This is a genomic window from Paenibacillus polymyxa M1 (assembly GCF_000237325.1).
GTDB lineage: Bacteria > Bacillota > Bacilli > Paenibacillales > Paenibacillaceae > Paenibacillus > Paenibacillus polymyxa_C.
Window position 1 is genome coordinate 172,672 of sequence record NC_017542.1, and the last position, 115,343, is coordinate 288,014.

The 115,343-nt window shown below is 42.1% G+C and carries 98 protein-coding genes, 11 tRNA genes, 3 rRNA genes and 2 other RNA genes (1 of these 114 running past the window's edge); 99 read left to right on the forward strand and 15 right to left on the reverse strand.

Annotation, left to right across the window (positions count from 1 at the left end):
- From rho to PPM_RS00920, 47 genes are all read left to right on the forward strand, one after another.
- A protein-coding gene (gene rho / locus PPM_RS00695) for a transcription termination factor Rho (RefSeq protein WP_013368779.1) crosses the window boundary here: on the forward strand, window positions 1–1,256 show its 3' portion. Its footprint begins 82 nt before the window's first position; only the last 1,256 of its 1,338 coding nucleotides appear in the window; its start codon lies beyond the left edge, outside the window; it ends in the stop codon at window positions 1,254–1,256.
- A 94-nt stretch (window positions 1,257–1,350) separates the two neighbouring features.
- Entirely contained in the window at window positions 1,351–2,622 is a 1,272-nt protein-coding gene (locus PPM_RS00700) for a radical SAM protein (protein WP_013368780.1), read from the forward strand.
- 152 nt (window positions 2,623–2,774) lie between these two features.
- Window positions 2,775–2,972 (forward strand): 50S ribosomal protein L31, encoded by a 198-nt coding sequence (rpmE, locus tag PPM_RS00705; protein WP_013368781.1) that lies wholly within the window; start codon window positions 2,775–2,777, stop codon window positions 2,970–2,972.
- A 111-nt stretch (window positions 2,973–3,083) separates the two neighbouring features.
- Window positions 3,084–3,350: signal recognition particle sRNA large type (gene ffs / locus PPM_RS28165), an RNA gene on the forward strand.
- 155 nt (window positions 3,351–3,505) lie between these two features.
- Entirely contained in the window at window positions 3,506–5,257 is a 1,752-nt protein-coding gene (dnaX, locus tag PPM_RS00710; RefSeq protein WP_014599367.1) for a DNA polymerase III subunit gamma/tau, read from the forward strand.
- A 40-nt stretch (window positions 5,258–5,297) separates the two neighbouring features.
- Window positions 5,298–5,609 (forward strand): YbaB/EbfC family nucleoid-associated protein, encoded by a 312-nt coding sequence (locus tag PPM_RS00715; protein ID WP_013368784.1) that lies wholly within the window; start codon window positions 5,298–5,300, stop codon window positions 5,607–5,609.
- 26 nt (window positions 5,610–5,635) lie between these two features.
- Window positions 5,636–6,235 carry a recombination mediator RecR gene (recR, locus tag PPM_RS00720; protein WP_013368785.1) on the forward strand — a complete coding sequence of 200 codons (600 nt, stop codon included), beginning with the start codon at window positions 5,636–5,638 and terminating at the stop codon, window positions 6,233–6,235.
- 212 nt (window positions 6,236–6,447) lie between these two features.
- Entirely contained in the window at window positions 6,448–6,759 is a 312-nt protein-coding gene (locus PPM_RS00725; protein ID WP_013368786.1) for a DUF2508 family protein, read from the forward strand.
- Entirely contained in the window at window positions 6,756–7,031 is a 276-nt protein-coding gene (locus tag PPM_RS00730; protein WP_013368787.1) for a pro-sigmaK processing inhibitor BofA family protein, read from the forward strand. Before PPM_RS00725 ends, PPM_RS00730 begins: the two co-directional genes overlap by 4 nt.
- 408 nt (window positions 7,032–7,439) lie before the next feature.
- Window positions 7,440–8,993: ribosomal RNA gene (locus tag PPM_RS00735) — 16S ribosomal RNA — on the forward strand.
- 117 nt (window positions 8,994–9,110) lie between these two features.
- Window positions 9,111–9,227: ribosomal RNA gene (gene rrf / locus PPM_RS00740) — 5S ribosomal RNA — on the forward strand.
- A gap of 39 nt (window positions 9,228–9,266) precedes the next feature.
- Window positions 9,267–9,343, forward strand: a tRNA-Ile gene (locus PPM_RS00745).
- A 20-nt stretch (window positions 9,344–9,363) separates the two neighbouring features.
- Window positions 9,364–9,439 (forward strand) — tRNA-Ala (locus tag PPM_RS00750).
- Window positions 9,440–9,568: 129 nt separating this feature from the next.
- A 23S ribosomal RNA gene (locus tag PPM_RS00755) occupies window positions 9,569–12,495 on the forward strand.
- The 16S, 23S and 5S rRNA genes sit together here with 10 tRNA genes alongside, the layout of an rRNA operon.
- Before the next feature lie 131 nt (window positions 12,496–12,626).
- Window positions 12,627–12,718, forward strand: a tRNA-Ser gene (locus PPM_RS00760).
- A gap of 28 nt (window positions 12,719–12,746) precedes the next feature.
- Window positions 12,747–12,823 (forward strand) — tRNA-Met (locus PPM_RS00765).
- Between the two features lie 10 nt (window positions 12,824–12,833).
- Window positions 12,834–12,909 (forward strand) — tRNA-Val (locus PPM_RS00770).
- A gap of 4 nt (window positions 12,910–12,913) precedes the next feature.
- Window positions 12,914–12,989 (forward strand) — tRNA-Thr (locus PPM_RS00775).
- A 19-nt stretch (window positions 12,990–13,008) separates the two neighbouring features.
- Window positions 13,009–13,085, forward strand: a tRNA-Asp gene (locus tag PPM_RS00780).
- Between the two features lie 77 nt (window positions 13,086–13,162).
- Window positions 13,163–13,235 (forward strand) — tRNA-Phe (locus PPM_RS00785).
- Between the two features lie 9 nt (window positions 13,236–13,244).
- Window positions 13,245–13,330: transfer RNA gene (locus PPM_RS00790), tRNA-Tyr, on the forward strand.
- 7 nt (window positions 13,331–13,337) lie between these two features.
- Window positions 13,338–13,410 (forward strand) — tRNA-Lys (locus tag PPM_RS00795).
- Window positions 13,411–13,567: 157 nt separating this feature from the next.
- Entirely contained in the window at window positions 13,568–14,710 is a 1,143-nt protein-coding gene (locus tag PPM_RS00800) for a PucR family transcriptional regulator (RefSeq protein WP_013368789.1), read from the forward strand.
- A gap of 103 nt (window positions 14,711–14,813) precedes the next feature.
- A complete protein-coding gene (locus tag PPM_RS00805; RefSeq protein WP_013368790.1) occupies window positions 14,814–15,938 on the forward strand; it encodes an ABC transporter ATP-binding protein in 1,125 nt (374 codons plus the stop codon).
- 352 nt (window positions 15,939–16,290) lie between these two features.
- Window positions 16,291–17,229: an HPr(Ser) kinase/phosphatase gene (gene hprK / locus PPM_RS00810; RefSeq protein ID WP_013308232.1), complete on the forward strand. Its 939-nt coding sequence runs from the start codon at window positions 16,291–16,293 to the stop codon at window positions 17,227–17,229.
- A 43-nt stretch (window positions 17,230–17,272) separates the two neighbouring features.
- Entirely contained in the window at window positions 17,273–18,328 is a 1,056-nt protein-coding gene (gene lgt, locus PPM_RS00815) for a prolipoprotein diacylglyceryl transferase (RefSeq protein WP_013368791.1), read from the forward strand.
- A complete protein-coding gene (gene ppaX / locus PPM_RS00820; protein WP_013368792.1) occupies window positions 18,325–18,978 on the forward strand; it encodes a pyrophosphatase PpaX in 654 nt (217 codons plus the stop codon). The genes lgt and ppaX overlap by 4 nt, the downstream gene beginning before the upstream one ends.
- Window positions 18,975–19,472 (forward strand): acyltransferase, encoded by a 498-nt coding sequence (locus tag PPM_RS00825; protein WP_013368793.1) that lies wholly within the window; start codon window positions 18,975–18,977, stop codon window positions 19,470–19,472. The genes ppaX and PPM_RS00825 overlap by 4 nt, the downstream gene beginning before the upstream one ends.
- 143 nt (window positions 19,473–19,615) lie before the next feature.
- Window positions 19,616–20,767, forward strand: coding sequence for an acyltransferase (locus tag PPM_RS00830; RefSeq protein ID WP_013368794.1), 1,152 nt, complete (start codon window positions 19,616–19,618; stop codon window positions 20,765–20,767).
- 224 nt (window positions 20,768–20,991) lie between these two features.
- Window positions 20,992–22,197, forward strand: coding sequence for an ATP phosphoribosyltransferase regulatory subunit (locus PPM_RS00835; protein WP_014599368.1), 1,206 nt, complete (start codon window positions 20,992–20,994; stop codon window positions 22,195–22,197).
- Window positions 22,194–22,838: an ATP phosphoribosyltransferase gene (gene hisG, locus PPM_RS00840; RefSeq protein ID WP_013368797.1), complete on the forward strand. Its 645-nt coding sequence runs from the start codon at window positions 22,194–22,196 to the stop codon at window positions 22,836–22,838. Before PPM_RS00835 ends, hisG begins: the two co-directional genes overlap by 4 nt.
- 63 nt (window positions 22,839–22,901) lie before the next feature.
- Window positions 22,902–24,215, forward strand: coding sequence for a histidinol dehydrogenase (gene hisD / locus PPM_RS00845; protein ID WP_013368798.1), 1,314 nt, complete (start codon window positions 22,902–22,904; stop codon window positions 24,213–24,215).
- A complete protein-coding gene (hisB, locus tag PPM_RS00850; protein WP_013368799.1) occupies window positions 24,199–24,807 on the forward strand; it encodes an imidazoleglycerol-phosphate dehydratase HisB in 609 nt (202 codons plus the stop codon). The genes hisD and hisB overlap by 17 nt, the downstream gene beginning before the upstream one ends.
- Window positions 24,808–24,810: 3 nt before the next feature.
- Complete coding sequence (hisH, locus tag PPM_RS00855; RefSeq protein ID WP_013368800.1) at window positions 24,811–25,440, forward strand: imidazole glycerol phosphate synthase subunit HisH; 630 nt, start codon at window positions 24,811–24,813, stop codon at window positions 25,438–25,440.
- 92 nt (window positions 25,441–25,532) lie between these two features.
- Window positions 25,533–26,264 (forward strand): 1-(5-phosphoribosyl)-5-[(5-phosphoribosylamino)methylideneamino]imidazole-4-carboxamide isomerase, encoded by a 732-nt coding sequence (gene hisA, locus PPM_RS00860; RefSeq protein WP_013368801.1) that lies wholly within the window; start codon window positions 25,533–25,535, stop codon window positions 26,262–26,264.
- An 11-nt stretch (window positions 26,265–26,275) separates the two neighbouring features.
- Window positions 26,276–27,034, forward strand: a complete 759-nt coding sequence (hisF, locus tag PPM_RS00865; RefSeq protein WP_013368802.1) for an imidazole glycerol phosphate synthase subunit HisF — start codon at window positions 26,276–26,278, stop codon at window positions 27,032–27,034.
- The gene (gene hisIE, locus PPM_RS00870) at window positions 27,031–27,771 is read left to right on the forward strand and encodes a bifunctional phosphoribosyl-AMP cyclohydrolase/phosphoribosyl-ATP diphosphatase HisIE (RefSeq protein WP_013368803.1); all 741 of its coding nucleotides are present in this window, start codon (window positions 27,031–27,033) and stop codon (window positions 27,769–27,771) included. Before hisF ends, hisIE begins: the two co-directional genes overlap by 4 nt.
- A gap of 35 nt (window positions 27,772–27,806) precedes the next feature.
- A complete protein-coding gene (gene hisJ, locus PPM_RS00875) occupies window positions 27,807–28,631 on the forward strand; it encodes a histidinol-phosphatase HisJ (RefSeq protein ID WP_013368804.1) in 825 nt (274 codons plus the stop codon).
- A gap of 224 nt (window positions 28,632–28,855) precedes the next feature.
- The gene (locus tag PPM_RS00880; protein ID WP_013368805.1) at window positions 28,856–30,625 is read left to right on the forward strand and encodes a tetratricopeptide repeat protein; all 1,770 of its coding nucleotides are present in this window, start codon (window positions 28,856–28,858) and stop codon (window positions 30,623–30,625) included.
- Window positions 30,626–30,664: 39 nt separating this feature from the next.
- On the forward strand, window positions 30,665–31,618 hold the full coding sequence (trxB, locus tag PPM_RS00885; protein WP_013368806.1) for a thioredoxin-disulfide reductase: 954 nt from the start codon (window positions 30,665–30,667) through the stop codon (window positions 31,616–31,618).
- Between the two features lie 399 nt (window positions 31,619–32,017).
- On the forward strand, window positions 32,018–32,968 hold the full coding sequence (locus PPM_RS00890) for an ROK family glucokinase (RefSeq protein ID WP_013368807.1): 951 nt from the start codon (window positions 32,018–32,020) through the stop codon (window positions 32,966–32,968).
- A 63-nt stretch (window positions 32,969–33,031) separates the two neighbouring features.
- Window positions 33,032–33,931 (forward strand): RNase adapter RapZ, encoded by a 900-nt coding sequence (gene rapZ / locus PPM_RS00895; RefSeq protein ID WP_013368808.1) that lies wholly within the window; start codon window positions 33,032–33,034, stop codon window positions 33,929–33,931.
- 12 nt (window positions 33,932–33,943) lie between these two features.
- Window positions 33,944–34,930: a gluconeogenesis factor YvcK family protein gene (locus tag PPM_RS00900; protein ID WP_013368809.1), complete on the forward strand. Its 987-nt coding sequence runs from the start codon at window positions 33,944–33,946 to the stop codon at window positions 34,928–34,930.
- 5 nt (window positions 34,931–34,935) lie between these two features.
- Window positions 34,936–35,880, forward strand: coding sequence for a DNA-binding protein WhiA (gene whiA, locus PPM_RS00905; protein ID WP_013368810.1), 945 nt, complete (start codon window positions 34,936–34,938; stop codon window positions 35,878–35,880).
- 135 nt (window positions 35,881–36,015) lie between these two features.
- On the forward strand, window positions 36,016–36,285 hold the full coding sequence (locus PPM_RS00910; RefSeq protein ID WP_013368811.1) for an HPr family phosphocarrier protein: 270 nt from the start codon (window positions 36,016–36,018) through the stop codon (window positions 36,283–36,285).
- Window positions 36,286–36,557: 272 nt separating this feature from the next.
- Window positions 36,558–37,313, forward strand: a complete 756-nt coding sequence (locus PPM_RS00915; RefSeq protein ID WP_013368812.1) for an SIMPL domain-containing protein — start codon at window positions 36,558–36,560, stop codon at window positions 37,311–37,313.
- A 237-nt stretch (window positions 37,314–37,550) separates the two neighbouring features.
- Window positions 37,551–38,660, forward strand: a complete 1,110-nt coding sequence (locus PPM_RS00920) for a PdaC/SigV domain-containing protein (RefSeq protein WP_013368813.1) — start codon at window positions 37,551–37,553, stop codon at window positions 38,658–38,660.
- A gap of 112 nt (window positions 38,661–38,772) precedes the next feature.
- On the opposite strand, the gene clpP is transcribed toward PPM_RS00920, so the two are convergent.
- On the reverse strand, window positions 38,773–39,369 hold the full coding sequence (clpP, locus tag PPM_RS00925; RefSeq protein WP_013368815.1) for an ATP-dependent Clp endopeptidase proteolytic subunit ClpP: 597 nt from the start codon (window positions 39,367–39,369) through the stop codon (window positions 38,773–38,775).
- Window positions 39,370–39,580: 211 nt separating this feature from the next.
- A tRNA-Arg gene (locus PPM_RS00930) sits at window positions 39,581–39,652 on the reverse strand.
- 259 nt (window positions 39,653–39,911) lie between these two features.
- Between PPM_RS00930 and PPM_RS00935 the strand changes: the two genes are divergently transcribed.
- The 17 genes from PPM_RS00935 (at window position 39,912) to PPM_RS01010 (ending at window position 60,458) form a co-directional block, all read left to right on the forward strand.
- On the forward strand, window positions 39,912–40,949 hold the full coding sequence (locus PPM_RS00935) for a sugar-binding transcriptional regulator (RefSeq protein ID WP_013368816.1): 1,038 nt from the start codon (window positions 39,912–39,914) through the stop codon (window positions 40,947–40,949).
- Window positions 40,950–41,041: 92 nt separating this feature from the next.
- On the forward strand, window positions 41,042–42,052 hold the full coding sequence (gene gap / locus PPM_RS00940; RefSeq protein ID WP_013368817.1) for a type I glyceraldehyde-3-phosphate dehydrogenase: 1,011 nt from the start codon (window positions 41,042–41,044) through the stop codon (window positions 42,050–42,052).
- Between the two features lie 123 nt (window positions 42,053–42,175).
- Window positions 42,176–43,357, forward strand: a complete 1,182-nt coding sequence (locus tag PPM_RS00945; protein ID WP_014599369.1) for a phosphoglycerate kinase — start codon at window positions 42,176–42,178, stop codon at window positions 43,355–43,357.
- A gap of 59 nt (window positions 43,358–43,416) precedes the next feature.
- Window positions 43,417–44,169 carry a triose-phosphate isomerase gene (tpiA, locus tag PPM_RS00950; RefSeq protein WP_013368819.1) on the forward strand — a complete coding sequence of 251 codons (753 nt, stop codon included), beginning with the start codon at window positions 43,417–43,419 and terminating at the stop codon, window positions 44,167–44,169.
- Window position 44,170: 1 nt separating this feature from the next.
- Window positions 44,171–45,715, forward strand: coding sequence for a 2,3-bisphosphoglycerate-independent phosphoglycerate mutase (gene gpmI / locus PPM_RS00955; protein ID WP_013368820.1), 1,545 nt, complete (start codon window positions 44,171–44,173; stop codon window positions 45,713–45,715).
- Between the two features lie 63 nt (window positions 45,716–45,778).
- The gene (gene eno / locus PPM_RS00960) at window positions 45,779–47,065 is read left to right on the forward strand and encodes a phosphopyruvate hydratase (protein WP_013368821.1); all 1,287 of its coding nucleotides are present in this window, start codon (window positions 45,779–45,781) and stop codon (window positions 47,063–47,065) included.
- 325 nt (window positions 47,066–47,390) lie between these two features.
- Window positions 47,391–47,624, forward strand: coding sequence for a preprotein translocase subunit SecG (gene secG / locus PPM_RS00965; RefSeq protein WP_013368823.1), 234 nt, complete (start codon window positions 47,391–47,393; stop codon window positions 47,622–47,624).
- Window positions 47,625–47,812: 188 nt separating this feature from the next.
- The gene (gene rnr / locus PPM_RS00970; protein ID WP_013368824.1) at window positions 47,813–50,422 is read left to right on the forward strand and encodes a ribonuclease R; all 2,610 of its coding nucleotides are present in this window, start codon (window positions 47,813–47,815) and stop codon (window positions 50,420–50,422) included.
- Window positions 50,423–50,685: 263 nt separating this feature from the next.
- Window positions 50,686–51,165, forward strand: coding sequence for an SsrA-binding protein SmpB (gene smpB, locus PPM_RS00975; protein WP_007428162.1), 480 nt, complete (start codon window positions 50,686–50,688; stop codon window positions 51,163–51,165).
- Between the two features lie 255 nt (window positions 51,166–51,420).
- Window positions 51,421–51,785: a transfer-messenger RNA gene (ssrA, locus tag PPM_RS28170) on the forward strand.
- Window positions 51,786–52,403: 618 nt separating this feature from the next.
- On the forward strand, window positions 52,404–53,078 hold the full coding sequence (locus PPM_RS00980; RefSeq protein ID WP_013368825.1) for a hypothetical protein: 675 nt from the start codon (window positions 52,404–52,406) through the stop codon (window positions 53,076–53,078).
- On the forward strand, window positions 53,075–54,490 hold the full coding sequence (locus PPM_RS00985; RefSeq protein ID WP_013368826.1) for a phage baseplate assembly protein V: 1,416 nt from the start codon (window positions 53,075–53,077) through the stop codon (window positions 54,488–54,490). The genes PPM_RS00980 and PPM_RS00985 overlap by 4 nt, the downstream gene beginning before the upstream one ends.
- A 62-nt stretch (window positions 54,491–54,552) precedes the next feature.
- A complete protein-coding gene (locus PPM_RS00990; RefSeq protein ID WP_013368827.1) occupies window positions 54,553–55,845 on the forward strand; it encodes a pentapeptide repeat-containing protein in 1,293 nt (430 codons plus the stop codon).
- 14 nt (window positions 55,846–55,859) lie between these two features.
- Window positions 55,860–56,360, forward strand: a complete 501-nt coding sequence (locus PPM_RS00995; protein ID WP_013368828.1) for a hypothetical protein — start codon at window positions 55,860–55,862, stop codon at window positions 56,358–56,360.
- A 15-nt stretch (window positions 56,361–56,375) separates the two neighbouring features.
- Window positions 56,376–56,792: a DUF4280 domain-containing protein gene (locus PPM_RS01000; protein ID WP_013368829.1), complete on the forward strand. Its 417-nt coding sequence runs from the start codon at window positions 56,376–56,378 to the stop codon at window positions 56,790–56,792.
- Window positions 56,793–56,867: 75 nt separating this feature from the next.
- Window positions 56,868–59,978, forward strand: a complete 3,111-nt coding sequence (locus tag PPM_RS01005) for a contractile injection system protein, VgrG/Pvc8 family (RefSeq protein WP_013368830.1) — start codon at window positions 56,868–56,870, stop codon at window positions 59,976–59,978.
- Window positions 59,979–59,984: 6 nt separating this feature from the next.
- Window positions 59,985–60,458 (forward strand): hypothetical protein, encoded by a 474-nt coding sequence (locus tag PPM_RS01010; protein ID WP_013368831.1) that lies wholly within the window; start codon window positions 59,985–59,987, stop codon window positions 60,456–60,458.
- A 1,505-nt stretch (window positions 60,459–61,963) separates the two neighbouring features.
- Here the strand turns inward: PPM_RS01010 and PPM_RS01020 are convergent.
- From PPM_RS01020 to queC, 4 genes are all read right to left on the reverse strand, one after another.
- Entirely contained in the window at window positions 61,964–63,784 is a 1,821-nt protein-coding gene (locus PPM_RS01020; protein ID WP_013368832.1) for a hypothetical protein, read from the reverse strand.
- Window positions 63,785–64,022: 238 nt separating this feature from the next.
- The gene (queE, locus tag PPM_RS01025; RefSeq protein WP_013368833.1) at window positions 64,023–64,736 is read right to left on the reverse strand and encodes a 7-carboxy-7-deazaguanine synthase QueE; all 714 of its coding nucleotides are present in this window, start codon (window positions 64,734–64,736) and stop codon (window positions 64,023–64,025) included.
- Window positions 64,729–65,211, reverse strand: a complete 483-nt coding sequence (gene queD / locus PPM_RS01030; protein WP_013368834.1) for a 6-carboxytetrahydropterin synthase QueD — start codon at window positions 65,209–65,211, stop codon at window positions 64,729–64,731. Before queD ends, queE begins: the two co-directional genes overlap by 8 nt.
- A complete protein-coding gene (queC, locus tag PPM_RS01035) occupies window positions 65,208–65,867 on the reverse strand; it encodes a 7-cyano-7-deazaguanine synthase QueC (RefSeq protein ID WP_013368835.1) in 660 nt (219 codons plus the stop codon). The genes queD and queC overlap by 4 nt, the downstream gene beginning before the upstream one ends.
- 275 nt (window positions 65,868–66,142) lie before the next feature.
- Here queC and PPM_RS01040 point away from each other — a divergent pair, with 275 nt between their 5' ends.
- The 10 genes from PPM_RS01040 to radC all read left to right on the forward strand — a co-directional run bounded on the left by PPM_RS01040 (window position 66,143) and on the right by radC (window position 82,683).
- The gene (locus tag PPM_RS01040) at window positions 66,143–66,685 is read left to right on the forward strand and encodes a VUT family protein (protein WP_043886077.1); all 543 of its coding nucleotides are present in this window, start codon (window positions 66,143–66,145) and stop codon (window positions 66,683–66,685) included.
- A gap of 84 nt (window positions 66,686–66,769) precedes the next feature.
- A complete protein-coding gene (gene dpdA, locus PPM_RS01045) occupies window positions 66,770–68,824 on the forward strand; it encodes a tRNA-guanine transglycosylase DpdA (protein WP_013368837.1) in 2,055 nt (684 codons plus the stop codon).
- A gap of 93 nt (window positions 68,825–68,917) precedes the next feature.
- Entirely contained in the window at window positions 68,918–69,709 is a 792-nt protein-coding gene (locus tag PPM_RS01050) for a hypothetical protein (RefSeq protein WP_013368838.1), read from the forward strand.
- A 110-nt stretch (window positions 69,710–69,819) separates the two neighbouring features.
- Window positions 69,820–70,749 (forward strand): queuine tRNA-ribosyltransferase, encoded by a 930-nt coding sequence (locus PPM_RS01055; protein ID WP_013368839.1) that lies wholly within the window; start codon window positions 69,820–69,822, stop codon window positions 70,747–70,749.
- Window positions 70,715–71,479: a hypothetical protein gene (locus PPM_RS01060; protein ID WP_013368840.1), complete on the forward strand. Its 765-nt coding sequence runs from the start codon at window positions 70,715–70,717 to the stop codon at window positions 71,477–71,479. The genes PPM_RS01055 and PPM_RS01060 overlap by 35 nt, the downstream gene beginning before the upstream one ends.
- On the forward strand, window positions 71,460–74,639 hold the full coding sequence (locus PPM_RS01065) for a P-loop NTPase fold protein (protein ID WP_013368841.1): 3,180 nt from the start codon (window positions 71,460–71,462) through the stop codon (window positions 74,637–74,639). The genes PPM_RS01060 and PPM_RS01065 overlap by 20 nt, the downstream gene beginning before the upstream one ends.
- Before the next feature lie 196 nt (window positions 74,640–74,835).
- Complete coding sequence (locus tag PPM_RS01070; protein WP_013368842.1) at window positions 74,836–77,703, forward strand: hypothetical protein; 2,868 nt, start codon at window positions 74,836–74,838, stop codon at window positions 77,701–77,703.
- A complete protein-coding gene (locus tag PPM_RS01075; protein WP_013368843.1) occupies window positions 77,700–79,943 on the forward strand; it encodes a UvrD-helicase domain-containing protein in 2,244 nt (747 codons plus the stop codon). Before PPM_RS01070 ends, PPM_RS01075 begins: the two co-directional genes overlap by 4 nt.
- 1,167 nt (window positions 79,944–81,110) lie before the next feature.
- Complete coding sequence (locus PPM_RS01080; protein WP_013368844.1) at window positions 81,111–81,338, forward strand: hypothetical protein; 228 nt, start codon at window positions 81,111–81,113, stop codon at window positions 81,336–81,338.
- Window positions 81,339–82,083: 745 nt separating this feature from the next.
- On the forward strand, window positions 82,084–82,683 hold the full coding sequence (gene radC, locus PPM_RS01085) for a RadC family protein (RefSeq protein WP_013368845.1): 600 nt from the start codon (window positions 82,084–82,086) through the stop codon (window positions 82,681–82,683).
- Between the two features lie 17 nt (window positions 82,684–82,700).
- On the opposite strand, the gene PPM_RS01090 is transcribed toward radC, so the two are convergent.
- Complete coding sequence (locus PPM_RS01090; protein ID WP_013368846.1) at window positions 82,701–83,051, reverse strand: helix-turn-helix domain-containing protein; 351 nt, start codon at window positions 83,049–83,051, stop codon at window positions 82,701–82,703.
- A 221-nt stretch (window positions 83,052–83,272) separates the two neighbouring features.
- Between PPM_RS01090 and PPM_RS01095 the strand changes: the two genes are divergently transcribed.
- The 15 genes from PPM_RS01095 to PPM_RS01155 all read left to right on the forward strand — a co-directional run bounded on the left by PPM_RS01095 (window position 83,273) and on the right by PPM_RS01155 (window position 96,162).
- Window positions 83,273–84,133 carry a hypothetical protein gene (locus PPM_RS01095; protein ID WP_014599372.1) on the forward strand — a complete coding sequence of 287 codons (861 nt, stop codon included), beginning with the start codon at window positions 83,273–83,275 and terminating at the stop codon, window positions 84,131–84,133.
- A gap of 36 nt (window positions 84,134–84,169) precedes the next feature.
- On the forward strand, window positions 84,170–84,403 hold the full coding sequence (locus PPM_RS01100) for a hypothetical protein (RefSeq protein WP_013368848.1): 234 nt from the start codon (window positions 84,170–84,172) through the stop codon (window positions 84,401–84,403).
- Window positions 84,379–84,522, forward strand: a complete 144-nt coding sequence (locus PPM_RS29540) for a hypothetical protein (RefSeq protein ID WP_013368849.1) — start codon at window positions 84,379–84,381, stop codon at window positions 84,520–84,522. Before PPM_RS01100 ends, PPM_RS29540 begins: the two co-directional genes overlap by 25 nt.
- Before the next feature lie 451 nt (window positions 84,523–84,973).
- A complete protein-coding gene (locus tag PPM_RS01105) occupies window positions 84,974–85,960 on the forward strand; it encodes a stalk domain-containing protein (RefSeq protein WP_013368850.1) in 987 nt (328 codons plus the stop codon).
- A gap of 21 nt (window positions 85,961–85,981) precedes the next feature.
- Window positions 85,982–86,929: a hypothetical protein gene (locus PPM_RS01110; protein WP_148266396.1), complete on the forward strand. Its 948-nt coding sequence runs from the start codon at window positions 85,982–85,984 to the stop codon at window positions 86,927–86,929.
- 121 nt (window positions 86,930–87,050) lie between these two features.
- Entirely contained in the window at window positions 87,051–88,181 is a 1,131-nt protein-coding gene (locus PPM_RS01115) for a hypothetical protein (RefSeq protein WP_013368852.1), read from the forward strand.
- Window positions 88,182–88,274: 93 nt separating this feature from the next.
- The gene (locus tag PPM_RS01120) at window positions 88,275–89,558 is read left to right on the forward strand and encodes a hypothetical protein (RefSeq protein ID WP_013368853.1); all 1,284 of its coding nucleotides are present in this window, start codon (window positions 88,275–88,277) and stop codon (window positions 89,556–89,558) included.
- A 175-nt stretch (window positions 89,559–89,733) separates the two neighbouring features.
- On the forward strand, window positions 89,734–90,309 hold the full coding sequence (locus PPM_RS01125) for a hypothetical protein (protein ID WP_013368854.1): 576 nt from the start codon (window positions 89,734–89,736) through the stop codon (window positions 90,307–90,309).
- Entirely contained in the window at window positions 90,309–92,006 is a 1,698-nt protein-coding gene (locus PPM_RS01130) for a DNA primase family protein (RefSeq protein WP_014599374.1), read from the forward strand. Before PPM_RS01125 ends, PPM_RS01130 begins: the two co-directional genes overlap by 1 nt.
- A gap of 187 nt (window positions 92,007–92,193) precedes the next feature.
- Window positions 92,194–92,373, forward strand: a complete 180-nt coding sequence (locus tag PPM_RS01135; protein ID WP_013368856.1) for a helix-turn-helix domain-containing protein — start codon at window positions 92,194–92,196, stop codon at window positions 92,371–92,373.
- Window positions 92,374–92,595: 222 nt separating this feature from the next.
- Window positions 92,596–93,720, forward strand: coding sequence for a site-specific integrase (locus PPM_RS01140; protein WP_013368857.1), 1,125 nt, complete (start codon window positions 92,596–92,598; stop codon window positions 93,718–93,720).
- 83 nt (window positions 93,721–93,803) lie between these two features.
- Window positions 93,804–94,106 carry a hypothetical protein gene (locus tag PPM_RS01145; protein WP_013368858.1) on the forward strand — a complete coding sequence of 101 codons (303 nt, stop codon included), beginning with the start codon at window positions 93,804–93,806 and terminating at the stop codon, window positions 94,104–94,106.
- Entirely contained in the window at window positions 94,099–94,521 is a 423-nt protein-coding gene (locus PPM_RS01150) for a type II toxin-antitoxin system VapC family toxin (RefSeq protein WP_158309124.1), read from the forward strand. Before PPM_RS01145 ends, PPM_RS01150 begins: the two co-directional genes overlap by 8 nt.
- Window positions 94,522–95,518: 997 nt before the next feature.
- Entirely contained in the window at window positions 95,519–95,653 is a 135-nt protein-coding gene (locus PPM_RS30350; protein WP_013368860.1) for a hypothetical protein, read from the forward strand.
- A gap of 83 nt (window positions 95,654–95,736) precedes the next feature.
- Entirely contained in the window at window positions 95,737–96,162 is a 426-nt protein-coding gene (locus PPM_RS01155) for a hypothetical protein (protein WP_013368861.1), read from the forward strand.
- Window positions 96,163–96,419: 257 nt separating this feature from the next.
- Here the strand turns inward: PPM_RS01155 and PPM_RS01160 are convergent, their stop codons facing one another.
- The 6 genes from PPM_RS01160 to PPM_RS01185 all read right to left on the reverse strand — a co-directional run bounded on the left by PPM_RS01160 (window position 96,420) and on the right by PPM_RS01185 (window position 101,452).
- Window positions 96,420–96,935 (reverse strand): hypothetical protein, encoded by a 516-nt coding sequence (locus PPM_RS01160; protein ID WP_013368863.1) that lies wholly within the window; start codon window positions 96,933–96,935, stop codon window positions 96,420–96,422.
- Window positions 96,908–97,303 carry a hypothetical protein gene (locus PPM_RS01165; RefSeq protein ID WP_048481105.1) on the reverse strand — a complete coding sequence of 132 codons (396 nt, stop codon included), beginning with the start codon at window positions 97,301–97,303 and terminating at the stop codon, window positions 96,908–96,910. The genes PPM_RS01160 and PPM_RS01165 overlap by 28 nt, the downstream gene beginning before the upstream one ends.
- Before the next feature lie 276 nt (window positions 97,304–97,579).
- Window positions 97,580–99,814 carry an asparagine synthase (glutamine-hydrolyzing) gene (asnB, locus tag PPM_RS01170; RefSeq protein WP_013368864.1) on the reverse strand — a complete coding sequence of 745 codons (2,235 nt, stop codon included), beginning with the start codon at window positions 99,812–99,814 and terminating at the stop codon, window positions 97,580–97,582.
- Window positions 99,815–99,922: 108 nt separating this feature from the next.
- Window positions 99,923–100,429 (reverse strand): hypothetical protein, encoded by a 507-nt coding sequence (locus PPM_RS01175; protein ID WP_013368865.1) that lies wholly within the window; start codon window positions 100,427–100,429, stop codon window positions 99,923–99,925.
- A gap of 16 nt (window positions 100,430–100,445) precedes the next feature.
- Window positions 100,446–100,709: a PqqD family protein gene (locus tag PPM_RS01180; RefSeq protein WP_013368866.1), complete on the reverse strand. Its 264-nt coding sequence runs from the start codon at window positions 100,707–100,709 to the stop codon at window positions 100,446–100,448.
- Window positions 100,710–100,747: 38 nt separating this feature from the next.
- Window positions 100,748–101,452, reverse strand: a complete 705-nt coding sequence (locus tag PPM_RS01185) for a class I SAM-dependent methyltransferase (RefSeq protein ID WP_013368867.1) — start codon at window positions 101,450–101,452, stop codon at window positions 100,748–100,750.
- A gap of 666 nt (window positions 101,453–102,118) precedes the next feature.
- Between PPM_RS01185 and PPM_RS01190 the strand changes: the two genes are divergently transcribed.
- From PPM_RS01190 to PPM_RS29775, 5 genes are all read left to right on the forward strand, one after another.
- On the forward strand, window positions 102,119–103,120 hold the full coding sequence (locus PPM_RS01190) for a cupin domain-containing protein (RefSeq protein WP_013368869.1): 1,002 nt from the start codon (window positions 102,119–102,121) through the stop codon (window positions 103,118–103,120).
- A 37-nt stretch (window positions 103,121–103,157) separates the two neighbouring features.
- Window positions 103,158–104,363: an MFS transporter gene (locus PPM_RS01195; RefSeq protein WP_013368870.1), complete on the forward strand. Its 1,206-nt coding sequence runs from the start codon at window positions 103,158–103,160 to the stop codon at window positions 104,361–104,363.
- Window positions 104,364–104,515: 152 nt separating this feature from the next.
- The gene (locus PPM_RS01200; protein WP_228392909.1) at window positions 104,516–104,959 is read left to right on the forward strand and encodes a GNAT family N-acetyltransferase; all 444 of its coding nucleotides are present in this window, start codon (window positions 104,516–104,518) and stop codon (window positions 104,957–104,959) included.
- A gap of 218 nt (window positions 104,960–105,177) precedes the next feature.
- Window positions 105,178–105,771 carry a DNA-binding protein gene (locus PPM_RS29770; protein ID WP_228392880.1) on the forward strand — a complete coding sequence of 198 codons (594 nt, stop codon included), beginning with the start codon at window positions 105,178–105,180 and terminating at the stop codon, window positions 105,769–105,771.
- Window positions 105,772–105,837: 66 nt separating this feature from the next.
- Window positions 105,838–106,251, forward strand: a complete 414-nt coding sequence (locus PPM_RS29775) for a hypothetical protein (protein WP_231860479.1) — start codon at window positions 105,838–105,840, stop codon at window positions 106,249–106,251.
- A 653-nt stretch (window positions 106,252–106,904) separates the two neighbouring features.
- Here the strand turns inward: PPM_RS29775 and PPM_RS01210 are convergent.
- Window positions 106,905–107,840, reverse strand: a complete 936-nt coding sequence (locus tag PPM_RS01210; RefSeq protein WP_013368874.1) for a hypothetical protein — start codon at window positions 107,838–107,840, stop codon at window positions 106,905–106,907.
- Between the two features lie 682 nt (window positions 107,841–108,522).
- Here PPM_RS01210 and PPM_RS01215 point away from each other — a divergent pair.
- From PPM_RS01215 to PPM_RS01235, 5 genes are all read left to right on the forward strand, one after another.
- Window positions 108,523–109,377 (forward strand): ParA family protein, encoded by an 855-nt coding sequence (locus tag PPM_RS01215; RefSeq protein ID WP_013368875.1) that lies wholly within the window; start codon window positions 108,523–108,525, stop codon window positions 109,375–109,377.
- On the forward strand, window positions 109,378–109,902 hold the full coding sequence (locus PPM_RS01220) for a hypothetical protein (RefSeq protein WP_013368876.1): 525 nt from the start codon (window positions 109,378–109,380) through the stop codon (window positions 109,900–109,902). It begins immediately after the preceding gene.
- Between the two features lie 95 nt (window positions 109,903–109,997).
- Window positions 109,998–110,198 carry a hypothetical protein gene (locus PPM_RS01225; RefSeq protein WP_043885840.1) on the forward strand — a complete coding sequence of 67 codons (201 nt, stop codon included), beginning with the start codon at window positions 109,998–110,000 and terminating at the stop codon, window positions 110,196–110,198.
- On the forward strand, window positions 110,186–111,283 hold the full coding sequence (locus PPM_RS01230; RefSeq protein ID WP_228392881.1) for a hypothetical protein: 1,098 nt from the start codon (window positions 110,186–110,188) through the stop codon (window positions 111,281–111,283). Before PPM_RS01225 ends, PPM_RS01230 begins: the two co-directional genes overlap by 13 nt.
- A gap of 460 nt (window positions 111,284–111,743) precedes the next feature.
- Window positions 111,744–113,669, forward strand: coding sequence for a hypothetical protein (locus PPM_RS01235; protein WP_013368879.1), 1,926 nt, complete (start codon window positions 111,744–111,746; stop codon window positions 113,667–113,669).
- Between the two features lie 221 nt (window positions 113,670–113,890).
- Here PPM_RS01235 and PPM_RS01240 read toward each other — a convergent pair.
- Window positions 113,891–115,053 (reverse strand): IS3 family transposase gene (locus PPM_RS01240; RefSeq protein ID WP_414858820.1). Its coding sequence is split into 2 segments (ribosomal slippage): window positions 113,891–114,789 and window positions 114,789–115,053, totalling 1,164 coding nucleotides; the frame shifts between segments, so codons are not numbered across the junction.
- Between the last annotated feature and the right edge of the window lie 290 nt (window positions 115,054–115,343).

Here is a 115,343-nt window from a genome sequence, read left to right on the forward strand (position 1 = left end):
ACGGAACGCTCAAGAAGAAAGAATTAATTTTCGCCATCCTGCGCGCACAAGCTGAGAAGAGTGGATTAATGTTTATGCAGGGTGTTCTGGAAATACTTCCTGAAGGTTACGGCTTTCTGAGGCCGATCAATTATCTCCCGAGTACCGAAGATATTTACATCTCTGCTTCACAAATCCGCAAGTTTGACTTGAGAACAGGCGATCTTGTTTCCGGTAAGTGCCGAACGCCAAAAGAAAATGAACGGTATTTTGGATTGCTTCAAGTTAACGCCGTCAATGGAAGAAGTCCTGAGCAAGCTGCTGAGCGGCTACATTTTCCTGCACTGACTCCACTGTATCCGCAAACCAAATTAGTCCTTGAAACTTCCCCCAACCATTTGTCTACGAGAATTATGGATGTACTGGCCCCTGTCGGACTTGGACAGCGCGGACTTATTGTGGCACCTCCCAAAGCTGGGAAGACGCTTCTCCTCAAAGAAATTGCCAATAGCATTTCTACCAACAATCCCGAGATTGAGCTATTTGTCTTGTTGATTGATGAACGCCCTGAAGAAGTGACGGACATGCAGCGTTCTGTCAAAGGTGAAGTTGTGGCCTCTACATTTGATGAACTTCCTGAAAATCACATCAAAGTGGCAGAACTGGTGTTGGAGCGTGCACTGCGTCTCGTAGAACATAAAAAGGATGTTGTCATCCTGTTGGATAGTATTACACGGTTGGCTCGTGCGTACAATCTCGTTATCCCTCCTTCTGGTCGTACTTTGAGTGGGGGTATTGATCCGGCAGCATTTCACCGTCCAAAACGCTTTTTTGGTGCAGCTCGGAATGTGGAGGAAGGCGGTAGCTTGACGATTCTTGCCACAGCGCTGATTGATACAGGATCTCGTATGGACGATATCATTTATGAAGAGTTCAAAGGCACAGGTAACATGGAGCTGCATTTGGACCGCAAACTGGCAGAACGTCGTATCTTTCCTGCGATTGATATTCGTCGTTCCGGTACACGTCGTGAGGAAGTACTGTTGAAAAAGGAAGAATTAGATACGATCTGGGCTATTCGTAAAAATATGACGGAAAGCCATGACTTTGTGGAAGGCTTCCTCAAAAAGCTGCGTAACAGCAAAACTAACGCTGAGTTTTTAGCTTCGTTTGATTTGACAGCACCTTCTTCCAGCGGTTCGCAAGGTAGCTCTGGTGGTCAACAACGAAGAACTACGCGTTCTACCACAGCGTCGGTTCCCGCCACAACCAATTAAACCCAATTCATGTATTTTATCTGTTCTGTAAGTAGACAGCCATTACCATTCTTTTGGTTAATGGTGCGCTTAATGGAACGAAAGGAGCTCCATAATGTATTTGGTGTATGCCGACGAAAAAGGCAATGTATATGATCATGCTTCTTTGTATGGGCTTGCCCGTAGTGCAGACATGATTGTTGAAATCATGGAGGATGAGCTTATTCCGTTGCCGGAAGGAGCCACACTGGTAAGCCTGCCCAGCACCCGCCCGGTCGGTATGAACCCTGAAACAGGGGAAATGGTCTCTCTTCCGGGAGATGTGCAGGCAGTAGGGGCTTTGTTACCGCAAGGTTTTACACGCCTGTGTCTGCCGGGATATGTGAAGACAGATAAGGATTATAAACTCCCCTTGTTCGGTTATTCGGCCGTTGTCTGGAAAGATGGGGCATTTTATGTAACAGCAGAGCAGAGTGACAGTCCTTCCAAATGGAATCCCGAAAACTGCGACCGCAATCAAGTTAAATTGGGAGTTCAGCGAATGACAGAACAGTATCCCGAAAATAGGCTGTACCAGCATTTGTCTAACTGTGCGCTGGGGTACGAATGTCTTACTTCTTCGAATACGTTCCTGAATCGCTGGGAAGGGGGAGTTCCGGTATCTTATTCTTGTAATGCGGGTTGCTTTGGCTGTATATCTGAACAGCCGGATGACAGTGGTTTTGTATCTCCGCAGACAAGAATGAACTTCCGTCCCCGCGTGGAAGAGATTGTAGAAGTTATGTTGGAACATTTGAAGACACCTGAGTCTATCATCAGTTTTGGGCAAGGTTGTGAAGGTGAGCCCTCCACTCAAGCCAAACTGATTATTGATGCGATCAAAGAAGTACGTTCCGTTACAGATATGGGGTATATTAATATCAACACGAATGCGGGACTGAATGATCATATCCGGGGAATTGTGGATGCGGGTCTTGATCTTATGCGAGTAAGTACAATTAGTGCATTGGACGACCATTACAATGCGTATTACAAGCCGCGCGGATACACGCTGGCTAATGTGGAAAAGTCACTCCGTTATGCGTCAGAGAAGGGAGTGTATACGTCCATCAACTATTTGATTTTTCCGGGTGTAACAGACCGGGAGGAAGAAATTGAGGCAATGATTGAATTTGCCAAACGCACTAAGCTCAAGCTGATTCAAATGCGTAATCTGAATATTGATCCTGAAAGCTATCTGGAATTGATTCCACCGGCTCAAGGGGAGATACTTGGTATGAAGCAAATGCTTGAGATTTATCGTGAGGAACTGCCGGATGTGGTTATCGGTTCTTACACTCATGTGCCGCCGCAAGGGCTGGCACGTCCCAAATTTGCCAGAACCTAAACGGTCGGAAGATATTTAAGACACACTGATCTTACACTGTTTTGTGTACTAAAAAGATGTTGAAACACTTATATTCAAGTGCTATAATTTGAACATGTGTTCATACAACTCTGGGCTGATAGGACGTTCAGGGCGGAAAGAGGTGAAAGTTAATGCAACAGGCTATTCAACCGAAGTATAACGTAACTAATGTTACTTGCGCTTGCGGGAATACGTTTGAAACTGGTTCTGTAAAAGAATCTCTGCGTGTAGAGATTTGCTCCGCTTGCCATCCGTTCTTCACAGGTAAGCAGAAGTTTATTGATGCTGGTGGACGTGTGGATCGTTTCAAGAAGAAATACGGTATTTAATAAGTTGCCGCAAGAGATAAAGTTATTAGAGCCTTCTGCAATTGCAGGAGGCTCTTTTTGTCGTTATTTGCTATTTGCATTTTGTGCAACCATGCGATATACTTATTTTCACCGTGCTAGATGGGGAGGTAGCGGTGCCCTGTAACTCGCAATCCGCTATAGCGAGGTTGAATTCCTGTTAGAGGTGTTGTTGATGTGAGGCTGGTCCCTGCGCACAATGTTGACGGTTGGGTCCTCCGCAATGAGTACTTGTGAACCTGGTCAGGTCCGGAAGGAAGCAGCCATAAGCAAGCCCACTCTTGTGCCGGAGGGTTGCCTAGCCCGAGTTGTTGTTCAGGGTTGCCGCTCGGATCACAACGATCAATAACAGGTGCACGGTTTATATTAGTAATTAGAACATCTTGGCAATTATGCGAAGATGTTTTTTTGTGTTTATAAATTGAAATGTGTCTGGTTTAGATTCGGACGGGAGTATAGTATAATGAAGTGACCATAAATGGTCATGAAAGTGAATGGGAAAGAGGGAACGCGCATTGGAACATATAGCGTTGTACCGTGCTTGGCGGCCGCAGGCTTTCAAGGACATGGTAGGACAACAGCATATTATCCAGACATTGCAGAATGCCATCCGCGAAAATCGCACGTCCCATGCCTACCTGTTCAGTGGTCCGCGAGGAACGGGTAAGACCAGTGCGGCCAAAATTTTGGCCAAGGCAATCAACTGTGAGCATGGACCTGCGCCGGAACCTTGCAACGAATGCGAAGCCTGTAAACGGATCACGGCCGGAGCGGTCATGGATGTACAGGAGATTGACGCAGCCTCCAACCGGGGCGTTGAAGAGATTCGTGATTTGCGCGATAAAGTCAAATATGCGCCCACAGAAGTGCGGCACAAGGTTTATATCATTGATGAAGTGCACATGCTGACGACGGAAGCGTTCAATGCGCTGCTCAAGACGCTGGAAGAGCCGCCGCCACACGTAATGTTTATATTGGCTACGACAGAGCCGCATCGGATTCCCGCGACAATTATTTCGCGTTGCCAGCGTTTTGACTTCCGGCGAGTATCGCTGGAGGAGCAGACAGAGCGGCTTGACCTGATATGCCAACAGGAGAACATCCAAGCTGATTTGGATGCACTGCAATATATTGCACGTCTTTCAGATGGCGGGATGCGAGATGCGGTTAGTGTTTTGGATCAGATATCCTCGTTTACTGATGGCCGGGTTACGTATCAGCAGGTGCTGGATATGACGGGTGGGATCGCATCCGAGCAATTCGGTAAATTGGCCTTGGCATTACTGAAAGAAGATGTAGGCACAGTGCTCCAATTGATCGAGAACTTTATGCAGGAAGGGAAAAGTGCAGATAAGTGTATGGAGAATCTTCTGTACTATTTCCGAGACCTGCTAATGATCAAGATGGTGCCGCAGGCGACCAAAATGACGGAGCGAGTGCTGAATCCGGAGCAGTTTAGGGAAGTGGCGGATGCTTTTACCAAGGAGCAGCTCTTTGCAATGATTGACACCCTTAATCGTTATCAGGGCGAGATGAAATATGCGGTTCAGCCCCAAACTTTATTTGAGGTAGCTCTATTGAAGTTATGCAGCATTCCGGGGGAAGCAGGAACTGCTGCTCAGCCGACTGCACAGCGCTCTGGTGCTGTAGCTGGCCAGGAAGATGTGGCTATGTTAAAGCGCCAGCTTGCTGAGCTGGAAAAGAAGCTGGAACGTGCAATGCAAGGTGGCTTGGCTGTTGGGGCGGGTCAGGAGACACCGTCAGGCGGCCGTCAGGCTTCTGGTGGTCGTGCCCCTGCTCCACGTCTTTCAGCGCCGGCTAAACTCCCGTCTCAGTTGGATCGCTATATTGCTGAGAAGTCAAGCGAAGCATTCGCAGCGGTGGGGCGTAAGTGGAGCCAGATTTTGCAAGGGGTAAAAGAGGCGAAAGTTACGGTTCATGCTTGGTTTATGGATGGTGAGCCGGTTTCTGTGTTAGAGGACAGTGTACTGGTCGCGTTTAAGAACAACATTCATCGTGAAACTACCGAAAAACCTGCCAATAAGCAGGTCATCGAGAAGGTTTTACATGAGCAGTTGGGGCATCCTTATCGTTTGGTAACGATGATGCAAAAGGATTGGAATGCTGCGATTGAAGGAGTTTCTGACCAACCTGCCGAAGAATTGCAACTGGAGCCGGAGCATGATGCGCCGGGAAAGTCCAAGGAGCCCTGGATTGATGAAGCGATTCAGCTTTTCGGGGAAGATCTGGTAGTCATTAAAGAATAATCAAATGTAGATGTATACTTCATTAAAGGAGATGATTGAAATGAACAATATGAACCAAATGATGAAGCAAGTGAAAAAAATGCAGGAACAAATGCTGAAAGCCCAAGAGGAGCTTGGTGGGAAAGTAATTGAAGGTTCTTCTGGTGGCGGTGTGGTAACTGTAGAGGTAAGTGGACATAAAAAAGTATTGTCTATCACAATCAAACCGGAAGCTGTAGATCCTGATGATGTAGAAATGCTGCAAGATCTCGTACTCACTGCAGTCAATGATGCTTTGTCCAAAGCGGATGAACTGGCTAATGATGATATGGGTAAATTTACAGGTGGTATGAAAATTCCGGGCTTGTTCTAGTCTGCTCATAAAGGAGAAATACGCTATTGCATTATCCCGAGCCGATTGCAAAGCTGATTGATGCTTTTACGCGCCTGCCGGGAGTAGGCCCCAAAACAGCTGCCCGGTTGGCTTTTCACGTACTGAAAATGAAGGAAGATGATGTGATTGATTTTGCCAAAGCGCTGGTCAATGTAAAACGCAATCTTCACTTTTGTTCAGTCTGCGGTAACATTACAGATACGGACCCTTGTAGGATCTGTCAGGATAAGACGAGGGATGCTTCCGTCATTTGTGTTGTTCAGGATGCTAAGGATTTGGTCGCTATGGAGCGTACCAAGGAGTTTGAGGGTTTGTACCATGTACTTCACGGGGCAATCTCTCCGATGGAGGGAATTGGCCCTGAGGATATCAAACTCAAGGAGTTGCTGACCAGGCTAAGTGATGAACGTGTCAAGGAGTTGATCCTGGCTACGAATCCGAACATTGAGGGAGAGGCCACGGCTATGTACATTTCGCGGCTAGTGCGTCCTTTTGAAATCAAGGTTACTCGTATTGCTCACGGTTTGCCCGTGGGCGGGGATTTGGAGTATGCCGACGAGGTCACCCTGTCCAAAGCGCTAGAAGGCCGCAGAGAGCTTAATTAGTAGGTGTAGTTATACGTTATAATTTATGAGTCTGAAATGTCCTTGGGACATCCTTGACTCGCTTAGGGAGCCGTTATGGCTCCTTTTTTATTTGCAGTAATAGATGCCTTTATAGACGTTCCCAGTTCTAAGTTTGTCCTCTACTCAATAAGTATGAATAAGGTGGTCTTGCAGACTGTACACATAATTCAGCTTGTGAGGAGGATGAATGAATGTGGGAACGGATGAAACAAAATTTCCGTCGTCAGGAGAATGGAAAATCAGAAGCGGAGTATCGCCAGGAATTGTTTGCTCAGATTCGAGCTTCGCATGCGGAATGGTTAAGAGCGCATCGTTTATTTCATGAAGCTACGGGTAAGGATGAAATCGACTACGCCATTTTTGTTCTGCAAGCTGCGGAACGTAAATATCAAATACATTTAAAAAGCGCAAAGCAACAAGGGTTACATCGTTTTCACCTGCCAGCAGATGAACCGGGGTATGCCAATGATACTGACCGGGTTCACAAACGGAGAGCGGAATGAGAGGGGTAGTCTGGCTTGTTTTGATTGCTTGTGCCGGAATACTGATGTATCTAATCCTCAAAAAACATCTGGGGATCGGTTGGTTTGTAGTATTCGGAGCGCATATGGCTCTGGCAGCTATTGCACTGTATGTTATCAATTATTCAGGATGGATTACACAGGTGTACATTCCGATTAACCCAGTGACGATGGGGGCAGTAACGATATTAGGCTTGCCAGGCATTGCGCTTTTACTGGGATTGAAAATAATATTGTTCGGACAGGCTGTGTGAAACGTTATTGTAGGGAAGGGAGAGTATGCAAAAAAAGTGGGTATTGGTGAGCCCAATGCGGTATTGTTTTATTTTTTAAATTATAGTTGACGACGAATTCAAAAATGTGATACATTAATTCTCGGCCTTTAAAGCCCGGGAATTTTTTTGTGTGAGCAATGCTTAAATGAAATTGAAAAATAATTTAAAAAAGTGTTGACTTAAATCCCGAGTGTGTGTTATATTAATTAAGTCGCCGCTGAGATGCGGTGATGAAGCAAAGTAAGACATAATGAAGGTTTGATCTTTGAAAACTGAACAACGAGTGAGTAAATTGATTTTGTTCGCAAAATCAACAATGAGATATTTTATCTCGTCAGTTTCAAAATGAGCTAATCGCTCTTTCGATAAACCAACTTCGGTTGGTCTTTAATGGAGAGTTTGATCCTGGCTCAGGACGAACGCTGGCGGCGTGCCTAATACATGCAAGTCGAGCGGGGTTATTTAGAAGCTTGCTTCTAAATAATCTAGCGGCGGACGGGTGAGTAACACGTAGGCAACCTGCCCACAAGACAGGGATAACTACCGGAAACGGTAGCTAATACCCGATACATCCTTTTCCTGCATGGGAGAAGGAGGAAAGGCGGAGCAATCTGTCACTTGTGGATGGGCCTGCGGTGCATTAGCTAGTTGGTGGGGTAATGGCCTACCAAGGCGACGATGCGTAGCCGACCTGAGAGGGTGATCGGCCACACTGGGACTGAGACACGGCCCAGACTCCTACGGGAGGCAGCAGTAGGGAATCTTCCGCAATGGGCGAAAGCCTGACGGAGCAACGCCGCGTGAGTGATGAAGGTTTTCGGATCGTAAAGCTCTGTTGCCAGGGAAGAACGTCTTGTAGAGTAACTGCTACAAGAGTGACGGTACCTGAGAAGAAAGCCCCGGCTAACTACGTGCCAGCAGCCGCGGTAATACGTAGGGGGCAAGCGTTGTCCGGAATTATTGGGCGTAAAGCGCGCGCAGGCGGCTCTTTAAGTCTGGTGTTTAATCCCGAGGCTCAACTTCGGGTCGCACTGGAAACTGGAGAGCTTGAGTGCAGAAGAGGAGAGTGGAATTCCACGTGTAGCGGTGAAATGCGTAGAGATGTGGAGGAACACCAGTGGCGAAGGCGACTCTCTGGGCTGTAACTGACGCTGAGGCGCGAAAGCGTGGGGAGCAAACAGGATTAGATACCCTGGTAGTCCACGCCGTAAACGATGAATGCTAGGTGTTAGGGGTTTCGATACCCTTGGTGCCGAAGTTAACACATTAAGCATTCCGCCTGGGGAGTACGGTCGCAAGACTGAAACTCAAAGGAATTGACGGGGACCCGCACAAGCAGTGGAGTATGTGGTTTAATTCGAAGCAACGCGAAGAACCTTACCAGGTCTTGACATCCCTCTGACCGCTGTAGAGATATGGCTTTCCTTCGGGACAGAGGAGACAGGTGGTGCATGGTTGTCGTCAGCTCGTGTCGTGAGATGTTGGGTTAAGTCCCGCAACGAGCGCAACCCTTATGCTTAGTTGCCAGCAGGTCAAGCTGGGCACTCTAAGCAGACTGCCGGTGACAAACCGGAGGAAGGTGGGGATAACGTCAAATCATCATGCCCCTTATGACCTGGGCTACACACGTACTACAATGGCCGGTACAACGGGAAGCGAAGCCGCGAGGTGGAGCCAATCCTAGAAAAGCCGGTCTCAGTTCGGATTGTAGGCTGCAACTCGCCTACATGAAGTCGGAATTGCTAGTAATCGCGGATCAGCATGCCGCGGTGAATACGTTCCCGGGTCTTGTACACACCGCCCGTCACACCACGAGAGTTTACAACACCCGAAGTCGGTGAGGTAACCGCAAGGGGCCAGCCGCCGAAGGTGGGGTAGATGATTGGGGTGAAGTCGTAACAAGGTAGCCGTATCGGAAGGTGCGGCTGGATCACCTCCTTTCTATGGAGAATCGTTTCCTGCGATGGAAACATTCAAATATGAAGCGTAAGCTTCAAACTCAGGTTTAGGCCTGTTACTCACTCGTTGCTCAGTTTTGAGAGCTTAAACTCTCAAGCGTTTGGTGGCGATAGCGGAGGGGTTCCACACGTACCCATCCCGAACACGACCGTTAAGCCCTCCAGCGCCGATGGTACTTGGACCGTAGGGTCCTGGGAGAGTAGGACGCCGCCAAGCGCAACCACTAAAGAAAAACTTTTTTTGGTGGTTTATTATGGGCCCTTAGCTCAGCTGGTTAGAGCGCACCCCTGATAAGGGTGAGGTCGGTGGTTCGAGTCCACTAGGGCCCACCATAAATTTTATATTTTCTTTTGGGGCCATAGCTCAGCTGGGAGAGCGCCTGCCTTGCACGCAGGAGGTCAGCGGTTCGATCCCGCTTGGCTCCACCAAAAGATTTATTATTGCACCTTGAAAACTGGATACCGAAACGAAATTGCGTTTTAGAATATTCCTTTAAGCTGATCTTGTGTAAACAAGTGAAATAAAGGTAGCATATCGTATTTACAATGTAGATACTAGGTTAAGCTACAAAGAGCACACGGAGGATGCCTAGGCGCCAGGAGCCGACGAAGGACGTGGCGAACAACGATAAGGCCTCGGGGAGCTGTAAGCAAGCTTTGATCCGGGGATGTCCGAATGGGGAAACCCGGCTGTCTTCATCGACAGTCACTACTCACTGAATTCATAGGTGAGTGAGAGGCAGACCAGGGGAACTGAAACATCTAAGTACCCTGAGGAAGAGAAAACAATAGTGATTCCGTCAGTAGCGGCGAGCGAACGCGGATTAGCCCAAACCAAGGAGCTTGCTCCTTGGGGTTGTGGGACGTCTCACATGGAGTTACAAAGGAACCGGTTAGATGAAGAGGTCTGGAAAGGCCCGCCAGAGAAGGTAAAAGCCCTGTAGTTCAAAACTTGTTCCCTCCGAGACGGATCCCGAGTAGTGCGGGGCACGTGAAACCCCGTATGAATCCGGCAGGACCATCTGCCAAGGCTAAATACTCCCTGGCGACCGATAGTGAAGCAGTACCGTGAGGGAAAGGTGAAAAGCACCCCGGAAGGGGAGTGAAATAGATCCTGAAACCGTGTGCTTACAAGAAGTCAGAGCCCGATCTATGGGTGATGGCGTGCCTTTTGTAGAATGAACCGGCGAGTTACGTTCCCGTGCAAGGTTAAGGTGAAGAGCTGAAGCCGCAGCGAAAGCGAGTCTGAATAGGGCGACTGAGTACGTGGACGTAGACCCGAAACCGGGTGATCTACCCCTGTCCAGGGTGAAGGTGCGGTAACACGCACTGGAGGCCCGAACCCACGCATGTTGAAAAATGCGGGGATGAGGTGGGGGTAGCGGAGAAATTCCAATCGAACCCGGAGATAGCTGGTTCTCCCCGAAATAGCTTTAGGGCTAGCCTCGGAAAGAAGAATCGTGGAGGTAGAGCACTGATTGGGTGCGGGGCCCGCAAGGGTTACCAAGCTCAGTCAAACTCCGAATGCCATAGATTTAGTTCCGGGAGTCAGACAGTGAGTGCTAAGATCCATTGTCGAAAGGGAAACAGCCCAGACCATCAGCTAAGGTCCCCAAGTGTGTGTTAAGTGGGAAAGGATGTGGAGTTGCACAGACAACCAGGATGTTGGCTTAGAAGCAGCCACCATTGAAAGAGTGCGTAATAGCTCACTGGTCGAGTGACTCTGCGCCGAAAATGTAACGGGGCTAAACACACCACCGAAGCTATGGCTTGATGCTTTGCATCAGGGGTAGGGGAGCGTTGAATGCGGGTTGAAGGTGTACCGGAAGGAGCGCTGGACTGCATTCAAGTGAGAATGCCGGTATGAGTAACGAAAAGATCTGTGAGAATCAGATCCGCCGAAAGCCTAAGGGTTCCTGAGGAAGGTTCGTCCGCTCAGGGTAAGTCGGGACCTAAGGCGAGGCCGATAGGCGTAGTCGAAGGACAACAGGTCGAAATTCCTGTACCACCGTAATCCGTTATGAGCGATGGGGTGACGCAGTAGGGTAGTGACGCGGACTGATGGATGTCCGTCTAAGCAGTGAGGCTGATGTGTAGGCAAATCCGCACATCGTTAAGGCTGGGCTGTGATGGGGAGCGAAAATTGGAGTAGCGAAGGTCATGATCTCAGACTGCCAAGAAAAGCCTCTAGCCAGGAGAAGGTGCCCGTACCGCAAACCGACACAGGTAGGCGAGAAGAGAATTCTAAGGCGCGCGGAAGAACTCTCGTTAAGGAACTCGGCAAAATGACCCCGTAACTTCGGGAGAAGGGGTGCCTCGGTAGGGTGAATAGCCCGAGGGGGCCGCAGTGAAAAGGCCCAAGCGACTGTTTAGCAAAAACACAGGTCTGTGCGAAGCCGCAAGGCGAAGTATACGGGCTGACGCCTGCCCGGTGCTGGAAGGTTAAGGGGAGTGGTAAGCCTTCGGGCGAAGCTATGAACCGAAGCCCCAGTAAACGGCGGCCGTAACTATAACGGTCCTAAGGTAGCGAAATTCCTTGTCAGGTAAATTCTGACCCGCACGAATGGCGTAACGACTTGGGCGCTGTCTCAACGAGAGATCCGGTGAAATTTTAATACCTGTGAAGATGCAGGTTACCCGCGACAAGACGGAAAGACCCCATGGAGCTTTACTGCAGCTTGATATTGAATTTGGGTACGATCTGTACAGGATAGGTGGGAGCCGTAGAACTTTGAGCGCCAGCTTGAAGGGAGGCATCCTTGGGATACCACCCTGATCGTATCTAGGTTCTAACTTGGTACCGTGATCCGGTACGAGGACAGTGTCAGGTGGGCAGTTTGACTGGGGCGGTCGCCTCCTAAAGAGTAACGGAGGCGCCCCAAGGTTCCCTCAGAATGGTTGGAAATCATTCGAAGAGTGCAAAGGCAGAAGGGAGCTTGACTGCGAGACCTACAAGTCGAGCAGGGACGAAAGTCGGGCTTAGTGATCCGGTGGTACCGCATGGAAGGGCCATCGCTCAACGGATAAAAGCTACCCTGGGGATAACAGGCTTATCTCCCCCAAGAGTCCACATCGACGGGGAGGTTTGGCACCTCGATGTCGGCTCATCGCATCCTGGGGCTGAAGTAGGTCCCAAGGGTTGGGCTGTTCGCCCATTAAAGCGGTACGCGAGCTGGGTTCAGAACGTCGTGAGACAGTTCGGTCCCTATCTGTCGTGGGCGTAGGAAATTTGAGAGGAGCTGTCCTTAGTACGAGAGGACCGGGATGGACGTACCGCTGGTGTACCAGTTGTTCCGCCAGGAGCACCGCTGGGTAGCTATGTACGGAAGGGATAAGCGCTGAAAGCATCTAAGCGTGAAGCCCCCCTCAAGATGAGATTTCCCAGTATGTAAGACCCCTTGAAGACGACGAGGTAGATAGGTTGGGGGTGGAAGTGCAGTAATGCATGGAGCTGACCAATACTAATCGGTCGAGGGCTTATCCTAAGATAAGACGCAAGGAAGTTTCGGATCCAGTTTTCAGGGTGTAACACCTTGGAATTACGCTTGATATTCAAATTCACTTTGCTGATAATCTGAATATCTTGTAGAATTTCACTAAGCGAGTCCATTCATATGGAGAGATACCCAAGTGGCTATAAGGGGACCCTCTGCTAAGGGGTTAGACTGCGAAAGTGGTGCGAGGGTTCGAATCCCTCTCTCTCCGCCATTTAGGACAAGCTAGTGAATTATGTTATGGCGGTGTAGCTCAGCTGGCTAGAGCGTACGGTTCATACCCGTGAGGTCGGGGGTTCGATCCCCTCCGCCGCTACCATACATACCCAGGAGGCTTAGCTCAGCTGGGAGAGCATCTGCCTTACAAGCAGAGGGTCGGGGGTTCGATCCCCTCAGCCTCCACCATTGTGCCGGTGTAGCTCAACTGGTAGAGCAACTGACTTGTAATCAGTAGGTTGGGGGTTCAAGTCCTCTCGCCGGCACCATTTTTTTTGAAAAATATAGGGAACTGTGGTGTAGAGGCCTAACATGCCTGCCTGTCACGCAGGAGATCGCGGGTTCGAATCCCGTCAGTTCCGCCATTTTTCAGTTTAATATTTTCACCGTACTAAAGTGGGAAGGGGTATCCCTCCGCACTTTATTTTTTTGCAATGGATATGGCTCGGTAGCTCAGTCGGTAGAGCAGAGGACTGAAAATCCTCGTGTCGGCGGTTCGATTCCGTCCCGAGCCACCTTTATATGGAGGATTAGCGAAGTGGCCAAACGCATCAGACTGTAAATCTGCTCCCTTACGGGTTCGGTGGTTCGAATCCATCATCCTCCACCAGTTTTATGAGCCATTAGCTCAGTTGGTAGAGCACCTGACTTTTAATCAGGGTGTCGAAGGTTCGAGTCCTTCATGGCTCATCAGAAGTCATCAACTATAAGTTGATGGCTTTTTTTGTGTTGTTTTAAGTTATGTTTTTATATAGCTTTTTGTTTTAAGGTATCGACAGGTTATAATAAGTTCATTATGTTCGCTTAGTGTTTATCTATATTCTAAAAAAAGTGAAGTGGTGATCGCGTGACTTTGGATACAGAGTGGATTCAGCAACAGCTTCAGAATATAATTCAAGCGCCTTTTACCATAGTGCCTTGGTGCCCAGAAATGATGGCAGAAGGAGAATCAACCGATTCAGTCATACCGGATAGATCATTTGTTAGTGAAAATAAATTATATTTTCCGTTTCGTGCATCGGTAGGTGAACTGGCTGCTTTTGCGGTAGAGGCCAGATACTTGTCGGATCGAGAACGGAAGTTGATAGAAGCGCTACTGGGGAACATGGAACAAGTTTGGCACAATGGTCCAAGCTTGTCGGTCAACCGGGCTTATAGCGAGGAAGAGCGGATGAATCATTTTGGACAATGGCTCATACAGCAGGCTGCCAACCTAAGCAGTAAAGAAGAGGTTCCTGCTGAATTAGAACTTCGTGATCCGCTATCAGCGTGTATGGTGCCGTTTTTGCTAAATGGTGAGGGAACACAGGATGGGGCTATTACCTATACGCAGCTTCATCGATTGTTAGCGAGCTATTTTGGAGGGGATGTGCTGCTTACTCCATTAGACGAACAATCTTGGCTGATTCTGGCTAGAAAGGAGCTTTTATTAGGAGCCGACGATGAACGGGATAAAGATACTGAGACCAGGGAGACAGATTTTGCGGAACCGCTGGAGGAGGTACTTACGGCTTTTAGCTTGGGGTTATATGAACTTATCGCGAATGAATGGGTCGGTGTATTCCATTTGGCGATTTCCAAGCCCTCGATCCCTTTGCAAAGTCTTCCCCACGAGCTGAATTTATTATGGGAGACAATCCATCTTGGCAAGCTTTTTCATGTAACAGAGCACATCCACCTTTCATGGGAGCATCATTTGGAGAGACTGTTAAATCGCATTCCCAAGGAGCAGCGTGTACTATTTTTGGAGCAAGTAATGAAGTCATCTGTCATACTGGAAGACTCAGAAACGATGGCTACATTGGATATCTTTTTTCAACTGGATTGTAATGTGAGTGAAACAGCCAAGCGTCTGTATGTTCACCGAAACACGTTGATTTACCGTTTGGACAAGATTAAACAGGAGACCGGATTGGACGTGAGGACGTTTAATGATGCGGTTTTGGTCAAACTATATCTACTATTGTACAAAGTGACAAAAAGGAAATAGCATTTTTGTGCAGTTTGCGAATAGTCATACTTTGGGTACTAGGGTAAGATACAAGTAGAAAATGTATTCGATTTCAAAACTTGACCTTGGGGAGGCAAAAGCTATGGCTGGCGTACGTTTAGAGCATATTTTTAAGAAATATCCAGGTGCAGAAAAAGCTACGGTTGTTGATGTCAATTTGGACATTCAAGATAAAGAATTTCTCGTATTGGTTGGTCCTTCTGGTTGCGGGAAATCTACTACACTTCGTATGATTGCTGGTTTGGAGGAAATTTCAGACGGTAAATTGTACATTGGTGATCGTGTTGTGAACGATGTGGCTCCAAAAGACCGCGATATCGCGATGGTATTCCAATCCTATGCCTTGTATCCGCATATGAACGTATACCAAAATATGGCCTTTGGTCTGAAGCTCCGCAAGGTTAAAAAGGAAGAAATTGATAAACGTGTACGTGAAGCGGCTAAAATCCTTGATATTGAGCATCTGCTGGATCGCAAGCCGAAAGCGTTATCAGGCGGTCAGCGTCAGCGTGTTGCCTTGGGACGTGCGATTGTACGTGACCCACAAGTCTTCTTGATGGATGAACCGCTGTCCAACTTGGATGCCAAGTTGCGTGGTCAGATGCGTGCGGAAATCACGAAGTTGGCTAAGCGTCTGGAAACGACCGTTATCTATGTAACACATGACCAGGTTGAAGCCATGACGATGGGTGATCGGATTGTAGTTATGAAGGATGGTATCATTCAACAAGCTGCTTCCCCGGATGAACTGTACAACCGTCCAGTGAATCTGTTCGTAGCTGGTTTTATCGGCTCTCCTACGATGAACTTTATCTCGGGTAAGCTGGTTGAAAAAGAAGGTGCGCTGCATTTCGCAGCACCAGGTCTGGATCTGTTTGTACCTGAAGGTAAGGGACAGATTTTGAAAGCGAAAGGCTACATTGGCAAAGAAGTGATCTTGGGCATTCGTCCTGAGGATATTCATGAAGAGCCTGTATTCTTAGAGGCTTCTCCGAACACGATCTTTACATCCACTGTGGATGTAACGGAAAACCTCGGTCATGAAATGCTGTTGTACCTAAGTGGTGCCGGAAACGATACGATTATTGCCCGTGTAGACGGACGTTCCAATACTCGTGATGGTGTCAAAGCGAAGTTGGCTGTTGATATGAACAAAGTTCATATTTTTGATAAGGAATCGGAATTGAGCATTCTGGTTGGCGAATAAGATTAGCCTCTGGAAGAGAGTCGCAGTTTTCCCCAAGCGGAGAACTGCGACTCTTTTGTATATGATATCCGATACTAGCTTTGGCATTGCATTCAATGGAAAATTCCGATACGATGGGTGTACAATGGTGCAGGTTTAGATTCAGACAAGGTTCGTTGGCATAAGTCCTAGATTGGTGGGGCTTGGAGGTCCAACTGTCGGGATAGGGATAGCCTGGAATCCTATTGTTAAATCAAGTCAAGTGTGGACTCATTCAGGATAGACTGTGTGGGCTTGTATGGTTAATAGAATAATGCTACATAAATCAAATGGCGTATAGAATCCGGTTTTTGCAGATGAAGGAGAGAATACAATGGCTAAACAGGTAAAGGTATCCGAGCTTGTACAGCAGTTTCAAATGGAGGTTATTTCCGGTGAAAAAGGTCTGCGCAGACTGATCACCGTGGACGATTTGAATCGCCCAGGCCTGGAGATGGCCGGGTATTTTGAATATCATACACAGGAGCGGGTACAGCTTTTGGGAAGGTCTGAGCTGGCTTTTCTGGGTATGCTGCCTCCTGAGGAGCGACGGGATCGGATGGAGCGTTTGTGTACAGAGCTGACTCCATGTATTATTATCACACGTGGCCTGGAGGTACCGGCCGAGTTAGTGGAGGCAAGCGCAGAGCGAGATATTCCTGTACTGCGAACCAATATGGCGACGACGATTTTATCAAGCCGGATCACAGGTTTTCTGGAAAGAAAGCTGGCACCTACGGCGACTATTCATGGTGTACTGTGTGACGTGTATGGCGTGGGAATGCTTATCACTGGCAGTAGTGGAATTGGTAAGAGTGAAACAGCACTGGAACTTGTTAAACGTGGGCATCGCTTGGTAGCAGATGATGCGGTAGAAATCCGGCAAACGTCCGACTTTCAGTTGCATGGAACAGCACCTGAACTAATTCGTCACCTGCTTGAAATTCGTGGCGTGGGCATTATTAATGTGATGACACTGTTTGGTGCTGGTGCAGTTCGTAATAATAAGCGGATTACATTGGTTGTCCGTCTGGAGGCATGGCAACAGGACAAGCAGTATGACCGTCTCGGTCTCGATGAAGAAACCACACGCATTATTGATACAGATGTTCCACTCGTTACGATTCCAGTACGTCCGGGCCGAAATCTGGCTGTTATTATCGAGGTAGCGGCCATGAACTATCGGTTGAAACAAATGGGCGTTAATGCAGCTCTGCAATTTACAAACAAGCTGACTGCGACGATTTCTGAAGATATGGAAGAGATGGATTAAGGTTCGTTCGGTTGCAAGGAAGAACAAGGAGTGAGAGAAACATATGTCAACGGCAACATTACTGCTGAATCCGATTGCTTTTTCAATCGGGGCAATCAAGGTCCATTGGTATGGGCTTATTTTGGGGCTGGCGGCACTTGTGGGTTTATATCTCGCCATCCGTGAGGGAAAAAGATTCGGTATTCCGCAGGAATTCTTTATGGATATGCTGCTTCTGGGTGTTCCATCGGCCATTATTGGAGCGCGTATTTATTATGTAGCCTTCAAATGGGAAGACTACCGAGATAATCTATGGGATGTCTTTAAAATTTGGAACGGCGGTATCGCGATATATGGTGCCTTGATTGGTGCCATTATATGTGCGGTTATTTATTTCCGCTATAAAGGGTATAACTTCTGGCGTATCGCTGATATTTGTGCGCCGGGTCTATTAATCGGTCAAGCGATTGGACGCTGGGGTAATTTTGTCAATCAAGAGGCTTACGGTGGACCAACGGAAGAGACTTTTTTGCGCAATCAGCTACATCTACCGGACTTCATTGTGAATCAGATGAACGTTAACGGGGTGTTTCATCACCCTACGTTCCTGTACGAATCGCTGTGGAGTATTGTAGGCGTGATTTTGCTGCTTGTGATTCGCCGGATGAAATTTGTACGTGCGGGTGAAATGTTTGCATTTTACTTCATTTGGTACTCTATTGGTCGCTTTTTCATCGAGCGGGTGCGGACGGACAGCTTAGCCTTTCAGGGACCGGACTGGTTGGCTTCCTTTGTGAATGCTCTGTGGTCCCCTATGGTATGGCTAGGGTTTGAACCGGGGTACTTGGATCCGAATTACGGTAACGTACGGATCTCACAGTTGCTTGCTATTTTCATCATTGTAGCTGCTGTGATTTTCATCTTGGTTCGTCGTCGGAAGGGCTCAGCCGTTGCGAGATATAGCGACCCGATTGTCTCCAGCAAGACAGGGATTGATCAGGTACCTGATGTGACGCCAGAACAGGTGTCCCGTCCTGGACAGGATGCGGTTTCTCCAACTGCCACGGTGGATAAGCTATCTAAGGAAGACACGGATGAGGACAAGAAGGAGCATCTATGATAAATACGATTTTGTTTGATTTAGACGGTACCATTATGGATACGAATGAGTTGATTATCAGCACATTTTTACACATTTTGAACCATCCAGATGCTGATCCGCTAACGCGGGAGCATATTATTCCTCATATGGGGGGAACACTGGACGATCAACTCCGTACTTTTACGGGATTAACGGATGTATCTGGGCTAATCAAAGACTACCGTGCTTATAATCAAATTCATCATGATCAAATGGTGAAGCCATTTCCACATGTTATTGAGGTTATTCAGGAGCTGCGCGCACGAGGAATTAAGCTAGGGGTTGTAACAACTAAAATACGACCATCCACGATGCGTGTACTTAACCTGTTTGATCTGACTTCGTCTATGGATTACATTGTGACGGTAGACGATGTGGAACATCCGAAGCCTCACGCGGAGCCAGTGCTTAAGGCCTTGGCAGGTCTGAATGCTGAAGCGGAACATACGTTGATGGTTGGAGATAGCTCCTTTGATATTTTGTCAGCTCAGGCGGCAGGTGTGAAATCTGCGGGAGTGGCCTGGTCGCTCAAGGGTGAGGAAACTCTGCGCGGATATGGACCAGACTACATGCTATATGATATGAGGGATTTGCTGAAGCTGGAGCTTCAAGGTGTCAATGTATCGTGAGAAAGGTGAACCGCTATCCTGTAGAAGGTCCCAATGCGTTGTGGCAAATTTATCGGACGGTGAGCCCTTGGAAAGGCGTTAAGAACTTTATTTTTATACAGATTGCCCGGTATTGTCCTGTGCTTTCTCTGAAAAATGTTATCTACCGCAGAATGCTGGGGATGAAGGTTGGGCAACATGCCGCCTTCGGTCTGATGGTGATGGTGGATGTTTTTTTTCCAGAGCATATTACGATCGGGAACAATTCGGTTATTGGATATAACACGACCATACTGGCTCATGAATACCTTATACAGGAGTATCGCATCGGTAAAGTGGTGATCGGGGATCGTGTGCTGATCGGCGCGAATACAACCATATTGCCGGGTGTTACCATCGGTGACGGAGCTGTGGTAGCGGCCGGAGCGGTTGTGCATAAAGATGTACCGGCAGGTGCATTTGTAGGCGGTAATCCGTTGCGTGATTTAAGACGCTCTGGTGTGGATGAAAAGTAAATAGCACGATAAGAAAGGCCCCTTATGTATTAAGGGGTCTTTCTTGTGCTGTTTTTCTGTATAATAAGTGGGGTAATGCATATTGGTTATGTTTAAAAATTGATAATAGTTATTTTTGCAAGGCGATATGGGAGCGTGTTGATTTGGTCAAAAAAGAACGTATACCAGAGCTTGATATTTACCGAGGAATATTAATTGCGGCCGTCATTACTATTCATGCAACTTCAATGGCATTGATTGATGCGCGTCATTCTCTATTGTTTTACCCCTTTTTATTTTTAAATATGTTTAGCAGCTTTGCAGTGCCTGTATTTATTTTTGTGAGCGGTTTTGTTTTATTTTACAATTATGTTGATCGGCCACTTCGTGGAAAGAGTATGCTTTTGTTTTTTCGAAAAAGACTGATGTTTATTGTGTTACCCTACGTTTTATTTTCTCTTATGTACTATTTGACCTTGGTGACACGTGGGTTGATGCCGCTTAGTGATCTTCCGCTCGTGCTGCTAACGGGAAAGGCGTATACGCATTTGTATTATGTCATTATTATCATCCAATTTTATTTGGTCTTTCCGCTACTGTTGTGGGGAGTGCAGCGTTTACGTCATTGGATATCGAGTCCACGGAGAGCAGCTTTTGTCATTTTGGCAGTAGGGTTGGTCATTCAATGGGGGTTTGTACTGCTGAACAAATATGTTTGGCAAGAGGAGAGAGGAAGCCTTGCGATTACGTATATCAGTTACTTTGCCTTGGGTGCCGCTGTAGCGATTGGATATGAAGGGTTTAAAAAGTGGCTTTTTCCAGTCCCAGGTACGGTAATGGGTCGCGGCCAGTTGATCAGCTGGTGGGCCCTGTGGGCGGCTTGGTTATTACTCGGGATCGTTTATGTACAAATATGGTTTATAGCCTACCGCAAAGCCATTTATGCGGACTCGCTGGTCTATGAACTGCTACATAATGCATATGCTCTCGTATCTGCATTGGTGCTGTTTCAGTTATCGGTTTTATTATATCGTCATACTAGTGATAGACTGCGAATGTTCATCAGTTGGCTGGGAGCATGTTCTTTCGGTATATATTTACTTCATCCGGCGCTATTACGAGTGTATCGCAAACTGGATTTGCATGGTACACCGATAGAATATGTCTTCTCTGTTGCTGGCGGATGGGTGTTGGCGCTGTTTGGATCATGGCTGATTGTGACGTTGTTTTTTCGATATGTACCATTTTCATGGATCGGTTTGGGCACAGTTCCGAAGTTTCCATCCCAGAGTAAAGATGAACAGGCAAACTGCTAAATATTTTGACTTAGACTGTTGGCTTAAGGCTGACAGTCTTTTTTTAGGATTCATGCATTTTGCATTGGATAAAATATGGAGAGGGACAGCGATTGTCTAAGCTGTAAAAATGGGCTGCTTCGTTTGGTTGACGTTCATAAGTAGGGCATGATAATATATCGAATATACTTTAGTTTGTTAGCACTTTACCATGATAAAGATATTGAAATCATGAGGTGATAGAGATGTCTAAACCAAAAGGATTCGAGATTCCTATAGGGGTTCGGGATTACCTTCCACGTGCAGTGTCGAAGCTGCGGGCCATTGAACTGAATGTACTCGCTTGTATGGAACGTTGGGGTTACCGTCAGATTATGACGCCTACGATGGAATACTACGATACGGTAGGAGTAGCTAGCTCTACTTCTGATCGGAAGCTGTTTAAATTGCTCAACAACCGAGGGACTACGTTGGTACTTCGTTCTGATATGACTGCTCCAATTGCACGGGTGGTATCTTCGTTGCTAAAGGAAGAGGAAGTACCGCTTCGCCTTTCCTATCACGCCAATGTATTTCGAGCGATTGAGGAAGAGGCAGGAAGAGAGGCAGAGTTTTTTCAAACAGGCGTGGAGCTGGTAGGGGATGACTCGCCTGAGGCTGATGCAGAAGTGGTAGCATTGGCCATTGCATCATTGCAGGCAGCGGGTGTTACCTCTTTTAAAATTGCCATGGGACATGTGGGATTCCTGAACGGGTTATTTGAGGAGATCATTCCAGGTCGCCAGGCTGAACAGCAGGCGCTAAAAGAACTGTTGCTCAATCGTGATGTAGTGGGCTACCGAACGGCGATTGAAGCTTTAGGTTTGGCGCCCGAGCATCGCGATAAGCTGGAGGCCATTCTTCGGCTGCGTGGCGGGAAGGAAATTTGCGAACAGGCTACTCGCCTTAGTGTGGAGCAGCAGACGCTTCAAACCATTGCACATTTGTGCGAGGTGTGGGAAGTCCTGGAGGCGTACGGCGTATCTGAGCATGTGTTAATTGACCTTACCATGATCGGGGATTTTTCATATTATACAGGAATGACTTTTGAGGGCTATGCAGCGGAAATCGGGTTCCCGGTATGCAACGGAGGTCGTTATGACAATCTGCTTCAGCAGTTTGGGCGATCTGTACCAGCAACGGGATTCGCATTGAAGACGAACCGAATCGTCGATGGTGTGGATGGTATTGCAATTGAGACGAAGCTTCCTGTACTTATTCGTTATGACGAGCAGGAACGTCGAGAGGCGTTATCTGCAGCGGCACAGCTACGTGCAGAGGGGCTTAATGTGGTGACAGGACTCACGGGGGGGCCGGAAGATCGACGTCGTGAGCAGCAGGATCTGTACGCAGAGGTATACAGCTATACAGCTGAAGGAAGACAGCCAGTACAAAGGAGGGAATTGCCATGACGGAAACATTGAAGGTAGCCATGCCGAAGGGACGGATTTATAAGCAGGCTTCCAAGTTGTTTCGCCAGGCAGGGGTTCCAATTCCACTGGATGTGGACGAAACCCGCAAGCTGGTCATTCCATTGCCTGAACTGGGGATGGAATTTATTATGGCGAAGCCCGTGGATGTTCCTACGTATGTGGAGTACGGTGCAGCTGACATCGGCATTGTAGGTAAGGATGTTTTGCTGGAAGAAAACAAGGATGTATATGAGCTGCTGGATCTGGGGATTGCCCGTTGCCGGATGTCGGTGATTGCTTTACCCGATTGGCAACCAGGTATTCGTCAGCGGGTCGCAACCAAATATCCAAATGTGGCTTCCCAGTATTTTCGGGAGCAAGGTCAGCAGGTGGAGGTCATTAAGCTGAATGGTTCCATCGAGCTGGCGCCGTTAATTGGTCTGGCAGATCGCATTGTAGATATGGTGGAGACGGGGCAGACCTTGCGGGAGAACGGATTGGTTGAGCAGATTAGCATACTGGATATTACCAGTCGTTTGATTGCCAACCGGGTCAGTTACCGGATGAAAAATGGTCCGATTCAGGCATTGTGTGATCGATTGCATCAGGTGATTCCAACTGAAGTAGTACCGAAGGGTTAAAGGAACGGAGCAACGGTTAAGGAGCATTCTGCAAGCAAGCAGCAGGTAAGGGGGAATGAGCAAATGAAGATCGTAGCAGCCCGTGATTTCAATCTCCAACGAGAGGTAGATTACGGAACACCTGAGCAAAACGAGGCTGTGCGTACGATTATTCAATCGGTACGCCAAGAGGGAGATGAGGCTGTCCTGCGGTATACAGAAATGTTTGACGGTGTATCGCTGACAGCGGAGCAGCTTCGTGTGACAGATGGAGAATTAAAGTTGGCCTATGATAAGGTAGAGCCTTCATTTATACAGGCGATTCGAGAAGCGGCCGCTCATATTCGCGCTTTTCATACCAAGCAAAAGCGTAACTCATGGATAGATTTACAATCAGATGGTAGCTTGCTCGGTCAAATCATCCGACCATTGAAACGTGTAGGCGTGTATGTTCCAGGTGGTAAAGCTGCCTATCCTTCCTCGGTATTGATGAATGTTATTCCAGCTCAAGTGGCTGGAGTACCGGAGATCGTCATGGTGACACCCCCGGCGACAGGCGGCAAGGCAGGGATCGACCCCTATACACTGGTAGCTGCGGCAGAGGCTGGTGTAACGGAAATATACAGGGTTGGCGGAGCGCAGGCTATTGCCTCTCTTGCATACGGGACACATAGTATTGAACCGGTTGATAAAATTTGCGGTCCCGGCAACATTTATGTAGCGCTGGCGAAGCGAGAGGTATACGGTGCAGTGGATATCGACAGTATTGCGGGACCGAGTGAAATTGTCGTATTGGCAGACGACACGGCGAATCCCTCTTATGTAGCGGCCGACCTACTTTCACAGGCGGAACATGACGAAATGGCCTCAGCCATTCTGGTTACGCCTTCGCAACGCTTGGCCGAAGAAGTATCAGCCGAGGTACAGCGCCAATTGGCGGAGTTGCCGCGCAGAGATATCGCTGCTGCATCGGTGGAGGCATACGGAGCCATCATTGTCGTTGACAATTTGGAAGAGGGCATCCGTATTGTCAACCGGCTTGCGCCAGAGCATTTGGAGATCATGACGGAGCAGCCGATGGAGCATATGGGGCAGATTGAAAATGCGGGAGCTATTTTTCTGGGAGCGTACAGCTCAGAGCCGGTAGGCGATTATTTTGCCGGACCTAATCACATCATTCCGACGAATGGAACAGCACGCTTTTCTTCGCCAGTGGATATTGATGATTTTATCAAGAAGTCGAGTATGATCTATTACAGCAAGGAAGCACTGCTGCGCAATGGAGAGACCATTATGCAGCTTGCCCGGCATGAAGGGCTGGAAGGCCACGCACGGGCGATACAAGTTCGATTGGACAATGAGAAGAAGGCGGTGGATGGCGATGGGGAACGAAAATAACAAAGCAGAGCGTACAGGCAGTGTCAGCCGGAAAACGAACGAAACAGACATTCAGCTGTCATTTGCAGTAGACGGGACAGGGCAGGCCGAGATTGAAACGGATGTTCCTTTTCTGAATCACATGCTGGATTTGTTCACCAAGCACGGACAATTTGATCTGAATGTACAGGCCAGAGGGGATGTGGACATTGACGATCATCATACCGTCGAGGACATTGGTATCTGTCTGGGGCAAACCTTGCTGGAAGCATTGGGTGATAAAAAAGGTATCAAGCGCTATGCCAGCGTCTTTGTACCGATGGATGAGGCACTCGCGCAGGTTGTTATTGATCTGAGCAATCGACCTCATTTTGAGTATCGCGCAGAGTACCCGTCTCAGCAGGTAGGCAGCTTCTCGACAGAGCTGGTGCATGAATTTCTATGGAAATTTGCATTGGAGGCTCGCATGACGCTGCACGTCATTGTTCACTACGGGCAAAATACCCACCATATGATTGAGGCGGTGTTCAAAGCGCTGGGGCGTGCTTTGGATGAGGCGACCTCCATTGATCCGCGCGTGACAGGAGTGCCTTCAACGAAGGGAGTGCTGTAGTCCATGTCCATTGCCATTGTGGATTACGGCAGAGGGAATCTGCATAGTGTGAGCAGAGCGGTTGAGCGCCTTGGCTATGAGGCTGTAGTGACAGGAGATGCTCAAGTGATTCGTACCTCTAGCGGTGTAATTTTGCCGGGGGTAGGGGCTTTCGGGGATGCGATGGAACATCTGCGTTCCAGCGGATTGGATCGGGTTATTCAGGAGGTTGCAAGTGCTGGACAACCGCTGCTCGGTGTTTGTTTGGGAATGCAGCTATTGTTCACTCGTGGTGAAGAATACGGCAGTCACGAAGGACTTAATATATTACCAGGCGAGGTCGTTCGGTTTGCTCCTGATCTGGGTGTTAAAGTGCCACATATGGGCTGGAATCGTCTGCATATCACCCAGCCAGAGCACCCGTTATTGCAGGGCTTGGAGGAAGGGCATGTGTATTTTGTGCATTCCTATCATGCAAAGCCGGAGATCGAAAGTGACCTGCTGGCAGTAACCGACTACGGTGGACCTGTAACGGCTATTGTTGGCAGAGGCCATGTATACGGTATGCAGTTCCATCCGGAGAAAAGCGGAGAAATGGGGATGCGTCTGCTTCGTCAGTTTTTGGAATTGGCGGAAGCGGAAAAGCGAGCATAACTACTTGAGCGTTTGTGTTAGTAGGCTCAAATTTGGGCGTTGATGGGTGTGAAGGTATATAGCTGTTGATTAGTTCATAAGGGGGTCATACTTTGTTCACGATATACCCGGCGATTGATATTCGCGATGGCAAATGTGTACGACTGGTACAAGGTGATTATAACCAGGAGACAATATACAACGAAAATCCGGTGGAAGTAGCACGAGAATGGGAGCGCTTGGGCGGCTCCTACATTCATTTGGTTGATTTGGACGGTGCCAAAGCAGGTCAACCGGTGAATGATGCGCTCATTGGACGGATTGCTTCTGCGGTGCAAGTACCTGTACAAGTGGGCGGTGGCTTACGTACGCTTGAGCATGTGGAGCGGCTGTTGTCGCTGGGCGTGAGCCGAGTGATTTTGGGCACGGCAGCTATTGAGGATCGTGCTTTTACGGAAGCGGTATTGGGTACCTACGGTGATCGGATCGCCATCGGTCTAGATGCGCGAAATGGCTATGTGGCTACGCGTGGATGGCTCGAAACCTCGGAGGTTCGAGCAGATGAATTGGCTGCTGAACTGGCCTCCAAGGGAGCTGAAACATTTATTTTCACAGACATTTCTCGCGACGGCATGATGCAGGGCCCGAATGTAGAGGCTATTGCAGCGCTTGCCAAAAGCAGTGGACGAACCGTGATTGCATCCGGCGGAGTCAGCAAGATGGATGATCTAATCACACTGAGCACCTATGCGAAAGAAGGCGTGGGCGGAGCTATTGTGGGTAAAGCATTGTATACAGGGAGCATTGATTTACAGGTTGCCGTACAAGCTGTAGCAAAGGCATAGGGGGAGTAGGCATGCTGGCTAAACGTATTATTCCCTGTCTGGATGTAAAGGATGGCAGGGTGGTTAAGGGCGTTAATTTTGTGAACTTGCGCGATGCAGGTGACCCGGTGGAGCTGGCTGCGCTTTATGACCAGGAAGGGGCGGACGAAATCGTATTTCTGGATATTTCCGCTTCGGTTGAAGGTCGTGCCACGATGGAAGAAGTAGTTCGCCAGACAGCCGGAGAAATTGCTATTCCTTTCACCGTAGGTGGCGGGATATCTCATGTCGATGATATGAAACGCATTTTGCGTGCCGGTGCTGATAAAATCGGCGTAAATACGGCGGCTGTCCGCAACCCTCAGCTGATCGCAGAAGGTGCGCGCAGCTTTGGTTCACAATGTATCGTTGTTGCCATCGATGCCAAGTACAATGAGGCGTGGGGCGAATGGGAAGTTTACACGCACGGAGGCCGCACGCCATCGGGTATTCGCGCCTTGGCCTGGGCCAAGGAAGCAGAGCAGCTGGGGGCCGGTGAGATTCTGCTGACCAGCATGAATGCAGACGGAACTAAGGATGGCTTTGACCTGCCGCTGACTTCCGCGGTTTCGGATATCGTAGGGATTCCAGTTATTGCTTCCGGCGGAGCAGGCAAACAGGAACATTTCTATGACGTGTTTACGTCAGGTAAGGCAGATGCTGGATTAGCAGCAACGATTTTTCACTATAAAGAAATCGGAATCCCTGAGCTGAAACGGGATTTGAAGCGCAGAGGAGTGGAGATACGATGAGCAACGAATTGAACCAACAGCTATCTCTGGAGCAGATACTGGATAATGTCCGCTGGAATGAGGCGGGGCTTGTCTCGGCAATTGTGCAGGATGATGCTACGCTTCAGGTATTGACGCTGGCCTATATGAACCGTGAGTCACTGAAACGGTCTTTGGAGTCAGGAGAGACCTGGTTCTGGTCTCGTTCCAGACAGGAGCTGTGGCACAAGGGGGCAACTTCAGGGAATACGCAGAAGATCTCCTCCATCCAGCTGGATTGTGACGGAGATGCTCTATTGGTGCGTGTCATTCCGAGCGGTCCGGCCTGTCATACAGGCGCAACGAGTTGCTTTTCTCGTGATATTTCCGTGCCAGGAACAGCTGTAACACCTGTGGCAGGAAAAGCAGGAGCTCAAGTGTCGGTAACTCGTACCGATGCTATTCCCATTGCTTCAGAAGGCCGCTTTGAGGTGCTTGCCCAATTGGAAGCAATTATTAAGGAACGCGAGGAGACACGTCCTGAGGGAGCCTATACGACCTATCTCTTTGACAAAGGCGTAGACAAAATCCTGAAAAAGGTTGGCGAAGAAGCCTCCGAGACCATCATTGCAGCCAAAAATAAAGATAATGAGGAGTTGCGCCTAGAGGTCAGCGACTTGATTTATCACCTGTTGGTGCTGTTGCAGGAGCGCAAGCTACCACTCGATGACGTGCTGGCTGAGCTGAATCGCCGTCATGAACGCCCTCGTCGTGATTAGGACGTGTGCTGCATTGTATGAAAGGGGAGGGCTGCATGAAAATTGACTATCATACGCATCATTCCCGCTGCGGGCATGCGATAGGAAGTCTGGAGGAGTATGTGCAGCAGGGGATCCGGCTGGGGCTGGATCAGCTCGGCTTATCCGATCATATGCCGCTGCTGCATGTAGAACCAGCCAACTATTATCCAGAAATGGCGATGCCTATGGATGAGCTGCCCCGATACGTGGAAGAATGCTTGGATCTGAAGGAGCGTTATAAGGGGCAAATTGATATTCGTGTTGGTTTGGAAGGCGACTATATCGAGGGCTGGGAACGCGAAATCGAAGATATCGTCCATGCATACCCATGGGATTATGTGATTGGTTCCGTCCACTTTCTCGGTGAGTGGGATGTCACCGACTTCCGTCAGGTTCACCATTGGGAAGGTAAAAATGTGCTAGAGGTGTACCGCACATATTATGATGCGGTTTCCAAGGCGGCCGCTACGGGGTTGTATGACATCATGGGTCATTTGGATGTCATTAAGCGCTTCGGCTATCATCCGAAACCAGAGGAAGAGGAGGAGCTGCGTGAATTGGAGCGCTCCGCACTCTCAGCCGTAGCCCGCAGCGGTCGGGCAATGGAACTCAATGCATCAGGGCTTTCCAAGCCCTGTGCCGAAATGTTTCCGAGTCGCCGCATGCTGGAGCAAGCTTTCACGCTAGGTATCCCGTTGACCATCGGCTCGGATGCCCATGATCCAGCGAAGCTGACTGAGCATCTGGAGAAGGCGCGTGCGCTTTTACATGAGGTTGGCTATCGCGAGCTTGCTGTATTTGAGCAACGTGAACGTTCGCAGGTTCCGCTGACGTTATAATAATATATTAAATGTTGTATCCAGTGACTAGCCGAACGCACCTTTCACACAGGGAAAATGCGCTCGGCTATTTAGCGTATTTTTGTATATGTATCTACCGGGGTACGAGCACGAAACCGTTTTTTGGAATAAGGCAGGATCGACTGTCAAGTCGTTTTGAAGTTGTGGTATACTGAAGGGTATGAACATGTCAGTTACTTTTAAAGGAGGTGCCTTGGTTATTTATGAAAGGGAAACATCTGCGAGTTTCGGAACCTAGCCCTAAGATTATTGCTTTGCGTTTCGACGCATCTTTCTTTTTTGAGAAAGCTGTGCGCTCGCTTGATCGCAATCATTATGACAAGGCATTGAAATATTTTCGCAAAGCCGTTGAATATGAACCGGATAATCCGGTGAATCATTGCAATATGGCGGGTATATTATCAGAGATGGGGGATTATGCAGGTTCGAATGAGATCCTGTCCTCTGTTCTGAGTGACGTAGACTCGTCGATGACAGAATGTTATTTCTATATGGCGAATAATTACGCTAATATGGAGCAGTTTGAAGAAGCGGAAAAAGCATTGGTCACGTACCTGGAGGAGGACGAAGAAGGCCAGTTTCTTGATGAAGCCGAGGAAATGATGGAGCTGCTCTATTATGAGCTGGACCGTCCGACGAAGCTGAACCGCATTAAGGCCCGGCAGGGAGTGGTTGAGCATGATCAGGCCCGTGTTCTGCTGGAGGAAGGGAAATTTGCTCAGGCAGCCCAACTGCTCAAGCAAATTTCTGAGGAGCAACCAGACATGTTCGCTGCGCGGAATAATCTGGCGCTAGCGTATTACTACATGGGATTGTTCCAAAATGCTAAGGCTACCATTATTCAAGTGTTGGAGGATGAGCCAGGTAATTTACACGCATTGTGCAACTTGGCGATTTTTTATCAGCACGAAGGCGGCGGTCCGGAATTGGATCGTCTGGTTCAAACCTTGGCGGTCACTATACCGTTTCAGGAGGAGCAGGTATTCAAGCTGGCGACCACTATGGGGATTCTCGGACGTCATGAGGAGGCCTACAGACATTTTCGTAGGTTGCTTCATGGCAATGGAGAGAACAATGCGGACGCTTCTTTGTACCATTACACAGCGGTAGCTGCCAGCAATACAGGAAGATATGCGGAAGCTCGGCGGTTATGGAGTCATTTGCAAAAGCAGGATGCTTCCTCGGAGGTTCCAAGATTTTTCCTGTCCAGATTGGAAGAGCTTCAGCAGGAAGGTACACCGCTGCAAGTGCTCAGCTATCACTATCATCTCCCGTTTGAAGAGCAATTCCGCATGTGGGAGAAGTTTGGTGCTGAGCAGGTGCCTGACAGTATGAAGAAGGACCCGCTAATCCGGTCATCTTTCTTTTGGGCCTTGCGCCACGGAGACCGGGCGACTCAGCTTCAGGTCATTCAGGCGTTAAGCCTGATCGGTGACGATGAGGTGCGTCAGGCGCTGGAGTCCTTCGTAGAAGACCCGGATCAGGAGAGTGAACTCAAACGCCGTGCTTTGCAAGTATTGCAAGAGCTGGCAGAGCAGGAAGTACAGAATACACACACGGAAACGGAGCATCCTGAGCGGTTGGAGGCTGAGAAAGATCCGTATACAACCGAAGGTGATATCTCTGCTTCGTCAGTTGATCCACAATGGCAGGCCGTGCTGGACAAGGTACTGACCGTCATGAGCAAATCATCCGATCCGGCCATGCAGCATGATTTGAGATCACTTTGGCAGGAGTATCTGGATCGGCTTGCTCCAGAAGTCCCGATGGTTCAGCATACTGAGGGATGGGCAGCTGCGCTGGAATATTTGACAGCCAAAATGCATCATCATTCAGTCACCTATCAGGAAGTAGCCGACCGCTATGGTATTTCCGTATCGACCGTAAGCCGCTACGCACGTCAAATTGACAGCGTGTGTGGTATCAAACAGAAGCTGAAGCAGCCGCTCTCCACGTTTAAAAAGCAGGTCTGAGACCTGCTCCAAACATCACTTAAAGGAGGCAACAAACGTATGTATAAATCCATAATTATTGGTACAGGTCCTGCAGGCTACACAGCCGCTATTTATTTGGCACGCGCCAACATGAATCCGCTGATCATTGAAGGAATGCAGCCCGGTGGGCAGCTTACCACAACGACTGAAATTGAAAATTTCCCGGGTTTTGAGCAAGGTATCCTCGGACCTGAGCTGATGGATAACATGCGCAAGCAGGCCGAACGTTTTGGCGCTGAGTTTACTTCCGGTTGGGTAGAGGAAGTCGATTTCAGCAAGCGCCCTTTTAAAGTGAAGGTAGAGGGTAAAGGTATCATTGAGGCGGAGTCGGTTATTATTGCTACAGGTGCGTCCGCCAAATACCTCGGCATTCCAGGTGAGCAGGACAATGTAGGTCGCGGAGTTAGCACATGCGCAACTTGCGACGGCTTCTTTTTCCGTGGGAAAAAGATTATCGTGGTCGGCGGTGGCGATTCAGCCATGGAGGAAGCGAGCTTCTTGACCCGTTTTGCTTCCAGTGTAACCTTGGTCCATCGTCGTGACGAATTGCGGGCATCTAAAATTATGCAAGACCGCGCACGCGAAAATGAAAAAGTACATTGGGCATTAAACCGGACTCCTCTGGAAGTTGTGACGGGAGAAACTGGCTTAAAGGGCCTGAAAGTACACAATAATGAGACCAACCAGGATGAGCTAATAGAGGCAGATGGCGTGTTCGTGGCGATTGGGCATACACCGAATACAGGCTTTCTGAACGGACAGATCCATACCGATGAACACGGCTATATCGAAGTGAAGCCAGGCACGACGGAAACGAATATCCCGGGTGTTTTTGCCTGTGGGGACGTTCAGGATAACCGTTATCGACAAGCCATTACGGCTGCGGGAACGGGCTGTATGGCGGCTATGGATTGCGAGAAGTATCTTGAAGGCAGCGCTGTCCACGACTGGAGCGAAACACTGGATCAATAAAGGGTGTCTATAATACACAAAGTGGCTAATGTGAGGGGCTAAGGGCCCTCTGTTAAGTCCCGTTGTTTGTTCAGGAAGAGAAAGCCTGGTGCATTTGCACAGGCTTTCTCCTTTTTATGATTATAGAATTGTTCAGCGGAGCTGAACAATTCTATAATCGCAAGGAAAATTTCCGTTAAGCGTGGTCTGGCTTCCTTGAAAGTACGTCAATAGACGTTTTTCTTATGGAGGCATGAGGTTAAAAGTTCAGCTAATCGTACATTTTTCAACAGGCAAGTGTCCTTGACCGTAACGGGGGCTTCAATTATAGTTGGAACGTAGGATTACTATTATGAGGCAGGAATTTTAAGCTATATTTCATACCAGATTTTTAAGTAAACATAAAAGGTGGCTTGGAACATGTCTGAAAGTATCTATGTAGGTGTCGATTTGGGCGGTACCGCGATTAAAGTCGGCATTTGTAATGAAAACGGACAGCTTTTGCACACATATGAGGGACCAACCGAAACCGATAAAGGTGTAGACGTTGTCATTGGTAATATCGAAAAATATGTGCGGCACATTGTTGAGGAATCTCCTTATGAGTGGGATCAACTAAAGGGTGTCGGTGCAGGCGTTGCAGGTTTTACGAATGTTCGTGATGGTATTATTGTCCTCGCTCCTAATATTGGCTTTCGTGACGTACCGATCCGTGCGCTCCTAGAGAACCGGATTGGCAAGCCTGTGAAAATAGACAATGATGCGAATGTTGCTGCGCTGGGTGAGGCTTGGGCTGGTGCAGGCAAAGGCATTGAGAACTGCGTATGTTATACCCTGGGAACAGGCGTAGGTGGCGGTATTATTATAAACGGTAAAATATATCAAGGTTCTTCGGGCATGGCTGGGGAAATTGGCCATATCAGCGTCGTGCCTGATCTGGAGGCTATTCAGTGTGGATGCGGCAAAATGGGTTGCTTGGAAACTGTATCTTCCGCAACAGGCATCATTCGTATGGCCAAGGATGCTGTGGAACGTGGCGACCGGACCTCTCTGGCGCTGGAAGATCACATTGCTGCTAAGGAAGTATTCGATGCTGCTAAAGCCGGGGATGAAGTCGCACTGCGTATCGTGAATCGGGCTGCCTTTTATTTGGGGAAATCGATGGCAGCTGTTGCCGCTGTGCTCAATCCAGAATTGTTTATTATAGGCGGCGGTGTTTCTAAAGCAGGCGACTTTTTGTTTGAAGAGATGCGTCGCGTATACGCCAAGCTGGCTCCTGAACCGCTTCAAAAAGGTGTATATATCGTACCAGCAGTGTTAGGCAATGACGCGGGTATCGTAGGGGCTGCAGGGTTGCTGCTACGCTCCTAATCCACAGGTTGAGGATAGGGGTACTGGCATAGAGCGAAGAAGCAGAAGGAGAGGGAAGTCCATATGACAGACAATCTAAAAAATGCTGCGCCGTGGGCAACGCTCATTATTATTACGGGGATGTCAGGCGCAGGGAAGACCATTGCGGTGCAGAGCCTTGAAGACTTGGGCTTCTTCTGCGTTGATAATTTACCCCCTGTGCTGATTCCCAAATTTGCCGAGTTGATTGAGCAGTCTAACGGTAAAATAGGCAAAGTGGCTCTTGTCATTGATTTACGCGGACGAGAATTTTTCACCGCCTTGTCGGAATCGCTTAATTATATTAAAGATCATTTTACGATTCATTGTGAAATTTTATTCTTGAATGCGAATGACGGTGTTCTCGTACAGCGGTACAAAGAAAGCCGTCGACGGCATCCGCTTGCTCCAGATGGTATGCCTTTGGATGGGATTCGTTTGGAGCGTAAGATGTTGGAGGAACTCAAAAGCTCCGCTACACAGGTTATTGATACAAGTACGATGAAGCCCGCAACCTTAAAGGCGAGGATTATTTCGAGATTTTCTCATCTGGAGAGCAGTATGCTGTCCGTGAATATTACTTCTTTTGGCTTCAAATATGGTATTCCCATTGATGCCGATCTTGTATTCGATGTGCGCTTCCTGCCTAATCCCCACTATGTGGACCAGCTACGTCCACACACGGGACAGGATAGCGATGTATATGATTATGTCATGAAGTGGCCGGAGACTCAGGCGTTCCTGACCAAGTTGCTGGATATGTTGCACTTTTTGATTCCGCAGTATCGCAAAGAAGGTAAAAGCCAGGTCATTATCGGTATTGGCTGTACTGGAGGTAAGCATCGTTCAGTTGCAATATCGGAGTATTTAGGAAAAATGCTGGGTGCCAGCGAGACAGAATCCGTTTCTGTTTCGCATCGGGATGCTGATCGGGACCGGCATTAATGAGGTGAAATCATGAAAGAGACCGGATCACAACGGGAGCGCCCACGTATTGTTGTTATGGGCGGCGGAACCGGCTTGTCCGTCATGCTGCGGGGCTTGAAGCAAAAGCCGCTGGATATTACGGCTATTGTTACAGTCGCTGACGATGGCGGAAGCTCCGGGATATTGCGCAGTGAGCTGCAGATGCCCCCTCCAGGGGATATCCGCAATGTGCTGACTGCCTTGGCTGACGTGGAACCAGTAATGTCAGATATGCTAAAATACCGTTTTGGTGCTGGATCAGGGTTGTCAGGCCATAGCTTGGGGAATTTGATCTTAGCAGCGATGACTGATATATCGGGGGATTTTGTAACGGCGGTGCGTGAGCTTAGCCGTGTATTTGCTGTCCGAGGGCGTGTACTACCGGCGGCTGAGGAAGGCGTTGTGCTCAGCGCCGAGATGGAGGATGGCACGGTGATCACCGGGGAGTCCAAAATCCCAGAAGCGGGCGGACGAATCAAACGTGTTTTTCTTGAACCGACTCACGTGGAGCCGTTGCCTGAGGCTGTGGAAGCCATTAATGAAGCCGATGCGATTCTAATTGGTCCCGGCAGTCTATATACCAGCATTTTACCGAATTTGCTTGTACCGAAACTTGCTGAGGCTGTGGTGAAATCAGATGCTATCAAAATATTTGTCTGCAACGTGATGACCCAGCCGGGGGAAACCGATGGCTATACAGTGGGAGATCACCTGCAAGCGATCTATGAGCATGTAGGGCATCATCTGTTCGACTATGTCATTGTAAATAACGGAGAAATTCCACCCCAAGTACAGGAGATGTATGCCGAGCAGGGAGCTAAGCCTGTTCAAGTAGACATGGGCGAGCTGGCTGATCGAGGATATAAAGTAGTGGCAGATACGTTAGTTCTGTTCCGCACGTATTTACGGCATGACGCCGACAAACTGAGCCAGCATATTTACCAATTGGTACAAAACTGGATGTTAAGAAGGAGGTGAGTCCCTTGTCCTTTGCGGCACAAACGAAAAAAGAGCTTACGATGATTGAAAGCCAGCCCTGCTGTGAAAAAGCGGAACTGTCTGCGCTCATACGTATGCTCGGATCCGTACAACTGTCGAATAAAAGGGTGATATTGGACGTGTCCACAGAAAATGCCGCGATTGCAAGGCGGATTTACTCCTTGATCAAAAAGCATTTTCAACTTCACATCGAACTGCTTGTACGGAAAAAAATGCGCTTGAAAAAAAATAATGTGTATATTGTCCGCATTCCTAATGGTGTACAAGAGCTGCTAAAGGAGCTTTATATTGTCTCAGAAGGTTTCTTGTTCACTGACGGGATTAATCGGGATATCATTCGGAAAAACTGTTGTAAGCGGGCTTATCTGCGGGGTGCCTTTATGGCAGGTGGCTCTGTGAATAATCCAGAGGGATCGTCTTACCACCTTGAAATTTCTTCGATGTATGAGGAGCATTGTCAGGCGCTAGTTGATCTCGCTAATGAGTTTCATCTCAATGCCCGCTGTATTGAGCGAAAAAAAGGCTTTATCCTTTACATCAAGGAAGGCGAGAAGATCATTGAGCTGCTCAGTATCATTGGGGCGCACCAAGCCTTGTTCAAATTTGAAGATGTACGTATCATGCGCGATATGCGCAATTCCGTAAACCGTATTGTTAATTGCGAAACAGCTAATTTGAACAAGACGATCGGAGCTGCTGTCCGGCAAATTGAGAATATTAAGTTGCTGGAGAGGGAAGTTGGTTTGGAGACCTTGCCAGATAAACTGCGTGAAGTGGCAGAAATTCGGCTCGCTCATCCCGATTTGAATTTAAAAGAAGTCGGGGAAATGCTCAAAGGGGTCGTGAGTAAATCGGGTGTAAATCATCGACTTCGCAAAATTGATGAGATGGCTGACAAAATCAGGGGGGAAAACGGCCTGATTCCGTAAAAGAGGGTCTGTGGGGCTTTTAGAACCGGTTTTTTTAGTTTTTTTTCTAGTGTCTGTCCCGGGTTAATGTTATAATGTGATAAATAAAATGGAGTAAATAGCGTCCAGATTTATTTGATGAGGGGGTAAGCTGACATGTCAAAACATCCAGTAGTCGTACGCTTGAAAACAGGACTGCACGCCAGACCTGCTGCGTTGTTCGTACAGGAAGCGAATAAATATTCATCTGAAATTTTTGTGGAAAAAGAAGACAAAAAGGTTAATGCCAAGAGCATCATGGGTATTATGAGCCTCGCCATCAGTACAGGTACTGAAATCAATATTAGTGCTGAAGGTGCGGACGCCGAACAGGCTGTAAACGCTTTAGTAAGTCTGGTTAGTAAGGTAGAGCTGGAAAATCAATAAACGAACATTTGCTTTGTGATATGATGTATGCTCTTAGTGAAAGCCCCCTCGGGGGCTTTTTTTTGTATCCAGAAAAAGCATTCAACCAGCCCCGCCATTAAGCTATTTATGTATATTTATTTGAATATAGCGACCGCGTTAAGTCCAAGCTACAAATAATTAAAACCCCTGGGTAATGCTCTGTTTCGGAAATTTATACCGCTTGACTGCAACCTTTTCCCGTTTTTTCCGTCTGGAAAGTACAAACATTTTCAAGAAAGAGGCTGACTACAATGAGAGTTTGGACAAAAACAGTAAGCACAGCAATTCTTGCAGGAGCATTATTAGCTGGAGGAGTAGCAGGAGGGCTGTGGACGGGAGCTGATCGCGCTTATGCAGCAACGGCGACGACGGCGAATGGTGTAATTAACGTGAGTGGAAGTGGTGAAATAATGGCTAAGCCAGATATCGCTTATCTCTCTATTGGTGTGCAATCGGAAGGAAACACCGCTGCTGCAGCTCAAAAAGCCAATGCTGCGAAAATAAACAAGGTTACACAGCTGTTAAAAGAAAAATGGAGCATTAGTGCAGACGATATTCAGACAAGCCAGTTCTCTGTACAGCCTAACTATACCTATAACGAGAAAGAAGGACAGAAGCTCAAAGGCTACATGGCCAACCATACACTTTCAGTGAAATATCGCAATTTGGATAAAATTGGTCAACTGTTGGATGAGGCTACAAATTCCGGTGCAAACAACGTAGATAATATACAGTTTTCCGTAGAGAATCCTTCCGCTTATGAGGAAGCAGCAATTGCAAAGGCGTTGGATAATGCTCAATCCAAAGCAAGTGCCGTAGCAAAATCAGCTAAACGCGGTTTAGGAGCTCTGGTGAATGTGACAGTAGATGGCGGGGAAGCTCAGGTTTACACACAACGTGAGAATGCCATGTCCAAAGCGCTCATGGATATGAGTGGCGGAACAGAGATACAGTCGGGTCAAGTAACGGTGAAAGTCCAAGTGTCTGCCCAATATGAGATGAACTAGTATAGACCATTAAGCGGAGCCGCAAGCGCCTGCAACATTGCAGGATGACTTGTTGGCTTCTTTTGTCTATTGAAACCGTTTTGTAATGAGTCTGTCATAGCTAATGGCTGTTAGGTGTACAGATTGAAATCAAGGAGTGTACAGATTGTAAACTACATACAATAGGGTATAGATATAATAAGAAAAGTGATCAAAACACATAGATTATACAGATTTGCAATAGGAGGAATACTTACGATGAACAAACATACAAAAAAATGGGGCTCAGCATTGCTGGCAGCGGGAATTTTAGCAGGGGTTGCGGTTATTCCCGTTTCCTATATTGGGGCAGCATCGACCAAACAGCAGCAAGCGACAACACAGCAACCAGGGATCGCCATCCAATGGAATGGTAAAACGTTGGCCGCTAAAGGTATTCAAGTGAACGGGAACACCATGATTCCAGTGGCAGCACTGCGTGACAGCTTGGGAATTCCGGTGAGCTATGACACCAAAGAAGGGACATATACAGTGGGGAGTGGGTACAACAAGCTCTATATCGTGGTCTCCTCCTCGGATGCCTATGTCAATGTGAACGGAATCAACACGCGCAGCATGGATGCCAAAATGATCGCCGGGAAGCTGTACATTCCTATGAGTCTGCTGAAAGACTATCTGGGTATCGATGCTCAGTGGAATGCAGCTCAGAAAACCGTAACATTGAGTAAAAGCCAGCTAAATCCAATCACAATTGCATCTCAGACGCTTCCAGCTTCGAGCAATGCAAAGGTATCTTATAAGATTAAGTATCCACAAATCAGCGGCAGCCAGCTGAATCCTGAGGCTCAACAGACCATTAATAATGTGCTAAAAAAGCATGCAGAGACAGTATTGGCAGCAGGCAAAAAGATGGTGGCAGAGGGAGAGGTTACAGCAGAAAGACCGTATGATTTCGAGAATGATTTTGCAATTGCCTATAACAAGGACGGTATTCTAAGTGTGATTATGCAGGACTACTCGTATACAGGTGGCGCACATGGCATGACGGCGCGTAAAGGATACACGTTCTCGCTCGCTGATGGCAAGCTGCTGCAATTGTCTGACGTATTGAAGGCAAATCCGAACTATAAAAAGTTTTTGAATGCTGATTTGAAGAAAAAAATTGATGCGCTCCAGGCTGGCGAAGGTTTTGAAAAATTTAAAGAGTTGGCCGCAGATCAGAATTTTTATGTGACCAACAGTGGAGTAACCATCGTGTTTGATTTGTATGATTATGCTCCATACGCGTATGGAATTCCGGAGTTTACTTACTCGTTCGCTCAACTGCTGCCTCAGGGCGGAAAGCCTTTTGCGGGACAAAATCAATAATTTGGATGACCTATATTTTAAAAAAATAGCAAATCAAAAAGGCTGCCTACTGGATACGAATATCCGAGGCAGCCTTTTTGATTTACCAGCTATCCGAGGTAAATAAGTTTTCTTATACACCTTCTGGAGAGGAGCTAGTTAACACTTTATCAATAATACCGTATTCTTTGGCATCATCAGCGGACATGAAATAGTCACGGTCTGTGTCTTTTTCGATGCGTTCCAGTGGTTGACCTGTGCGATCTGCGAGAATGCGGTTCAATTTGTCACGCATTTTCAGAATGCGACGGGCGCGAATTTCGATATCCGTTGCCTGTCCTTGTGCACCACCCAGTGGTTGGTGAATCATAATTTCACTGTTTGGTAAGGCAAAACGTTTGCCTTTGGCACCTGCATTCAGCAAGAAAGCACCCATGGAAGCAGCCATACCTACACAAATGGTAGATACGTCAGGTTTAATGTATTGCATCGTATCGAAAATGGCCATACCAGCTGTGATGGAACCGCCAGGACTGTTAATATACAAGTGAATGTCTTTTTCAGGATCTTCAGCAGCCAAAAACAGCATTTGTGCAATAATTGAGTTGGCTACAACGTCATTGACGTCCGAGCCCAACAAAATAATGCGATCCTTCAACAGTCTGGAATAAATGTCATAGGCGCGTTCGCCGCGGTTACTTTGTTCTACTACCATAGGAACATAGCTCACGTCAAAAAACCTCCCTTAAATATCGTTAGTGGATTTGGTGGATATGCCGATTACACATCCCTATTTATAAACTGTTACCGTATTAACCACATGATAAACAATTTCAAACAAAAAGTCAAAGAAAGTCAAACTATTGATTGAAAAAAGAGCGCTCAGCGCTCTTTTTGGTTAAAAACATTATATGGAACATTTAGCCGATCATATAAAACGACGCGCCCGCGAGGAATCGAACCTCGATCTCAGGCTCCGGAGGCCTACGTCATATCCGTTGGACCACGGGCGCACAGATGAACATTACAAGCAACTAACTAATTAATTGGAAACAAAGATGATTATATGATATACGGCATTGAATTGCAAGCTTTTATTACGTGCGCATATTCACATAAAAAGTTGAGAAATATAGGTTCAGATAGACTTGCATGTGAAGCAAATATTGGGTAAGATATACGTGGGACTTAAAAAGTTATCCCGGGACATTTTAAGACCAGTTAGAGATATAGCATAGAGACAGAACTTAGAAGTGTGCGGGAGTGGAAAGCATGCGAAAGATATTAGAAATACAGAAGCAGCTTCTGCCCGACCTCATGGATGTTTTGAAAAAAAGGTACACGATCCTGCATCAGATTATGCTGTCCGAAGTTATTGGACGCAGAACACTGGCAGCTTCACTGGATATGACCGAGCGCGTACTGCGCGCTGAGACTGATCTCCTTAAAGCGCAAGGGCTAATTGAGATTGAGAGTGTGGGCATGAAGGTGAGCAAAGCAGGACTGGATCTGCTGGAACAGCTGGAGCCGATTGCGAACAACTTGTTCGGCCTGTCCCAATTGGAGGATCAGATTCGTCAAGCCTACGGTTTGAGGAAGGTGGTTGTCGTTCCAGGGGATTCGGATGCTTCACCGTTAGCGAAGCAGGAACTGGGCCGTGCTGGCGCAAAGGCGCTGCTGAGTGTTATGGATGACGAGGACGTGGTCGCTGTAACAGGTGGCACGACGATTGCAGATGTGGCGGAACAACTGACATTACCTGCTAACGGCCCGCTTAAAGGCGGATGGTTTGTACCGGCACGCGGGGGTTTGGGAGAGAGCATGGAAATGCAGGCAAATACAATTGCCTCCACGATGGCTCGCAAGGTCGGCGCTCAATACCGTCTGCTCCATGTACCGGATTTGCTCAGCAATCATGCTTACAACTCCTTGCTTGAGGATACGAATATTCAGGATATATTGAGCCTGATTCGAGAAAGTCGTATTATCATTCACGGGATAGGCAACGCCATAGCAATGGCCCACAGACGCAAGCTTGACCCTGAAACCTTCGCCCAGATCAGCAATGAGGGCGCGGTCGCCGAATCGTTTGGTTATTATTTTAACGAAGACGGCGTCGTTGTTCACAGAATGCTGACGCTTGGACTCCGTTTGGAGGACATCAGGCGCACGGAGACGGTGTTAGGTGTGGCTGGAGGCAAGAGCAAGGCGGCTGCTATTCATGCGGTATTGCGTTTCGGACAGGAAGACATTCTTGTCACCGACGAAGGCGCTGCTGCCGAGATTGTAAGCCGTTATTTAAGAGATTGATAAGGTTTTTTAATTGTGTTGTCTTGACGGGCTTTCGGGTCTGTCTTGAATATATAAAACTAAACTAAACGAACTTTGGGAGGAACTCACTCATGACAGTTAAAGTTGGTATTAACGGTTTCGGACGTATTGGACGCCTTGCTTTCCGCCGTATTCAAGACGTAGAAGGTATTGAAGTAGTAGCAATTAACGACTTGACAGATTCCAAAATGCTGGCACATCTGTTGAAATATGATACAACACAAGGTACTTTCCAAGGGGAAGTAGAAGTACATGACGGTTTCTTCAAAGTAAACGGTAAAGAAGTTAAAGTTTTGGCTAACCGTAACCCTGAAGAATTGCCTTGGGGAGACCTGGGTGTAGACATCGTTCTGGAATGCACAGGTTTCTTCACAACTAAAGAAGCTGCTGAGAAACATTTGAAAGGCGGCGCTAAAAAGGTTGTTATCTCCGCTCCAGCTACTGGCGACATGAAAACTGTCGTTTACAACGTAAACCATGAAATTCTGGACGGATCTGAAACTGTAATTTCCGGTGCTTCTTGCACAACTAACTGCCTGGCTCCTATGGCTAAAACATTGCAAGACAAATTTGGTATCGTTGAAGGCTTGATGACTACAATTCACGCTTACACTGGCGACCAAAACACTTTGGATGCTCCACATGCTAAAGGTGACTTCCGTCGTGCTCGCGCAGCAGCTGAAAACATCATCCCTAACACTACTGGTGCTGCTAAAGCAATCGGTCTGGTTATCCCTGAGCTGAAAGGTAAATTGGATGGCGCAGCTCAACGTGTTCCAGTACCAACAGGTTCCCTGACTGAGCTGGTAACAGTTCTGGAGAAAAACGTAACTGCTGAAGAAATCAACGCAGCGATGAAAGAAGCTTCCGATCCTGAAACTTACGGATACACTGAAGATCAAATCGTTTCTTCTGACATCAAAGGTCTGACTTTCGGATCCCTGTTTGATGCAACTCAAACTAAAGTTCTGACTGTTGGCGACAAACAACTGGTTAAAACTGTAGCTTGGTACGACAACGAAATGTCCTACACTGCACAATTGATCCGTACTTTGGAATACTTCGCTAAATTGGCTAAATAAGAATTTCCTTATCGAGCAACATCATAGAGCGGAAACAGGTGTTATTGTTTCCGCTCTTTATATATCAAAATGTGCCTTAAATTCCTGTTTCGTAAAATTATAAGGGTGCGGAGGAATATGGAGATGAACAAAAAGAGCGTACGTGATATAGAACTGAATGGAAAACGGGTGTTTGTTCGTGTAGATTTTAACGTTCCGGTTGAAGATGGTAAAATTACAGATGACAAGCGTATTCGCGAAACCTTGCCAACCATTAACTACCTGATTGAAAAAGGTGCAAAAGTTATTTTGGCGAGTCACTTTGGACGTCCAAAGGGTCAAGTCGTTGAATCCATGCGTCTGACTGCTGCTGGTGTACGTTTGTCCGAACTGCTGAAAAAGCCAGTTGTTAAAGTGGACGAAGCAGTTGGTGAAGCTGTTAAAGCGAAAGTGGCTGAACTGCAAAACGGCGATGTGCTATTGCTTGAAAATGTACGCTTCTACCCAGGAGAAGAGAAAAATGATCCTGAACTGGCTAAGCAATTTGCTGAACTGGCTGACATTTTCGTGAATGATGCTTTTGGTGCAGCACACCGTGCTCATGCTTCTACAGAAGGTATCGCGCATTTCCTTCCGGCTGTTTCCGGCTTGCTGATGGAAAAAGAGTTGTCTGTTATTGGTAAAGCTTTGTCGAATCCAGATCGTCCTTTTACAGCCATTATTGGTGGTTCCAAAGTAAAAGACAAAATCGACGTAATCGACAACCTGCTGAACATTGCAGATAACGTAATTATTGGCGGCGGTTTGACTTATACATTCTTCAAAGCTCAAGGTCATGAAGTGGGTCAATCTTTGCTGGATGAATCCAAACTGGACGTAGCTCTTGGATTTATTGAAAAAGCGAAGAAGCTTGGCAAAAACTTCTACCTTCCTGTGGATATCGTTATCTCTGACGATTTCAGTGCTACAGCGAACACAAACATCGTGGATATCGACGGCATTCCTGCAGATTGGGAAGGCGTGGATATCGGACCGAAAACTCGTAAAATCTATGCAGATGTTATCAAGAACTCCAAATTGGTTGTTTGGAATGGACCAATGGGTGTATTTGAAATCGAGCCTTTCGCTGGCGGTACTCGTGAAGTAGCAGAAGCATGCGCCACAACAGATGCATACACCATCATTGGTGGCGGTGACTCTGCGGCTGCAGCTGAAAAATTCCACTTGGCTGACAAAATGGATCACATTTCCACTGGTGGCGGCGCATCCCTGGAATTCATGGAAGGCAAAGCACTTCCGGGTGTTGTTGCACTTAACGATAAATAATCAAACGCATTACGCTTAATAAAGGCTTTAGGGCACCTAATAGTTAGGAGTTGAAACCATTGAGAACACCGATTATCGCGGGTAACTGGAAGATGTTCAAAACCGTACCAGAAGCTAAAACCTTCATCGAAGAGATCAAAGGTAAAGCAGAGGTTGCAGGAGTGGAGAGCGTTATATGTGCTCCATTTACAAATCTTCCTGCTCTGGTTGAAGCAGTAAAAGGCACATCTATTAAAATCGGCGCACAAAACCTGCACTTTGCAGAAGATGGCGCATTTACAGGTGAAATCAGCGGCGGAATGCTTAAAGATCTGGGCGTAGACTACGTTGTGATCGGACACTCCGAGCGTCGTGAGTATTTCAACGAAACAGACGAAACGGTGAACAAAAAGGTTCATGCAGCATTCCGTCATGGCCTGACACCAATTGTATGTGTAGGCGAAAAGCTGGAAGACCGTGAAGCAGGTCAAACCAAAGAAGTTGTAAAAGTGCAAACTGTAGCAGCTTTTGCTGGTCTGGCTAAAGATCAAGCAGCACAAGTCGTAGTTGCTTATGAGCCAATCTGGGCCATCGGAACAGGCAAATCCTCTACTTCGCAGGATGCGAATGAAGTGATTTCCTACATCCGTAGTCTGATTAAAGAGCTGTATGATGAAAATACAGCAAGTGCTGTACGTATTCAGTACGGTGGTAGTGTAAAACCTGAAAATGTTACTGAGTACCTGGGTCAAAGCGATATCGACGGCGCGCTCGTGGGCGGTGCCAGTCTTCAACCGGCGTCGTACATCGCGCTTGTTGAGGGGGCGAAGTAAGATGACAGCACCAAAACCGGTAGCTTTAATTATTATGGACGGATTCGGACTGCGTGACACTGTGGAAGGCAATGCGGTTGCACAGGCCAACAAACCGAATTACGACCGGTATTTAAAACAGTATCCACATACCACGTTGACGGCTTCTGGTGAAGCGGTGGGTCTGCCGGAAGGACAAATGGGTAACTCCGAAGTAGGTCACTTGAACATCGGCGCAGGTCGAATTGTATATCAAGATTTGACTCGTATTTCGAAGTCCATCCGTGAAGGCGAGTTCTTCGACAATGAAACATTGGTTAAAGCCGTGCAACATGCGAAGAAGAACAACACTAAACTTCACCTGTACGGACTTCTGTCCGACGGTGGTGTGCATAGCCATATCAGCCATCTGTTCGCTATGCTGGATCTGGCTAAAAAAGAAGGATTAACTGAAGTGTACATTCATGCTTTCATGGATGGACGTGACGTTATGCCTGATAGCGGCGTAGGCTTTATGCAACAACTGGTCGCTAAAATTCAGGAAGTGGGCATTGGCCAAATTGCAACCGTACAAGGGCGCTATTATGCAATGGACCGCGACAAACGTTGGGAACGTGTTGAGAAGTCTTACCGTGCAATCGTATACGGTGAAGGTCCTCAATACACCGATCCACTCGAAGCATTGAAGGAATCGTATGAAAAGTCAGTGTTCGATGAATTCGTGGAACCAACTGTTATTGTGAAGGCTGATGGAAGCCCTGTAGGGCTGGTCGAAAGCAATGACTCTGTCGTATTCCTGAATTTCCGTCCTGACCGTGCGATTCAATTGTCTCAAGTATTTACCAATGAAGATTTCCGTGGTTTTGACCGTGGGCCAAAATGGCCTAAGGATCTGCACTTTGTTTGCCTGACCTTGTTCAGTGAAACGGTTGGAGGCTTTGTTGCCTATGAACCGAAAAACCTAGACAACACGTTTGGCGAGGTGCTGGTACAAAACAACAAAAAGCAATTGCGTATTGCTGAGACAGAAAAGTATCCGCACGTTACTTTCTTTTTCAGTGGCGGACGCGATGTGGAGCTTCCTGGCGAAACTCGTATTTTGATCAATTCGCCTAAAGTGGCTACATATGATCTGCAGCCTGAAATGAGTGCGTATGAAGTAGCGGATGCTGCTGTTAAGGAAATCGAAGCTGACAAGCATGATGCGATTATCCTGAACTTTGCCAATCCGGATATGGTTGGACACTCCGGTATGCTGGAACCAACAATTAAGGCAGTAGAGACGACGGATGAATGTGTTGGACGTGTTGTAGATGCAGTTAAAGCCAAAGGTGGCGTGGTAATTATCATCGCTGACCATGGTAACGCGGATATGGAAATTGATGAGCAGGGACGTCCGTTCACAGCTCACACAACGAATCCGGTTCCGTTCATTTTGACTGACGAAAATATCGTTCTGCGTGAGCATGGAATTCTGGCTGACGTAGCTCCAACGCTTCTGGATTTGATGCAACTTCCGCAACCTGCGGAAATGACAGGAAAATCTATGATTGCATCCCGCAAGTAAGCTTGATTTAATAAGTATAGGCTTGACCAATAAATTATGAATTACAAAGGAGATTAAGTACAAATGACTATTATTTCTGACGTGTACGCTCGCGAAGTCCTCGACTCCCGTGGTAACCCTACGGTTGAAGTTGAAGTATATCTGGAATCCGGTGCGATTGGTCGCGCTATCGTTCCTTCTGGTGCATCCACAGGCGCTCACGAAGCTGTAGAGCTTCGCGATAACGACAAATCCCGTTACCTGGGTAAAGGCGTTCTGCAAGCTGTTAAAAACGTGAACGAAATTATTGCTCCTGAAGTAATCGGCTTGGATGCTGTGAACCAAGTAGAAATCGATACATTGATGATCAAATTGGACGGTACTCCAAACAAAGGTAAACTGGGTGCGAATGCAATTCTGGCTGTATCCATGGCTGTAGCTCGCGCTGCTGCTGAAGCTCTGGGCTTGCCACTGTACACTTACCTGGGCGGATTCAACGCTAAACAATTGCCAGTACCAATGATGAACATCGTTAACGGTGGTGCTCATGCCGACAACAACGTTGACGTACAAGAATTCATGGTTCTGCCTGTAGGCGCTCCTACATTCAAAGAAGCTCTGCGTGTTGGCGCAGAAATCTTCCACAACCTGAAATCCGTACTGAATTCCAAAGGCTTGAACACAGCTGTTGGTGATGAAGGTGGTTTTGCTCCTAACTTCAAATCCAACGAAGAAGCTCTGTCCACTATTATCGAAGCGATCGAAAAAGCTGGTTACAAACCAGGCGTTGACGTATTCCTCGGTATGGACGTTGCTTCCACTGAGTTCTTCAAAGATGGAAAATACACTTTGGAAGGCGAAGGCAAATCCTTCACTTCTGCTGAGTTCGTTGACCTGCTTGCTTCTTGGGTTGATAAATACCCAATCATCACTATTGAAGATGGTTGCTCCGAAGATGACTGGGAAGGTTGGAAATTGCTCACTGAAAAACTGGGCAACAAAATCCAATTGGTTGGTGACGACCTGTTCGTAACTAACACAGAGCGTCTGGCTAAAGGTATCGATGAAAACATCGGTAACTCTATCCTGATCAAAGTAAACCAAATCGGTACGCTGACTGAAACATTCGATGCTATCGAATTGGCTAAACGTGCAGGATACACAGCTGTAATCTCTCACCGTTCCGGTGAATCCGAAGACAGCACAATCGCCGATATCGCTGTTGCAACAAATGCAGGCCAAATCAAAACTGGTGCTCCTTCCCGTACTGACCGTATTGCGAAGTACAACCAATTGCTCCGCATTGAGGATCAACTGGGTGAACTGGCTCAATACCACGGCCTGAAATCTTTCTACAACCTGAAGAAATAATATTGCTAAAAATGCTGGTGGCGCCTCGGGTCTATGATTTATCATAGGGTCAGACGCTCGACGCTTTTGCGCATGAATAAAACAGATCTGCTTGCGATATGCAAGCAGGTCTTTTTTTTTATAAATAATGCATATATGATCTACAGAAGCTTAATGGCTAAGTGTCTTGCTGTAGCTGTTGTTATCTACTGGAAGCTGTGGTAGAATGAAAATAGTGTTTTGCGTTAATTTCCGGCTATTTAAAGCATGATATGTGCATGTTTTCATAAAAGAGGCTGTGTTGTTTTGCAAAACAGATGTATAAGCTCAGGAGGTGGGATTTTTCATGGAAATCTTTTTGAAAGTGCTGCTCGTTGTGTTCTCGATTGCTGTTATTGCGGTTGTGTTACTGCAAAAGGGGAAAAGCGCAGGTTTGTCCGGTGCCATCTCTGGCGGTGCTGAGCATCTGTTCGGCAAGACCAAAGCTCGCGGTATGGATTTGATTTTACAACGCGTAACTGCTGTTTTGGGTGCATGTTTTATGATCGTTTCCGTTTTGGTTGCATTTTTTGCAAAATAAGATAAATATACACCTTAAGCCTTCGTTTCACGGGAAACGGGGGCTTTTTTGGATTTTGGACAGGCAGGGATGCCGTCGATTAAATTCGTGTATACTAGGGTATGAGTATATAAAGAGCCTTGTATCAGGAACAAGGAACATGCGGATTTATTACTGAAAATTAAAGGTCACCCGAGGTGGACAAAATTATGATAACAGAGCAACAACTACTTGATTTCATGCGCGAGACCGCATACAAGCCTATGACATACCAGGAGCTGGAGCAACATTTTGACATTAAGGATGCAGAAGAGTTTCGTGAATTTCTTAAGCTCTTGAACGCATTGGAGGAAGACGGGAAAATTCTGCTGACCCGCACGAACCGTTATGGTGTTCCAGAACGGATGGATTTGCAGCGCGGGCGTTTGCAGGCCCATGCCAAGGGCTTTGCTTTTTTGATTCCAGAGGACCGGGAGCACCCGGATGTATACATTCATGCTAACGACTTAAAGAGCGCGATGAATGGAGATACGGTACTGGTAAGAGTAACATCAAAGGGACCTGCGGGTGGCCGATTAGAAGGCGAAGTTGTGCGAATCGTGAAGCGCGCAGTGCTTCAGGTAGTCGGTGTGTTTCAGAGCCACGAAGCATACGGTTTTGTTTTGCCGGATGATAAACGTATTAACCGGGACATTTTCATTCCTAAGGACAGCTTTAACGGAGCTGTAAACGGACAAAAGGTTGTCGTGCGTATTGTGAGCTATCCGGAAGGACGTGCAGCGGCAGAAGGCGAAGTGCTGGAGGTGCTGGGTCATAAGGATGATCCGGGCGTTGACATCTTGTCCGTTATTCGCAAGCATCAGCTCCCGGAAGCTTTTCCGGATGAAGTGATGGCAGAAGCCGATCAGGCTCCTGATGCGATTACGGAAGAAGAGATTATACGTCAGGGACGGCGTGATTTGCGCGATAGAATCATTGTTACCATTGACGGTGAGGATGCCAAAGATCTCGATGATGCGGTTAATGTAGAGCGCTTGCCGAACGGGAACTACCGTCTGGGCGTTCATATTGCTGACGTAGGTTATTATGTGCGTGAGAACTCCAAGCTGGATCTAGAGGCATATAACCGCGGTTGTAGTGTGTATTTGGTTGACCGTGTCATTCCGATGCTTCCACATCGACTTTCAAACGGAATTTGTTCATTGAATCCTCAGGTGGATCGACTGACTTTATCCTGTGAGATGGAGTTCAATGAGCATATGAAGGTCGTAAAGCATGATATTTTTACCAGCGTGATTAAAACGAAGGAACGGATGACCTATACTAACGTTCGCAAAATCCTCGAAGAGGAAGATGCAGAACTGATGGAACGGTACAAGGACCTGGTTGATGTATTCCGTACGATGAAGGATTTAGCATTGAAGCTACGTGCGAATCGGATGCGCCGCGGTGCAGTTGATTTTGATTTTGATGAGGCCAAAGTGATTGTAGATGATGAAGGCAAAGCTGTCGATATTGTGAAGAGGGATCGTACGATAGCCGAACAAATAATCGAAGAGTTTATGCTGGCGGCCAATGAAACGGTAGCCGAACATTTTCACTGGCTCAAGGTACCGTTCTTGTACCGGATTCATGAGGACCCCGATCCAGAGAAGCTGCAAAACTTTATGGCTTTTGCAGCTAATTTTGGTCATCAGATCAAAGGTCGAGGAAATTCCATTCATCCGCGTGCACTCCAAACATTGTTAGAAGACATTCAGGGTACGAAGGAGCAAACGGTGCTTAGCACAATGATGCTGCGTTCGATGAAGCAGGCAAAATATGATGCGGAGTCTACAGGACATTTTGGACTGGCTGCGGAGTATTACTCTCATTTTACATCACCGATTCGTCGTTACCCTGACTTGGTAATTCACCGTGTCATTCGTGAGGTATTGGAGAATGGCGGGGCTTTGACAGATGAGCGTCAGGAATATTTGACTGCACGCATGCCAGATATTGCTCAGCAATCCTCCGAGCGTGAACGTGTGGCTGTGGATGCAGAGCGCGACACAGAACAGATGAAAAAGGCTGAATATATGCTGGATAAGGTCGGCGAGGAGTTCGAAGGGATCATCAGCAGTGTAACCAGCTTTGGGATGTTCATTGAGCTGGACAACACAGTCGAGGGCTTAACGCGTCTGAGTGCACTTACGGACGACTATTATCATTTTGACGAGCAGCATATGGCGTTAATCGGAGAACGCACCTCTAAGGTATTCCGCATTGGGGATGAGGTTAAGGTTCGTGTCGCGCGTGTGAATATGGAAGATTACACAATTGACTTTGAACTCGTCGATATGAAGCAACGGCAACGTCGTGAACGGACGGGAGGCTCGGGCCAGGGTGGAGATTTTGCACGTGGCGAGGGCCGTGCTAAAGGCAGAGGCCGAGAAGGACGTGACCGTAAGGGCGGTAAGGACAAGGCTGGTAGAGAGCGTAAAGGCGGGCGTGAGGCGGCTGGAAAGCCTAAAGAGGGCGGCAACGGAGGAATCAGCACCACAGGTCGCGCAGGTCGTGGTGGTGGAAACGGTGTCGGTACAGGCTCGCCAGGCAGCTTCGGCTTTGGTAGTGGCAAGGGCGGATACAATTCTCCAGCAACGGGTGCAAGCAAGCGACGGAAGAAGACGTCTGCCAGCGGGATATTCATTGGTGATGCAGCTACCCCAGGTAGTGATGCCAGACCAGGTGGTGAAGGCGCAGCACGTCGCAAGCGGAAAAAAAAGGGCGCTAACGGCGGGAATAGCACCGCTGGGTTTGTGCGGAAAAAGAAAAAGTAGGTTGATATAACTTACTGTTAGGAGATTGGGGCTTCCGAGAGCAGTGAATGAAGCTTACGGATGCTTAGGTATATGAGCGGTTTCTGTCTGTAGTAATGGATAGAAGCCGCTTGGTTTTAGTGTGCTATACGTGTAATGAGAAATGTAGAAGGCTTGACCTTTCTTGCTTTTACCCTCTGAAATTTGTTACAATATATTTCTAGGTAGCTCTTTGTAGCAGGAATTCTAGATTGAATCTAAGTTATTCATAAGGAGTGGTATTCATGGGTAAGAAGGCAGATGGGAAAGTGCTCGCCCAGAACAAAAAAGCTTCCCATGACTATTTTATTGAGGACACCTACGAGGCGGGCATGGTGTTAACGGGAACGGAAATTAAGTCTCTGCGGAATGGTCGCTCTAATATAAGCGATGCTTTTGCTACGATCCGTAATGGCGAAATTCATATTCACAATATGCATATTAGCCCTTTTGAACAAGGTAATCGTAACAATCCGACTGATCCGACGCGTACGCGTAAGTTGCTGCTGCATAAAGAGCAGATTCGTAAGCTTATTGGTCTCTCGAAACAGGAAGGCTACACCATCGTGCCGCTCAAAATTTATGTTCGCAACGGTTATGCCAAACTGCTGCTTGGACTGGGTAGAGGTAAAAAGCAGTATGACAAGCGAGAAACAGCTGCCAAACGTGATGCACAGCGTGATATCCAACGTGCTCTGCGCGAGAAGCAAAAAATAGCGAGATAAGCAGTTTGCTTACTCTGTATGGTACAAATTACGTGGATAAGTTACTTGTTCCTGTAATGGTGCTATTTTATCGAGCTAGAATGGCTTCAATCCGTTTCGTTATGACATGTAATATGTTATACTAACGAAGTAGTAAGTTTTCAAAGATCTTGGATTTAACTTGATTCGAGTGTTGGATCTTAGGATTCAGCTTTTGATATTATGCACTTATGCTCCGGTATTTCCGGATTTATCCGTGGAGCCCTTTTATAATAAGGGGGCGTTTATGGATTCGACGGGGATAGTTCGAGCATGGGTAGCGGGTAGTGGGGACGCGTCCACTTCATCAACGCTAAAGCCTATTAAACGGCAAACAACAAAACAACTACGCTTTCGCAGCTTAATAACCTGTGAGCGTGCTCCTCTCCTGCATCGCCCATGTGCCGGATGTAGGGGCTAACCTATAGTGGGATACGCTGCCACATCTCCGCCTGGGGTGTGCTGAAGAAGACAATCAGGCTGACCCAACGTATAGCCGGTTACGGGGCGATACTCGGGTGACATCAAAACTGTGACTACACCCGTAGAAGCTTATGTGTCGTTATCTTCGGACAGGGGTTCGACTCCCCTCGCCTCCATTTAAAAAACCCGCTCATTGAGCGGGTTTTTGCTTTTTATGGAGTTAAAATGTAGACGAAATGTAGACATGAAATTATGAAGGATCAAATTGTACTAGAAGTTGTAGACATCATGTCTACAACTTGGTTTATAAATTTTATGCACTGCATATAACTGAATAGTATTGATTTTTCATTTGTATAAGTTGAATTTGAAGGGGAATAAAGCAGGTAGAAAGAATGCTTGGCAAGCAGTTTGAGATGGAATTATAGAAAAATAGCGACGGTACCGACGTTGGCGTAGAATGACGCTTTCGATGGTACCGTCAATTTTTTTAGGTTCAATGGGGGTGATTATTTGCCCTTAAAAAGAAAAAGAACATCTGGTGTGTACTCTACATGATAATTTGTTTTTTTAGATAAGATGGATTTAATTTGATCGGCAGTCTGTTCTTATTTATCCTCTTTTCCATATTAATTTCAGAAATACACATTGAAAATAACGCTTCGTATGGTTCTTTCTGTAAACATAATCCCTATTCTGTCCGATACATACATAAGATGGGTTATTGTTAAATATCCCCCCTTACTTTCGTATTTTGAAGTAAACTCTCACCTTTTTAAGAAGAAGGGACCACCTCTATGAACTATATGGACGAGCATATCCTAAGTCTCAAAAATAAGCTTAATCATGATGCAGCATCTAATAACGTAAATACGAACCTATCTCAAGCTGATGTACCTGGTCAGGACAACTCAGTTGCTGAACAAAACAGGGTGCTACGGATGGGTGATGAGCTGATCCCGTTGGAATGGAAAACGATTTTGGATGGACAAGTGGCGGTTAGCATCCCCAAACTTTTTAGCCTGATGCCGCTGGAGCAAGCTAAATTTAAATATCCTTCGGAACATCGCCCCCAGGTGATTTATACCTCTCTGGAAGGGACGGTGAATATCACCTTTAATTCGACAGAATCGGCTTTGGAGGTGGACGAGCTTCCCGAGTTTGTAGAACAAATGGCAGATGTACTGCGGTCTGTACAACCTGTTCGTAACTGGATCGGTACGGAAATGATCATGAATCCTTACGGGTTGTCCATCGGAATGATCCGTTTTGTAGCCGCAGGTGTGGATACGAATTTGTACAACGAAATGTTGCTGTTTGTCCATGAGGGACAGGTGACGATGGGTACGTTTAACTGTATGGAATCGGACATGGAAGCGTGGTTGCCTGTGGCAGAAAATACAGTGCAATCTCTCCATATTGTTCCGTCACCTTCGGATTCTACATTTGAGAAAGGTGTGGCTTTCCTATGAGCCTCGGTTACGATCAAATTCAAATCTATCCCTTCGAGCTGGTTGAGCTGGAACAGCTTACCCTCACGAAAAAAATCAACGAGCATACCCGGCTCTATTTTACAGGAATCATCCCCGAGGATATGCAGGACAGCTATGTGGAAACGACGGAAAAGAACACTGTCATCCAGGTGAGCCAGCGGAATGAGTCTGGTGAAAGTAAGCCGCTATTCAGCGGAATTGCGCTATCGGTCGAAGTGAAGGTCGTGCGGGACGTGTACTATCTGGAGGTGGAGGCGATATCCCATACCTACCGGATGGACATCCAACAGCGTACCCGTTCTTTTCAATATACGAAAATGACCATTCCTCAGATGCTGGAGCAGATCGGCAAGGACTACGAAGGGCTGGATGTGATTGATGGAGCGACAGGTGGAGAGCAAATCGGAAGGCTTGCCATCCAGTATCAGGAGACGGACTGGGCGTTCTTGAGACGTATGGCCTCCCGGTATCATACGAGCCTGATGCCTGTGGCTCGTTTTGACAGCCCTAAATTTTATTTTGGCATTGAGGATAGTCCTGCACAGGTGGTGCTGGATCATACTCGTTATACCGTGCGCAAGCAGATGCTGCCTTTCCGTTATTTTCAGGAAAATGAGCAGGCGAAGGTGACAGAAAATGACTTTATTTTCTATGAGGTAGAAACGGACGAGGTACTGGATTTGGGAGCTCAGATGACCTTTCAGGGACACAGCTTGTATGTAGTGGAAGCCTATACCGAAATGAGACAAGGGCTGCTGCGGCATCAATATGTGCTTGCCTCGTACAAAGGCTTACGGCAAAAAAGCTACTATCAGGAAAAGCTGGCGGGAGCCTCTTTAAGCGGTATGGTTGTGGACATCCGTCAGGACCAGGTGCGCATCCATCTGGATTGCGATGAGAAGCAGGATGTAGATAAGGCACACTGGTTCAACTATTCGACGGTGTATAGTGCTGGGGGGCATACTGGCTGGTATGTGATGCCGGAAAAAGGTGATCCGGTTTCACTCTATTTTCCGGGCAGTCGTGAAGAAGATGGGATAGCGGGGAGTGCGGTTCGACGTGCAGGCAGAGGGGGCGGACACAACAAGTTTTCCAATCCGCAGATGAAAATATGGCGAACACCCCATGGCAAGGAGATTCGTTTGGGGCCGGATGAGCTGGTCGTGACGGGTAAAGACGGCGCTATTTTTATCAAGCTGGACGACAAGGAAGGCATTCATATCGTAAGCAGCAAGCAGGTAAGTATCTCGGCGGGTGGCAACTTGAGTCTATCTGCTGGGAAAACGATGAGTCTGTCCGCAGGCAGTGAGTTGCGTATGGATTGCAACGGTAGTCATATTCAATTGAGCGGATCAGCGGATATGAAGGGCAGTGAAGTGAAGTCGAATTAGGCTGTAGTGCGGCAGCATGATGATATGACATATGAAGAGCTTCAACTAGTGGAGGAATGCAAATGGAGAAGCCTATAGATGAGCTAAACCCGCAGCAGCAAGTCATCCTAAATCAAGCATGGTTCCTGATCCGCAGAGACTGGGCGCTGAAGTTCAAAGCGAAGCAAGGTCAGCGGATTCAAGCCTGTGTCGAGGAGTTTCGGGGATATTGCCGGGACATTCGGCAAGAGCAGCTTCAAGGAAGAAAAGGAAAGATCGGTTATATCACGTACTCCATGCTACGTACCACATGGTTGGAGGAGCGGCCTACCTACCTGGTGGAGGCAGCGAACGCTTTATGGGTACTTGATCCTGAACCGATTCGATTCGAATGGGATACAAGCTGGACATATTCCTATTGGACCGATTTGCAGCAAAAATTACGAAGGGAGGTAGAGAAGCAGCATGTTTCTCTACCGGAGCTTGAATGGGAGCAGGTCATGCTGGAGGCAGCGGTACATATTCATGTGCTCGTTGTGAATATGATGCGTTTGGCGATAAAAAAGGCGATGTGCTTACCGGAGTTTCAGGAGCTGGATCGGGAAGAAACATTTGAGATCCGTGTGGGGGAATATATGGACCACACTATATCAGTGTATAAAGAAGATCGCAGAGCGTTAGAGGCGAGCGAAATCCGGTCGTGGCTGGAGGAACAAGAAGAGCATGCCTATAGCTATCAGGCGTTGGAGAAAATCCAGCTTTCGGACGGAGATTATAGTCAGTTGGATTTCCGCTATACGGCTTTTCGCCAAATCGAGATGGAACATAGTCGCTTGCATGGCTGTGTCTTGGTTGGAACGATGTGGGAGGAAAGTCAACTCGATGGAATCGACTTAACGTACAGCTTGCTTCATGGAGCCGATTTTAGTGGATGCTCGATGAAAGGGGCTATATTAGATGCCGTTATGGGGAACGCCGGATATGGATCAGATGCTGCTTTAGATTGGGAGCCATTAGGTTTTGCTGGCGTAGATTTCACAAGGGCGAGTTTGCAGGGGGCCCGTTTTCAAGACGCACAGCTGCGAGAAGCCGTATTTCAAGATGCGTCACTACAAAGAGCGTTCTTGAACGGGGCGGATCTAACGGATGCCTGCTTTGCTGGAGCGGATGTGTCAGGTGCTTCCTTTAAAGGGGCTTGTTTGATTGGAGCTGATTTTACGGGCGCCAATGTACAAGGAGCCATGTTTACCGATGCACAGCGTAGAGGAGCTATTGGATTGGAGTGGGCAATCCTTGAGGCTTCCCTTTCACACAAAGAGCCGTCTGCGTCTGTACAGGCGAGGGATGCCGCTGGTAAAAGGGAGTGGCTGCATTGAGATATTTTCGACTGATGGTAGACGAGCGGGTAAAACATCGGGTAGAACCTGCTGCGCTGTCTCCCTTGCAAGTAGAAGACATCCTGACAGGAGCCCAGGGACAGCAGGATGATCCTCTGTTTCTTGCTGTATATACCGATCCACGAACGGTGTACCCGGATTTTTTGGAATATCCTCTGCCGCTAGTGTCGGATCGGATGAAAGCATTATTAGAGAAATATATGCCGGGACTGGAGTGGAGAGCGGCCATCCTTACCGATTTTCAGCAGGCCAGGCAGGAGGTGTACTGGGTGCTTCGTCCGCCGAAGATGGATCGTTTGTCCGCACAAACGGAATGGTATCCCAATGAGACGTTGAAGCGTTTGATACTGAGACAGGGGGAGATGGAGTCGCCTGTTTTTCGAATTGTGGGACTGATCGAACCCCATATCTATATCCATTTGGCGGTGGCGGAAAGTCTGCTGCGGCGATCATTTACAGGCATTCGAGTACAACGAATCGAGATGGAGCACTAAGGGGGATGGAGCAAGGTGGGAGAAGCCCAAGTGAAACCGGGAACGGGTGCGAAAAAGAGCTATGTCGTGGCAGGAGCAATTTTAAGCTGTAGTTATGGCACTCAGCCTACCCGTTTGAAACGACCTTTTAGCCATGGGGTCTACGTTAAAAACAAAGCGCAAATGAACATTGGAGATTATGTACCGGGTGTGAACATCCAGTCTTTTGGGAACTGCTCCAGTCCATTAAATCCGGCTGTGCAGGCCAGTGAGATGGTGGACATCTATGGCGTGAAGAAGGCCCCGTGTATTCCGGTCCTGACCATGCCGTGGCTGAACGGGAAAAGTGACGTGAAGATCGAGGGGCAGCCCGCCTTGACACAGAACTGTACCCATCAGTGTCTGTATTGTGGTCATATCCAAATTGAAAATGATGGGCAGGAGCTGGATTAAGGGTCTGTTTCAAAGCCGCTAGGTTTGGAAACGACCTCGCGGCTTTAAGCCGCCCGAAAGGAGACATGAACTCACTTGAGTGTATTACAAAACGGAATCGGGTATGAAAGCCTGCGTTTTTACGGTTCCTTTCAGCCTCAACATATAGAGAAGCTTCAAATTACAAGAGCCATCAACGATCATGCATATTTGATGGTGAGCGGCATGCTGTCGGAAGAACAGGGAGCCGTATGTATTGGACAGAACATGGAGGATGAACCGATCGTCATCCTCCAATTGGATGAGCAGGGACAATCGCTAAGACGATTATTCCATGGCATCGTTACACGTCTATCGGTGCATTGCACTCGGGGCGTGTATACCTTTGAACTGGAAGCCGCCTCGCATTCGTATCAGATGGATATCAAGCTGAAAAAGCGATCCTATCAAGATATTCACCGCACCTATGATGACCTGGTCACAGCGATGGTTCGAAAATACCAGTATGGAGATGCCATTGATACCGTCACGAACTATGCCAAACTGGACACTTTTGTTTTACAATATGAGGAGACGGATTGGGCATTTTTAAAGCGCCTCGCCTCCCGCTTTGGATCGGTGCTGGTGCCGGAGGTAACGGCTGCGTCGCCCAAAGTTTTTTTCGGGATGCCGGAAGGCAAACCGTACAAGGTGGAACGGGATGTATTTTACCGGGTACGGAAAACGTTTCATGAGCTAGATGAGGGAAAGCCAGGAGAACGCGCAGGTTCGTATGTGACTTATGTGATCGAAAGTTTGCTTTATGTGGCGCTAGGGGATCTCATAACGTTACCAATTGGATCAGGAAAAGAGTTGGTCGTCGTTCGGGCAGTGACACGGTTAGAGGATGGCTTGTTGCTCACTCGTTACGATCTCCAGGCCGAACAGGATATCCGCTATGCCCGTTATGAAAACGATCAAGCTACGGGAATTACACTTACGGGTAGTGTGTTAAAGGTACAGCAAGACTTTATACAGCTCCAGTTGGATATCGACCCTAAACAAGACCTGGCTAAAGCATGTTGGTTCCCTGTGGCGACTCGCTATGTAGCGGAAGAACACAGTGGATGGTATGATATGCCAGAGATTGGGGAGCGGGTGGAGCTTTACTTGCCGACGAGCCGGGAACATGAAGCCTACGTGGCGGATTCGCTGCGGCAGCATCGCTACACGATGGGTCAGCCGGACGTCAAAGCATGGAGACATGCGCAAGGAAGCGGCGTGGATATGTCGAAGCAAGAACTGACCCTGTCCACTTCGGGAGCATTTTCGATTGCACTCCATGAAGGGAGTGGCATTACCGTCAGTAGTCCGGGAAATGTGCAGATTCAAGGCGGTCACGTGCAGCTGGATGCAGGGCAGGAGCTGTCACTTGAAGCAGGAAGTGCATTGTATCTTAAAGGCGGAGCCAGCAGCATGGTGCTGGATGGTGAAACGGATATCAAAGCCCCGGTGATTGATCAGGAGGGTACGGTGAAGGCTCCAGTGTTCGTTATGGATCTTCCTCCCGTGCCGGAACCGCCGCTGATGAATATTAAGGCATATGAAGCAGCACAATCCGCAGCCGCGAAGGCTTCATCCAACAGCACAGCAAAGCCCCCGACCGCGAAGATCACGAGCCCGACAGCTCAAAAAAAAGCTGATGCGTTGCTGGGTACGGTGTCCAAGCTGTTAGGCTCCATTCCGGTGGTGGGAGTAGTGGCAGGAGTTGCGATGGGAGCAGCATCGCTAATCGGACCTATGGGAATAGCAGCGGGTTCGATTCTGCTCGCAACCGCAGCTATTCCTGTTCGCAGCACAGGAACGAGTCGTGCTGGGGGTGGAGGTGCCAAAGGTGGTTTGCACCCGCTGAAATATTTAGCCAATTTGGCGTTGCAAGGACTCATTAGTCAATACGAGCATGAGCAAGCCAGGGATGCCTATTATAAAAAGTGGATACTAGGGAAGGTGTTTACGAGTGCACGTGAGTTAGGGTTACCCACCTCATTGGAGGATATAGTACCCTATATACGAAAGCTTGCAAATGAAGTGGGGGAAGCATACCAACAGATTCCTGCGGATTTAAGACAACGCTGGAAGGTGAATTCCGAAAATTACATGGCCCAACAGCTGGAGCCAAAAAAAGAAGAAAAAGAGCAGTCATGGTGGGATCTTATGGCGGAAGCCCAGTTCCAGAATTCGGAAAACGAAGCCATTATGGCGAAGCAGATGGCGAACGAGTTGGAGTATGCCGCAGATGTGAGTGGAGAAGTTGTATTAGGATCGGCATCAGCAGTTGTAACAGATTACTCGTATGGATTAATGAATAAGGAATACGCCTCAGATCATCCGAAGGCACGTAAAACAGGTGAAGTGATCGGACATGCCTTAACAACTGTAGCCGGAGCTGTAGAAACGGTTGGTGCTGTGGGGGAAGGATTCTTAGGTGGTTTGATAACGACTACGGGAGTAGGGGCACCCGTAGGTGTCCTTGCTATGGCACAATCTGCCTTTATGGGAGTACAAGGAACAACGGTAATGTATACCGGAGCATCTAATAGTGTTGAAAGTACTAAGGATCTTTATCGAATGTTTGAAAGCGAGGGGCCAAGTCCCAATAGATCAACGCCGTCTAAACCTTCTAGTTCGAAGTCAGGCAAGAGTGAAGGCACACCTTCTTCGCAGAAACCAAGTAAACCAAACGAAAAGCCGACTGGGACTAAGGGGACGGGTAATGTTAATCTAACAGAACCTTCTTTACCTAAAGGTGGAAAACCTAAAGGAAACTATACAAAAGGTGACTCACACGGTATTAAGAAAGAGAGTGAAACAGCCGATCTAATGGCAGATCAAGGATATGACATTGAGATGCTAGATGAAGTAAACGGTGGTAATGGATACGGAATAAAAGAGTCGTCAAATCCAGATTTCTTAATTGAAGGTAAGGTATTTGACTGTTATGCGCCAACAATAGAAACAAATGTAGATAACATTCTTAGAAACATAACAAAAAAGACTAAAACACAAGCAGAAAGAATAGTTCTAAATGTAGATCAGTTCCCTTCTGAAAAAGTCGCCGAAATTATTCAAGGGATTTTAAGAAAAGCAAATCCAAACGGTGATTTAAAGAACTTAAAAGAACTATCTATTGTGAAAGATGGGGAAATTACACGAGTATTTGGGGGATAGAAGTGAATGGATTATGAATTGTTTTTACTATCTAATGTAGGTATTAATTCATTAGGTGAGATGATGGAAAGATTTACAACTGAGTATGCGAACAAGAAGGCATCATTGAGTTGTAACGATGAGGAAATAGTTATTGGGTCTGAGCTATTTTCATTGGCTCTTGAAATTGAAGATATTTCTGATATCGCTTTTGTTAGAAATCATTATAACTTAGATGTAAATGTCTGCATCAGAATTCAATTATTTGGTAATACTTTTCATCAAGGACTAGAGCTTTTGTTTAAAATTATGGGAAGGCTTATAAGACATATTGATGGAAATCTATTATTTCTAGAAGATGGTTCAGCTCAGTTGCTTAGAATTGAGGATGGTCAGCTAATTGTCAATAACACTTTAGACCAGTATCAGACGAAATATTTAACCACAAGTCTACTTAGTCTACTTGACCGTCCTTACATTGAAAAAGAATTGTCAAACTAAGATGTAAATGTGAATCAATCTGTGGGGCTACCCAGTCCCGAATGAACCCATCATTCAATCAATAACACGTTTAACCCATGTAATACCCGTATAAAGATTTTGTCATTTCTTATGTACGCACATTAATGCTTGAATTTATAACCTAAATAATGTTATTACGTTACATTGAACAGATCAATTATGGTCAGATACCACCATGATTGATCTGTTTTTTGTTATCTTCGTTTTCTCTCAGTTTTTCAAATCTATAACGTCTGTAGCAGATTGTGCTTCATTAGGTGGTGATTGCAACTATTACGATGGATAGAACGACTACTGATAGTGAGAGGTTGGTTCAGCAAAGTAAAGAAATTTGTCCACAACTTAATTGAGTGTTGTAACGATAGTTATCTTGTAAAACAACAATCTGGTGACGACCAGTCAACATATCAGGTAAGGAACGTTTTAGGCTAGCCGCCTTGCCCTCTAATATAGTCCGAAATTCGTTAAAAAATTCCGGTTGGGGGCTGAAAATGGAAGGAGTACAAGTTTCAATTGACCGTATTGTAGTAGAGTTTACAGACGTGTATTGGGATTTTTTTAATCCTTTTCGGTTACGTCTATGTGAGCATTTAAACGTTAATCTTCACTTGAAGGAGAAGGGATTTAAGTATCATTTACATGTAAGAGATGGTGGGCACTACCTGCATATCTCATATCAATTGACCTTCGTTCCAAAGTCAAGAAAGAACACGCTAAGAATCGAGTGTCACCCTGATAGCCTTGTTCATTTCTATTCTTGGCTTAAGCCATTAAAGGACAATGCCACAGCCGTATTGTTTGTTCGCTGTGATATAGGATGGCCTTATGGTAGATGTGACTTGTCTATAGCAACAAGGTCGAATGTATATATTGAATTAAATAGTTCTAATTTCATACCTGTCAAAGAATATATGCTCAACACAAAAAAATACGGATGGAGTAGGGGGTTCACTTAATATTAATGTCGGAAGAAGACTTTTAGTATAAACCTGTTTACAACCCTAACAGAAAGATCATACAATACAACCAACAAATCAAACACTTAAAAACTTAGCAAACTCGCTTGTAAACTTGTAAAGACCTATTCCAACTTAAACCATAAGTTGGAATAGGTCTGTTTCATATTGCTGAAATTAATAAATCAGCCTTGATCATGATTCGCTGTCAGCCAATTTTTCTTGGGTAAGATTTAGCCTTCCGCTCCTGGGCTTTTGAGCAAGCCCTGGGCTCCATCGCTATGCATAGTGCCTTGGATGCAACAAGCACCAGCGAGTACGATACAACGTAGAATACGAGCAGATTTATAATCAAATTTGGTAAGATACCCAGGAAAGGGAGGGCCTAGTTTTGGATGTCAATGACTTTGCCATCAAGAAAGGCCACAACCTATAACACCGGCATCCACAGCATGAGAGGCGAGACTAGGATGTTAGGCTGATTGTAAAGAACTGATTGTGAGGTTGCTCCCATTTTAAGCATGCAAGTTAAAAAGGCATTGTCTTTAGTTCTTCCATGCACTTGTCCTTTTTATATCCCATGTTTTCAAGAATCTTGTATTCTGCGATTTTACGAAGTCCACCTACATATCTACACAATACCATCTCCTCACGATATGACACACTGACATTTAGTAGGCACTCTTTGATAATTTTCAGCTTAGTGACTGCATCATTATCATTTATGCAACCTACATAATTCCATGTTGCACTGGTGATATTACTTTCTTTAAATGCCATTCTATATGGTTCATTTCGGTACCTCTCATCTTTATCTAGGATTTTAGCTAGAATCCTGTCAGCTAAAATTGACTCTTCAATCAACATCGTTCTAGCAGGTCTTTCCTCCCAATGATGTGTTCCTACACCTAACCCACGATCTGTTCTGACACTAGTTGTCAGTTTTTTATGCACATACTTGATGATAATCTGCTGCCATTCTTCTGGATGATCAGCAGCCGTAAAAGATGAAAAGTAATTATCCAAAATACTGCTTTCTCTAGAGTATGCACAATCCAGATCGTTGCGGAGTCTGTAATTGTCTTTTGTCATAACTCTATCATGTTGTTCCGCAATTACCTGCTCGACAGAATATTCCTTTTCATCTGCACCAAGTCCATGTACAGGAATATTCCTCATAATATTCAGGGCAAATTCTTCTGCTTTACCTCCCAGTTTTGAAACTATTTTTTTGAACTCATTATCTTTGCTGCTTTCATCCTCTGGTTTGAATGCTTCCAGCAATTTTCCTTTTATATCTTCAAGAAAAAGTTCTTCCGGAAGAGTAATTCTGTCACGACTCATTGTCGGAAAAAGGATGCAGTGACTTGCTGGATCTAAAACATCTAATTCTGTAGAAATAATGTTTCCTTTAAAATCCTTAAACAACTCACTGAACGCAGCCATATCTTTACGTATTGATAATCGCTCGTCTTCATATTCCTGTTTTGTAAAGAGGATTGCTTCTTTCTTATACAAAAAGACAGCTTTGCTGGTTGCAACATCTGCTTTAATTTCTGTAACAATTTTCCGTAGCGTCTGTGATTCATCGCTATTTTCTGGTTTTAATAAGAATAAATAAATATCAGATTTAGCAATTTTGGATGCCTCTACATTACCAGAGACGCCTGGTGTATCCACAATCTCGATGCTCCCAAGACCACACTCTCTAAGAATCTCTTTACAAAAAGTACTCGGTCTTTGAAAAGTATCAATATATGTGTTACTGTTTTTTCGATTCGGATAACGATCTTCTACTGCTCTAATTTCCCTAATGACACCTTCAATTTCAACCATCTTTTCGATATTATCCTGCCAATATGGTTGATCAACGAGAGACGATACTCTCTCCCTTAATTTCTTCAACTCGTCATCATTATCATCTGCTAGATAGATACTATTGAAATCTGTATGGAATACATAATACTCCAATGTTATATACTCGGAGATTTTAATATAGATCGGGCAGGCAGTTTTATCAGCACTATTTCCACAAAATAGTTTAACAAAGCCTGTTCTATCAGAAACAAATCTTGAAATTAAGAACGACTTTCCACCACGTGCTCGTCCTATTATTGCCATGCGCTTTGAGGATATGTTACCTGTTGAAATCACGTCATATCCATCATCGAATTTCTTCCGAAGATATGTAACGATATCCTCCGCTTTCCATATAGGTCCAGCAGACGTTTCGGTAAAAGGATCGGGGAAATTTGAATCACGAGTTCTCCAATTTGAAACGTTGCTGTTGCTAGTCCCACATAATTTTGCTACATCGCTTAATGCTAACAAATCCTTTTCAATAATCACGACAATGTCCTCCTGTTAACTTTGTTCACTGAATTGTGAACGATGTTCACGATCTCGTGAACGTAATATACAAAAAGCGATGGTAAATGTCAATCCTAAAGGGGAGTGGTTCAAGTATTAAACGACGCACTTAAAACAACTTAATTATGATGCTAATGTTGCAAACAAGTTATAGACCACCGATAGGAGTACGCTTAACTACTCCTATCGGTGGTCTATATAATATATTTTTAATTTTCTATTTCCCCCGTTCGTTATTCCAAATCAGAGTATGCAGTTGTGGAAGTACCCTAGCAGTTTGCAATTCTGGATCATTAATAACTAAGTTAAATAACCATTCTAATTTGTTTAATAACTGTCCAGCAATACACTCACTGCGTGTAACCTCAGCATTCCCTACTTGAAGATATAAAGGAATGTCAGGAAATAAAACTTGGATTTTTTTTGCAAAAAGATAATCAGTTTCATCGAAGATAACTACTTTTAAAGATACTTTCGAATGTTGGAGGTTCGCAAAGATAAATCGGAGAACTTTCCAATCTGTAGTCATCAAAGAACTAGGAGGTTTAGGGCTAATGGTTAATATGTCAACATCATTAAACCAATCCTTCCATATACTCCCTTGAGTCTCCACAATAATTTTTTTTGATCTTTTGTGAAGTTCAGAAATAAGGTCATACAGAGGTTCGTTATAGAGGGCAGGATTACCACCTGATATTGTGACATATGTACAGCCATCTAAACCAATTGAATTCAGTTTATCAATGATTTCTAAACTGGTTAAACGTTGTATACTTGATTTGCTCGAGCCATCCCATGTAAACGCTGAATCACACCAAGAGCATTTGTAATCACATCCATATAAACGAACGAACATTGTCTTCAGTCCAATAACAGAACCCTCTCCTTGAATAGTCGGTCCAAAAAGCTCAATTACTGGAAGTTTACTCATAATCACAAACTCCACTTTGTACATAAAAAGGTCCTTTATGATCTATATCTGAAGCAAAGACTTCTACCCAACTAGTAGGTGTTTCCCAAAGTTTTATGGACCATACTGGAAGGTTGGCTTTAATAAGTTCAAAACAAATGTATTTAGACATATTCTCTGCGGTCGTACGACATCCAACGATACAAATCTTTGACCCAGTAGACTCTAGTGTTTGGAGAACAGGTTCATTCCCTGCTGCTAGGAAAGCATGGTCAAATTTATCTATAATAACTTCGTTAACAATTTTTTTGAGATCGCTAAAATCCATAACGAATCCTTCGTTGGACACATCTTCAGGACCATAGGCTTTACCTCGAATGACAACTTCTAGTTTATACGTATGTCCATGTACATTTGCACATTTTCCATTGTGACCTATAAGTTGATGGGCAGCATCAAATTGAAAGATCTTGCAAACGCTGACTTCATTTTTCACAAAGTGTTGCCCCTTTCTTGAAGATATTGTTCTAATCCTGCTCTGCGTAAAAGACATGCTGGACATTCACCGCATCCGTCTCCAATAATTCCATTGTAGCAAGTTAATGTCTTCGTTCTTACAAAATCAAGATGTCCTAACTGATCGGCTAATTCCCAGGTTTGTTTTTTATTTAGCCACATTAGCGGCGTGTGAATTACAAAATTGTAGTCCATTGAAAGGTTTAATGTGACATTGAGGGACTTAACAAAAACATCTCTACAATCCGGGTAGCCACTAAAATCGGTTTGACATACACCTGTAATAATATGATAGTAACCTAATTGCTTAGCTAAAATGGCTGCAAAGGAAAGGAATAACATATTGCGGCCATCTACAAATGTGTTTGGAAGTGCGCCTTCGCTACCTGCTTCTATTTCAATATCTTCTCTAGTAAGGGCATTCGGTGCTAATTGGTTGAGCAAGTTAAGATCTAGAACATGATGCTTCACATTGAGTTCTTTTGCAATTTCAGAAGCACATTCCAATTCTAACTTATGACGTTGGCCGTATTGAAAAGAGACGGTTTGAACTTCATCATATTCTTTTAGTGCCCAGAGTAGACAGGTAGTACTATCTTGCCCTCCACTAAATACAACAAGTGCTTTTTTATTCATGAGATATATATTCTCCTTTGTCGATGAATCATGAGTAGTATGCTTCATAACAAGTATATCATTATAAAATTAGCGATCACGCTTAGTCTTTTGGAACTATTGTTAATTAACAGGAAACCTTTGGAATGAATTCTTCGTTGTTAGATCCGTCACAAACCAATAAAGTATCTTTTCGCCCCCTCGTTGGCCATGCCAGTAAGGGAAGGGGGGTAGCTGATTTCAAAATCCTATTATATAATAGTGAAATACTGAAAAAATTGAGAAAAGGTGAACGAATGAAATACCTAGTTATTCTACTATACTTAACGGCTATTGTTACAGCCAATGTCGTAACAGCAGGAACAAATCCTATTCAACTTGGAATATTTATTATTCCAGCAGGATCCTTTATTATTGGGGCAACCTTTATCCTTAGAGATTTTGTTCAAATTTATGTGGGGAGAAGAACTGTATATATTCTTATTATCATGGCAATGATTTTGTCTGGGGTAACTTCGTATTTACTTGGTGATGGACTTTGGATTACATTTGCATCTGTTTTGACTTTTTTAGTATCAGAGACCACTGATACAGAAATTTATACTCGTTTAAAGTTTCCGTTCTATCTGCGTGTAATGTATAGCGGCATTGTTGGGGGCTTTTTAGATAGTATTATTTTTGTAGTGGTAGGGCTGTCACCGCTTGGAGCAAACTTTATTCCATGGAATGCAGTTATATATGCGATTTTAGGCCAGATTATTGTTAAAACCGTTGTTCAGTTGCTTGCATCGGGTGTAATTCGTCTCGCCTTAAATAAGAGATTAGAGCGATTTAACTGAGAGCAAAGCCATTTTAAATACAAAGAAATATATGTTACTATTGCAGGGGAACAAACATTTGTATATTAGGGATACGGAGGACATATGGAAAAACGCATATTAGTAGTGACCTCATGTACGGGTGAGAAAGTCAGCAAGCCTGAGAATCAATTGTTATTTGAAGATTTTCAGGATGCAAACAGATTACATCAGAGAGAATCCGAATTATCCCCGTATAGAACAACAGCCAAGGATATGTACACAGGTAGTCAACATCTGGCATTGATGGAAGGCATTAATCTTTACCGAGAGTACGGCGGAAAAATTGATGTTAATATAATTTCTGCAGGGTATGGATTGTTAAGTGAGAATGAAGAGATCGTTCCTTACGAAGTGACGTTTAACAATATGAATTCCCAAACTATAAAGAATTGGTCAAAAAGACAAAGAATTACCGAAACACTGCAAGAAAGAATTCGCGAATACGATCTAGTGTTCTTTCTCCTTGGTGATAAGTATCTACAGTCTGTTGAATGGCCGCTGAGTATTAGTAGTCAGCAAAGACTTTTCTTTTTTGCAGGGAATTCAAGTAGAACCAGAGTTATGGTTGAAGAAAATTATCATCTTCTTTCTATAGGGGAGGATGAGGCCAAAGTATTTAGATTCGGGCTCATTGGTATTAAGGGATTTCTTTTTGCCCAACTGTTAAAACAAGCATCTGCTGTGGGCCACCATAAAATCTGGGAAGATCTTTATTTAAACCCGGCTAAAGTACGTGATTATGTTATGGAATCTTTTGCAAGCAAAGATAAGCAACTTACTCTATCTGATTTTTCTGAAAAAGAAAATAGAGTTGACTCACTTAAAGCATCTAATCTCTTAAATTTTTATAGTGAGTTATTCCCAGTACCAGATTCTTTAATTGCTATAAACTATAAAGCGGAACTTAACTTCTTTTTGCCAGAGAATGATGATCGAGTTGATCCTAACTATGACTTTATAAATGATGTCTCTCATAAAGACCGGAATCCATTGCTACACGATGTGTATTCTCACCAGATTTATGGAACTCCTCAATATGATGGCTTGTTGGTATCTAAAGTTAACATTGATAATGCTACTAAACAAAAAGTTCAACTCATAAAAGAAATGGGTGGCATTCACAAGTTTCTCCATCTGCCAGAGGACTTTCCAATCATGGGGGATTGCGGAGCATTTAGTTATATTAGCAACGAAGTTCCGCCGTATACTACGAAGCAAATTATCGACTATTATGATGAATTGGGAATCAATTATGGTGTTTCGGTTGATCACTTGGTCGTTGGCCCGTTTAAGAAGGACTTGGACACAAGGCAGTTTAGATATGAGTTAACACTGAAAAGGGCCGAGGAATTTATTGTGGAATACCGTAAAGGGACACATAAGTTTCATCCGATTGGAATTATTCAAGGATGGGATCCCCAGTCATTTAAAGAAGCGGCATTGCACCTAATCAATTTAGGCTATGACTATATTGCGATTGGTGGACTCGCAAGGGAACAATCGGGAAAAATATATGAGATTTTAAGAGAAATTTCACCCATTATTCCAAATGAAAAATTCCGTTTGCACTTGTTTGGTGTTGCGCGTGATATCCGCACGATGAGATCTTTTCATAAACTTGGAGTTACTTCATTCGACTCGAGTTCTCCATTGCGACGTGCTTGGCTAGGTACAGGACATAACTATCATGCTTTGAGTGGAAAACACTATACAGCTATTCGAATTCCAGAAGCTAAAGAAACATCCGGTAGAGTGAAAAAGATGGTTCAAGAAGGAAAGGGAGAGTTCCTTCAGTACAAAGAACTTGAACAGAGTGCTCTAAAGGCATTGAGAGCATTTAGTAATGGAGAATTGGGATTGGAAGAAGCCCTGTCAGCGATACTACGATATGATGAACTGCTAGGGGAGAAGCGTGAAGTCCATGAAGATCTCTACCGTGAGGTGCTCGCTGAACGTCCATGGGAGACATGTGGATGCGAAATATGTAAGACAATTGGTATCGACACAATAGTGTTTCGTGGGAATAATCGAAATAGAAGAAGAGGTTTCCATAACACGCATGTGTATCATGAGCAAGTCAAAGCACTTAGGAAATCTTTAGATATACCTCATGGTTAAATTTATAAGGTTTGACGACTTTAAGATATAGTAATGCTGCGTAAGTTGCCCTAGTGTGATACACTAGGGCATATTTGCTTTGGGGGAATTCTAATGCAATTTTCAATTGATGAAGTGCGCAGGTTAAATAGGAACAATGATACAGTTTTTTTTAGCGTTAATACATTACATAAACTTAGATTATGGAATTTTCCTGTTATAAATACAGCAACCTTTAACCAGAATGTTGTTACGGTAAGTTACGAAGAAATGATAAGCCAAACCACAGATAGAATACAGGTATCCAATCCGGTGTTCCTCTACCCTCTACCAGAAGGTGAGGAAGGGGATGAATACGTAACACTCTTTGTTTCGTCAAAGCATTATTTAGCAGAATATTGTGAGAAAGTAACGCTATCTTATGATTTTATCAATCGAATAGTCGAGAGAAAAGATAAACTCAGTAGTAACTCTACCAAGTTACTTACTCTTCATTCGTTTCAAGGTATCTTGAAGATGTTTAACGACGTCAAAATTAAAAATGAAGAATGGCCTAATTACTGTAGTGACTTCATCCAATATTTAAAATGTCTGATTAAAGAGTATCCGTTTCTTGGCTACCTGCCTATCGCGGAGCGAAAAGATTTCAGAGAAAAATCTGTTGCAGATATGAGTTTTGCCTGGGAGTTTTATATTAAATTTTTCGTAGATGAATGGAGTTCCAAAGATTATGTAGTCAAGATACCAAACTTATCTAAACCATTTCATCATATGAGTTGGACGGGAGATTTTTTTCAACGCGATAACCCTTTTTGGCAATCGTATCTAAGTGTGAATGGGAAATTTCGATTTCATCGCGCTGTTCGTGAATCTATATATCAAATTTGGAAAGAATGGATAGAGTGAGCCTTAATAAGGCTCACTTTTTTTATTATTTAGTGGTAGCTGGGATAAAGGAAATATGCTAAAATTCATTTATCACGTAAAGTCACGTAAAAAAAGAAAGGAGAGATATCTTGCAATTCTATGTTGGATGGTCTCATAGCGATGCTATATTTACAGATTATTATCCGGATTGCTCTATTCTCGTAAGCGCTGTGCCCGATAACAAAGGGACTATAGGAAGGTTTAAGACAAAACCAAAAAAATTAATACTGGACTGTGGGTCGGTCTATTATGTAAAACAAGAAACTCGCCCCTCACTGAAAGATATATTTCAGATACAAATATCTTTTCTTGAGAGTTGTGATCCTTACGAGGCTTACATGGTTCACTTTGATGAGCCGATGCTCAACAAAACATCACTATCGGAACGATATATGGCTATGGAAAAAACATTGTTTAATGCTTACGAATACATGAATCTTTTTAATTCTAAGAATTTTCCTAGACATGTAGTACCAATGGGGGTAATCCAGGGCTACGATCGGGCAAGTATAGAATTTTCTGCAAAAGAGTTATCTCGAATCGGTTATAGATCATTTGGTATCGGTTCTTTGTTGTCACAAAATCAAAATAAACAAATTGAAATGATTAACTATGCAGCAGATATAGTTGGGTCATCTAACCTTCATGTCTTTGGAGTAACAGGGGTTCCTCAGATGCAAGCTATGATTAATATTGGGGTGAAATCTTTTGATTCTACGAGGCCAACAATGGCAGCGGCTTTCTTTCAGGTGTTTTATAGCAGACCATTTAAAACCTTTTTTTTGTCCAAGTCACACGCAAAATTAAGTAGTCCACGACTCAGTGAACCGCTTCCTTGTAATTGCCCTGTATGCCAAATTAATGCCTATGATCTCTTTATTCCTTCGCCAAGGAAACACATGAGACTGAGATCAATACATAATTATTATCATCTCTCTATTGTAATTAATGACTTATTGAAAGAAAAGAACGGAGGCGAAGCATATGCTCTTCCAGATGTGTTATGGACCAGAAATTGAGTCAATCTATGAAACGATTAGAGAGCAAAGTGGCATTAAAATCAATACACTTCGAGAATATTATCAATATACAGAAGAAGGAGATATTACTTCCTTGATTGAGGGAGTTATAACCATACTTCTAGATCTCCACTTTATACGAAAAGAAGAAGGAGTACTATTTGCTGTTGAAGATAAGGAATGGAGTAACAAAGAGGTATTTAAACGGTTAAGCAAAATCTCATTATCACAGAATGAAGATGAAGAAAGCTTAAATTACATCTTCTCCTCCTTATACAATCAGGTTTTTGTAAAACAAGATAAGATGTTCGAAACTAACATTCATTATCATGTAAACAAAAATTTTACAAAAACAATGATTGGTCATGAGAAAATCAATGCTTGGAAACGGATGATGGAATCTTGGGGATTAGGGAGGCGGGTATACACAGGATTTTATGCATTACCTCATATTTCACTTTTACAGGAGATTGTAGAGGAGGTAGGCGAATGGGAGGGAGCACTTCATCTATTTTGTGAAGAGAAAATCCATCCTGTTCTACCATGCATCACTTCAGAGGGTATGATCTTTAGAGGTGCGATTTTTGGATTAATGGGGTTACAACATAAGTCACTCGAAATTAGCTACAAACAAGACCTGCCTTTTAAATCGTATGGACCTAATCAAGAGTGGAATTGGATTCAACTAAAAAAGAAGCAGGGGGATAACGATGATACCATGTCTAAATAAAGATGCGCTAAAGTTATTGGTAGGAACTGCAGATGAGAGGTATAACTATTCTCCCGATTACTTTCAAAAAACGCATTTTCCTCAAGTCATGCATAGATACCATGGAAATCAACTTCTTGAAGAAATAACTGAAAATGAACTATTTAAAAATTTATTAGAAGTGGATGCTGAAGGAAACCGTGTGTTTTTCTTATTTGGTTCTACTGGATCTGGTAAATCTGAGTTATTGTGTTGGATCAAAGATAAATGGCAACTACATGAGGTGAATCGACCTGTTGTCCGTATTTCTCGTACTGAGCTCAATCCCCAGGTTTTGATAAAGAAATGTTATGCTGCCATAGGTATTCCTTTAGGGATATCTATTGATGAAACCCGTTGGGATCTACTACTTAAGAAACCAATAACCTTAATAAATCAAATTGTGTGGTCAACGCTGTCAGAAATTCTTCCTACCGATGAAGAGATTGTTCCGACTGCATTATTAATAAGGCCTGTTATTGAAAAGAACGTAACAGAATTTATATTGCAAGTGCAGAATGGCCGAATAAAGAAACCATTGGAAGTGCTACATCAAAATCAATTTGATGACCTAATATCGAACACCACGCTTCAAATTCCCATAGATTATTCCTTATTAAGAAAAAAACTATCACAAAAACTAGATCAATTCTTATTTGAAGGTAAAGATATTGCTTCTCTTTTTAAGGAGTTGACAGAGCAAATAAAAAGAATGAATATACGTCCGTTGTTACTAATTGATGATCTTGTACAGTCAGTTAATATATATGCTACTGATTTGCTGGATCAGATAATTACCCTTGAGGAAGGAAAGTGGGATGTAGTCATTGGTCTTACACCAGGAGTTGTTCGAGACACAGATAAAGGATTCGATCTCACACAACGAATTCAAAATTTGGACACCATCACAGATAGAGTAAAAAAATTGTGGTTGTCTGATGAGTCAGGAAAGGATTTCTACAACTTAGATCGCTCTCAAGTGTCCAGTTACATGTCCAATTATTTAGTTCAGTTAAAAGCTTCTCAAGGGTTCGCCTGTGGTAATCAATGCCCTCATTATTGGGAGTGTAAAGGTTATAGTATATCGGAAGAAGAAGAGGTTGATGATGAAAAGATAGTACAAGAGGTAAATCTCTTGCCGTTTAATCGTCATTTGATCAGAAGAACATTTGATGCCATTCCGGTGGGTAAAGGTAAACTTAGATATATGATCCTTAATAGTAAAGAGATCATTCGTTTTTTTCAGAATGGAAAAAGGGAAAAGATATCCAGAGTGCTTCCTTTGGTAAAAAGGGAGAAGTTCTCCGATCATCCTGAGCTTTTTATAAAGACGTATGCTGAATGGTACGTTCCTGAGGAAAAGGATGAATGTCTTATTCCCCAAAAAATATTACGCTATTTTGGATATCTTGATGAAGAAGTGAAAGTTAGCCTGAACACTCTTGAAACTAAGAGTGAAATTAATTCTGTTCTGATGACGAAAGGAGATCCACAACAACCCAATGTAGTTAAATCTAGCGTTAGAGATTGGGTTGAAGGTAAGAAAGTCAATCCAGAACTTCTTGACTCTGTAAGGTTGGGAGTTTCGTCTCTCATTCATGAAGTAGTAAAAGGTGTAAATATGTCACTACCGTCCACTCCAAGAATGACATCTACCATCCAAAGGAGAAGTGTAGTGAACCGAACTCGCTATCCTATTACATTAGATTCAAAGGGGACAGGAATTAGAAGTATAGTCGTCAAGCGAGGGTTTGCTGCGCTCCAGATTTCAAATTTTCAATCGTTAAAGTACTCGGAAAAAGCTAGAGTTTTTCAACAAATTGCAAATGAATATGAGACCGCAAGATGGATATATAATTCGGAAGACATAAAACGTAGTTGGCATTGTGAATTAGAGAAAGGCTTGGGAATGTCCATTGATTCTTTTGTTTATCTTTTGAAAAATTGGGCTGAAACATGTCTTGAAATTGGAAATGCCCGATGGTCATCAGAGGTACAAAAACAGTTCCATTTAACTCAGGATGTGTTAAATCTTATTGAGGAGAGTTATAAGGATTGGCATTTGTTGCGAGATAACTTGATTAGGTTTCCCAAATCTAATGGTAAAAGAGAATTGGCCTTTGAATTCGATCTTTGGTTGGAGAGTTATCAACCTGTCAAGGAGCTAGAACAATACCAGATTGGAGAAGAGTCACTCTATGTTTTTCTTCTACGATTGAAAAATAATTATTTAACGTATCTTGGTTTATTAGATAAGTACCTAAAACAAAAAATTCAAACGGCAAAAGGCATGCTTCCCTTTTTATTAGGGTCGAGAAATAAAAAATACTTGTTACATGCAGAAAGAATTAGGGGGTTTGATGTAACAACAACATATACGCTTCAAGACTACTTAAATTATTCGGAATTTGAAGAAAGTCTTGAGCAAGAGGGAATTATGAACAGATTTTCAGTCAATGCATCTCTATATAGAGATGTAATGGATTTGTCTAAGCAATTCGAATCAGTATGCTTAGAGGTTGAGAAACAAATGGGTGAGTTCAATAAAATATTAAGCGAGGATTGGAGTAATGATCGTCCTGATTGGTCAAAGCTTTCTATAGAAAAAGAAGAGTTAATCAAGACTATAGATGATCTAAGTATGCTGATACACTGTTTATCCATTTCTCGAAATGCTTGGACACAAGTCCTACGTTCCAACCATGTAATAGACGACGTAAAGTTAGTAAAAGCGATATGGGCCAGGTTAGTGCAAACTGCAAAACAGTTAGTAAGACGGAAGGGAGCCAATCTAGACATTCAGAATAATATTGTTGAATGGCAGAGTATTGATTTTTATGAACTGAAAACTCGTTTGGAAGTGATGGACATACGAGAATTTGAACAACAGAATGTGATCAAGCATCTAAAAAATGATCTTGGATGTGAAGGTGTGAAGAGCTTAGATGACTTGATAATGAAAATTGAACTTAATGACGATTTACGCCCATCTGTTAAGAGACATTTGAAATTATTATTAGAACAGGGCTCTACTACGCTTCCGCCTATGCAATGGAAGCGATTGTTGGATGAATTAAAAATGAGATTTCCAGCCCTCTTTGAGGTAGTTGAGATACGCTTGGTTGCTTCAGGATGTAAATAAGATTTTGAAGAAGCTTAGAGGTGTTAGCCTCTAAGCTTTTTTTTGTAGGAGCAGATATTCCATGTTATGACATAAATCGTTTGGAAAAGACATACTAGTTCCTCCTAATTTCTTTTTCCAAAGTAGTTCATATATGGTACGATATCTCTATACAATAGTGATATAGTTTTAATTTTCCATTCTTAAGGAGGACTTTATGCTTACTCTATTCACATATAGTAATCAGAGACCAGCAGAATCACAAGTTAGAGACCTTATTATAAAGGGTCGTAGTTATACATATTTAACTGCCACCATGGCTATTGCTATTCAACGGGAAAAAGATGGTCTCATACCTGCGGAGCAAGTTTTCCAAGACGATGAAGGTAAAGACCGTAAAAAGGCACTATTTGCAGATGTACTAAGGGAGTGGACAAAGCGTGAGTATTTGTTAGCACCGCGTGGCGAAGCCAAAACAATGTTATTCCGGGCTATGGATGAAGTTTCTAAAGATGACATAAGCCTGCGCAATTTATTACGCCATGATTTTATGTCTTGGAGTCGCTTATTGTATGATCTAGCTGCACAGGGGATCGATTTACGTATTGAGGAACTTTCAAAAATAAAGAAGGACCAACTTGTTAATCCAAAGATAGAAGACTATCTGAAAGAGATTCAAAAAACATTTTATGATAATTTGAGAAGAGAAAATAAAAAAATATTTGAGCAAGCTATTCGAGAGTATCTTAAGAACAACCAAATTACTACGGATATAGTTATAATGGAAGGTTTTACATTTTTGACAGATTTACAAAAGTGGTTTATAGAGCAGTGTGAGAAGCAAGGAAAAGAAGTATTCTTCTTAGCACCCTATAATGATAATCAAAAGCAAGCTTATCAGATTATTAGAAACACATATGACTTTATTTGGGCTGGTCGTAGTTCAATTAAAACGAGTGAATTAAGCACCAAAGAGGATATCGAATATATCCAAAAAAAACTATTCTCTGATAGTGAAACTCAGATTTTCCCTAAACAAGTTGAGAATGTTTCTCTGAGACAGTTTGTAAATCGAGATCGCGAGCTCCAGGGATGCCTTGAACAAATAGAGAAATGGTTTAGTGAAGGTCTGTATCAACCTGAAGAAATTGTAATTGTTACTCGTAGGGCAAAAGAATTTAATGATCGTTTTCAAGACTATCTTTCCATGAATCCCTTAGAATTTACAGATCAAGATGGGAATAAACATTTAGTAACTCTGCCAATCAATCCGAGATTACTGTTGTTAACACCTGTTGGGAGATTTATTTTAAATCTCTATCAATTATGGCATGAAGAAGGTTTTTTACTTGAATCGAATGAATTCGAATCTATTATAGCATCTGGATGGCTGGGTGCATCAATTCAAGACTCGACATCTTTATTTAGAGCGGCAAAAAATCAGTATTTTACTGCATGCAAAACGAAAGAGGAATGGATTGAAAAACTAGAGCAATTGGAAAGATATAGCGAAGAGACAGATGATGTACGTCTTCCAACTAAATTAATAGATTCTGAAACAGTTAGGAACTGGATTAAGGTTGTAAAGATGTTGGAATCTGTTTGTTTCAGATTATTTTCGAACAAAAAATCCCCAGTAGCAGAGCATATCGAAAAGTTACAAGAGCAATTAAATGAAATGCTCCCCGAAGATATTCGGAAATCAGAGAAAGAGGTTCTGGAGAAAATTAGGGAGGTGTTTGATGAATTAAGTAATTATTATTCTATTGATCTTACAACAACTGAATTTGGGGATGCTCTTCATGCTATAACTCGGGGAGAAAGCGACAATGAAGATGAAGAGGAGCAAGAAAAATCAAATGTAACAAGTCATAATCTGCGTATTGTTATACCAGAGACATTAGATGGAATGCAGTTTAAGGCTGTGATATATGTAGGATGCGACAATGTTCATGCACCTGTTCTATACCCTGAACCATGGCCATTTTATGGGGATGGAAGAAGAGAGCATTTGTACAAAGAGAGATATATGTTTTTGACTGTAGTTAAATCTGTGCAAGAAAATCTTGTGATTAGCTATGCCCAAAAGGATGGAGACCATTCCTTTCAACCAAGTACATATTTCCAAGAAATTGAGAGAATACTTGGAGCTAATAGAGAAAAGAGGGCTCTTCTCGATACACTTGATGTAAGTAAAGCACCTGAAGATATAAAGCAATCAAAAGCACGTTCGGCTAAAAGGAAAGAGTATAGTTTGAGTGAAATAGCTCATTATGGTCTGTGTCCACTCAGATATAGACTCGAGATGCTACATCCAGAAGTACGAATGTATCGTAATGGGTGGCAACTTGAGATTTACGCGCAAGGAGTATGGCTTAATCGCATTTTTAGTCTAATTGAAAGAAATAAAGAAGAAAAACCTTATTCTCTACCTACTTCCCAGTTTCTAATGAAATATATGCAATCATCGAAAGAGGGAATGTTAAAGTTATTTCCGGCCTTTGGTTCAATAACTTGGCATTCAATAGAGAACCAAGTTAAGAATCAAATATTATATTTCGAAGATGTGACTAAGCATTATTTTAAAGGTGTTAAAAAAGGAAAAAAGGAATCTTTTCGTGTGATGTTATCTGGGACGAATGAAGAGAGGACAGTAAAAATTAATCTTGATGTTCCATTCATAGCTGACAGAACAAAAATACAATCACCACTCATAAATTACCTCCAGACAGAAGAATGGCTGTTACCAGGAAGCATTAAAGATGAAAAGGGTGGCAATGGGACGGTAGAAGATATAGATATTGAAGGAGTCAGTTTATTTCCTACACAAAAAAGAGCTGTTGATTGGTGGAGAGATACCATTAATTCTTACTATATGGTAGAAGTTGAGAAAAAGAGTGGATCTAACTGGTATACCAACAAATTAGAGAAGCATTATTCAGGTGTAAGAGAAAAAATAGTACATTGGATAAATAACATTGAGAGTAGTAATTTCCCGAAAAATACTGGGGATCACTGCAAATCATGTCCTGTCAGGTTAGAATGTTTAGGTATAACTGTAGCAAAGGAGGATTTCACTGAATGAGTATTCTAAGAGGTGGTATTTCTGTATCAGAAGAACAAGCCGCTATAGTCGACAGTGTTAGAGATACTGAAAAAATTACAATTGTCTCAGCAGGAGCTGGATCAGGTAAAACGCGTACAATGGTAGCTACTGTTTTACAATTAATAGATGATGGAGAAGTAAATATAGATGATTTTGCTTTGATTACATTTACAAATAAAGCATCAGATGAGATGCGTGAAAGGCTCGAAAACGGGGTGTATGATAGAGTTAAGGAAGCAGAGAAAAATAATGACTTTACTCAACGTACAAGATGGATTGAACAGAAGGAACGAATTGCTTCCACATTTATTGGAACAATTCATAAATTTTGTACAATGTTACTTCTTAATTTTGGATACACAGAGCATATTGCTCATGAATCCCAAATATTAATGGCTAAACATTACTTTAAAACGGCTTTGAAGAAGACTATGAGCGAAGCACTGGATAATCCTGATACCAAGTGTCTTTTTGACATAGAAAAAGTAGAATGGGCTACACATGAAATGGCTAATAAAATTGAAAAGTGGTACGAAGAGATCCGAAGCAGGGGCTATTCGGTTAAAGATATGGTAGAAAATACGTTTGCTCAAGATGAAAAGGATGATAATCAAAATTATCGTAATGCTATTGCTCACATATTGAATATGTTAGAAAGCAATTATCAAGAAGTAAAGAATAGTGTGAACGGTATGGACACAAATGACTTGCTTCATAAAAGTGCCACCCTTATTGAGCATCATAGGGATCAAATAACTCCATTAGTTGCTTCCCGATTCCAATACTTATTTGTTGATGAGTTTCAGGATACAGATGAACTACAAATGCGGATCATACAGGAGTTATCACCAAAATTGCAGCATGTACTCGTTGTTGGTGATCGTAAACAAGCTATTTATGCATTTAGAGGATCAGACCATCGAGTGTTAGAAAAGATAGCTAATGATAATAAAAAGCCTCTGCTTTCTCTTAGTGCCTCTAGGCGCCCAACTATGCCATTATTTCAAGCTCAAACGTCTCTATTTACACATATGGGAGAGCGCTATAATTTTTTGTTAGACAAATCCACTCAGGCAGATGATGCTCATAATCCTACAGATTCATTAGTACCCTTTCAGTATGAACACATCAATGTGTATAGTGAACGTACACTACCGATAGCTCAACGCTTAGTGGAAAAAATAAATGAGTTCATTGGTCAACAAATTGATGATAGATCTGAGGGATTGCGTCAAATTGAGTATAGAGATATTTGTGTTTTGTTCCGATCAAATTATCAACTATCTCAATACGCGTCACTAATGCCAGAAAGTATTCCTATTCAAACGGATTTTGGGGGCGGTTTCTTTCGTAAACCTGAAATCATATCTTGTTATTATATGTTACAGGCTATAATTAAGTATCCTGATGATGTCTCCCTTGATCTTGCACTTGGAACGCCTTTTCTCCCTTTTAAAGCTTCAAGTTCTATTTATCGTAGCACTGGTGAAAATTTGGTGCTTTGTGATTGGTTCGAAAATGAAGAGGATTGCCAAGAGTGGTACGAAGGGATCCAAAAAATACGCAAACAGATGAAACTTGATTTAGTACCAAAGTTATTAACTGATATTTATGAATTTACTAAAGTGAGAGAGTCCTACGGTAAATTAGGCGACCTCCAAGCAGTGGCAAATCTTGAGAAGTTAGTTATGTGGTCACGAGATCTAATGAATACTGAAGCATTAACTTTACAGCAATTTTTTGATCGTTTTCAATCCGCTCTTTTATCAGGTATGGAGACAGACGAAGCCAGCACTGGTGAAGAGGAAATTAGGTCTAACAAAGTAAGGTTCTCTACCATACATTCGGCAAAAGGATTAGAATACCCAATCGTAATTATTCCAGACATCGGGCGTCCGCTTCTAATGGAAGATAACATACCCGATTTCATACCACATCCTGAGTGGGGTATCGACCTTAAGTTGCCCGGTGAAGTAGGATCCTCTTCCAAGTACAATGAATGGATCGGCTCCTACAGAAGCAATTTTTTAGAGGAAGAAGCTCGAATATTCTATGTAGCGGTAACTAGAGCAGAACACGTTATATGTTTAATTGGGCATGGTAAAACGAAGGCAGGACAGATAGGAGATCAGAATTGGTCTTGGCAAGACGAAGTCTTGAGCGCAAGATCGGCACTTGAGCGGTTAGGTAGTAGTGTAGTGAAGATAAACTTGAACTAAATTAAAAAATGTTCTTTTGAGTGTTAGCAGCTATTAAATATGAACGCAATTTGTGTAGAAAAGGTATCTTATAGTTCTCTCTAGCCCAGCGAAAAATGAATGCCAGATCATATGGCCATTTTTCGTTGAGTTAGAAGGAGTTTTGAGTTAGAGTGTTAACTTTAACCTCTTTCGCTTTTCGAAATTTCATGTCGAATATCTATTCCATCTCCATGGCCTTTTCTTTAATTCAGCAATGTTCCTCTACTTTTCCCTTACAATTATTTAAGAATTTTCTTACTGATAACTAATTACATTTTATTCACCTCTCTACATTCTATTAATAGAATGTCCGACGTTAAAATATATAAAATAAGTGTATTATAAAATATAAACTAACAAACATGGGAATAAAGGATGGGCGGGCGGAGGAATAAATAGAGAAGCGAGAGCGACAGAGGGTTGCCGGGAGGCCAGATAAAGGGTATCCCGCCCGGAGGGGCGGCAACACCAGACAAGGACCTAAAAAAGGGGTTGATCGGAGCGAGAGAGGGAGCGCCAGAGGACAGATAGAAGAGAAGTAGAGAAAGCAAGGGGAAAGAGAAGGGCCCCGAAGAGGGGACCAACCCGGTAGGGGGATGACCCCCTACATTATAGTCTGATATTAATGGGAGGCTAATCATATGGAAATCGAACTTATTTAGAAAACATCGAAAGGTAGGATTTATTATAAAGACTCAGGAAACCATTCGTGTATCTAAAGTAATTGAAATGACAAAAAGAGATTATGATAATATCTATGAATTTAGGAACATCATAATACCTTGTATTTAAGAGATATATAAGACATTGCCTATTAATATACATATATTTAATCCATAATTTTATTACTTCATTCATTACATAAAGAAGAAAAGGAAAGAGGCATTATACATTATTCAGAGTCTGGAGAACGTTATGGTATTATGATTACGAATTCCATGGATTGATTTAAATCTAATGGACCAATATGTAGTACATATGACCTTCAGTACCACTCTAAGAAACAACTAGAAATAAGATGATCTAATACACTTAAATGTGTATTAGATCTTTTTTATGTAATCGTATATTCATATAAAAGAGTTATATATTATTTACCTGTATACTCCCAATAACACTTAACGCATGAAGGAGCAAATGAATCATATGGAAATTACGTTAAAGCAGGTTTCCAGAGAATATACAGTTTATGGTGGTACGATTAAGGATGAAAAAATTTATTATTCGTATATGGTACGAGTAGAAGGAGGAGATGTCTCTCAAGCAGTGATTATGGAAATGGTTAATGGTCTACCGTTGGCAGTTACCGAAAAAACATTTAAGGAAATCGTATCACGAATAGAACAACGCATCCGTCAAAACGAGAGTCTGTAAGTTTGCCTCTAGATCATATATCATAAAACACCCACCAAGAGAAATAAACTAGCTTAGTGTGAGAGTATATGTGTTGGGCTGATTATGATTCTGTAAGGTTGTATTGGAAAAGAGAAGTAACGTGCAGGTAGGAAATGAACTTAACATAAATTTTTACATGTTATTCTATTTAGTTGACGATTTAACTATGATGAAACCCAAAGATAACAATAGTTTTAGACGTTTGAAGGATAAATAAAAAAATAATGGAAACCTTTGTGAATGGATAAGTAATATCCATATCATATACACAAAAAACCCATTATTTTTTTATTTAGTAATGTTTGGATGTAAGGTATCATGAATACATATGAAGCTTGACAAAAATCATTAATTGTAGCTAAACGTTGTTTTTTTGTATGTTCCGAGACCATGAAGCCATCCCCAAACTGGAAATTTGTACCCATTAGTTTTAAAAGAGCAAAATAACCTGATCATTATAATAGGGAATCCTTTAGGGAATTATTGTTGCTTAGGAAATAGTATACATCCAGTTTGAACGCAGGGAAATAGCAGAGGTTCGAGAACAAGTTTTGAAACTTGTCTCAATTGACCTACTTTGTGTTGATGAATAACCATCACTTACAATGAGCAAATAAGACTAAGATTTGCACGATAAACAGCAACGTTTATTATATTAGGGAATCCTAATCTTTTGAATATATATTATTCATTTATATAATGTATATTTTAGGAGGCTCTAAAAATGTATAGTGAAAAGCTCAGAACTCTAATTTCAACCTTTATGAATAAGCGAGCGGAAGACGACTTAATAGAAGAGTTATTAATTCAATTCCCGACGTTAACACAGCTAATGAATGCTACGGAACAGCAACTAATATCCATAAAAGGCATCAAGCATAGTAAAGCGAAGAAAATTATGACCTTACTCCAACTAGCCAATACTCTCACACTGCCAGAATCTAATCCCTATTTTATCAGTCATCCTAGGGATGTATATAATTTGTTAGAGCCGGAATTCAGATTTTCAACCAAGGAGCATTTCATATGCCTTCTGTTAAATACCAAAAATCGAGTAATCCATAAAGAGATCGTTTCAATTGGTTCATTAAACGCCACAGTGATCCATCCCAGAGAAGTTTTCGGCGCAGCAATACGACATTGTAGCGCGTCCATTGTATGTGTTCATAATCATCCTAGTGGGGACCCAAAGCCTTCTGAACAAGATATTATGGCAACCAAACGATTAGCCAAGGCAGGGGACATTATAGGGATAGATGTTTTGGATCATGTCATTATTGGTGAGAGTACATTTTATAGTATAAAAGAACACGGACATTTTTAAATGGCGTATGAGTATACTTAAACCTTATCTTTGAAAGCCCCCAGCTTATCAATATGCGAAAACATCAATTCTATCATTTCTAAAGCCATTTGCTGTTCTTCCAGAGAACGGCTTATAATTGTTTGTTTGATTTTGTTAATTAAAGCCTCATCTTTCACCTCAACTGCTTCTGAAAGCAAGTAATCCACAGTAGACCCTAATTCATTTGCAAGCTTTACAAGTGTCTCTAATGAAAGACTACGTTCTCCTCGCTCTATTTGCCCAATATAGGCATGAGATAAATCAACTCGCTCCGCGAGCTTTTCCTGTGTCAGATTTAGTCGCTGGCGTTCTTGACGAATACGTGTACCTAAATCGGCGTAGTTCATTCCTGAATCCCCTCCACATTCAACAGTAGTTAATTCAAGAGGATTATTTAACTAACTATAAGCATTAAAATATTTACTGATTGTTTCAATTCGACTATACTGGATATCATTAGGACAAAAGACATGCTTCTAAAGGAGAGAATATGAAACAACCTGAATGGAGTAAATGGTAAGAAGAATTTATAAGTAGGCTATACGAGTCCAATAAATTCAAGAGAGGAATGATTTTTCATAATATGTATGAAGAAAAACATAATCGGGCTGGTGTCTTTGTAGTCTTCATTATCTTTATAACGCTAGCTTTACTAACAGGCTTTATTCATCCTTTAATAACAGCCTTTTTAATACCTATTATAATTTGGTCTACTCTTAAATTTGCTAAAGAAGAAAAGGCCAGAGTCTTACACCACAACATGGTAGTACAAATCCGAATCCCCCAAAAAGCGAAGTTTGTTACGTTTGTTGACGGTCACAGTTCCTTGGCCAGATCCATGAAGCACTTTGTTTGGTGTGATAACGCATTTCTATTTATATTTCCAGAAGAATACCCTAAAAGCTACTCCAAGAGCGATGTAAGTAAAATAGAATTGGTGCGGGTTCCGCTGGTTGATGTTGAATATTACACTACTCACGGAGACTTCTATACGGAAACAACAGTATCCGGCGGTGATGGGGGCGGAGTATCTGTTACAGGAGCAGTTGTGGGTAGCATGCTTGGCAGCGCTATGGGCGGTAAAACCATGGGAGCAGCGGGAGCGGTCATCGGGAGCAGGAAGAAGGTCAATGCTGTGAAATCCGAAACGATGCTACATGATACCAGGGTAACTATGTTATTTTACAATGATGCTGGGGAAACCCGGAGTTTGAAATTTAGATATGAGGACTACGATACATTCTACAGATTGTTACCTGATAAAAGCTATGAAGCTCATGTATTTCGGCATATGAATGGAGCAATAACCAAGGAAAGTCATGAAACAATAGGCGAGAAATTAAAGATGTTGAAAAAGCTGGCTGATGAAGAGTTGATAAGCCCTCAAGAATTTGAAACATCCAAGAAAGCACTGTTGGATAAAATGTAGTCCGATCTCATCCGTTTAGGAAGGAGGTGAAATAAATTGCCAGATGAGTATTTAGAGCGAATTGGAAAAACTGCATTATCAGCAGGAGCAGCGCTTGGCAGTGGGGGAGCAGGGGCGGCTATCGGTACAGTGATTTTCCCTGGAGTAGGAACAGCAGTCGGATACTTAATCGGTATTGGCTCAGGAATTTTACTTGGAAATAGCTTAGGTAAAAAAATCGTTGATAAAAGGAGGTTACACAACAGATGGATAACAAATGGGAGCAAATGAAAAATGCGGCTAAGGATGCGGTTACCATGACTTTGGGTAATAAGTTCAATGTCATTCAAACCGCTAAAGAACTAAACGATAAATATACAGATAAAGGTTCAGGCAAAAAGGATACGTAAACGGGGATTTGAATTTGTTTAAGCATAGTGAGAAGGGAAAGAATAAAGTGAAAAGATACAGGTAGATCAGTCTGATTGCGTTGGTTATATTGCAGTTACATCGTCAAGTACAGTATTGGCTGAAAGCATCCAGAAGAGGATCATACTGAAAGTAGATGAGACAGGTATTTTTGTTGATGATGCGGAGTATTCGACTTTACGCCAGAAGTATACGCTACCCCAGTAATGGTAAATAGTCGTGTACTGCTTCCGATAGGTAATAAATATAAATCAAGCAGTTGAAGTAATGCGAGCGAACTTACTGTGGAACGTTAAATAAAATTAATGAGCAAAACTTCAAAAAATATAATATCCGCCGATAAAAGAAGGATAGAGAGTTTCTGCTAACATAGGTTAGTGGAGTCCCTATTGAGATTAGTATGAGTGTAACAAAAGGGAAGGAATCATACAATTGAAAAGGTTACTTATTACGGCTTTATTGGTTGTAGGTTTGATGAATTGGAATACGGATTCTATTTTTGCTGAAGAGGAAATAGATGCAATTGGAACGCAGATTATTTTGCAGGTTGCTAATCCCAACATTCTTGTTAATGGAGAAGAAAAACTGCTTGATTCTGCCACAGGTGCAGCGCCGATCTCCTACAAGGGTACAACATTTCTGCCAGTTAAAAATTTGGTTGAGTTGTTGGGAGGCTCTTTAGAATACAGCAAACTGGCTCAGAGATACCAAATTCAACTTGACGGAAAAACAGTTCAATTGCGTGCAGACAGTAAGCAAGCGACTGTTGATGGACAGGTTAGAATGCTAAGCATTGCTCCCGTTAATATTCGAGGTACATTGCTTGTTCCTTTGCGTGTGTTATCGGAACATCTTGATGTGAAAATGAAGTGGGATAAAGTCCAGCAAAGAGCGGTATTGTATCATGGGGGCATGGGAGAACGTTGGTACGAAGACAATTATACAAGCAAAGTTTCTAATAAATATGGCAGGTATTCGGATCAGTCCATAGGTTATAAAGTAAACTATCCATTGTCATGGGGTGATCCGTTAGTCATTCAAAAAAATAATGCAACTATTGAGACGATTTTCTATGAAAGCCCATTTGTAAAAATATCCTCCTACTCCGATCATATGTTATCCTCTTATTCTGAAAATGAAGGTTTGAAGTTGGAAGAAACTTATGAGCAGTATTTGGATAGACATGGGTTCCTAGATGGTGAAATCAAAGAAAAGCGTACTTTTGTTGATAAGGCCTATGATATCTTTATCGATGATGGTGAGAACTCTTATATCTATTTGGTAATATTTAAAGAAGATGAAGTAGGTGTCTTTTGCATTAAACTAAATCAAAATATGACATCGGAAGATTATAAAGCTACCAAAGAGTGGGGGAACCTGTTGAACAATACATTTGAAGCTGACTCTGCTGTGGGATAATAAATTTATTTGAAGGGACGTATGGCAATGAAAAAGACACTACTTTCGTTGTGCAGTTTGATAGTGCTCACAGTGTCATTCAATTTCACTACTGTTGTGACAGCTGCAAGCAACTACAATGGACATTGGGAAGATCATAACAGTGTTGGACAATACGGCATGGATCAGATGATGCTCGACATGAAAAGCAAAGGTAACCAAGTGACTGTTGAGGTTTCTAATGATTATTTTATTCCATTCGAAGACAGCAGAGAGAGCTTTAAAAATTCTGTCGGAAGAATGCGTAGCAGTGTGGTCAATGGAACCGTAGTTTTCAATCCCAAGGGACAAGCTTCTTTCAAATATAAAGATGAGTATAATAACGGTCAAATGAGTATTCAAATGCAAAATGACGGTGTGAAAATCACTTGGACAGGAAAAGAAGTTTCTGAATTTTCGTTTCCTCAAGGTACTTTTAAGCTGTACAAAAAAATAAATGTCGGAGCCGCAGAAATGGAAAAGCTGGGGACGTTCCTTAGCAACTTCACTGAACTGAATCTTGATGAATTTGATGCTAAGCGAGTTAATAATGCAGAGTTGATTCGCTTTGGTGTATGGCATAATTACATCAATAATTTTAATTCCAGAATCAGCATTTCGAACGGTAAATTATATATTTTGAAGACGCACGTGGAAGCTTCCATACAGAAATATTTCAATATCCAATTTCGTAATCATCACTCTGTTAACGGCTTTAAATTTAATGGTAAAGGATATATATTTGATGGTGCGGATGGAATGCCGGTATACTACGTTCGCGCTCAGGATGTATTTGATTTAGGACAAAATAAATTGAGAGTGAGAGGAGTTTTGTTTGATGCAGACAGTCCTTCGACGGAGATGGTAAGCGAAGTTGAAGCTGTGGTCAAAAAAGTGAAAGTGCAGAACAATATCAGCTACTCATTGGTTACTTTAAAGGTGAAACGGTGAGGATTTTCCCTTGCATTCAGTCGAAGCCAATGTAGCCGTTTTATAAGCTTTCTACAAGCCCGTTGGGCTTGTTTTTTTGTACAGGTTTCATATAAATAAATCTTTTTAAGGTGGTATTATAATGAAAGTTAAATATACAGTCGGACTTATTCTTTTGTTGTTGCTTTCTGCTTGCAACACTGAATCGGAGCAGGCGGTGAAGGATGTAACATCCAAAGTAGAAGATCAGGTCAGCAACGTGAGTGATAAGGATAATGAGCATGTATTGGCTGTGAAGAACGGCCATTTTAAAGCCTACGTGAATCAACCTATTGGGGAAACATTCTCAAAGTTCTTCAGTGATAATACATGGAAGTATTTCAAGGCGCAATCCGGAGAAGACATAGTCGAGTTTACTGGATATATGATGTACAGACATACGAAGGTTAAAGCACGCTTGCAATTTATTGTCGGGAAAGAAGACGAATTTGAAGCTTCTGCCTTGTCATTCAATGATGTTCCGCAAGACGAACTGATGAAGGCTAGTGTTTTGAAGACCGTTTTTGAAGAAAATGAGGTCGACGATGGCGGAAATACTGAAGGAAACAAAGCTCAAGCAACGGAAAAATCAACAGCCCATAAAAATGATCCGAGCAAAGAACAACCAAAAGCAGAGGATAAGAAGACGACGTCTCGTAAAGACATATTCTCTACATTTGACTATGATCAAAAAAAGAAACTCAATTTATTTTTTAGTAATTTAAGCGAAGCGTATATGGGGAATTTTAATATTAACGATTACGATAAAGAGGTTTTAATTGATTTTGCTGTTAAACACAATCAAATTAATTACGGCAAAAGAATTACCACGGTTGAAAACAATCAGCAGTTTACAGATAAATTGAATAGTAAGTATGTAGTACAAACGATCAAAAGGTTTTTTGATATTAGTGTAAAGCCGGAAAGTACATCAACATATCCGTTAGTCGGTAGCAGTTATCAGTGGGATACAGCGGATGGAGAGCAGTATATGGACTTTTCCCAAGTCGAGAATTTCTACGATAACGGGAATGGGACATATAAAGCTAAAATCCAAATTTACACATCGGACTTTGAAAGTCAAGGAGACAGCATTCTGTATGAACCCAAAGATCAGGCATGGGGTAATGATGTAGGCTTCGACACCCGTGGAGTTGCTGAAGCTATCGTGAAAAAGGCTAAAGTGGGAAGCAAGGATACTTATCAGGTTATAGATTACAGGGTGAGATATTAAACCATAAAATTAGATATTTATAGCTAAAAATTCAATTCCCCTCTGCCGATATGAAAAAGATACCAGTAAACAACGGCAGAGGGGAAATAGAAAATGAAATACATTCATTTAATGGACGAAGCACAAAGATTAAAGATTCTTAAGAAATTCAAGTTACCACTTGGTAAGCCACTTCAGGGTTACTCTCAGGAAGAAGCTGATGAGCTTACTGAAGATGATATTTTCGCGTTTGTATATAAACAATGTGAAAAGTATATCCCTGATAGATTAATTAGACTATTTGAAAATGTAGATGAGTTGGCAAGCTTTAAAAAGGGTGTAAAGGAACATCTGATAATGAATAGCTACATAGTCTCTAATATAAATATACTCACAGGGCCAGAAGAAAAAGACACTTCAAATACAAGGGGAATCGCTAGAATAGGAAAAGAAATTAAACGTTTAGGTAACGAATTGCTTCCTGATATGAACAACGGGAATTATGTAGCGCATATCGTGGAAGAAGAACTTGTAGGTGTATTACAAAGATATTTTGATCTTGAGCCATATAAGCGTGAAAGTTCAAAGGCCAAAGGAGGATTCAAAGACGATGTTAAAGTTCCTTACTTGGTTAAACCTTTTATTTATTTTGTAACTTGCATTAATAGTATCTATAAAAAATTAGAAAAAAAAGAATATAGCAGGGAATTATTTGGGGGAATAAGCGCCTTATTTGAGGAAATACTTAAAAGTTACACTGAAGAGCAACAGATTGTGAGCAGGTATCTGTTTGAAAGAGAGTATAGTGTCCGTTTAATAAACAGGATAAATGACAATGTAGAGTTACATGGGGACCAAGATATAAGAGAATTGAAAAAACTGTTTGGATTTTTTGCTGTACTGCCAAATGTAGATTCTAGGCTTGAGTATCTGGATGTAATAAACAAATCCCTACTAAATGGTTCTTTTACCAAAAGCAGTTCAGGAAAATACGGTGAGCATAGTTATAATGAAAAGATAGATAATCCCAGTATTTGGTTTGATGAAGTTCGTCTAATTATCTTGCAGTTTGCTTTAGTCACACTTCCGTTGATGGAGCTGTATCATTATGAATTAATATATCGCTACGAAAGAAGTCTCACTCTGACTTTACGCTCTGAGTATGACAAACAAGAAAATATATTTGAAACGATGAAGATTGTAGAAGGATATAAAAGTACTATAGATTCAGATGAGAGCTATTTATTAAAGAATTTTGTGAAACAATACCCATCTAAAAAAAGGGTTATAGATTCTGAGCTAGCTTATGATCTGGTTAAAAGGTTTCATGAGCTTGATAGTAATATGGATGATTTTATTGCGAAGATAGAGCAAGCCTTATTAAACACTGAAAAGTAAATTAAGTACTAATTCTAGACTGTCCTTTAAGGATAGTCTTTTTATTTTCTGCTATCACAATTTCTTCAGAATTGCAATATTTGTTTTTCTTGATTTTAAGTGATTTTTGTTTTGTTAGTTTGAAGGTAAGATTGCCCTTGTGAATGTTACTAAAACAAAAGGAGCTTGATGAAACATGAGTAATGATAATAATAACTATCAAATTAATGACTTTTTAAGAAATATGAGCAAAAAGGAAATCAAAGGAATAGCTGAAATAGTTCAAGGACAAACCAGTGTTAGTCTGTTGGTGCAAAGTGCTTCATTCTCACATTCTACTGTCGCTGGTATTAATATTAAGCCGTACATTTCAGTGGTATGCTCCATCATGGGAAATAAACGGACTTGTTTTGCAAGCTTAGGCACTAATAATCCTATTGCTATAGGTGAAGAGATAAGTAATAAGGATTTCGTTAGAGTGATTGTTGATTCTAAAGGGAAGGCGAACAAAAAGATATATCTTCACTTTAAGGAAAAAACCACAGAATACAGTAATGAGGATGAGGAAAATGATAACTGTTTACTGGTATATGTGGAAACAAAAAATTACGCTCATTTTTGCCTATATGAAGGATTTTTACCGAATAAGGTCACTGAATTATATGTTAAAGATGTGAAAGGAAAGCTGGCAATACGAACAGTAGCTTTATCTTTTCTGAAAAGAACATTCCCTGAATTGGAGACTAGCTATTTTTACGGGGAACGTAACTAATGCCGAACGATAAAAGGATTCGTATAAACCTGATGGATTCAAATGCATCAGTGGAATTATCTGAAGAACAAACCGATACTAACTATGAGTTTTTTGGGGAATATAGCGATTCAGTAACTTGTGAAGATATAGAAACACTACAGTACAGCGAAGATATTGATATCCTGACCTTGTGTACTGAAAAATTATCTTATGAGGACGAGATAGAACAGTTCGACGAGCATGATGACCATTCTACATTAAGAGAAGAGACAATCTTTTATGAAGTAGAAGAGATATCTAAGGCTGTAGAAGCAGAAAATGTCGAAAATTTCAAGGTGAAAGATAACAACACAAGGTTTTATAAAACATCATCAGATCGGGGCAATTTTGTCCCACGGGTTGAATGGTTGATGCTTAATTCGTTTGAAATGATCAGTTCTGCTGACGGGATTTCAATCTACCAAACTAAACAGGGTTATTACAAGCACCACTCTGATAGTGAACTGGCAGTCTTAATTCGAAAAAACCTGACAGAAGATCAAAATCGTGAAGTTAGTAGACGAAAAATGGACGAAGTTGCTTATCGTTTGAAGACTCATCCCGATTTGTGGAGAAAATTCAATGACTTAAATACAGATACAAATCTTATTAATTTCCGTGATGGAGTGCTAAACCTAAGAGAACGGAGGATGCTTCCACATGATCCAAAGTACTGCTTTACCAGCTTTATTGATGCAGATTGCAAAGTTATACCCCAACAAAATACGAACAATCGAGATTATTCATACTCAAGTGTTTTTGAATGTTTTCTAACAGACTGTACTGAAGGGGATAAAGCTAAACAGGCTTCTCTCCAGCAAATGGTAGGTTACATCATATCGAATCATTTTAATGCCAAAAAGATGTTTGTACTCATTGGTGAGCCGCATACAGGCAAAAGTGTGTGGTTGAGTTTGTTACAGATATTGATTGGTAAGGAGCATACAACTTCTATGACGCTCAAGCAACTAGGGGTTAACAGGTTTATGCAGACGCGTTTAGCTCACTCTAAACTTAATATATCACCCGAGATGAGTGACGATGGTGATTTAAAGGGAGTAGAGTTCATTAAGGCTGTTACTGGTGGAGATTTAATTACAGGCGACCGTAAAGGTGAAGCGGCAATCGACTTTTACGGCAGAACCAAACTGGTGGCAGCAGGGAACCATATGCCTAAGCTTGCCAAACATGATGGAACCACAGCCTTTATTGATAGACTGTTGTTTATTACCTTCAATAATTCGATACCAGAGAGACAACGTGACCGTTTTTTGCTGCAAAAACTTTTAGAAGAGCGAGATATTATCATAAAGTGGGCATTAGAGGGCTTGTATCAACTGATTGATAATAATTTTATATTTACGGAATGTAATGAAGCAATTCAGTTCAAGAAGAAGTACATGGCTGAGCTAGATAATGTAACAGAGTTTGTGAATGATATGTGTGTTGTGGAACCAGAAAATGATAAATCAAGGGTTCATAGAACAAGGTTGTATGACGCTTATATCATCTATTGTAAAGCAAATGGGTTGACTTCAGTGAAGAAGACGGAGTTCTGGCGTGAAATTGAGAAATTTAGAGTGCGAAGTGGAAAGATCAGAGTAGAAGGATCTACTCCATTAATGGGGTATAGAGGCATACGTCTACTTTCGCCAGATGAATACACTCATACATGAGTAAATGGTCATAAAAACAGGCTACATTGGCTACATTCTGAAATGATCTACCCATAAACCTTGTTGTAATGGGATTATGGAGACTCATTATCGGAGAAGGGTCCGGCTACAGAATAGCTACAAGAAAACTACACTCAGGTTTTTTAAAAGTTTCATTTATATATTATACACATGATGGAGGGACACAATGTCTAACACTGAAAAGCTTTGCTACACAGTTGCGGAATTGCACGATATTCTACCTTTAGGGATGAATTCTCTTTACAAGTTGGTGAACAGGGAGGACTTCCCCAAAATTAGGGTAGGCAAGAAAATCATCATACCTGCCAAAGGGCTTAAGCTGTGGCTGGAAAAACAAGTTCAATAACAGGGAGATTTACTGCAATAGAAAAGAAGCGGTATTTACTTACTTAATAGAGTGATTTTATGTGGGGGTTGGGGACGGATATTTGCAAAGTTGGGGAATGATTATGGACTTCGAATGATAATTAGTTAGTATATCTCCCTCCCCCGTCTCCTGTATGGAATCGAAATCTATTTTGCATGGTTTATAGTCAATAATATCTCTTAACAACGAGGTGTAGAACTTATGGCTGGGAGTATTAAGAAGATAGGCACTAAGTACAGGGTAACTTTTGAACTGGGCAAGGATTTAAACGGGAAACGATTGCGTGATTATGCTACCGTGAATTCCGAAGCGGAAGCCAAAAAGTTGCTCACCGAATTTGAGCATAACCAAAATCGAAATTTATTAGTGCAGTCAAATGCAATGAGCCTGATAGAATTTCTGAATCATTGGATGGACAACTATGTGAAGTACAATTGCGAAGAGACTACAACATACGGGTACAAAAATATTCTTTACAAGCATATCTCTCATTTTTTCGGTGGTATAGAGCTTCAAAAACTTCAGTCGGGGCATATCCAGCAATATTATAAGCATCTTATGGACGAGAAAAATCTATCGCCCAATACTGTTCATAAACACCATTCACTTATACGTAAAGCGTTGGACTACGGTCTGAAACAGCAACTTGTGTACAGAAATGTAGCGGATGCGGTAGAACTTCCTAAACGAAAAAGATATGAAGGTAAATCATACACAAAAGAACAGTTAATTGAACTTTTGAAAAAAGTTAAAAATACTAAATTGGAAATCCCTATTTATCTCGCTGTTTATTTGGGACTGAGACGTGAAGAAATTATTGGATTGAAATGGAAATATGTAGATTTTGAGAGCCGAACACTTCACATTTTTGAAGTCAGAACGAGTGCAGGGAAAGCGATTATAACTAAAGCGCCTAAAACAGAAAAAAGCAGACGATCCCTTCACATCAATGATGATCTATATAGCCTGCTTAAGATGCATAAGGTAAAACAAGAGGAACTCAAAAATATGTTAGGTTCTGCCTATGATAATGCCGGATATGTCTATTCCCATGATAATGGGAAGCCATATAGAGTTAACTCTGTTACAGAACAGTTCAAAACGTTCCTTGAAAAGCAACAGCTACCGAAGATAAGGTTGCACGACCTAAGGCATTCGTTTGCAAGCGTATTATACAACCAAGGTACGGATTTGAAAGCAATATCAGAAGCATTAGGGCATTCCGATATTGGAACAACAAATAAGATTTATACGCACCGTTTCGATAAGACACATAAAAATACTATAAATGCAATGAGTCAGGCTCTAAAAGGGGATTTTACATGAGGGAGTTAAAGCAGCAAACTAAAGCAAGAGCTTTCATGTATTTTGGATATCATATTTGTTATAATTGGGAGGAATGTAGCAGTATGAACCGTGAGGTGATACAAATGAAGCAAGTTGGAGATCAATCGCTGTTTTTACCGGAATTTCAAAGATTAATTGGATCGCAAAAATTTGATTTTATGGCTATAAATGAAGATGAAAATGAAATGGTGATTCGTTTGAGAAAACAAGATGGGTCAGAAAGAATACAGAAGAGGGAACGTTTGTTAAAGGCACTTGAACAGCCAGGTGGGGTATTAAAGCGTTATCCGGGTGCTTCTGAGGAGCTTCATGCGATTGCGAGACGTGATGAAGAGGATGATCGGGACGGTAGTCACTTTGAGTAGGTTTTTGCTTGATACAAATGTATGTATTTATTGTTTGGACGGAAATCCAAAAATCATTAACTACTTGGGTGATATCATCCGAAATCCCCATAATGAACTGATTTTATCCGTGATTACCGAAGCAGAGTTATTTTCATCCACAAAGGTATATAATAATCCGTCTTTAAAGGCTGAAATATCCTCATTTATTGATAGCACAGATGAGGTGAAGGAAATAACACGGGAAATTGCTTGTACCGCTGGAGAGATTAGAGCGTATTTCCACCAAAATCTTGGGAAAAAGATTAAACTGCCTGATGCACTAATTGCAGCCACTGCAATTCATTTGAAAGCAACCTTAGTCAGCAATAACGACAGGGATTTTACTGATGCGTTATCAAGGTATGAAACAGTGTATTATAATCCTGTTAAATAAAGAAAGTGGTTGCAGAATGACATCAAGTATTACTGGGGACAGGCTAAAACGTACAATATTTTGATCAAATATCCTGTCCGATTCTGTAGACCAGTTGTAGACAAGAGGTGTAAAACATCGTAATTTACGTTGGCTCTCTATAATAAAACATAATAAATTTAGTCTTATAATGCCTTGCTATATAAGGGTTTATAAGACTGAACGATATTATTTAATGTGTGATAGAAAGTCTGGGACAGGGGTTCGACTCCCCTCGCCTCCATTTAAAAAACCCGCTCATTGAGCGGGTTTTTGCTTTTTATTGAGTTAAAATTAGGCGAATTGTAGACATAAAATTATTAGGAGCCAAATTGTACTAGGACTTGTAGACATCATGTCTACAAACTTGTATTGTAATAAATTTATACTTTGGATGGGGTGGTGATCGGCGATTACGTATTGACATGGGCGCATGAGATGTAGAAGAAATGAAAAAGTAGGAAACCATAGCCCCAGCCAGCTGAACGTTCCTCTGTCGAATGTCCAGCCTAACATTTGTTTTAGGAGAAATGAAGTAACCGTAGCAGAATTACACAAGACACGCTTTTACTCTTCTAAAGGATATATGGGTATCTGGAAAAAGAGAAGCGAGACAATTGCATGTCTATTTGCTCTTGGATGAGAGTTGCGAGAGCGCTTTATTTTCCGTGAAGGTTAACGTTGACATGTTTTTCACTCCATCTCTACATGAGAATAGCGATGGTACTGACTTTGGCGTAGTATGACGCATTCGTGGGTACCATTGCTTTGTGGTGAGATTATACCGTGGAATCTGGAAGATAATTATTAAAAATATAGTACAAATGTGCTTATTATGAAATTTATTATTAAAATTTTTAATTTAAATATTAAATTTATTCCTTATTGTAGCGATAAAGTATATTGAAAGGAGGTGTCAGTAAGAATTCTACTGTTAATTCTGTATTTACATAAGGCATTCCCAAATGACGGAAATGTTGTGGGCAAATCCACTGAAACCGGTGCAGCAAGAGGAGCTGTAACTGGAGGTATTGCTGGCGCAGCCGCTGGTGGAGCAATAACGGGTGGTACACGTTATGGTATCGGTGTGGCTATTTGGGGTAAAGGTAACTAATTAAAGATGAATCAAAAAACCAATACTGGCTTACTTGAGTATTGGTTTTTTGATTTACAGTATAGAAAGGCAGGTGGACGAATATGAATATAGAATCTATTACTGTCTGTGAAGATACGACCTCAGATTTTAAACCAATTAATATAACGAATACTTTTTACCCTGAGCAGAGCGGGTCCGTTCAGGTATTAGTTCAGCTATCCGAAATTCATACGACAACAGATGTAAATTTCCAGTGGTATATTTCTGATGAGCCAGAGGTTCCTCTTGCTACTTATACATTCAGCTTAGAGAGAAAAAGTAAAAAGACTAGATATGCAGTGGGGGCGTTGGATTTAAGAGCACTACTACAATTAAAAGAATTTAACATTTTTCAAAAATGGTTTACTATTATTGAGGTAGAAGATAGTAAACGTCGGGTGGATTTTTTCTTGAAAAAAATGGGTTATGGTCCTAGTACTCTAAGTAACAATTTTGTCAACGTACCTAGAATTAATCTGAAAGGGTGAAGAGGACTAGTGTCCATTTTATTGCCAATAATTTATATAATAATTGATTTAATTATAGGATATTTGTTTGCGACAGTGTTTATCTGGATTTCCAATAAAGTGAACAAGACGGGGAAAATGAGCAGCTCCTTTAGAATGAAAGCAACTATTGCTATTGTTTGGACTATTCTGGGTGTGTTGATAAGATTAATTTATAAAAATTAAATACTCGCCAACTTTCAATAATGTGGAGTTTTTTTGGGTTGGAAAAAATTCATTTACAGGGTAAAAGGATCATCCTCTTTTGCACTCTGCATGAACAGAAGGCGTTGCTCCGGTGTAAGGAAAGGGTCTTCTAGCGCGATGTAATAAGGATCGGCTAACTCGTTCACCCAACGCAAGGCATCTGCAATTTCTCCGCCATGAAATACAGGGCTGTCTGACAGTGCTTCGTCCTCTTTTGCAATATCTACAATTCCGGTATCCTGGTCTATTGTCACACATAGATTCGTACCGTCCACGTATCTGTTTGTCCCATTCCGATGGGTTGTTCTGATGATCATACGCACAAAAAAGGCCTGTTCGGGATGGAGCACTTCATGCTCTTCCAAACAGGCGGGTAGAAGCTGTTTTTGATTGTGGGTGAACGGCCTAACCGCAAGCGCCATGATCCAAGTGTTTCCGTACGATTCAGGATTATTTACAACGTCCCCGTTGTATTCAATGACCTCTTTTAGCTTGTTCAGTATGTTTTCCTCATTTGCCTTTAAACTTCTGCTTGTTCTTTTAGCCACTGTTCGGCCTCCTTGTGGTGAATTCCGACTTGTGTGAACAGGGTGATGATATAGTCGTTGGTGTTCATGACGGCGATTTTGTAGATTTGGGTGTTGCCGAGGTCGTACAACTCGACGTATTCAGGGCAAATACCGAAAAGTCCGTCGTCTTCTCGTCTAAAACCTACGAGGGTAAGATCGTGTAGGTTATCCCCTGCTTCTAGTATGAAGATAGGACCGGAAGGCTGGAGGGAAAAATACGGATCATCTTGGTCATGGAATGAGTTGCGAAACTGAGTGAAGTATTCTTGGATGTGTTTTAAAAAAGAGGGGGAAAGCGAAGAGTGTTGCAGTGAGTCGATGTCTTGCTGGGTCTGTATAATACGCATAATGTAACCTCCTAAAAGAAAATAAGACCATCAATAGATGGCCTTTCAAAGTAATAATATCTATTTTATTTTATAATAAAGGCATTTTTGTGATATTTAACCAGGATTATTCCAAAAAGAGTGGTTTGAATCTAGAAAAAAGTTGAAGTAGGTTTTACTGTAAAATGCCATGAGAGAAAATGAGAATGTATATTAAGAGGTTATCTTAATTCAGCCTACCTTAAAATACAAATTAAACGAGCCTTCTCCCTCTATATAAGAGCTTGTATATTAAATTTAGTTAGCAATTGGTTTCATAGTTATAACACCAAAGTCAATTGCTTCTTCTAAAAATTTTCTAATCTCAGATTCAGTTATATCTAAATCAGACAAAATTTCTTTCAAAGATTGTTCCCCGTTTATTTTCCTTAAAACCCGTAACCACTGCCCGGCTTCATCTTCAGAAAGAGCGTATGTAAGATGGTTATCCACAACTAAATAGGCATGATTATCTTTTTGAATGTCATCTCGTTGCACCAAAAATACTTCTGGAGCAAATAAAGGAATGTCCTCTAATTTAATTGCTTCACGGCGTTTGGATAATTTCAAGTGAATTTCTTCTTCGTTTTTCTCCCAGTTTTCAATAGGATGGTTAGAAAGAATAATAAAATTGTCTGAGTCTTCATACTTAACATTCGTTTGCTCAACCATGTGCTGCAATAAACCCATATTTACTATACGGAGAAAATATTCCATATTAGTTACCTCTGGGTCTTGTGATAGCTGCTGAGCTATTGAGAAGAAAGCATCAGTATCGATAAAATCAGAAAATTTGGAGGAAGCCACTGCTTCTTCAAGTAATACGCTCTTCTGTTTTAATAAGAGATCCAGCATCATACGAAGTGTAAACCTTGCATCTTCACCATAAAAGAATGGTACTTTAGATCTCTTATATAATTCTGAGGGGAGTCGGTTTTGAATGCCTGATCGTAGTAATTTTTTATCCCAAAAAAGTCCCTTTCGCCTAGCGGACGGGATAGATAGAGCAAATTCAACAATTCGGTGATCGAGAAAGGGTACACGATTTTCAATACTATTACCCGCAGCTATTCTATCCTCAAGCCAACAATTATACATTTGGATATCTCTAAACTTCGTTAATATGTAGGCTTCCCAAGAACTTTCCCTACGAACCTCACTGCTCTTAGATAAAATAAATTTCTCTGAGAGTGGTGATTGCTCAAAGTGTTCTTCCCAGACAAAGAGTTTAGATGGTAAATTACTCATGTATCTTCCCATTTCTAGACGGTTAAGATTTTTTGTAAACCCTTCCCAATTATTCTCCCAAGCAGGAGCTAAAACACTACTGTAACCACCGTTAAATTCATCACTTCCCTGACCAGTTAAAATTACTTTTAGATCGGGGCAAACAGAGCGAGCATAGCGATGTAAATGGAATTTGTACAACTGCTCTGGACCACAAAGTGGTGATTCACATAACCATAACAATTTTCTCCAATGGTTTGGTTCGAAGTCATTCTCATCCCAATGAAATAAGACTTGATGATTTGGAAGTCCTAAGTACTTAGCAGTAATATGTGCATACTTAGCATCTTCATTCGTTAGGGTGCTCTGGCTTAACACTGAAAATGTATGGATATTTTGTCGCTCTGATGTTATTGCAGCAATGGACGCCGAATCGATCCCCCCGCTTAGGAATAATCCAATTTCAACATCACTTTGCAAACACTTTTGGACCGAATCTTCAAGTAAATTGGCATAATAATTAATAATTTCTTGATCGCTGAGTTCTGCAAATGATTGATTATTGTTCGCTAATAAATCCCAATAGCGAATTTGCTTCCAACTGCCCTTCTTAACGTCGACTTCTACTGCACATCCAGCTGGTAAATGCTCTATCCCTTCAAAAAATGAAGAAGGATCCGATAGATCAGTTGCGGTATAGCCACTCAACCATGGATCAGTTAAAGCTTTATTCCAATCAAGAGATCGTGGACAATCGGGATATTTCATCAATGATTTTATTTCCGAAGCAAATACCAATCTCTCACGGTTAGCAGTAAAAAATAATGGCTTGATCCCAAAACGGTCCCGTGCTATAAACATTTTTTGCTTCCGAGAATCCCAAAGAGCAAATGCATACATACCAATTAAATCTTGAAGTAGATCTATTCCTTTCTCTTCATACAAATGCAAGATAATTTCGCAATCTGAATTAGTTTTGTATTGATGCCTTGAAGATAATTTTGCTCTTAACTCCGTACTGTTATAAATCTCCCCATTAGCAATTAGCACAATTGTACCGTCCTCATTTGTAAGAGGTTGCTTTCCTCCATTAATATCTACAATTGAAAGCCTACGGAAAGCGAAACCCAAAGGTCCTTTTATAAAGAATTGTTCATCATCAGGTCCTCTATATGAAATTTCTTCGGCCATATTTTGCAATATAGTATCTACATTTTGGGATAAAGAGGTACCGTCTAATCTAACTACACCAGCAATTCCACACATAGTACAAATCCTCCATAATATTTTTTTGTAGATTAATACTAGGGATAGTACATTATCAGAGCTATTTCAGAGAGTCATGAGTTAACCACTTTCCATTTAAAATAAGAATTATATAATAGTGCCCTTTTTGCATATCAATGCTTGTTCTATTCCATTTTTATGAGAAATTTTTAGAGTTATCCCAAGACGATCTGCTTTGGAGCAAGCAAGTGACTGTACATATTTTACAATCTCTTCAGGTTCCATATCAAAATAGAAACAAGCTTCGGTTGGTTGATTTAACCACCATGAAGTACTTTGAACTTCATAATTACCATTTTCGTGGATAAAAACTTCGATATTTTCATATAATAGGCTACGTCCTATTACAAAATCTTGTAAAAACAACTTTGTGTTGCCCGATCCAAATTTCAATAAAGTTTCCTCATAATAACCACGCTCTTCAAAATGTCTGTGAATCCAATTCACTAAATCTTGATGTTGCATATGATGGTCGCGTGCGAGCGCGACCATCATTATAATATAATTAAATATTCCACTAGCACGCTCTTTAGCAAGATCATTATTATATTCAGGGACTAGTTGTCTCAATTCATCAATAGTAAGTTTTCGCATAATGAATACTCAGCACCTATTCAACTAGAATAATATTTTTTTCAATTAAACCTTGAACTAGTTCAACGGAATCACCTAATATCGTTTGGTAATCTACCTCATATTCTTTTACCATATCTTTGCATATTTCAGCTAAAGTACGTATTCCATCAATTCGTTCAAACAGATTTGTTGCTACCTCGTTTAGGGTAATTCCAGGTTCGATAATAGTACTTTTAAGGTAATTGCGAGTAGATATATCAGGATTTTTTCTTAAAATTGTATTTTCATTAAAGTTCATTAGATTATCCTCCTAAAAAATAGATTGTATGATAAACATCACTTTTTACAAGCTGTCAGTATCCAATTTTCGGTGTTAGCTTCCGCCTCGACCTCAGGAATATGCAGGTCCTCCAAAACTTCAATACAATCAGCAATATCTTCTTCATTGAACTTAAAAAGATTAAGTTCAAAATCTACTATACCAGCTTCATGTATCATCTCTTCAATTTTTGACATTGAATAGCTTTCCTCAAAGGCTTCACGAATAAAACGGAAATACTCTGGCTCAGGAATAGAACGCTTAAGTGCATTAAGTGTATCTTTATTATTAGGCAGCGTATCAATAATAATTAACAATCCATTTGGAGACAATACCCTGTAGCATTCTAACAACGCTCTTACAGGGTTTTCCCAATGATGTAAACAAGAGTATGAAACCACCAAATCCGCGTAATTATCCGGGTAGATTTGATTATGTACGTCAATTACATCAAAATGGACCGATTTAGAAAGACCACGTTCTTCAACCAGTCTCCGCGCCAAGTCATGCATTGCTGGATTAATGTCAACAGCATGTACATTCGCCTTTAAGCGTTCTGCAAGTTCAACCGTTAAGTATCCAGGCCCAGTGCCCATGTCAATAACCACTCCACCTTTTCGCTCGTATAAACGAGATATATGGGCACCTAAAAGTGGATAAAGATGAGGTTGATACTTTTTTATGAATTTATTATAGGTTTGGCACTCTTCAGCTGTAATCATAGTCTGGCCTCCTAAAGACATATAACGTGAGCGCAAAATACGCTCACGTTGAGTTTAGATAGGGTTAATTAATGTCCACCATCCATTGTCATACGACGCAATTCCAATGCACGAGGCTTTTTGTACACTTTTTTCATATTATTCACCTCCAAGAATATATTTCAGATTTAAAATTGCCGTAACCTCTTAATGTCCACCATCCATTGTCATACGACGCAATTCTAATGCACGAGGCTTTTTGTACACTTTTTTCATATTTTTCACCTCCTTTCTGGAAATTATAAAGATATCATAATTTCCAGGTAATTATAAACTCGATTTTGAAATTTATTCTAATATATACATTTATAATAATGTATTATTGCTTTTATCTTCTTCTATTTTACCTTTTTTAGTAAGTGGGAAACATTATAACGATAGAATTCATTTTTATTTTTTTGAATATATGTCATTTTCAGCTTTAATTTTTCCTTATACTGGTGATTATTATCATATACAATGATTTTTTTGTCAATATATAGTTTTTTCGATCTGAAAATTTCCGTTAAATTTATTAGTTTCAAAAAAATAGAATTATAAAGGTAATAAATTACTTTATTGACTATTCTAATTTTAGGAAGTATATTTGTCTCTGTAAACTATCCATAATTTGGGGAGGCTTAAGAAATGAGTACAATTGATAAAAAAGATACTGTTTTATCAAAAGTGTTAAATCCTTTTAGTTCTGATATTTTTATAAGAGAACATTGGGCTCCAAGCAAACATCTTGTTATCCATGGGAATGTTGAACGATTCCACCAACTCCCTGGGATAAGTAATGTCCAATCACTGGATAATATTATCGATTTGTATAAAGGTCCTGTGATGGTAGTGGGAAATGCAGTGATAGAAGAAACAGGAGGGATTGCAGATCGGTTCTTGGTAAGTACCGAGGAGGCAAAAGATTGGTATGAAAGAGGAGCAGCACTTGAATTTGATTTTTCAGACATGTTTCTTCCTCAACTACATAGTTGGATGGATAGTTTACGTAAGGAGCTTAGTTTACCAAGTGGTTCTGGTATAAAAGCAATTGTTTACGCAGCCAAAAATGGAGGAGGATTTAAAGCTCACTTCGATGCGTATACAAATTTCATATTTCACCTTCAAGGGACCAAAACATGGAAACTACTCGCTAACGAAAATGTGACGAACCCTATTCAGCATTATGACCTTGCGGAAAAGCCTTACATACCAGATGAACTAGCAACTTATTGGAAGGGAGAGCATCCACAAACAGATTTACCGGGAGCGGATATAGTTAACCTTTTGCCCGGATCATTTCTTTATCTCCCAAGAGGTATTTGGCATTCCACCAGTTCAACTGAAGAGACTCTATCTCTGAATATAACATTTTCACATCCAGCTTGGCTTGAATTGCTCCTTGCTGAAATTCGCTCACGCCTAACTCAACATGATACTTGGCGTGAACTTGCATGTGATATAAATCTACTTTCACCAGAAGAACAAGAAAGTCTAAAAAGTAAGCTAAATCAAGAATTAAATCAAGTGCTTCCGGGCTTTTCATCTATTAGTGCAGAAGATATTTTTAAAAGACATACTGAAGAGTTTGATATATATCATGTTACTCAAGCTGTGTTCCGACAATTGTTAGCTACCAGAGAATTATGATCAGTTGTTTCTAACAAAAAATTTATTGGGAGAACCTATGAACATATTTAGCATATTATCTGCACTTCGTGGATTAGCAATTGGTTTCTTTTCACCAATTTGGATTATACATTTAAACGATCAAGGATTTGATTTATTAGCAATCGGTATATTAGGGACAGTTTTCGAGGTAGCCAGATTATTGTTTGAAATTCCAACGGGGACTTTTGCTGATAATAATGGCGTTCGTCGATCCATAATGCTATCTTATATTTTCTCAATGGCCACATGGTTGATCTTTCCTTTTATTGGAATAACATGGGTTTGTGTTATAGCAATGATAATATGGGCACTAGCTGAAGCCCTTATTTCGGGTGCTTTTGAGACATGGATGAGCCAAGTAACTCCTAAGGAAGAATTTAGTAAAAGACTGATGAGGAATGCCCAAGTACTCATAGCAAGTATTATACTAACCAGCTTATTATCTGGGCACATTTATAAGTTTAATTCCATGTTGCCATTTATATTTGTTGCCTTAATATACGCAATTATGCTTGCTATTATTTTGATTTATTTAAAATCAGATCAGCAGATTATAAAGAATCAGAAAAAAAACACTCCTAAGGAATCGTTTATCGAAATAACAGGAAAAAGTTTTCAAATAGTATTTAAACATCGACGCATTTTGAATGTCGTACTGGCTGGCTTTTTTGCAGCTTTAAGTTATGATGTTATAATGCGATATTGGCAGCCCTACTTAATACAAATCGGTAATTCAAAAGAATTTCTTGGATACGTAATGGCAATCGCAGGCGTACTAGCTTTTATTCTATTGCATTTCACAGCTAAGGCTCATAAAATAATTGAAAAAAACACCCTATTATCTCTAATAATGGTTGAATCTATTAGTATTCTTATGATCTTTAGTACAGCATTTGGTTTAAAAGCTATTGGTCTAGTTGCTATCTCTTTTTTATTATCAGTGGAGGATATACGTAATCCAATAGTTAATGGCTACTTAAATAAATTTTTTCCTGATTCCTATAAAGCCACATTATTTTCTGTTAATTCGGTTACGGGTGCAGCTGGTGAAATTTTATCCGGAATTATCTTTGGGCTAATAGCAGTTAAATTTGGAATAATTGCAACATTTATTGTTGCAGCCATATTCCTAATACCATCTATTTTATTATATTACAATACAGCTCAAAATACGGATATAAATTACTCCGAAAAACGAGATAATATGACTTTTAAATCATAAAATATAACATTTTCAGAGGAAATAAAATCAGGCTACTGACATTCCAGTAGCCTATTTTAGACATAATACTTTGATGAAAATGACAATTTATAAAGTCATAAAATGGAGGGGAAATCTTGCGGATAATTAATATAAAAGAATTTGATAAAAAAATGATAACCAATTTTTTTATTTGTAATTGGGGAACTCCTCAAATGGTGATTTCTAGCGGGATCTATCAATGTGATGAGTTAGATGGATTTGCTATCTTAGATCATAAAGAAAAGATTATGGGATTAATCACTTATGTTATAAGCGATAATGAATGTGAAATCATTTCTTTAGATAGCAAAGATGAAAATAAAGGGATTGGTACTGCGTTATTGAATCAGGTAGAAGCAGTATCAAAAAAAAGCGGATGTTGCAAACTAAAAATAGTAACAACTAACGATAACCTGCATGCTTTTTTATTTTATCAAAAAAAGGGTTATCAAATTGCGAGAATTTTTCCAAACTCTGTTGAAAAAGCAAGGATTATAAAACCTGAAATCCCAAAAATATCAAATAATGGTATTCCAATTCGTGATGAAATCCTATTTGAGAAATGCATATTATGAATATTACAAGGACAATTTGAATTATTTAAAATTGTCTTGTGTAGTATTCATAAATTAGAGATGGTACGGACCTCGCAGAATGAAGCTTTCGCTGGTACCGTCTTTTTTTGTAATGCTACTCATGGTACCTGGATTCATATGTGCCTTTCTGGCTATATCACTAAGAATCATCTGGTTATCTTTTTATCAATGGGAACCGTACGCTTTCAGTTGACCAGTTGGATCGAATTACGGCTGCAATGGGTCATCCTGTCGGCCATTATTACGAACGATATGTGACTGAGTATCTAACGGAGGCCAATCCGAATTGGCGTCGAATGAGTCCTTTTATACATAATTGCGCGAAACTAAATAAACTGGACTGCATTCATGAAGTAGTCAATCTATTAATGGATAAACTGGGCTATTCGGAATCATTATTTGAACTTGCTGAAGAACTATTTAAAGAGGCCCTTCACGAGGCAGCAGCCATACTATATGAGAATGTAGCAGTTAGTGAAAAGAAGCAATATTCGGAGCAATTGGCGCTTTGTCAGTATCGCTTGTTTACAATTCGTATTGGGAACGAGCAGAGCCGAAACTTTGAGCCAGCATGTTATTTTCAACCTTATGTGAAGCGATTGGATGAAGTCGATCAACTTGATGCGTTGAAGGATTTAGCGAATGTGTATCGTTCTTTACGTGGGTGGGATAAGGTTGAGGAAAACGCTAAAAAAATGAAGATAAAAGCGGAAATTCAATACGCACTCAGTCATGAGGAGAAACGAAATCATAGAGAGCCTATAAAGAAGACAAGGAACCTATTATTTTGATATATCGCCTATGCGGATCTGTTGTGTGCAGCTTATTGCGAAGCCCGAAAAGATTATGAACGAGCATTGCAATATATATATGCTTATTTAAGCTGGGTCAAGGAAACAGATGCGGAAACTCAACACTGGATCAGCTTATTCCTACATTGGGCACAACGAAACACGTATGTTTACAAGCTTTTATCAGGAGATACTAGTGTAACTCAAGTATATGTGGATTACGTAAATGCCTCGTCAAATGAATCAGAAAAAGAACTGATTGCCAAGCTAATGAACATTATGATCGTAGCTAACCAGCATGGGATTAAAGTGGATGATATACTTCAGCGGTTTAAAACAGAAATTGATTCTTTCATGCACCAATCGTTTTCTACTGATATGTATACTCAGCAGGTTGTTCCAGAACAGTTAGCGCGTATGGAGTATGAACTAGCTTACTACTACTTGAATCAAGGCATGTACAGTGATGGTTTTTCCTGAGACTAAAGAAGAGTATTTCAATTTTATTGAAGAGGTGTGGTTGAGTAATGTTAAAAAAATCGGTTCTACTCGTCATCGCAACTAGCTTTTTGTTTATGTTGACTGTACCTACACAAAATTATATTCATGGTCCAAAAGTGCAACTTCAAGAAACAATTGGAAGGTATTAGGCAGACTAATGCATAAGAATGGAGTTTAATTTTGAAGTATATCTTTTAAATATAAGACTGCTGTTAAAATCAAAAAGTAAATAGCGAACGATATCGACTTTTGCGTAGTTTGACGCTTTTATCGGTATCGTCGCTTTTTTTGGTTGGAAAAGGGACAGTGGAAAGAGTTTTATAGTTTTACGGTGAGCGGTAATAATTTATATTTACGAAGAAAAATGCAGACTTCTTTATAACTATTTATTCCGGTTTTTACCCGTTTAAGAGCAACCATATTACCGTCGTCATACTATTGACTCTTAGTTATCACATCAATAATTTAACATAATATAACTTTTAGATATTATCCCGGTACTTAGAATAAATTGTGTACAAGCCTATTGCTGCTAATACAAGGATAATGTAAACAATAATTACGGGTAACCCGAAGGCTACTCCATTACCCAATGCAATACCTATTTTTCTCATTATTTTTCACCTCGTTTTTTATTGTTTATTCTTTTCAAATGGAAGATTAACGAACTGGTTAAACAGCGTTTTGGTCTGATCCGATTTTAAAAATTCAAGTATCATCTGGTGTTTTCCAAAAGCTAGCATAGCTAATATGAGATAGCGAATTAGTGTTACATTCCTGAAAGTGAAGCCACCTGGATAAAACCTATTAATCTGTTGTACTATTTCCTTTATAGCAGAGTTAACGGTGGGACTTTTGCTTACAGCCTCAATTTCATTCCAGTATTGCTGAATGCAATGGATGATTTCTAGAATGTTGTCATAGTCATTTTTTTCTGAACGTTGTATGGATTCTTTTATCGTTCGTAAGTTCAACCAGTCCAAGAACATATCGGCATCAGCAATAGTTTGAGTTGTAACATTTGGATTAGGTCTAGAGAAGAGCTTTAGCCCCTGACATGTCATACTACTACCTGCTGCTAACAGTTGTACAACACTGAGGATATTTCGGAAAGATTCCTTCTCTGCCTCCTGTTGTTGTTTCAATTCTTTAAGATCTTGATTTGAAGGCCGTCCTGGTTTTTTCTTGGGTACAGATTCTTCAATCATCTCATTCAAAATGTAATCTGCGAATTCTGGATCTTTAGTCTTGTTATTGACCTCGGTGAACTTATCCTCAATTTCAAGTGTAAAATTATAAACCGCATCCTTTAGCTTATGCCATGAAATATTGTACCCTCGCCAAAACAGTGTGAATATAATGTGTTTTTGATTTATCCCCTTCAAGCTTTGAATCTCCTTTAAAATGTCCAAGGACTCCTCAGTAAAGTGCGACAGAGTTCCTTTTGCTCGGCCTCTCCCTTTTGTATCAGAGCATATTAAACCTAAGTTAATATAGCGGTTTAACTTACTCTCTGTGATTGGTAGATTTTTTAATTGAGCTTTTGTAATTAATTCTTTTTTATCCATAGTCGACCTCCTTATAGCACAATATTAGATCCTAATTAATCTGAAAACTATAGCACTTCCATGCATAAATGTAAGTGGGATTTTCCATACAAGGAAGACGAAGGGGATGTAAATTTAAAAAGTAGAATTCCACTTTCGAGATTTGTGTGAAGTATAAAGTTTTATTTCCGTATTTTTCCAGAAGAAGGCGACGATTTCGACTTTGTCGTAGGGTGACGCTTTCGTCGGTATCGTCGCTAAACAATATTGATAGATATTGAATAGGTAATATAATTTACAATATTAAAACGGAAGGGATTGAACTAGCATGGCGAAAAATACTGGAAATGACTACAGAAAAGGAGCTGTAAGAGATAGATCTCAAACATACAATTCTAAAAATGACACGTTGGTTAAAAGGGATGCAAGTAACGAAAGATTCCTAGAATCGAAAAAATTGTTAGTAAGTTAAGGGACTATCAGGACACAAGAGTAACTCTGTGTCCTGATAGTCGTTTTTTACGTTAAAAAAATGATTATCAACGACAAAAAACGACACATTTTTCAATGGTTCAATAGTATCATTACTTTTGACTCATATTATAGTAATTATATTCAATAAAGCTTTAATTTATCTCATGAATGCAAGAGAGTATGGAGAAATATATTGGATATAGCTTAGAATAATTAAGGAGGACTATAGATGTCAGCTACTTGTGTATCTTTAATTAATATGAAAGGTGGAGTAGGTAAAACAACTCTTGCCTTTAACCTTGCGTGGTATGCGGCTTATAAACGTAGAATGAGAGTACTAGTAGTTGATTTAGACCCTCAAGCAAATGCCAGCCAATACTTAATGGGGGCAGAGGCATATAAAACATATTTAGATGAAAACCGACCTACAGTATTTCATATATTTGAACAATATACACCTTCTGGTTTTGACGGGAGTATGGGGCCTTCCAGTCTGGATGTTAGTACAGTTATTTACCCCGTTAAAAAGTGGAGTAACAGTAGTTTTATTCACTTGATTCCCTCGAGACTTGAGTTGTCATGGACATTAAAGAACCCGACAAATAAGGATCACTTACTTGCTCGTTTTTTGACTAATGTGCAAAATGATTATGATTTGATATTGATCGACTGTGCACCAACAGAATCAATTCTCACTACTGCTGTTTATCGTGCCAGTAGGTTCGTTGTCATCCCCATAAAGCCAGAATTCCTAGCTTCAATTGGATTACCTTTGTTAGTTCGTTCACTTGAAAGCTTCAAGCATTCTCTAGGTGATCAAGATATAGAAATTGCTGGTATAGTATTTAATGATACTGACCCGACATTAACTTATGAGGAGCACAATATCTCACGTTCTGAAGTAAGAAACTATGCCTCAAAGCAAGGCTGGCATGTCTTCGAAAATGAAGTTAGGCATTCAAATTCATATCCAAAAGGGGCAAGAAATAAAAAACCTATTTTTCTTACAGACTACGCTCGATCAAATGTCATAAATGAGTTTACTGCTTTTGGTCGAGAATTCCTTGAAAGGGTGGGATTCTAATTGAGTCTAAAACAAGAACTATTACTTGATTTGCTTCAATTAAAAGTTAAGTATACTGAGAAAGAGTTCAATGAAGTTTTCTCATTTTTACAAAACGAGAGAGTTGACCACTCGTTTGATGAAATTGTAAGGTTGTTGAATTTAATAGACATAAATAAAAAAACAACTAATCAACGAACAAAAAAGAAATTAAGCAATCTCGAAAAAGTTCATAATGCTGACCAAGATCATTACTTAAATTTAATTAATTTTAGAGATAAACTTCTAAATCGTAGTATAGCTGCCGAGACTAGGGAGCTTAATCGATTTTCTGCAGAAATCGGCATTCCTAGTTCTAAAGGTAGAAAAAGAGAACAGACTATCAAACTGATTATTGAATTTTTAGCAGGTTTGCGACCGGAAGAAGCAAACCATTTAATAGAAGAAGGGCTAATATTTGCCAATGAAACTAACAGTAAATTTGAATTATTAGCGGATGCCATACTACAAAGATCCCAAACAAACGAAATTAATAAAATTGAATAGACGCATGTTTTTCAAAACGGGTAGATTATTTCGGAAGAAAAGAATTCAAATAACTAATTGAAAATAGCTATATCCAAGATAGGAGAAAAAATAGCATGACGGAATCTAATAAAAGTGACGTAAAACCAAAGCTTAGAGATCTACCGTCGATCAAAGAAGCAGAACATCAAGCTAATAATCTAAAGATGGTAAAAGCAGCTATGCCAGTGTTATCTCCCTTTCTCAAAATGCTTGGGGTAGATTCGGAGCTAATAAAAAAACATTTCAAGAAACAGAGGATAGTTTGGGTAATATAAGCGATCTTGTAACTGTACCAGACAGGTTTAATGATATGTTTGCTGAACGTGGTTGGATATTGTATGACATGATGAGTCTTGCTACAGCTGAAGAAGCCGTAAAAAGAGCGGAGGATGGAGATATTGAGGGGGCGGAGCAGAAGCTCGTAGAATATTATGATGCAGAAACTACTAGGCTCCACTTGTCGATGATGCAAGCAATCAAGGCATTTCGCCCAAGATTGAGATTGGCTTATAGAGCCTTGACCGACTATGAAGAAGAACGATACCACGCTTGTATCCCAGTTGTCCTTGCTCTTTTAGACGGACTAGTTAATGATATTCATCAAAATAGAAAAGGATTTTTCGCTGAAGACATTGAATTTGAAGCATGGGATTCACTTGCCGCACACAGTAAAGGTCTTGGACAACTTGCAAGTATATTCCGTAAAGGAAGACGTTCAACGACTACCGATCCACTAACTCTACCATATCGAAATGGCATATTGCATGGAACGGATTTAGGATATGACAACAGGCTAGTTGCTGCCAAAACATGGGCGACTCTGTTCTCTCTCAGAGATTGGGCGCTAAAGGTTGAAAATGGTAAAGATAAACCACCAGTTGAAAAACCTAAAGAGAGTTTAAGAAAGGTGATGTCTAAGTATTCTGAAACGTTGAAGGAACATAATGAACTACAAAAATGGAAACCTCGTGAGATAATTCTTAATGATGAATTTGTTTTTCAAGAAGGCTCTCCAGAATTTGTTTTAAATGAATTTATGGAATTGTGGAAGAGGAAGAATTATGGGTATATGTCTAAACTTGTTCAGCTAAATAAAGTTGACGACAAACAAAAACCGAAAAAAGTAAAAGAGAAACTCGCAGATTGTCTTTTGAAGGATTTCAAATTTTTAAGCATCAATGATATTGCTGCTGCTACTGCAATTGAATTAAGTATGCAAATTGAAAAAAATAATATTATTACAGAATACCAATATGCGTATAGTCTGATAAACATAGACGAGGAAAATAAATTTGTTAGAAGGGGGAAGCCAGGATCAAAATGGAAAATTGAAAAATGGAATTACCAGTCAGCATTTTGAACATAAACGTTATGAATTTACTTCAGCATTTTCTAACTATTTATCTATAGTTTGTTGTTGGCTCAACTGAGTGAACATGGAAGCCCGCTGCCTTCCGTGGAATTTGGATGAGTTCGATAATTTTCGTTCGTTCTTCAGTGTGAGTCTGAGCAGACGACCTCCACCGTATTTGGATTTCAACAAGTCGATTTTTGCGGCATTAAAATAATGGATGGCATGATAGATGTGTTCACCTGAAACATGATAATGGTGATTTTCATTTTTAGGTCAGAAGCTAAAAAATCATAATGTTACGAACTTGCACCGGGTGGGCACTTTTTGGACAATTCGGACTAGACGATTTCCTTCTTTGCGGATCGAAATTCGAACAAAAACAGTCACGCTTCTTCATTTCAGAAAATGCACTTATTTAAAGGTTATCTTATATCCCCAATTGCAATATATGGAGGAAAATGAATGTATGCATTTATTTGAATTAGAACAATTAATAAGGAAAGATAAAAATAAATTTCTTAATCTAGTGAAAAAAACATATTCAAACTTAGGTTTAGAAGATACATTGCGGTTAATAAAAAAATCTGGAATTTGTATTAATCCTTATGGAACGGGCGAGCCCAAGGATAAAAAACTGTTTAATCAAGTTTTTGAATTTTTGCAGTCTAAGGAGCATGATTCCAAAAGTTTAAGTGATTTTTTAAATGAGATAAATATCCTTAATGCAATTTATAGAAGATTTGATCAAAAATATATGAAAAAAATCGAAAAATTAATTGATGCCGATATACACGTAAATTCATACTTAATAGCTCTAGAAATTAATCTGTCAGAGTTTCAATATCAATCTTTTTTTAACTTGATATCTGGTAGGATAAATGGTTTAAATCATAACTCTCAAGATATTTACGAAAATATTGTTCAGTCTAGTGGTTTGATTCTTAAATACTTTATGTATAAAAAATATAAATTTGGAGGGATTTCAAATAGAATAGATAAACAAGATGTTATCTCCGCCAGTGAGCATCTAACTAACTCATCAATTAGAGTTTATATGGATAATATTATGTATTTGTGGGATTATTTTGATGTTAATATTAGTGTATTAAATAAAGATAAAGTTTATATAAAAACAGTTGGAGACGATGCTCTAGGAAAGCATATTTCTCATTTAAGCTTTATGGATATTAGAAATGCTAAAATGAGCAGACAAGGATTAGAGCAGGCGATATTTAAGCCAAAATATAATATAACAAATAATTTACCGCCTGAGTATATCTCTTCAAAAGAAGAGTTAGCTTGCGAATTTATTGAAGAGTATTTTTCAACCAAAGATCTCAATATAGAGTTTAATGGAATATTATTATCTGAGTTAATTAGGGCCTATTCTTTAGTTTCTATTGAATGTGAAAAATTTTTGAAAAATAGAAAAAATATAGGATATGGGTTTAATGATGTGGCGCTAAATGAGGTTTGTATAGTTAAATCAAAAATTAAATGGATAAACAAGCTTACTGAAGTAGGCATTAGAAAAAGCAAAGCAGATGAGATATTGAAATTAATGACTTTTAATAACAGTTCTAACGATTTATTTGATTGCCCATTTATACAAATGGGCAACAACCTAGTTGTTTTACCATCAGCTTCAATTATGACTGATTCATCACGAGCTATTTTACTAAATTTAAATAGTAGGGAGATCAATATATCCAAAAAAGGAGATGAATTTGAAAGACTGATAAGAGAAGTAATAAGCAAGAGAGGTATCAGATGTATAAATTTACAAAAAAAAGATTACGAATGCGATGCTGTTTTTGCTCTTGGTAATGATTTGTTTTTTTTGGAAACAAAGCATTTAAATCATCCAACTTCATATAGAGAATATATGCGTCACTTAGATGATATTCGGGAAGCATCCAGTCAGTTAAATAGAATAGTAGAATTTTATACAACTGATGTGAATTTAGAGGAAATAAAAAGTAAATTAGATATTGAAACTGTGGACTCAATATCTAAACTAGTTGTTACTAATACTTCTCAAGGTCAAAAGTTAAAAATCGGAGATACCTATATAACGGATGATACCTGTTTTGTGGGTTATTTTGAACGACGGCCCCCTCAAATCGTAGCATTTCAAAAGGGAAGTATTGTAACAAGATCTTTGTTTTCTGAATACTTTATGGGCAATTTGAACAAGGAACAGTTCATGAATTTATTAGAAAAAAGCCCTTTAATTGAACAAAATAAAAGAAGAATAGGATACGCCATGTATGATTTCAGTGAACAAATTGGAGTTGAGTTCGAAGATTTTTCTGTAAAAGTTAATACAGTTGTGTACGAAGATTTTTTAACAGACGATGAACGAACTGAACTAAGTAATATTTACAAATAGCTACTAAGATGAATTGATTTAAAAACCCAAAAATGTTTATAATTTTATTAATTCGAGATAAATTAGTTGAAAAATAGTTGAGTTACGATGCCACCTCACCAAACAATCTCAACATTACTCGACGATGGATTGTGGATTTACCGTGCCAAGGCTCGCCTCCATTTAAAAAACCCGCTCATTGGTCATACCCCTGTCAAGTAGACAGAACTAAAAAGACATCTTTAAGCAGCAACCGTTTCTCGGTATTCAATCGGGGAACGGTTGTTTAATTTTTTCTGAAATCTATTTTCATTATAAAAAGAAATGTACTCCCGTACGTGTTGTTCTACCTCCGCTAGGGTTCCGGGTTTCGTTAAATAAATCTTCTCTGTTTTAAGATGGGAGAAGAAGGATTCTATACAGGCATTGTCTAGGCAATTTCCACGCCTTGAATGGCTCCCAAGCATGCCAAGCCGCTTAAGCTTGCGGTTAAACGGCTTGGAGGTATACTGAAAACCCTGGTCTGAATGGAGAATGACACCCTCCATGTTCACGTTCTTACTTAGAACGTCTAGCGTCTCGCTAACTAGAGCAAGGTCATTTCGTTCCGAAAGACGCCAAGCCACGATTTCATTGTTAAACAGATCTTGAATGACAGAGAGATATACAAACCGCTCTCCAGCTCGTATGTATGTAATATCGGTAACCAGCTTGGATAAAGGAGAATCTGCCTGAAATTGTCGATCTAATCGGTTGGCATTTACCACAGATGCCTGTTTGCCAAAAAAACGCCGCTTCTTTCGAATGACGGAACGGATCCCTAATTTCTTCATTAGGCGGTACACCTTTTTGTGATTGACCAAGATACCTTCTCTACGTAAAGCAACGGTCATCCGCAGATAACCAAAATAGGGATGGATCCGGTGGATCGACAACATATGCGATTCCAGAAGCTCTTCTTCTTGCTTACGCTGCTGGGTTGTTTGCTGAGTCTTTCTCCATTTATAATATCCTGCCCGAGAAACATGGGCTAATTCAAGTAACCATTTCAACGAATATCGTGTTCGCATTCCCTCAATAATTTCAAACCTCGCTTCTTTCCTCGTCACTCCTTGTGTAGATTTGGATACTGCTTTTTTAAATATTCAATCTCCGCCCGTAGATACGCCATCTCTTCTTCCATACTGGAAAATTTCGTTTTGGGTCGTCCCTGTCTTGTGGTCGTTGGCTGGAGGTTCTCCCCCGCTCGATATTTCGTCACCCAGCTTTGTACTTGGGATTTATTACGAATGTCTAAGTGTTTCGTCACTTCACGAATACTCATATGTTCTTCGTTCACCAACCGGATTGCCTCCATCTTTACATCTAAGGAGTATTGCTGGAATGATTGTCCCTTTTTAGCCATGAAAAATCCCCTCCGTTCAACAAGATTAAGTCCATCTTAACAGATGTCTTTTCTCTCTTGTCTACTAGAAGGGGATAATACCACATAGAGCGGGTTTTTGCTTTTTAGTAGGTTCGATTGCGGACCAAGTGTAACTTTAACTTTACAAACCCCCATTATCCAAACCACTTGATAAAATCACTTGTATTAAGGGAGCGGCCTCTCCAAGTCATAATACCTGCTTTCATTCTGAGCAAGGATGGATTCAATTCGATCCATAGTCCGTTCCGATCAATCCTCTTATCCATATT

Bases quoted from the DNA above. Each gene is read 5' to 3' on its own strand.
- PPM_RS00700 (WP_013368780.1), top strand. From the start codon at position 1,351: ATGTATTTGGTGTATGCCGACGAAAAAGGCAATGTATATGATCATGCT.
- rpmE (WP_013368781.1), top strand. From the start codon at position 2,775: ATGCAACAGGCTATTCAACCGAAGTATAACGTAACTAATGTTACTTGC.
- PPM_RS00715 (WP_013368784.1), top strand. From the start codon at position 5,298: ATGAACAATATGAACCAAATGATGAAGCAAGTGAAAAAAATGCAGGAA.
- PPM_RS00725 (WP_013368786.1), top strand. From the start codon at position 6,448: ATGTGGGAACGGATGAAACAAAATTTCCGTCGTCAGGAGAATGGAAAA.
- PPM_RS00730 (WP_013368787.1), top strand. From the start codon at position 6,756: ATGAGAGGGGTAGTCTGGCTTGTTTTGATTGCTTGTGCCGGAATACTG.
- PPM_RS00805 (WP_013368790.1), top strand. From the start codon at position 14,814: ATGGCTGGCGTACGTTTAGAGCATATTTTTAAGAAATATCCAGGTGCA.
- hprK (WP_013308232.1), top strand. From the start codon at position 16,291: ATGGCTAAACAGGTAAAGGTATCCGAGCTTGTACAGCAGTTTCAAATG.
- lgt (WP_013368791.1), top strand. From the start codon at position 17,273: ATGTCAACGGCAACATTACTGCTGAATCCGATTGCTTTTTCAATCGGG.
- ppaX (WP_013368792.1), top strand. From the start codon at position 18,325: ATGATAAATACGATTTTGTTTGATTTAGACGGTACCATTATGGATACG.
- PPM_RS00835 (WP_014599368.1), top strand. From the start codon at position 20,992: ATGTCTAAACCAAAAGGATTCGAGATTCCTATAGGGGTTCGGGATTAC.
- hisG (WP_013368797.1), top strand. From the start codon at position 22,194: ATGACGGAAACATTGAAGGTAGCCATGCCGAAGGGACGGATTTATAAG.
- hisD (WP_013368798.1), top strand. From the start codon at position 22,902: ATGAAGATCGTAGCAGCCCGTGATTTCAATCTCCAACGAGAGGTAGAT.
- hisB (WP_013368799.1), top strand. From the start codon at position 24,199: ATGGGGAACGAAAATAACAAAGCAGAGCGTACAGGCAGTGTCAGCCGG.
- hisH (WP_013368800.1), top strand. From the start codon at position 24,811: ATGTCCATTGCCATTGTGGATTACGGCAGAGGGAATCTGCATAGTGTG.
- hisF (WP_013368802.1), top strand. From the start codon at position 26,276: ATGCTGGCTAAACGTATTATTCCCTGTCTGGATGTAAAGGATGGCAGG.
- hisIE (WP_013368803.1), top strand. From the start codon at position 27,031: ATGAGCAACGAATTGAACCAACAGCTATCTCTGGAGCAGATACTGGAT.
- hisJ (WP_013368804.1), top strand. From the start codon at position 27,807: ATGAAAATTGACTATCATACGCATCATTCCCGCTGCGGGCATGCGATA.
- PPM_RS00880 (WP_013368805.1), top strand. From the start codon at position 28,856: ATGAAAGGGAAACATCTGCGAGTTTCGGAACCTAGCCCTAAGATTATT.
- trxB (WP_013368806.1), top strand. From the start codon at position 30,665: ATGTATAAATCCATAATTATTGGTACAGGTCCTGCAGGCTACACAGCC.
- PPM_RS00890 (WP_013368807.1), top strand. From the start codon at position 32,018: ATGTCTGAAAGTATCTATGTAGGTGTCGATTTGGGCGGTACCGCGATT.
- rapZ (WP_013368808.1), top strand. From the start codon at position 33,032: ATGACAGACAATCTAAAAAATGCTGCGCCGTGGGCAACGCTCATTATT.
- PPM_RS00900 (WP_013368809.1), top strand. From the start codon at position 33,944: ATGAAAGAGACCGGATCACAACGGGAGCGCCCACGTATTGTTGTTATG.
- PPM_RS00910 (WP_013368811.1), top strand. From the start codon at position 36,016: ATGTCAAAACATCCAGTAGTCGTACGCTTGAAAACAGGACTGCACGCC.
- PPM_RS00915 (WP_013368812.1), top strand. From the start codon at position 36,558: ATGAGAGTTTGGACAAAAACAGTAAGCACAGCAATTCTTGCAGGAGCA.
- PPM_RS00920 (WP_013368813.1), top strand. From the start codon at position 37,551: ATGAACAAACATACAAAAAAATGGGGCTCAGCATTGCTGGCAGCGGGA.
- PPM_RS00935 (WP_013368816.1), top strand. From the start codon at position 39,912: ATGCGAAAGATATTAGAAATACAGAAGCAGCTTCTGCCCGACCTCATG.
- gap (WP_013368817.1), top strand. From the start codon at position 41,042: ATGACAGTTAAAGTTGGTATTAACGGTTTCGGACGTATTGGACGCCTT.
- PPM_RS00945 (WP_014599369.1), top strand. From the start codon at position 42,176: ATGAACAAAAAGAGCGTACGTGATATAGAACTGAATGGAAAACGGGTG.
- gpmI (WP_013368820.1), top strand. From the start codon at position 44,171: ATGACAGCACCAAAACCGGTAGCTTTAATTATTATGGACGGATTCGGA.
- eno (WP_013368821.1), top strand. From the start codon at position 45,779: ATGACTATTATTTCTGACGTGTACGCTCGCGAAGTCCTCGACTCCCGT.
- secG (WP_013368823.1), top strand. From the start codon at position 47,391: ATGGAAATCTTTTTGAAAGTGCTGCTCGTTGTGTTCTCGATTGCTGTT.
- rnr (WP_013368824.1), top strand. From the start codon at position 47,813: ATGATAACAGAGCAACAACTACTTGATTTCATGCGCGAGACCGCATAC.
- smpB (WP_007428162.1), top strand. From the start codon at position 50,686: ATGGGTAAGAAGGCAGATGGGAAAGTGCTCGCCCAGAACAAAAAAGCT.
- PPM_RS00980 (WP_013368825.1), top strand. From the start codon at position 52,404: ATGAACTATATGGACGAGCATATCCTAAGTCTCAAAAATAAGCTTAAT.
- PPM_RS00985 (WP_013368826.1), top strand. From the start codon at position 53,075: ATGAGCCTCGGTTACGATCAAATTCAAATCTATCCCTTCGAGCTGGTT.
- PPM_RS00990 (WP_013368827.1), top strand. From the start codon at position 54,553: ATGGAGAAGCCTATAGATGAGCTAAACCCGCAGCAGCAAGTCATCCTA.
- PPM_RS00995 (WP_013368828.1), top strand. From the start codon at position 55,860: ATGGTAGACGAGCGGGTAAAACATCGGGTAGAACCTGCTGCGCTGTCT.
- PPM_RS01010 (WP_013368831.1), top strand. From the start codon at position 59,985: ATGGATTATGAATTGTTTTTACTATCTAATGTAGGTATTAATTCATTA.
- queE (WP_013368833.1), bottom strand. From the start codon at position 64,736: ATGAGTAAACTTCCAGTAATTGAGCTTTTTGGACCGACTATTCAAGGA.
- queC (WP_013368835.1), bottom strand. From the start codon at position 65,867: ATGAATAAAAAAGCACTTGTTGTATTTAGTGGAGGGCAAGATAGTACT.
- PPM_RS01040 (WP_043886077.1), top strand. From the start codon at position 66,143: ATGAAATACCTAGTTATTCTACTATACTTAACGGCTATTGTTACAGCC.
- dpdA (WP_013368837.1), top strand. From the start codon at position 66,770: ATGGAAAAACGCATATTAGTAGTGACCTCATGTACGGGTGAGAAAGTC.
- PPM_RS01050 (WP_013368838.1), top strand. From the start codon at position 68,918: ATGCAATTTTCAATTGATGAAGTGCGCAGGTTAAATAGGAACAATGAT.
- PPM_RS01060 (WP_013368840.1), top strand. From the start codon at position 70,715: ATGCTCTTCCAGATGTGTTATGGACCAGAAATTGAGTCAATCTATGAA.
- PPM_RS01065 (WP_013368841.1), top strand. From the start codon at position 71,460: ATGATACCATGTCTAAATAAAGATGCGCTAAAGTTATTGGTAGGAACT.
- PPM_RS01070 (WP_013368842.1), top strand. From the start codon at position 74,836: ATGCTTACTCTATTCACATATAGTAATCAGAGACCAGCAGAATCACAA.
- PPM_RS01075 (WP_013368843.1), top strand. From the start codon at position 77,700: ATGAGTATTCTAAGAGGTGGTATTTCTGTATCAGAAGAACAAGCCGCT.
- PPM_RS01080 (WP_013368844.1), top strand. From the start codon at position 81,111: ATGGAAATTACGTTAAAGCAGGTTTCCAGAGAATATACAGTTTATGGT.
- radC (WP_013368845.1), top strand. From the start codon at position 82,084: ATGTATAGTGAAAAGCTCAGAACTCTAATTTCAACCTTTATGAATAAG.
- PPM_RS01090 (WP_013368846.1), bottom strand. From the start codon at position 83,051: ATGAACTACGCCGATTTAGGTACACGTATTCGTCAAGAACGCCAGCGA.
- PPM_RS01095 (WP_014599372.1), top strand. From the start codon at position 83,273: ATGATTTTTCATAATATGTATGAAGAAAAACATAATCGGGCTGGTGTC.
- PPM_RS29540 (WP_013368849.1), top strand. From the start codon at position 84,379: ATGGATAACAAATGGGAGCAAATGAAAAATGCGGCTAAGGATGCGGTT.
- PPM_RS01110 (WP_148266396.1), top strand. From the start codon at position 85,982: ATGGCAATGAAAAAGACACTACTTTCGTTGTGCAGTTTGATAGTGCTC.
- PPM_RS01115 (WP_013368852.1), top strand. From the start codon at position 87,051: ATGAAAGTTAAATATACAGTCGGACTTATTCTTTTGTTGTTGCTTTCT.
- PPM_RS01120 (WP_013368853.1), top strand. From the start codon at position 88,275: ATGAAATACATTCATTTAATGGACGAAGCACAAAGATTAAAGATTCTT.
- PPM_RS01125 (WP_013368854.1), top strand. From the start codon at position 89,734: ATGAGTAATGATAATAATAACTATCAAATTAATGACTTTTTAAGAAAT.
- PPM_RS01130 (WP_014599374.1), top strand. From the start codon at position 90,309: ATGCCGAACGATAAAAGGATTCGTATAAACCTGATGGATTCAAATGCA.
- PPM_RS01135 (WP_013368856.1), top strand. From the start codon at position 92,194: ATGTCTAACACTGAAAAGCTTTGCTACACAGTTGCGGAATTGCACGAT.
- PPM_RS01140 (WP_013368857.1), top strand. From the start codon at position 92,596: ATGGCTGGGAGTATTAAGAAGATAGGCACTAAGTACAGGGTAACTTTT.
- PPM_RS01145 (WP_013368858.1), top strand. From the start codon at position 93,804: ATGAACCGTGAGGTGATACAAATGAAGCAAGTTGGAGATCAATCGCTG.
- PPM_RS01155 (WP_013368861.1), top strand. From the start codon at position 95,737: ATGAATATAGAATCTATTACTGTCTGTGAAGATACGACCTCAGATTTT.
- PPM_RS01165 (WP_048481105.1), bottom strand. From the start codon at position 97,303: ATGCGTATTATACAGACCCAGCAAGACATCGACTCACTGCAACACTCT.
- asnB (WP_013368864.1), bottom strand. From the start codon at position 99,814: ATGTGTGGAATTGCTGGTGTAGTTAGATTAGACGGTACCTCTTTATCC.
- PPM_RS01175 (WP_013368865.1), bottom strand. From the start codon at position 100,429: ATGCGAAAACTTACTATTGATGAATTGAGACAACTAGTCCCTGAATAT.
- PPM_RS01180 (WP_013368866.1), bottom strand. From the start codon at position 100,709: ATGAACTTTAATGAAAATACAATTTTAAGAAAAAATCCTGATATATCT.
- PPM_RS01185 (WP_013368867.1), bottom strand. From the start codon at position 101,452: ATGATTACAGCTGAAGAGTGCCAAACCTATAATAAATTCATAAAAAAG.
- PPM_RS01190 (WP_013368869.1), top strand. From the start codon at position 102,119: ATGAGTACAATTGATAAAAAAGATACTGTTTTATCAAAAGTGTTAAAT.
- PPM_RS01195 (WP_013368870.1), top strand. From the start codon at position 103,158: ATGAACATATTTAGCATATTATCTGCACTTCGTGGATTAGCAATTGGT.
- PPM_RS01200 (WP_228392909.1), top strand. From the start codon at position 104,516: ATGATAACCAATTTTTTTATTTGTAATTGGGGAACTCCTCAAATGGTG.
- PPM_RS01210 (WP_013368874.1), bottom strand. From the start codon at position 107,840: ATGGATAAAAAAGAATTAATTACAAAAGCTCAATTAAAAAATCTACCA.
- PPM_RS01215 (WP_013368875.1), top strand. From the start codon at position 108,523: ATGTCAGCTACTTGTGTATCTTTAATTAATATGAAAGGTGGAGTAGGT.
- PPM_RS01225 (WP_043885840.1), top strand. From the start codon at position 109,998: ATGACGGAATCTAATAAAAGTGACGTAAAACCAAAGCTTAGAGATCTA.
- PPM_RS01235 (WP_013368879.1), top strand. From the start codon at position 111,744: ATGCATTTATTTGAATTAGAACAATTAATAAGGAAAGATAAAAATAAA.